The organism is Asticcacaulis excentricus (genome assembly GCF_003966695.1).
Taxonomy (GTDB): Bacteria; Pseudomonadota; Alphaproteobacteria; order Caulobacterales; family Caulobacteraceae; genus Asticcacaulis; species Asticcacaulis excentricus_A.
The window spans coordinates 215,172-326,613 of record NZ_AP018828.1 but is presented as its reverse complement, the minus strand read 5'-3'; the positions used below and the strand labels follow the sequence as shown (position 1 = coordinate 326,613).

General features: G+C 59.9%; 120 protein-coding genes and 1 tRNA gene (2 of these 121 only partly in view). 57 read left to right on the top strand and 64 right to left on the bottom strand.

The genetic code is table 11. From position 1 onward, the window contains the following. The 4 genes from EM6_RS12580 to EM6_RS12565 all read right to left on the bottom strand — a co-directional run. Positions 1-315, bottom strand: the start of a protein-coding gene (locus EM6_RS12580) for a glucose 1-dehydrogenase (RefSeq protein ID WP_126423519.1). 462 nt of this gene lie to the left of the window's left edge; only the first 315 of its 777 coding nucleotides appear in the window; its start codon is at positions 313-315; the stop codon falls past the left edge of the window. 117 nt (positions 316-432) lie between these two features. After that, entirely contained in the window at positions 433-3,099 is a 2,667-nt protein-coding gene (gene alaS / locus EM6_RS12575) for an alanine--tRNA ligase (protein WP_126423518.1), read from the bottom strand. 206 nt (positions 3,100-3,305) lie between these two features. Continuing rightward, positions 3,306-4,379: a recombinase RecA gene (gene recA / locus EM6_RS12570; protein ID WP_126423517.1), complete on the bottom strand. Its 1,074-nt coding sequence runs from the start codon at positions 4,377-4,379 to the stop codon at positions 3,306-3,308. Between the two features lie 126 nt (positions 4,380-4,505). Continuing rightward, complete coding sequence (locus tag EM6_RS12565) at positions 4,506-4,823, bottom strand: winged helix-turn-helix domain-containing protein (protein ID WP_126423516.1); 318 nt, start codon at positions 4,821-4,823, stop codon at positions 4,506-4,508. A 168-nt stretch (positions 4,824-4,991) separates the two neighbouring features. On the opposite strand from EM6_RS12565, the gene EM6_RS17395 reads away from it, so the two are divergent. From EM6_RS17395 to EM6_RS12555, 4 genes are read left to right on the top strand one after another with little or no spacing between them, the layout of a single operon-like run. Continuing rightward, on the top strand, positions 4,992-5,144 hold the full coding sequence (locus EM6_RS17395; protein WP_172961256.1) for a hypothetical protein: 153 nt from the start codon (positions 4,992-4,994) through the stop codon (positions 5,142-5,144). Positions 5,145-5,153: 9 nt separating this feature from the next. Next, on the top strand, positions 5,154-5,507 hold the full coding sequence (locus EM6_RS12560) for an RNA polymerase sigma factor (RefSeq protein ID WP_126423515.1): 354 nt from the start codon (positions 5,154-5,156) through the stop codon (positions 5,505-5,507). Then, positions 5,507-5,647: a hypothetical protein gene (locus EM6_RS17390; protein WP_172961255.1), complete on the top strand. Its 141-nt coding sequence runs from the start codon at positions 5,507-5,509 to the stop codon at positions 5,645-5,647. Before EM6_RS12560 ends, EM6_RS17390 begins: the two co-directional genes overlap by 1 nt. Next, positions 5,637-6,239, top strand: coding sequence for a hypothetical protein (locus EM6_RS12555; protein WP_126423514.1), 603 nt, complete (start codon positions 5,637-5,639; stop codon positions 6,237-6,239). The genes EM6_RS17390 and EM6_RS12555 overlap by 11 nt, the downstream gene beginning before the upstream one ends. Before the next feature lie 141 nt (positions 6,240-6,380). On the opposite strand, the gene EM6_RS12550 is transcribed toward EM6_RS12555, so the two are convergent. The 3 genes from EM6_RS12550 to EM6_RS12540 form a co-directional block, all read right to left on the bottom strand. Further along, positions 6,381-7,916 (bottom strand): glycoside hydrolase family 5 protein, encoded by a 1,536-nt coding sequence (locus EM6_RS12550; protein WP_197723658.1) that lies wholly within the window; start codon positions 7,914-7,916, stop codon positions 6,381-6,383. 77 nt (positions 7,917-7,993) lie between these two features. After that, positions 7,994-9,814: a DUF885 domain-containing protein gene (locus tag EM6_RS12545; protein WP_126423513.1), complete on the bottom strand. Its 1,821-nt coding sequence runs from the start codon at positions 9,812-9,814 to the stop codon at positions 7,994-7,996. A gap of 17 nt (positions 9,815-9,831) precedes the next feature. Then, positions 9,832-11,634: a DUF885 domain-containing protein gene (locus EM6_RS12540; RefSeq protein ID WP_126423512.1), complete on the bottom strand. Its 1,803-nt coding sequence runs from the start codon at positions 11,632-11,634 to the stop codon at positions 9,832-9,834. A gap of 591 nt (positions 11,635-12,225) precedes the next feature. Here EM6_RS12540 and EM6_RS12535 point away from each other — a divergent pair. Then, positions 12,226-13,068 (top strand): NAD(P)H-hydrate dehydratase, encoded by an 843-nt coding sequence (locus tag EM6_RS12535; RefSeq protein ID WP_126423511.1) that lies wholly within the window; start codon positions 12,226-12,228, stop codon positions 13,066-13,068. 89 nt (positions 13,069-13,157) lie between these two features. Here the strand turns inward: EM6_RS12535 and msrA are convergent, their stop codons facing one another. Further along, positions 13,158-13,796 carry a peptide-methionine (S)-S-oxide reductase MsrA gene (gene msrA, locus EM6_RS12530; protein ID WP_126423510.1) on the bottom strand — a complete coding sequence of 213 codons (639 nt, stop codon included), beginning with the start codon at positions 13,794-13,796 and terminating at the stop codon, positions 13,158-13,160. 172 nt (positions 13,797-13,968) lie between these two features. On the opposite strand from msrA, the gene EM6_RS12525 reads away from it, so the two are divergent. Next, positions 13,969-14,058: transfer RNA gene (locus EM6_RS12525), tRNA-Ser, on the top strand. 236 nt (positions 14,059-14,294) lie between these two features. Here the strand turns inward: EM6_RS12525 and EM6_RS12520 are convergent. From EM6_RS12520 to EM6_RS17765, 5 genes are all read right to left on the bottom strand, one after another. Next, complete coding sequence (locus EM6_RS12520) at positions 14,295-14,603, bottom strand: excisionase family DNA-binding protein (RefSeq protein WP_126423509.1); 309 nt, start codon at positions 14,601-14,603, stop codon at positions 14,295-14,297. 1 nt (position 14,604) lies between these two features. After that, complete coding sequence (locus EM6_RS12515) at positions 14,605-15,045, bottom strand: CopG family transcriptional regulator (protein WP_126423508.1); 441 nt, start codon at positions 15,043-15,045, stop codon at positions 14,605-14,607. Between the two features lie 261 nt (positions 15,046-15,306). Further along, positions 15,307-15,855, bottom strand: a complete 549-nt coding sequence (locus tag EM6_RS12510) for a hypothetical protein (protein ID WP_126423507.1) — start codon at positions 15,853-15,855, stop codon at positions 15,307-15,309. Between the two features lie 126 nt (positions 15,856-15,981). Beyond that, the gene (locus EM6_RS12505; RefSeq protein ID WP_172961254.1) at positions 15,982-18,042 is read right to left on the bottom strand and encodes a DUF3363 domain-containing protein; all 2,061 of its coding nucleotides are present in this window, start codon (positions 18,040-18,042) and stop codon (positions 15,982-15,984) included. A 280-nt stretch (positions 18,043-18,322) separates the two neighbouring features. Beyond that, positions 18,323-18,526, bottom strand: a complete 204-nt coding sequence (locus EM6_RS17765) for an excalibur calcium-binding domain-containing protein (protein WP_420000743.1) — start codon at positions 18,524-18,526, stop codon at positions 18,323-18,325. Between the two features lie 325 nt (positions 18,527-18,851). On the opposite strand from EM6_RS17765, the gene EM6_RS12495 reads away from it, so the two are divergent. Then, on the top strand, positions 18,852-19,733 hold the full coding sequence (locus EM6_RS12495; protein WP_126423504.1) for a HEPN domain-containing protein: 882 nt from the start codon (positions 18,852-18,854) through the stop codon (positions 19,731-19,733). 29 nt (positions 19,734-19,762) lie between these two features. Here EM6_RS12495 and EM6_RS12490 read toward each other — a convergent pair whose 3' ends face one another. Beyond that, the gene (locus EM6_RS12490) at positions 19,763-20,410 is read right to left on the bottom strand and encodes an RloB family protein (protein WP_172961253.1); all 648 of its coding nucleotides are present in this window, start codon (positions 20,408-20,410) and stop codon (positions 19,763-19,765) included. Beyond that, on the bottom strand, positions 20,391-21,689 hold the full coding sequence (locus tag EM6_RS12485; RefSeq protein WP_172961252.1) for an AAA family ATPase: 1,299 nt from the start codon (positions 21,687-21,689) through the stop codon (positions 20,391-20,393). The genes EM6_RS12490 and EM6_RS12485 overlap by 20 nt, the downstream gene beginning before the upstream one ends. A gap of 130 nt (positions 21,690-21,819) precedes the next feature. Between EM6_RS12485 and EM6_RS12480 the strand changes: the two genes are divergently transcribed. Further along, positions 21,820-22,095, top strand: coding sequence for a hypothetical protein (locus tag EM6_RS12480; RefSeq protein WP_126423499.1), 276 nt, complete (start codon positions 21,820-21,822; stop codon positions 22,093-22,095). Positions 22,096-22,123: 28 nt separating this feature from the next. Continuing rightward, entirely contained in the window at positions 22,124-22,375 is a 252-nt protein-coding gene (locus tag EM6_RS12475; RefSeq protein WP_126423497.1) for a hypothetical protein, read from the top strand. Here EM6_RS12475 and EM6_RS12470 read toward each other — a convergent pair. The 7 genes from EM6_RS12470 to EM6_RS12440 all read right to left on the bottom strand — a co-directional run bounded on the left by EM6_RS12470 (position 22,370) and on the right by EM6_RS12440 (position 29,053). Beyond that, positions 22,370-23,887 (bottom strand): KAP family P-loop NTPase fold protein, encoded by a 1,518-nt coding sequence (locus EM6_RS12470; RefSeq protein ID WP_126423496.1) that lies wholly within the window; start codon positions 23,885-23,887, stop codon positions 22,370-22,372. The genes EM6_RS12475 and EM6_RS12470 overlap by 6 nt on opposite strands. 45 nt (positions 23,888-23,932) lie before the next feature. Continuing rightward, positions 23,933-24,883, bottom strand: a complete 951-nt coding sequence (locus tag EM6_RS12465) for a hypothetical protein (RefSeq protein ID WP_126423494.1) — start codon at positions 24,881-24,883, stop codon at positions 23,933-23,935. A gap of 243 nt (positions 24,884-25,126) precedes the next feature. Next, positions 25,127-25,327: a S24 family peptidase gene (locus EM6_RS12460; protein WP_126423492.1), complete on the bottom strand. Its 201-nt coding sequence runs from the start codon at positions 25,325-25,327 to the stop codon at positions 25,127-25,129. Positions 25,328-25,372: 45 nt separating this feature from the next. After that, on the bottom strand, positions 25,373-26,338 hold the full coding sequence (locus EM6_RS12455; protein ID WP_126423490.1) for a hypothetical protein: 966 nt from the start codon (positions 26,336-26,338) through the stop codon (positions 25,373-25,375). A gap of 5 nt (positions 26,339-26,343) precedes the next feature. Continuing rightward, complete coding sequence (locus tag EM6_RS17650) at positions 26,344-26,712, bottom strand: S24 family peptidase (protein ID WP_269471953.1); 369 nt, start codon at positions 26,710-26,712, stop codon at positions 26,344-26,346. 349 nt (positions 26,713-27,061) lie between these two features. Beyond that, positions 27,062-28,267: a tyrosine-type recombinase/integrase gene (locus EM6_RS12445; RefSeq protein WP_126423487.1), complete on the bottom strand. Its 1,206-nt coding sequence runs from the start codon at positions 28,265-28,267 to the stop codon at positions 27,062-27,064. Positions 28,268-28,298: 31 nt separating this feature from the next. Further along, a protein-coding gene (locus tag EM6_RS12440; RefSeq protein WP_420000730.1) for an IS5 family transposase occupies positions 28,299-29,053 on the bottom strand; the annotation gives its coding sequence in 2 pieces (ribosomal slippage) (positions 28,299-28,720 and positions 28,720-29,053; 756 coding nt in all). 465 nt (positions 29,054-29,518) lie between these two features. Between EM6_RS12440 and EM6_RS12435 the strand changes: the two genes are divergently transcribed. Then, positions 29,519-29,914: a DUF805 domain-containing protein gene (locus EM6_RS12435; RefSeq protein ID WP_126423485.1), complete on the top strand. Its 396-nt coding sequence runs from the start codon at positions 29,519-29,521 to the stop codon at positions 29,912-29,914. 38 nt (positions 29,915-29,952) lie between these two features. Here EM6_RS12435 and EM6_RS12430 read toward each other — a convergent pair whose 3' ends face one another. After that, positions 29,953-30,675: a CVNH domain-containing protein gene (locus tag EM6_RS12430; protein ID WP_172961250.1), complete on the bottom strand. Its 723-nt coding sequence runs from the start codon at positions 30,673-30,675 to the stop codon at positions 29,953-29,955. Between the two features lie 88 nt (positions 30,676-30,763). Next, positions 30,764-31,525 (bottom strand): EF-hand domain-containing protein, encoded by a 762-nt coding sequence (locus EM6_RS12425; protein WP_126424140.1) that lies wholly within the window; start codon positions 31,523-31,525, stop codon positions 30,764-30,766. A 312-nt stretch (positions 31,526-31,837) separates the two neighbouring features. Here EM6_RS12425 and EM6_RS12420 point away from each other — a divergent pair, with 312 nt between their 5' ends. After that, complete coding sequence (locus EM6_RS12420; protein ID WP_126423481.1) at positions 31,838-32,563, top strand: hypothetical protein; 726 nt, start codon at positions 31,838-31,840, stop codon at positions 32,561-32,563. 80 nt (positions 32,564-32,643) lie between these two features. On the opposite strand, the gene gatA is transcribed toward EM6_RS12420, so the two are convergent. From gatA to EM6_RS12400, 4 genes are all read right to left on the bottom strand, one after another. After that, positions 32,644-34,128, bottom strand: coding sequence for an Asp-tRNA(Asn)/Glu-tRNA(Gln) amidotransferase subunit GatA (gene gatA, locus EM6_RS12415; RefSeq protein ID WP_126423479.1), 1,485 nt, complete (start codon positions 34,126-34,128; stop codon positions 32,644-32,646). 14 nt (positions 34,129-34,142) lie between these two features. Continuing rightward, complete coding sequence (gatC, locus tag EM6_RS12410; RefSeq protein WP_126423477.1) at positions 34,143-34,430, bottom strand: Asp-tRNA(Asn)/Glu-tRNA(Gln) amidotransferase subunit GatC; 288 nt, start codon at positions 34,428-34,430, stop codon at positions 34,143-34,145. Positions 34,431-34,710: 280 nt separating this feature from the next. Continuing rightward, positions 34,711-35,091 carry a UrcA family protein gene (locus EM6_RS12405; RefSeq protein ID WP_126423476.1) on the bottom strand — a complete coding sequence of 127 codons (381 nt, stop codon included), beginning with the start codon at positions 35,089-35,091 and terminating at the stop codon, positions 34,711-34,713. Between the two features lie 242 nt (positions 35,092-35,333). Further along, complete coding sequence (locus EM6_RS12400; protein ID WP_126423474.1) at positions 35,334-35,690, bottom strand: UrcA family protein; 357 nt, start codon at positions 35,688-35,690, stop codon at positions 35,334-35,336. 202 nt (positions 35,691-35,892) lie between these two features. On the opposite strand from EM6_RS12400, the gene ruvX reads away from it, so the two are divergent. The 9 genes from ruvX to EM6_RS12355 all read left to right on the top strand — a co-directional run bounded on the left by ruvX (position 35,893) and on the right by EM6_RS12355 (position 44,170). Further along, a complete protein-coding gene (gene ruvX, locus EM6_RS12395; protein WP_126424139.1) occupies positions 35,893-36,396 on the top strand; it encodes a Holliday junction resolvase RuvX in 504 nt (167 codons plus the stop codon). Positions 36,397-36,454: 58 nt separating this feature from the next. Next, positions 36,455-37,399: an AEC family transporter gene (locus tag EM6_RS12390; protein WP_126423472.1), complete on the top strand. Its 945-nt coding sequence runs from the start codon at positions 36,455-36,457 to the stop codon at positions 37,397-37,399. A 136-nt stretch (positions 37,400-37,535) separates the two neighbouring features. Continuing rightward, entirely contained in the window at positions 37,536-38,582 is a 1,047-nt protein-coding gene (locus EM6_RS12385) for an NAD(P)-dependent alcohol dehydrogenase (RefSeq protein WP_126423470.1), read from the top strand. Between the two features lie 91 nt (positions 38,583-38,673). Beyond that, the gene (locus EM6_RS12380) at positions 38,674-39,669 is read left to right on the top strand and encodes an aspartate carbamoyltransferase catalytic subunit (RefSeq protein ID WP_126423468.1); all 996 of its coding nucleotides are present in this window, start codon (positions 38,674-38,676) and stop codon (positions 39,667-39,669) included. Next, positions 39,666-40,961, top strand: coding sequence for a dihydroorotase (gene pyrC / locus EM6_RS12375; RefSeq protein ID WP_126423466.1), 1,296 nt, complete (start codon positions 39,666-39,668; stop codon positions 40,959-40,961). The genes EM6_RS12380 and pyrC overlap by 4 nt, the downstream gene beginning before the upstream one ends. A 14-nt stretch (positions 40,962-40,975) precedes the next feature. Then, a complete protein-coding gene (plsY, locus tag EM6_RS12370; RefSeq protein WP_126423464.1) occupies positions 40,976-41,623 on the top strand; it encodes a glycerol-3-phosphate 1-O-acyltransferase PlsY in 648 nt (215 codons plus the stop codon). 3 nt (positions 41,624-41,626) lie between these two features. Further along, positions 41,627-42,772, top strand: coding sequence for a DNA-processing protein DprA (gene dprA, locus EM6_RS12365; protein ID WP_126423463.1), 1,146 nt, complete (start codon positions 41,627-41,629; stop codon positions 42,770-42,772). Between the two features lie 68 nt (positions 42,773-42,840). Further along, a complete protein-coding gene (locus EM6_RS12360) occupies positions 42,841-43,347 on the top strand; it encodes a hypothetical protein (protein ID WP_126423461.1) in 507 nt (168 codons plus the stop codon). Between the two features lie 10 nt (positions 43,348-43,357). Continuing rightward, entirely contained in the window at positions 43,358-44,170 is an 813-nt protein-coding gene (locus EM6_RS12355; RefSeq protein WP_126423459.1) for a hypothetical protein, read from the top strand. A gap of 36 nt (positions 44,171-44,206) precedes the next feature. On the opposite strand, the gene EM6_RS12350 is transcribed toward EM6_RS12355, so the two are convergent. Continuing rightward, positions 44,207-44,392 (bottom strand): hypothetical protein, encoded by a 186-nt coding sequence (locus tag EM6_RS12350; RefSeq protein WP_126423457.1) that lies wholly within the window; start codon positions 44,390-44,392, stop codon positions 44,207-44,209. A 200-nt stretch (positions 44,393-44,592) separates the two neighbouring features. On the opposite strand from EM6_RS12350, the gene topA reads away from it, so the two are divergent. Then, entirely contained in the window at positions 44,593-47,196 is a 2,604-nt protein-coding gene (gene topA / locus EM6_RS12345; RefSeq protein WP_126423455.1) for a type I DNA topoisomerase, read from the top strand. A 98-nt stretch (positions 47,197-47,294) separates the two neighbouring features. Then, positions 47,295-47,519, top strand: a complete 225-nt coding sequence (locus EM6_RS12340; RefSeq protein ID WP_126423453.1) for a hypothetical protein — start codon at positions 47,295-47,297, stop codon at positions 47,517-47,519. Positions 47,520-47,552: 33 nt separating this feature from the next. Here the strand turns inward: EM6_RS12340 and EM6_RS12335 are convergent, their stop codons facing one another. Then, positions 47,553-48,473, bottom strand: coding sequence for a PAS domain-containing protein (locus tag EM6_RS12335; protein WP_126423451.1), 921 nt, complete (start codon positions 48,471-48,473; stop codon positions 47,553-47,555). 124 nt (positions 48,474-48,597) lie between these two features. On the opposite strand from EM6_RS12335, the gene xseA reads away from it, so the two are divergent. The 8 genes from xseA to EM6_RS12290 all read left to right on the top strand — a co-directional run bounded on the left by xseA (position 48,598) and on the right by EM6_RS12290 (position 55,701). After that, complete coding sequence (gene xseA / locus EM6_RS12330; RefSeq protein ID WP_126423449.1) at positions 48,598-50,241, top strand: exodeoxyribonuclease VII large subunit; 1,644 nt, start codon at positions 48,598-48,600, stop codon at positions 50,239-50,241. Between the two features lie 37 nt (positions 50,242-50,278). Next, the gene (locus tag EM6_RS12325; protein WP_126423447.1) at positions 50,279-50,497 is read left to right on the top strand and encodes a DUF2093 domain-containing protein; all 219 of its coding nucleotides are present in this window, start codon (positions 50,279-50,281) and stop codon (positions 50,495-50,497) included. Beyond that, entirely contained in the window at positions 50,473-51,369 is an 897-nt protein-coding gene (locus EM6_RS12320; protein ID WP_126423445.1) for a M23 family metallopeptidase, read from the top strand. The genes EM6_RS12325 and EM6_RS12320 overlap by 25 nt, the downstream gene beginning before the upstream one ends. Positions 51,370-51,603: 234 nt before the next feature. After that, complete coding sequence (locus tag EM6_RS12315) at positions 51,604-52,101, top strand: response regulator (protein WP_126423443.1); 498 nt, start codon at positions 51,604-51,606, stop codon at positions 52,099-52,101. 120 nt (positions 52,102-52,221) lie between these two features. After that, the gene (locus EM6_RS12310) at positions 52,222-53,499 is read left to right on the top strand and encodes an EAL domain-containing protein (RefSeq protein ID WP_126423441.1); all 1,278 of its coding nucleotides are present in this window, start codon (positions 52,222-52,224) and stop codon (positions 53,497-53,499) included. Positions 53,500-53,514: 15 nt separating this feature from the next. Beyond that, complete coding sequence (locus EM6_RS12305) at positions 53,515-54,108, top strand: hypothetical protein (protein WP_126423439.1); 594 nt, start codon at positions 53,515-53,517, stop codon at positions 54,106-54,108. Between the two features lie 206 nt (positions 54,109-54,314). After that, positions 54,315-55,187 carry a TIGR01459 family HAD-type hydrolase gene (locus EM6_RS12295; RefSeq protein ID WP_126423438.1) on the top strand — a complete coding sequence of 291 codons (873 nt, stop codon included), beginning with the start codon at positions 54,315-54,317 and terminating at the stop codon, positions 55,185-55,187. Between the two features lie 91 nt (positions 55,188-55,278). Further along, positions 55,279-55,701 carry a response regulator gene (locus EM6_RS12290; protein WP_126423436.1) on the top strand — a complete coding sequence of 141 codons (423 nt, stop codon included), beginning with the start codon at positions 55,279-55,281 and terminating at the stop codon, positions 55,699-55,701. A gap of 6 nt (positions 55,702-55,707) precedes the next feature. Here EM6_RS12290 and EM6_RS12285 read toward each other — a convergent pair whose 3' ends face one another. From EM6_RS12285 to EM6_RS12275, 3 genes are all read right to left on the bottom strand, one after another. Then, positions 55,708-56,523, bottom strand: coding sequence for a hypothetical protein (locus EM6_RS12285; RefSeq protein WP_126423434.1), 816 nt, complete (start codon positions 56,521-56,523; stop codon positions 55,708-55,710). A gap of 262 nt (positions 56,524-56,785) precedes the next feature. Further along, the gene (locus EM6_RS12280) at positions 56,786-57,757 is read right to left on the bottom strand and encodes a protein phosphatase CheZ (protein WP_126423432.1); all 972 of its coding nucleotides are present in this window, start codon (positions 57,755-57,757) and stop codon (positions 56,786-56,788) included. Between the two features lie 129 nt (positions 57,758-57,886). After that, positions 57,887-58,273 (bottom strand): response regulator, encoded by a 387-nt coding sequence (locus EM6_RS12275; protein WP_013480940.1) that lies wholly within the window; start codon positions 58,271-58,273, stop codon positions 57,887-57,889. Between the two features lie 406 nt (positions 58,274-58,679). On the opposite strand from EM6_RS12275, the gene EM6_RS12270 reads away from it, so the two are divergent. Together EM6_RS12270 and ribF are read left to right on the top strand one after the other, a co-directional pair. Next, positions 58,680-59,111, top strand: a complete 432-nt coding sequence (locus EM6_RS12270; RefSeq protein ID WP_126423430.1) for a MaoC family dehydratase — start codon at positions 58,680-58,682, stop codon at positions 59,109-59,111. An 11-nt stretch (positions 59,112-59,122) separates the two neighbouring features. Continuing rightward, positions 59,123-60,112, top strand: a complete 990-nt coding sequence (gene ribF, locus EM6_RS12265) for a riboflavin biosynthesis protein RibF (RefSeq protein WP_126424138.1) — start codon at positions 59,123-59,125, stop codon at positions 60,110-60,112. Here the strand turns inward: ribF and EM6_RS12260 are convergent. After that, positions 60,100-60,720: a hypothetical protein gene (locus EM6_RS12260; protein WP_126423428.1), complete on the bottom strand. Its 621-nt coding sequence runs from the start codon at positions 60,718-60,720 to the stop codon at positions 60,100-60,102. The two genes, ribF and EM6_RS12260, sit on opposite strands and share 13 nt — an antisense overlap. Positions 60,721-60,848: 128 nt before the next feature. Between EM6_RS12260 and rnr the strand changes: the two genes are divergently transcribed. Next, entirely contained in the window at positions 60,849-63,206 is a 2,358-nt protein-coding gene (rnr, locus tag EM6_RS12255; protein WP_126423426.1) for a ribonuclease R, read from the top strand. A gap of 242 nt (positions 63,207-63,448) precedes the next feature. Next, positions 63,449-63,616 carry a 50S ribosomal protein L33 gene (gene rpmG, locus EM6_RS12250; RefSeq protein ID WP_013480935.1) on the top strand — a complete coding sequence of 56 codons (168 nt, stop codon included), beginning with the start codon at positions 63,449-63,451 and terminating at the stop codon, positions 63,614-63,616. Positions 63,617-63,814: 198 nt separating this feature from the next. On the opposite strand, the gene EM6_RS12245 is transcribed toward rpmG, so the two are convergent. From EM6_RS12245 to EM6_RS12235, 4 genes are all read right to left on the bottom strand, one after another. Beyond that, the gene (locus EM6_RS12245) at positions 63,815-66,757 is read right to left on the bottom strand and encodes a TonB-dependent receptor plug domain-containing protein (RefSeq protein ID WP_126423424.1); all 2,943 of its coding nucleotides are present in this window, start codon (positions 66,755-66,757) and stop codon (positions 63,815-63,817) included. A 542-nt stretch (positions 66,758-67,299) separates the two neighbouring features. After that, a complete protein-coding gene (locus EM6_RS17380) occupies positions 67,300-67,449 on the bottom strand; it encodes a hypothetical protein (protein WP_172961249.1) in 150 nt (49 codons plus the stop codon). Between the two features lie 181 nt (positions 67,450-67,630). After that, entirely contained in the window at positions 67,631-68,422 is a 792-nt protein-coding gene (locus tag EM6_RS12240; RefSeq protein WP_126423422.1) for a DUF1499 domain-containing protein, read from the bottom strand. A 163-nt stretch (positions 68,423-68,585) separates the two neighbouring features. Beyond that, positions 68,586-70,034: an AAA family ATPase gene (locus EM6_RS12235; RefSeq protein ID WP_126423420.1), complete on the bottom strand. Its 1,449-nt coding sequence runs from the start codon at positions 70,032-70,034 to the stop codon at positions 68,586-68,588. Positions 70,035-70,128: 94 nt separating this feature from the next. On the opposite strand from EM6_RS12235, the gene EM6_RS12230 reads away from it, so the two are divergent. Further along, positions 70,129-70,743, top strand: coding sequence for an HAD family hydrolase (locus EM6_RS12230; RefSeq protein WP_232037166.1), 615 nt, complete (start codon positions 70,129-70,131; stop codon positions 70,741-70,743). Between the two features lie 228 nt (positions 70,744-70,971). On the opposite strand, the gene pdxH is transcribed toward EM6_RS12230, so the two are convergent. Further along, positions 70,972-71,622: a pyridoxamine 5'-phosphate oxidase gene (gene pdxH, locus EM6_RS12225; protein WP_126423418.1), complete on the bottom strand. Its 651-nt coding sequence runs from the start codon at positions 71,620-71,622 to the stop codon at positions 70,972-70,974. Positions 71,623-71,838: 216 nt separating this feature from the next. On the opposite strand from pdxH, the gene EM6_RS12220 reads away from it, so the two are divergent. From EM6_RS12220 to EM6_RS12205, 4 genes are all read left to right on the top strand, one after another. Further along, on the top strand, positions 71,839-72,570 hold the full coding sequence (locus tag EM6_RS12220; protein WP_126423416.1) for a DnaJ C-terminal domain-containing protein: 732 nt from the start codon (positions 71,839-71,841) through the stop codon (positions 72,568-72,570). 173 nt (positions 72,571-72,743) lie between these two features. Continuing rightward, positions 72,744-73,859, top strand: a complete 1,116-nt coding sequence (aroC, locus tag EM6_RS12215; RefSeq protein WP_126423414.1) for a chorismate synthase — start codon at positions 72,744-72,746, stop codon at positions 73,857-73,859. A 29-nt stretch (positions 73,860-73,888) separates the two neighbouring features. Beyond that, positions 73,889-74,563, top strand: a complete 675-nt coding sequence (locus EM6_RS12210; protein WP_126423412.1) for a hypothetical protein — start codon at positions 73,889-73,891, stop codon at positions 74,561-74,563. A 22-nt stretch (positions 74,564-74,585) separates the two neighbouring features. Then, entirely contained in the window at positions 74,586-75,134 is a 549-nt protein-coding gene (locus EM6_RS12205; RefSeq protein ID WP_126423410.1) for a mismatch-specific DNA-glycosylase, read from the top strand. On the opposite strand, the gene EM6_RS12200 is transcribed toward EM6_RS12205, so the two are convergent. Further along, on the bottom strand, positions 75,109-75,996 hold the full coding sequence (locus tag EM6_RS12200; RefSeq protein ID WP_126423408.1) for a hypothetical protein: 888 nt from the start codon (positions 75,994-75,996) through the stop codon (positions 75,109-75,111). The genes EM6_RS12205 and EM6_RS12200 overlap by 26 nt on opposite strands. Beyond that, positions 75,993-77,003, bottom strand: coding sequence for a glycosyltransferase (locus EM6_RS12195; protein WP_126423406.1), 1,011 nt, complete (start codon positions 77,001-77,003; stop codon positions 75,993-75,995). Before EM6_RS12195 ends, EM6_RS12200 begins: the two co-directional genes overlap by 4 nt. Before the next feature lie 294 nt (positions 77,004-77,297). On the opposite strand from EM6_RS12195, the gene EM6_RS12190 reads away from it, so the two are divergent. From EM6_RS12190 to EM6_RS12180, 3 genes are all read left to right on the top strand, one after another. Next, positions 77,298-77,822 (top strand): RNA polymerase sigma factor, encoded by a 525-nt coding sequence (locus EM6_RS12190; RefSeq protein WP_126423404.1) that lies wholly within the window; start codon positions 77,298-77,300, stop codon positions 77,820-77,822. Positions 77,823-77,896: 74 nt separating this feature from the next. Further along, positions 77,897-78,856, top strand: a complete 960-nt coding sequence (locus tag EM6_RS12185) for a FecR family protein (RefSeq protein WP_126423402.1) — start codon at positions 77,897-77,899, stop codon at positions 78,854-78,856. After that, a complete protein-coding gene (locus tag EM6_RS12180) occupies positions 78,801-81,206 on the top strand; it encodes a TonB-dependent receptor (RefSeq protein ID WP_126423400.1) in 2,406 nt (801 codons plus the stop codon). Before EM6_RS12185 ends, EM6_RS12180 begins: the two co-directional genes overlap by 56 nt. A gap of 286 nt (positions 81,207-81,492) precedes the next feature. Here EM6_RS12180 and EM6_RS12175 read toward each other — a convergent pair whose 3' ends face one another. Continuing rightward, positions 81,493-81,996 carry a hypothetical protein gene (locus EM6_RS12175; RefSeq protein ID WP_126423398.1) on the bottom strand — a complete coding sequence of 168 codons (504 nt, stop codon included), beginning with the start codon at positions 81,994-81,996 and terminating at the stop codon, positions 81,493-81,495. 625 nt (positions 81,997-82,621) lie between these two features. On the opposite strand from EM6_RS12175, the gene EM6_RS12170 reads away from it, so the two are divergent. After that, the gene (locus tag EM6_RS12170) at positions 82,622-83,191 is read left to right on the top strand and encodes a DNA-3-methyladenine glycosylase I (protein ID WP_126423396.1); all 570 of its coding nucleotides are present in this window, start codon (positions 82,622-82,624) and stop codon (positions 83,189-83,191) included. 628 nt (positions 83,192-83,819) lie between these two features. On the opposite strand, the gene EM6_RS12165 is transcribed toward EM6_RS12170, so the two are convergent. After that, positions 83,820-84,587 carry a pseudouridine synthase gene (locus EM6_RS12165; protein ID WP_126423394.1) on the bottom strand — a complete coding sequence of 256 codons (768 nt, stop codon included), beginning with the start codon at positions 84,585-84,587 and terminating at the stop codon, positions 83,820-83,822. Here EM6_RS12165 and EM6_RS12160 point away from each other — a divergent pair. Next, complete coding sequence (locus tag EM6_RS12160) at positions 84,586-85,230, top strand: SOS response-associated peptidase (RefSeq protein ID WP_197723654.1); 645 nt, start codon at positions 84,586-84,588, stop codon at positions 85,228-85,230. The two genes, EM6_RS12165 and EM6_RS12160, sit on opposite strands and share 2 nt — an antisense overlap. After that, positions 85,227-85,790 (top strand): uracil-DNA glycosylase family protein, encoded by a 564-nt coding sequence (locus EM6_RS12155; protein ID WP_126423392.1) that lies wholly within the window; start codon positions 85,227-85,229, stop codon positions 85,788-85,790. Before EM6_RS12160 ends, EM6_RS12155 begins: the two co-directional genes overlap by 4 nt. Position 85,791: 1 nt before the next feature. Here the strand turns inward: EM6_RS12155 and EM6_RS12150 are convergent, their stop codons facing one another. Next, on the bottom strand, positions 85,792-86,454 hold the full coding sequence (locus tag EM6_RS12150) for a cation transporter (RefSeq protein WP_126423390.1): 663 nt from the start codon (positions 86,452-86,454) through the stop codon (positions 85,792-85,794). Between the two features lie 137 nt (positions 86,455-86,591). Between EM6_RS12150 and EM6_RS12145 the strand changes: the two genes are divergently transcribed. Then, positions 86,592-87,146, top strand: coding sequence for an NADPH-dependent FMN reductase (locus EM6_RS12145; RefSeq protein ID WP_126423388.1), 555 nt, complete (start codon positions 86,592-86,594; stop codon positions 87,144-87,146). A 40-nt stretch (positions 87,147-87,186) separates the two neighbouring features. Here EM6_RS12145 and EM6_RS12140 read toward each other — a convergent pair whose 3' ends face one another. From EM6_RS12140 to EM6_RS12125, 4 genes are all read right to left on the bottom strand, one after another. Beyond that, entirely contained in the window at positions 87,187-87,771 is a 585-nt protein-coding gene (locus EM6_RS12140) for a hypothetical protein (protein ID WP_126423386.1), read from the bottom strand. Further along, complete coding sequence (locus EM6_RS12135; protein ID WP_232037165.1) at positions 87,737-88,252, bottom strand: DUF1287 domain-containing protein; 516 nt, start codon at positions 88,250-88,252, stop codon at positions 87,737-87,739. The genes EM6_RS12140 and EM6_RS12135 overlap by 35 nt, the downstream gene beginning before the upstream one ends. Positions 88,253-88,353: 101 nt before the next feature. Beyond that, complete coding sequence (locus tag EM6_RS12130) at positions 88,354-88,479, bottom strand: entericidin A/B family lipoprotein (RefSeq protein ID WP_126423382.1); 126 nt, start codon at positions 88,477-88,479, stop codon at positions 88,354-88,356. A gap of 111 nt (positions 88,480-88,590) precedes the next feature. Then, complete coding sequence (locus EM6_RS12125; protein ID WP_126423380.1) at positions 88,591-88,797, bottom strand: DUF2061 domain-containing protein; 207 nt, start codon at positions 88,795-88,797, stop codon at positions 88,591-88,593. 236 nt (positions 88,798-89,033) lie between these two features. Between EM6_RS12125 and EM6_RS12120 the strand changes: the two genes are divergently transcribed. After that, positions 89,034-90,215: a TIGR03862 family flavoprotein gene (locus EM6_RS12120; RefSeq protein ID WP_126423378.1), complete on the top strand. Its 1,182-nt coding sequence runs from the start codon at positions 89,034-89,036 to the stop codon at positions 90,213-90,215. Between the two features lie 6 nt (positions 90,216-90,221). Beyond that, entirely contained in the window at positions 90,222-90,545 is a 324-nt protein-coding gene (locus EM6_RS12115) for a low molecular weight protein tyrosine phosphatase family protein (protein WP_126423376.1), read from the top strand. On the opposite strand, the gene EM6_RS12110 is transcribed toward EM6_RS12115, so the two are convergent. Then, complete coding sequence (locus tag EM6_RS12110) at positions 90,514-91,374, bottom strand: NAD(P)H-binding protein (protein ID WP_126423374.1); 861 nt, start codon at positions 91,372-91,374, stop codon at positions 90,514-90,516. The genes EM6_RS12115 and EM6_RS12110 overlap by 32 nt on opposite strands. Positions 91,375-91,492: 118 nt before the next feature. Here EM6_RS12110 and EM6_RS12105 point away from each other — a divergent pair, with 118 nt between their 5' ends. Further along, positions 91,493-93,532, top strand: coding sequence for a protein-disulfide reductase DsbD family protein (locus tag EM6_RS12105; RefSeq protein ID WP_232037164.1), 2,040 nt, complete (start codon positions 91,493-91,495; stop codon positions 93,530-93,532). Between the two features lie 159 nt (positions 93,533-93,691). On the opposite strand, the gene EM6_RS12100 is transcribed toward EM6_RS12105, so the two are convergent. The 5 genes from EM6_RS12100 to EM6_RS12080 all read right to left on the bottom strand — a co-directional run bounded on the left by EM6_RS12100 (position 93,692) and on the right by EM6_RS12080 (position 96,917). Continuing rightward, positions 93,692-94,162 carry a hypothetical protein gene (locus tag EM6_RS12100; protein ID WP_126423370.1) on the bottom strand — a complete coding sequence of 157 codons (471 nt, stop codon included), beginning with the start codon at positions 94,160-94,162 and terminating at the stop codon, positions 93,692-93,694. Positions 94,163-94,248: 86 nt separating this feature from the next. Beyond that, on the bottom strand, positions 94,249-94,683 hold the full coding sequence (locus tag EM6_RS12095; RefSeq protein ID WP_126423368.1) for a DUF1178 family protein: 435 nt from the start codon (positions 94,681-94,683) through the stop codon (positions 94,249-94,251). Further along, positions 94,680-95,522 (bottom strand): carbon-nitrogen hydrolase family protein, encoded by an 843-nt coding sequence (locus EM6_RS12090; protein WP_126423366.1) that lies wholly within the window; start codon positions 95,520-95,522, stop codon positions 94,680-94,682. The genes EM6_RS12095 and EM6_RS12090 overlap by 4 nt, the downstream gene beginning before the upstream one ends. Further along, positions 95,523-95,777 carry a glutaredoxin 3 gene (grxC, locus tag EM6_RS12085; RefSeq protein WP_126423364.1) on the bottom strand — a complete coding sequence of 85 codons (255 nt, stop codon included), beginning with the start codon at positions 95,775-95,777 and terminating at the stop codon, positions 95,523-95,525. Positions 95,778-96,074: 297 nt separating this feature from the next. Next, positions 96,075-96,917, bottom strand: coding sequence for a ComF family protein (locus tag EM6_RS12080; protein WP_232037163.1), 843 nt, complete (start codon positions 96,915-96,917; stop codon positions 96,075-96,077). Here EM6_RS12080 and EM6_RS12075 point away from each other — a divergent pair. Further along, complete coding sequence (locus EM6_RS12075) at positions 96,904-97,821, top strand: class I SAM-dependent methyltransferase (protein ID WP_420000742.1); 918 nt, start codon at positions 96,904-96,906, stop codon at positions 97,819-97,821. The genes EM6_RS12080 and EM6_RS12075 overlap by 14 nt on opposite strands. Before the next feature lie 49 nt (positions 97,822-97,870). On the opposite strand, the gene EM6_RS12070 is transcribed toward EM6_RS12075, so the two are convergent. From EM6_RS12070 to EM6_RS12055, 4 genes are read right to left on the bottom strand one after another with little or no spacing between them, the layout of a single operon-like run. Continuing rightward, the gene (locus tag EM6_RS12070) at positions 97,871-98,233 is read right to left on the bottom strand and encodes a hypothetical protein (protein WP_126423360.1); all 363 of its coding nucleotides are present in this window, start codon (positions 98,231-98,233) and stop codon (positions 97,871-97,873) included. 48 nt (positions 98,234-98,281) lie between these two features. Next, positions 98,282-98,680: an 8-oxo-dGTP diphosphatase MutT gene (gene mutT, locus EM6_RS12065; protein WP_126423358.1), complete on the bottom strand. Its 399-nt coding sequence runs from the start codon at positions 98,678-98,680 to the stop codon at positions 98,282-98,284. Beyond that, positions 98,677-99,060, bottom strand: a complete 384-nt coding sequence (locus EM6_RS12060) for a type II toxin-antitoxin system VapC family toxin (protein ID WP_126423356.1) — start codon at positions 99,058-99,060, stop codon at positions 98,677-98,679. The genes mutT and EM6_RS12060 overlap by 4 nt, the downstream gene beginning before the upstream one ends. Further along, positions 99,057-99,314, bottom strand: coding sequence for a type II toxin-antitoxin system Phd/YefM family antitoxin (locus tag EM6_RS12055; protein ID WP_126423354.1), 258 nt, complete (start codon positions 99,312-99,314; stop codon positions 99,057-99,059). Before EM6_RS12055 ends, EM6_RS12060 begins: the two co-directional genes overlap by 4 nt. A 152-nt stretch (positions 99,315-99,466) precedes the next feature. Here EM6_RS12055 and EM6_RS12050 point away from each other — a divergent pair, with 152 nt between their 5' ends. Beyond that, entirely contained in the window at positions 99,467-99,895 is a 429-nt protein-coding gene (locus EM6_RS12050; protein ID WP_126423352.1) for a hypothetical protein, read from the top strand. Between the two features lie 46 nt (positions 99,896-99,941). Here EM6_RS12050 and argJ read toward each other — a convergent pair whose 3' ends face one another. Together argJ and EM6_RS12040 are read right to left on the bottom strand one after the other, a co-directional pair. Continuing rightward, the gene (argJ, locus tag EM6_RS12045) at positions 99,942-101,384 is read right to left on the bottom strand and encodes a bifunctional glutamate N-acetyltransferase/amino-acid acetyltransferase ArgJ (protein ID WP_126424135.1); all 1,443 of its coding nucleotides are present in this window, start codon (positions 101,382-101,384) and stop codon (positions 99,942-99,944) included. Between the two features lie 94 nt (positions 101,385-101,478). Next, positions 101,479-102,477, bottom strand: coding sequence for a peptidylprolyl isomerase (locus EM6_RS12040; RefSeq protein WP_126423350.1), 999 nt, complete (start codon positions 102,475-102,477; stop codon positions 101,479-101,481). 207 nt (positions 102,478-102,684) lie between these two features. Between EM6_RS12040 and secA the strand changes: the two genes are divergently transcribed. The 5 genes from secA (at position 102,685) to EM6_RS12020 (ending at position 107,698) form a co-directional block, all read left to right on the top strand. Continuing rightward, positions 102,685-105,525: a preprotein translocase subunit SecA gene (gene secA, locus EM6_RS12035; protein WP_126423348.1), complete on the top strand. Its 2,841-nt coding sequence runs from the start codon at positions 102,685-102,687 to the stop codon at positions 105,523-105,525. A gap of 218 nt (positions 105,526-105,743) precedes the next feature. After that, complete coding sequence (locus tag EM6_RS12030) at positions 105,744-106,424, top strand: hypothetical protein (RefSeq protein ID WP_126423346.1); 681 nt, start codon at positions 105,744-105,746, stop codon at positions 106,422-106,424. 30 nt (positions 106,425-106,454) lie between these two features. Then, positions 106,455-107,210 carry a hypothetical protein gene (locus EM6_RS12025; protein ID WP_126423344.1) on the top strand — a complete coding sequence of 252 codons (756 nt, stop codon included), beginning with the start codon at positions 106,455-106,457 and terminating at the stop codon, positions 107,208-107,210. Continuing rightward, positions 107,207-107,344: a hypothetical protein gene (locus EM6_RS17375; RefSeq protein ID WP_172961248.1), complete on the top strand. Its 138-nt coding sequence runs from the start codon at positions 107,207-107,209 to the stop codon at positions 107,342-107,344. The genes EM6_RS12025 and EM6_RS17375 overlap by 4 nt, the downstream gene beginning before the upstream one ends. A 165-nt stretch (positions 107,345-107,509) precedes the next feature. Continuing rightward, the gene (locus tag EM6_RS12020; protein WP_126423342.1) at positions 107,510-107,698 is read left to right on the top strand and encodes a hypothetical protein; all 189 of its coding nucleotides are present in this window, start codon (positions 107,510-107,512) and stop codon (positions 107,696-107,698) included. Positions 107,699-107,883: 185 nt separating this feature from the next. On the opposite strand, the gene EM6_RS12015 is transcribed toward EM6_RS12020, so the two are convergent. The 4 genes from EM6_RS12015 to EM6_RS12000 are packed head-to-tail and all read right to left on the bottom strand — an operon-like array spanning position 107,884 to position 110,889. After that, entirely contained in the window at positions 107,884-108,612 is a 729-nt protein-coding gene (locus EM6_RS12015; RefSeq protein WP_126423340.1) for a lysophospholipid acyltransferase family protein, read from the bottom strand. Further along, on the bottom strand, positions 108,609-109,253 hold the full coding sequence (locus tag EM6_RS12010) for a YdcF family protein (protein ID WP_126423338.1): 645 nt from the start codon (positions 109,251-109,253) through the stop codon (positions 108,609-108,611). The genes EM6_RS12015 and EM6_RS12010 overlap by 4 nt, the downstream gene beginning before the upstream one ends. Then, positions 109,253-110,131, bottom strand: a complete 879-nt coding sequence (locus EM6_RS12005) for a cell division protein FtsX (protein WP_126423336.1) — start codon at positions 110,129-110,131, stop codon at positions 109,253-109,255. The genes EM6_RS12010 and EM6_RS12005 overlap by 1 nt, the downstream gene beginning before the upstream one ends. Beyond that, the gene (locus EM6_RS12000; RefSeq protein WP_126423334.1) at positions 110,128-110,889 is read right to left on the bottom strand and encodes a cell division ATP-binding protein FtsE; all 762 of its coding nucleotides are present in this window, start codon (positions 110,887-110,889) and stop codon (positions 110,128-110,130) included. The genes EM6_RS12005 and EM6_RS12000 overlap by 4 nt, the downstream gene beginning before the upstream one ends. A gap of 98 nt (positions 110,890-110,987) precedes the next feature. Here EM6_RS12000 and EM6_RS11995 point away from each other — a divergent pair, with 98 nt between their 5' ends. Continuing rightward, positions 110,988-111,442 carry the start of an MJ0042-type zinc finger domain-containing protein gene (locus EM6_RS11995; protein WP_126423332.1) on the top strand. Its footprint extends 505 nt past the window's final position, so 455 of the gene's 960 nt are visible here — the first part of the coding sequence; its start codon is at positions 110,988-110,990; its stop codon lies off the right edge, out of view.

The window sequence follows — 111,442 nt, the reverse complement described above, 5'->3', positions numbered from 1 at the left end:
TTCAAGCGTGGTGTGTTCGGGATCATTTTTGGCATCGGCGCGCCCGGTAATGCCCGCATTATTGACCAGAACGTCCAGCCGGCCGAAATCGGCCACCACCGAATCGAGGACGGCGATCCATTGCGCTTCATCAGCGACATCGAGTCGGCGGAACGCCGCACCGGGCAGCTCCGCCGCCAGTGCCTCGCCTTCACGGGGGTCGATATCGGCGATGATGACCCGCGCCCCTTCAGCGGCAAAGCTGCACACAATAGCCTTGCCGATACCCTGCGCGCCTCCGGTCACCAGCGCCACCTTATCCTTCAAGCGATCCATGCGGCTCTCCTTTGGAAGGATTGCAGCATAGGGGAGGCCCGCAAAGCAATCGGCAAATGTAAAAAAGGCCGCCCGCGATCGGACGGCCTTGAGACATTACCAGATAGGTGAATTAGATCACGCGCCCTCACTGGCGGTTTTATTTTGAATAAATTTTCTGATTGCATCTACGCTTTCACCCGCTCTAGAAGCATCCGGAGCTCCCCCTTGAGCAAAATCACGCTTTCCACCTGCACCTTGCCCTCCCATGACCAAGACTCCATGTCTTGCCAATTCTACTGCGTCGAAGGTCGAAACTAAGTCGGGCGTGACCACTGCGGTATTTGCTGCTTTTCCATCAAGCTGACCAACCAAATAGACAATACCGGAACCAATCTGCTTTTTGAAGTCTTCGGCCAGCGGACGCAGATCCTTGCCACCCACGCCATCGAGAACGCGGGCGATCACCTTGACGCCATTGATCTCTTCCGGACCAGACGCCGCTCCGCCGCCACCAACGGCCAGGGCGCGCTTGGCTTCGGCCAGCTCTTTTTCGAGGCGCTTGCGGTCGTTGACCAGCGCTTCGACGCGCGCCGACACCTGCGCCACCGGCACCTTGAACTGATCGGCCAGCGAACGCGCGACGCCCGCCTGCTCCAGCAGATACTGACGCGCCGCTTCGCCGGTAAAGGCTTCGATACGGCGCACCCCGGCGGCGATGCCGCTTTCGGAAATAATCTTGAACAGGGCGATATCGCCCGTGCGCGACACGTGGGTGCCGCCACACAGTTCGACCGAATAGCCCTTGTCCTCGCCATCAAGCGCGTGACCGAGGCTGAGGACACGGACCTCATCGCCGTATTTTTCACCGAACAGCGCCACCGCCCCGGCTTCGATCGCCTCAGCGGGGGCCATCATCTTCGTCGTCGCCGCCTCGTTTTGCAGGATAACGGCATTGACCTCGGCTTCAATGCGCTCGATCTCTTCGGGCGAGACGGGCGCGCCGTGGCTGAAGTCGAAGCGCATCCGCTCGGCATCGACCAGTTGCCCCTTTTGCGCGACGTGCGGCCCCAGGACATTTTTCAGCGCCGCGTGCAGCAGGTGGGCGGCGGAATGGTTGGACTTTGTCGTCTGACGCTTGGACCCATCGACGTGCAGATGGACCATGTCGCCGACCGCCAGAACGCCTTCGGTGATTTCAACATCATGCACGATCAGGTCACCGGCCTGCTTTTGCGTATCGAGCACGCGGCCTTCGCCCCCGGCCCAATGCAGCGTACCGGTATCGCCCGCCTGCCCGCCGCCTTCCGGATAAAAGGCCGTGCGGTCGAAGACGACCTGCAAGCGCTCACCGACCAGACCTTCGCTAACCGACTCGCCATCTCGGACGATGACGCGGGCGTGCGACTGGGTCGAAAGGTGCTCATAACCGACAAATTCCGACGCCCCGGCCTGATCGCGGATCGAGAACCATTCGGCCTGAACGGAGGTTTCGCCGGAGCCCTTCCAGTTGGCACGGCCGCGCTGCTTCTGTTCTTCCATCGCCGCTTCGAAACCGGCAACATTGACGCTTAAGCCCTTGGCGCGGATGGCGTCCTGCGTCAGGTCGAGCGGGAAGCCGTAGGTGTCGTAGAGCTTGAAGGCCACTTCGCCTTCCAGCATGTCACCGTTTTTCAGATTGGCAGTCGCTTCGTCCAGCAGGGTCATGCCGCGGCCCAGCGTGCGGCGGAAACGCTCTTCCTCCTGACGCAGGGTTTCGACGATGGTCGCCTCGGCGCGCTTCAGTTCGCCGTAATGGTCGCCCATCTCGCGCACCAGAACCGGCGCCAGACGCGGCATCAGCGGCTCATTGGCCCCCAGCAGATAGGCGTGGCGCATGGCGCGGCGCATGATGCGGCGCAGGACATAGCCCCGGCCTTCGTTCGATGGCGTGACACCATCGGCGATCAGGAAGGAGGTCGAGCGCAGGTGATCGGCGATAACGCGGTGCGACGGCAGGGCTTCACCCTCCGCCTTGACGCCGGTTTCCTCGACGCTGGCGCTGATCAGGGCCTTGAACAGGTCCACATCGTAATTGTTGTGCACGCCTTGCAGCACCGCCGCGACGCGCTCAAGCCCCATGCCGGTGTCGATCGAGGGCTTGGGCAGGTTGAGCCGCGTGCCGTCCGGCTGCTGGTCGAACTGCATGAAGACGAGGTTCCAGATTTCGACGAAGCGGTCGCCGTCCTCTTCCGGAGAGCCCGGAGGGCCGCCCCAGATGTGCTCGCCGTGATCGTAGAAGATTTCCGTGCACGGACCGCAGGGGCCCGTATCGCCCATAGACCAGAAATTGTCAGACCCGGCGATGCGGATGATGCGGTCGTCCGAGAAACCCGCGATCTTCTTCCACAGATTGAAGGCCTCATCGTCGTCGATATAGACAGTGGCCAGCAGGCGGTCCTTGGGCAGACCGTATTCCCTGGTGATCAGGTTCCATGCGTGGCTGATCGCCTGTTCCTTGAAATAATCGCCGAAGGAGAAGTTCCCCAGCATTTCAAAGAAGGTGTGGTGACGCGCCGTATAGCCGACATTGTCCAGATCATTGTGCTTGCCGCCAGCGCGCACGACCTTTTGTGAGGTGGTGGCGCGCTTGTACGGACGGGTTTCGGCCCCCGTAAAGACGTTCTTGAACTGCACCATGCCCGCATTGGTGAACATCAGCGTCGGGTCGTTATGCGGCACCAGCGACGAAGACGACACGATCTCATGGTCGTTCTTGGCGAAGTAATCCAGGAAGGTCTGACGGATCTGATTTAAGGAAGGCATGGGACTCCGACGGTTAAACACCGCACCACAGGACGATTTTCAGCCGTATATAGAGGGCTTGGGTATTTGCGCAAAGACCTTTGCGCCAACGCAGGTATTTTTCTGACGTGTCAGGACAAAAAGAAACACCCCGATCACAAGACCGGGGTGTTCACGTAGGGAAGGCAGGCGGTCTGAAAACCCGCACCCCACGCGGGTTTCAGGTTTTATTCGCCGTCTTCGTCCGGTTCGGGCGTACCCAGCAGTTCTTCGGAAATGGCGTCTGACTTCTTGCGCACCAGCGCTTCGATTTCCGCCGCGATTTCCGGATTGGATTTCAGGAAGTCGCGGGCATTTTCGCGGCCCTGACCAATGCGGATCGAGTTGAACGAGAACCACGAGCCGGACTTTTCGACCACGCCACCCTTGACGCCCAGATCAAGGATTTCACCCAGCTTGGAGATACCTTCGCCGTAGAGGATGTCGAATTCGACCTCGCGGAACGGCGGCGCGACCTTGTTCTTCACCACCTTGACGCGGACATTGTTGCCGACGATTTCGTCGCGCACCTTGATCTTGCCGATACTGCGGATGTCGAGGCGCACCGAAGCATAGAATTTCAGCGCATTGCCGCCGGTCGTCGTTTCGGGCGAGCCGTACATGACGCCAATCTTCATACGAATCTGGTTGATGAAGATGACGATGCACTTCGATTTGGAGATCGAGGCCGTCAGCTTGCGCAGGGCCTGCGACATCAGGCGGGCCTGAAGACCGGGCAGGCTGTCGCCCATATCGCCTTCGATTTCCGCCTTGGGCGTCAGGGCCGCGACCGAATCGACCACGACGATATCGACGGCACCCGACCGCACCAGCGTATCGGTGATTTCCAGCGCCTGTTCACCGTTATCGGGCTGCGACACCAGAAGATCGTCCAGATTGACGCCCAGCTTGTGGGCATAGACGGGATCGAGCGCGTGTTCGGCATCGACAAAGGCCGCCGTGCCACCCGCCTTTTGAATCTCGGCCACCGTGTGCAGGGCCAGCGTCGTCTTACCCGACGATTCCGGGCCGTAGATTTCGATGACACGCCCCTTGGGCAGGCCGCCGATACCGAGCGCCATGTCGAGGCCAAGCGAGCCGGTGGAAATCGACTCCACCTCCACCACCTTGCCGGCATTGCCCAGCTTCATCACCGAGCCCTTACCGAAGGCACGGTCGATCTGAGCCAGCGCCGATTCCAGCGCGCGTTGTTTTTCAGCTTCGTCTTTTCCCACGAGTTTCAATACCGCTTGCGACATGATTCCAGACCTTCCCTATGCCACGATTCCCAAGGCGAAGGTCCATCCCCCGTCCGCGAAAATGTGTTGAGAGGACCGTACCCCATTTGTTCTAAGTTCGCAATATGTTCTCATTAAAAAAATGGAACATCAGAGTTCAGGCTTTTCCGGAACGGCGTCGAGCATCCGCTTGAGCTGATCGAGATAGTTATAAAAAGCGTTGCGCCCTTCATCGGTCAGGCCGATGCGCGTATTCGAGCGGTTGGAGACGATCTTTTTGCGAATCGCCACATAGCCCGCTTCATTCAGCTTTTTGAGGTGCAGCGACAAATTGCCGTCGGTGATGCCCACCTGATCGCGCAGATCGGTGAAGTCCGCCTGCCCGGCCGTGGACAGATAGGCGAGTATGGCCAGACGCGCCCGCGCATGGACCAGATCTTCGAGCGCATCGGCATTAAAGGGTTTCATCGGCTCACCTTGCGAAGTCGCCGCGTATTTAGACTCACAGACTTAGCGCTGGCAAGTGACCTTCCCGTTATCGGCTGTACCTATTTATTTTGTGGATGTGTAAGTTTTACGCGGTCACGGGCGTCTAACCTCTCGTAAGCCCAAACACAGGAGATCAGGATGCTTGGATTGTTTTTACCTGCCCGTTACCGTCTGCCGGCCCTTGCGGCCCTGCTGGTTCTGCTCATCGCCGGTGTGGTCTACGGCCTCAACACCGGGGCGTTCGAGCAGAACAATCGCGAGGCCCTTCGACAGGCGCGCGAAGCCACGGCCACGCGATAAGGTGTCCAAATGCCGCACGATCCGGCTTTTAGCGAGTGGATAAGCCCGCACCTGCCGGCGCTGCGGCGGCTTAGCCGCGCCTTTGCGGCGTCGGCGGATCAGGCGGATCTGCTTCAGGAACTGCTGATCGCCGTGTGGAAGGCGTGGCCGGCCTTTCGCGGAGAGTCGCTCCCGGCGACCTTTATCTACCGCGTGGCGCATAACCGCGCCCTGACGTGGAAACGGCGCGAGAGCCTGCGTTTGTTGCGCCTGTTTGAAACACAGCGCGAGGGCCTGCAACCGCTCACCCCTGAACCGTCCGATGCCCGGCTGGATCAGGTATTCGACGCCTTGCGCGCCCTTCCCCGCTCGACCGGTCGCTGATGCTGTTGTGGCTGGAACAGACGCCCTATGCCGATATGGCCGCCCTGCACGGCCTCAGTGAAAGCCATATCGGCGTGCGTCTGAACCGGGCGCGGGCGCGACTGGCTACGCTTGTTCAGGAGCTATCCGATGAAGATTGAAACCCTGGAGCGCCTGTGGCGCACCCATGACCACGACATGGATCGTACCGCGCGGGCCTTTTTACTGGAGAGTCTGATGAGCGGGATCGAACGTCGCCGTAAGGGACAAACCGTTTTTTTTCTGTGTGTCGGGGCCGCACTGGGCACGATCACGCTTGTCTTTGGGTATGACACCCTTAGGCATGACAGTTTTGACGTCACGCGCGAATGGGGGAGCCTGCTGATGCTGGTCGCGCCGTGGGTGGCGCTGATCCTGATGATGCGCGCGCACGACCGGCACAGGCGACGCTTTGCGGACCCGACGGCGTCTATTGCGCAGAGCCTACAGCTCAGGCTGGACGAAAACCGCGCGGCCCGGCACAGCGCCGTCGTGATGTTCTGGCTGATGGGGCTCTTCCCCCTCGTCACAGGCGTGACCCTGTGGCAACTGGTCGGTACGGACAAGATGACCGTCACTCAGGCCGTGCAGGGGGCGTTACTGTTCGGAGGCGTACTGGGGGCTTCGACGCTCGTGCAGGCGATCCGCTACTTGTGGTTTCTGAGACCAGAAGGCGCGCGACTTGAACGCCTTCTGGCCGAATATGCGGGATGATACCAAGGGTCATTGAAAATGACTCTTGGTATTCCATTCGAGACTGTCTCATGTCGCTGATACATATGAGACAGTCTCGTGTCTTCAACGGCCGGATGCAGTCAGCATCTTCGGCCGTTGGTATATGGGCCGCCCACACCTCTACTGCGCGGTCGGTGCGTAGTTGCGCAGGACCACCGGCGCACCCAGTTCGATGGGATAGGCCGCCTTGCCCAGTTGCAGACTCAGCATGAGGGTGCCCGCCTCATAGTCCTTGTCGGCCACGGCCTGCACCACATACATATCCCATTCGGACGAAATCTGAACCGGGGTGTTGACCAGTGCTGTCCATGGGGCCTTGTTGAGCGAGATCTGGATGTTCAGAGGCACGCGCGTCGCCGCATCCGGGGTGGCCGCGCGGGCCCACACCCACGCCTGAAGTTTGTCACCCTTTTTTACAGGTTGGGAGATCGGGGCCACGGCGCCGACATCCCAGGCATTGGGCTGCGCCGCCGACAAAGGGATGCGCAGGGCCGAACGGATGGGCGCGCCTTCGGCCGTCTGCACTGGAGTCGCGTTTTGCGGGGCACCATAGGCGTTCCACGACGAGAGTTTGGGTGTATTGATGACGTGGGCCATGACGTCATTGGGATCGACCTGAGGCGTTTGCGCCGCCTCGACCTTCGCCGCCTGTTCGGGGATCAGCGCGCCGTGGATCGGCTTGACCCAGCGATCCGCCGGTATGTCATAGACGATAAAGTCGGAATCGAACTGCCAATAGGCCCACGCCCAGTTGCGCGCCTCCGCCGCCCGCGCCACGGCTTCGGTATAGGCCACGCGGCTCTCGAGCGGCCCCTTGTCATAGGCCCCGAATTCGCCCAGCAGGATCGGGCGACCGGTGCGGGCGCTCCACGCCTTCACCTTGTCAAAATCGGCGTCAAGGCGCGCCTGCCCTTCGGCTTTGGTCCACGCCACGCCCTTCACATCCTTGAAGTCCGGCGTCCACGCCGCCCCCTGGTGGGTAAAAACGAAGGGCTCATAATAGTGGAAGGTGACGATCAGGTGCTGGTCGTCGGCGGGCAGGCGCAGCCCTTCCAGATCATTGAGATTGTTCCACGAGGTCGGGCCGACAATGACGTTGCGCCGCGGATTGGTCTTGCGGATAATTTTGAGATTTTCGGCGATCATGTCGTTCCACACGGCATTCACCGGGCCGTGCGGCTCGTTCAAAATCTCGAACATCACTGTGTCGGGCGCATCCTTGTAATGCTCGGCCATCTGCGTCCAAAAGGCCATGATCTTAGGTCGGCAGGCCTTCACGTCCTCGGCGCACTCATTGAAGTTGTGCAGGTCCAGAATGACGTGCAGACCGGCCTTGTTCGCCGCATCCACCATGGTGTCGAGGGTGGAAAAATAGAAGGGTGACAGGCGGTTATCCTTGTCCATGTGCTGAAACGCATGGAGGTTGACACGCACCGTGTTGAAGCCGCCTTCACGGATCACCGACATCAGCCGCGGCTGAAAGCGCGCCTTGGCCGGGTCCTTCCACAGGGGGTCGTAGCCCAGCACATTGACGCCGCGCTTCATGGCGGCGACCTGCGCCTGAGGTGACATCTCGGCCTTAGCCATGTCCGGCCCGCAGGCCATCAGCGTCAGGACCAAAGCCCCAAAGGCACCGACGAAGGTGTTGCGTTTCATAGCGTCCTCCCGAATAGTTATATTTGGTTTTTTTAATCGGGTAACACACTCAGCGACGGGCGTCCACCGGGCGGCGATCAAAGACCGCGCGCCCACTCCGTATAGACGGTTTCCAGTACCGCCAGCGGCACCGGCCCCGCCGTCAGGCCCCGATCATGGAAGGCCTTGATATCGAACTTCGGCCCCAGTTGCGCCTTCATACGGTCGCGCAGCCGCACCCACTGGATCTTGCCCGTCATGTAGCTCAGCGCCTGACCCGGCCACACGCAGTAGCGTTCGATTTCGGTGGTGGCGGACGATTCCTGATCGCCATTGGTAGCGACGAAGTAGCGGATGGCCTCTTCGCGCGACCAGCGCTTGGCGTGCATCCCCGTATCGACCACCAGACGGATGGCGCGGAACAGGGCCGATTGCAGATAGCCGATATAGCCCAGCGGATCGGCCGCATACATGCCCATTTCGGCCGCCAGCAGCTCCGAATAGAGCGCCCAGCCCTCGGAGAAGGCCGAGAAGCCGCCGACCTTGCGCAGGCGCGGCAGACCTTGCGTCTCCATCTGGATGGCGATTTGCAGGTGGTGGCCCGGAATCGCCTCGTGATAGGTCAGGGTCGGCAGCGACCACGACGGCCATTCGGCGGTATCACGCAGATTGATATAGTAAGCCCCCGGCCGCGAACCATCGAGCGTCGGGCGCTGATAATAGCCGCCCGGCGCACCGGCTTCGATTTCCTTGGGCACGCGACGCACCACCACCGGCGTCTTGGGCAGGACGCCGAACCAGTCGGGCAATTTGGCTTCAATGGCGCGAATCTGCACGTTCAGATCGGCCAGCAGCTTTTCCTTGGCAGCGTCCGTATTGTCATAGACGTATTTGGGGTCTTTGGCGATGGCGGCCATGCGCTCGCCCACCGTGCCCTGCGTCAGGCCCAGCGCCTTAAACTTCGCATCGGCTTCGGCCGACAGTTCCCTGACCATATCCAGACCAATCTTGTGGATTTCGTCGGGCGTCATCTTCGTGGTGGTGCCCGACGACGACCCCGCCGCGAAGGCGTAATAGGCATCCCCGTCCTTCAGCTTCCACACACCGGCGTCGTGCGTGGCCTTTGGGCGCACGGCCTTGAGCGCGTCGATCTGGGCGTTAAGCGCCGCAGCGACCGGCCCGTCGATGCGTCGGGCGGCCTCAGCGGCCCAATCCCCGGCAAGGCCCTTGTCCGCGGTCTTGGTGGTCAACGCTTTGGTCATCGAACTGTCGGCGCCCTTGATGGCCGCCAGCCCCTGCAACTGCGTCAGAGCCTTGTCGATGACGAAATCCGGCGGCACGACGCCCTTGGCGACATCGCCTTTGAAGCGCTCGGTTTCTTGCCCAATCAGGACGGCGAAGGCCTCCAGACGCGCCAGATAGGCCTCGGCATCGGCCTTGGTTTCGATCGTATGCTGATTGGCGAGGAAGTCCGGCGTGGACTGATAGGACCCATTCAGTTGCGACAGGATGTAGGGGTTAGCCCCGCCCCAGTTGCCGAATTTAAAGCGGTCATAGCCCGACTTGCGGCTCTCATAGCCCCACAGCACCGTATCGTAATTGATGCGATCCATGCCGCTCAGCTTGTCGCGCGGAATGGCTTTCAGCGCCGCCAGGTTCTTTTCGGCGCGCGCAATGCCCCGGAGGGCCTCGGCTTCGGAGGCGTCGTTGAGTTTGGACTTGAGGCCCGCGCGCGCGTCCTTGTCGAGGCCCAGCGAGGTGGCCAGATTCGGCGACTGATCGACATTCTCGTCAAAGATGGCGTCGAACAGGGCGTTCAGCGTTTTGGCGGTCGCCGGGTCGCTGGCGGCATGGGTCCCCGTGGCGGCAAAGGTCGCCGCCGCGGCACCGGTCACAAGCAGAGCGCGTCGATTGAGCATGGAGCTTTTCCTCTTGATTACAGCTTCGCGGCCCATTCGGCATAGACGGTTTCCAGCACCGCCAGCGGCACCGCGCCCGCCGTCAGGCCGGTATCGTGGAAAGCCTTGATATCGAACTTCGCGCCCAGCTTTGTCTGATACTTGGCCCGCAGCTCCAGCCACTTGATCTTGCCGATCATGTACCCCAGCGCCTGCCCCGGCCACACGCAGTAGCGTTCGATCTCGGTCTCGTTCGGATCGCCCAGATTGGCATCCATGAAGGCCATGGCCTGCTCGCGGCTCCAGCGCTTGTGGTGCATCCCCGTATCGACGACCAGACGGCAGGCGCGGAACAGGGCGTCGTGCAGATAGCCGATATAGCCATAGGGGTCTTCGGCATACATGCCCATATCCTTGGCCGCCACCTCTTCCGAATAGAGGGCCCAGCCTTCGATATAGGCGTTGAAACCGGAAATTTGCCGCAGCATCGGCAGGTTCTTGTTTTCCTGCTGGATCGAAATCTGCATGTGGTGGCCCGGAATGGCCTCGTGATAGGTCAGGGTCGGCAGGGTCCAGCTCGGCACCTCGGCCGTGTCGCGCAGATTGATGTAATAGGCCCCCGGCCGCGAGCCATCGAGCGACGCCGGCTGATAATAGCCGCCCGGCGCGCCCAGTTCGGTCGCCGGCGGGATGCGCTTGATCGTCACTTTCGTCTTGGGCAGCACGCCGAAATAGGCCGGCAGCTTGGCCTGCACCACCTCGACCTGTTTATTGAGATCGGCCAGCAGCTTGTCCTTGCCCGCATCGGTGTTGGGATAGACAAACTTCGGATCCTTCGCCATGGCTTTGAGGCGTTCGCCCGTCGTGCCCGTGGTCATGCCGAGTTTCGTCATCACCTTTTCCAGCTCGGCATTGAGGTCCTTGACCTTATCGAGGCCGATCTGGTGGATGGCGTCCGGCGTCAGGTCGGTCGAGGTGCCGCCGCGCGCGCCATAGATGTAATAGGCCTCGCCCTGCGGAATATGCCACACGCCCGCATCGTGCGTCGCCTTGGGCAGGACGGCTTCGACGGCGGCGATCTGACGGCTGAGGGCCGGGACAACGGCGGTTTCATAAATTTGGGTCGCCTGCGCGCCCCAGTCACCGGCAATGGTCTTTTCCTTCGTGCGGCGGACGATGGATTGCACCAGCACGCTGTCGGCGGCCTTGGTGTCGCGCTGCGTCTTGAGCTGGGTGATGGCCTTTTGCAGGGCGAAGTCCGGCGCAATGACGCCCTTGGCCACGTCGGCCTGCATCTTGGCGGTTTCCTCATCGAGCAGCACCGCATAGGCCTTGAGGCGCGACAGATAGGCGTCGGCATCGGCCTTGGTCTCGATCGTGTGCTGGCTGTCGAGGAAGTCCGGGATCGAGATATAGGAGCCCGTCAACTGCGTGATGACGTAGGGCGATGAGCCCGGCGAGCCGAAGGCGAAGGCCTTGTACCCGTTCAGGCTTTGGGTCAGGTCCCACAGGACGGTGTCGTAATTGATGCGGTCCATGCCGGACAACTGATCGCGCGGAATGGCCTTCAGGGCGGAGACCGACTTTTCGAGGAAGGCGGTGTAGCGGGCGCGCTCCTGCGGCGTGGCGGGATCGAGTTTGGCTTTCAGGGCGGCGCGCGCCCCCGTATCGAGGCCCAGAGAGGTGGCCCCCGTGGGCGAATGATCGACCATCTCATTGAAGATGGCGTCAAACGTCGCGTTCAGCTTCGCCGATGCCGTCTGCGCCAGGGCGCTACCGGCCGACAGACCCACAGCGGCAAGGGCCGAGGCCCCGGACAAAAGCGAACGACGATCAAGCATGGGGGCATCTCCGGAAAAGGCACGCGGCGCACAAGGTTGCGCAGGCAACGACCCTAAACCCGCTCAGCACAGGCCGCAACGGGGTCAAGATGAACTCTCTGTAATGTTATGAAAGGGCCGGAACGGACGTCTGGACGTGGGGGGCCGATCCTGGGACAAGGAAGCGGCAGCACCAAAGGGGGACAACTCTGGCGATGCGCCATGCGTCCGTTCCGGCATTTGCGACGTTTCGCTTCCCCCCGGCAACCCCCAGCTCCCGGAGCCAAACATCGACACTACAGCGAAATGACTTTAGGTGGAAACGCCATTTCGCTCTAAATTTTTGTTTTGTCGCGATGTTTTTGCGGAAAACCGCTCACACTTTTCCGCACATCGCTTTGAACAGCAACTTGTCACACCCTACCCCCTCATTTTAGGGGGCGGTATCACATGTTTTGGGGATATGATGATCGAAAATGCGCATCTGTGCGTGTTTGACACACCTTTCAGGCGGTAGAGTTCCGGATGCCGCAGGCCTTTGATCCGGCTCCCGAAAAGGATGCGCGCATGGTATAGGGGTGCGGTCTGTGAACATAGCGCGCCGAGCCTGTCATGAGCACCCTGCCCACCCCCGCCGATAACCGTCCGGAACACTGGTTCGCCCACTTCCCCTCGCCCGATGTGGCAGGCAACAAGTACGACCGCGGTCACGCCGTTGTGTTGGGTGGCCCGCTTCATTCGACCGGGGCGGCGCGACTGGCGGCGCGGGCGGCCTTGCGCGCCGGGGCCGGGCTGGTATCCGTGGCCTGCGACCCGTCGGCCCTGATCGTCTATGCGACGGCGTTTGAGGCCGTTATGACCAAGCCCGTGCGCGATGTCGCCGAATTTGGCGGGCTCATCGGCGATCCGCGGGTTACCGCCGTATTGCTGGGGCCCGCCGCCGGGCTGAATGAGCGCACGCGCGATTGCGTTATGACGGCGCTCAGGGCGCAAAAGCCCTGCGTGCTCGATGCCGACGCCCTGACCGTGTTCAAAGACGACCCGAAGACCCTGTTTGCCGCCATCAGCGGCCCCTGCGTCCTCACCCCGCACGAAGGCGAGTTTGCGCGCGTCTTTGGCCGCGCCGAAGAACGGGCGCGCGCCGCCGCCGATGCGGCCGCCGCCTCCGGGGCTGTGGTCTTGTTGAAAGGCGCAGACACCGTGATCGCCCACCCTGACGGCAGGCTGGTGGTCAATCGCCACGCGCCACCGTGGCTGGCCACCGCAGGCTCAGGTGACGTTCTGGGCGGGCTGGTTTGCGGTCTGATGGCCCAGAAGATGAGAGCCTTTGAGGCCGCCTGCGCCGGGGTCTGGCTGCATTCGGAGGCGGCGCGCCGCTTCGGGCCGGGCCTGATCGCCGAAGACCTGAGCGAACAGATCCCCGCGATCCTGCGTGATATAAAGCCCACACAGTAGAGCGGAATGATTGCTGAGGGAATCATTCCGCTCAAGCCGCCATTGCGGCGGCGGCCAAGGTGGCGGAGCCACCGCCCGGCGAGGGGCTCTTAAATGGCGCAGGTGACGCCCGTGCCCTTAAGACCGCAATAACCTTCCGGGTTCTTTTCCAAATAGCCCTGATGGTAGTCTTCGGCATAATAGAAGGGCTGCTCGTTGTCCGGGCCGAAAATCTCGCTGGTGATCGGCCCAAGGCCCTTGGCCGACAACGCCGCCTCAAACGCATCGCGCGACTTCAGCGCCGCCTCGTACTGCGCCTCGGTGGTGGTGAAGATGGCCGAACGGTATTGCGTGCCGACATCATTGCCCTGACGCATCCCCTGCGTCGGGTCATGACGCTCCCAGAACAGCTTTAAAAGCGCCTCAAAGCTGAGTTTAGCCGGATCATAAACGACCAGAACGCCTTCGGTGTGACCCGTCTGACCGGTGCACACCTCACGATAGGTCGGGTTGGGCGTATAGCCACCGATATAGCCGGCCGCCGTCGTATAGACGCCCGCCTGCTGCCAGAACAGGCGCTCGACGCCCCAGAAACAGCCCATGGCGAACACCACCGTTTCGGTGCCTTCAGGGAATGGGCCTTTCAGCGGCGTACCCAGTACGGCGTGAGTCGAGTCGGTGGGCAGGGCCTCGGCACGGCCCGGCAGGGCGTCTTCACGGGAAATCAGGCGGGTTTTGCTACCGAACATGCGCGGCTCCTGAGTATGCAGGGGGATTTATCCCCAATATAGACCTATGCCGGACATATAGGGTGTAAAAAAGATAGCGCCAGAGGCCAGTTAGGGGCTTGCGATTTATCGGTGGACGGTTATAACCGCCGCCTTCCCAAGACCTGCGGCATAGCCCGGTCTTGCCAGTGATGGACAGGTGGCCGAGTGGTTGAAGGCGCACGCCTGGAACGCGTGTATAGGGGCAACTCTATCGAGGGTTCGAATCCCTCTCTGTCCGCCACCCTCCCCCGCAAATCATTGAATTTACTGGCATTGGCGCAGTTTCCGCCAACCCAACCCCAGCATTCACCCCAGCGGTTTGCGTGGATTTCCGTGGATGTCTTTGGACGCTTTTGAATGTCGATGTGCTGTCTCTGCAACACAGATACGGTTGGGCACTCGCGGCTATAGCCTCCAGCGTAGTGGGACGTTCGCGATTCTCGCATTTCGGTGTGCAGTGTTAGCTCTACTTATAGCCTACCGCCGCCACGGGAGTTCAAGCTGGCCAAACGGGAGGACGCCCGACCGGCTCGGTGATTTGGGCTTTGGCACAAACTTTGGCTTTACATAGCGGGCCTCGACCTCACCTCTGACCGTGTTGTCTCCGCTTAGAAACCGCAAAAGATCATCGCGCATAATCAACCTGCGCCCGCCGATCTTCACGGACTTGAGCGAACCATCGGCCATGCGCTCGTACAGGAATGACCGCCCCAGTCCGGTGGCCTTGACGGCTTCGTCAATGCGGTAGGCGAGTTTCTGCGGTTCATTTTGCGCGGGGCTGGTCATCTCAGCGGTCCTCTCCGTCTGACGTGGCATTATCGCTCTGGTGGGCCTCCACGATCTCTTCCACCTGCAATCCGAACGACGTGCCTACGGCCAGAACCTTGCCGACATGTTTGGTATAATATTCGAAACGATTTTTGCCGCGTTTGACAGAGGCCTCGTCAGGGTTCGGCACGCTGCCGGTGAAGGCAAAATAGAAGTTCGCAAACTGCGCAATGGCTTCCAGTACGACCTCGATGTCGCGCGCTTGGCGGTCCTGCTTCTGCGCTATCCGATCAAGCCGCTGGCTCAGGGCCTTCGCCTCTGCGTTACCGGCGCGATGACGGAAATAGGAACGCAGCGCATCGGCCACGATGGACGACTTCGACGCGCCGGGCTTGCTGGCCAGAGCCTCAAGTTCGTTTGTCAGCTCGTCGTCTAGGTAGAGGTGGTGCCGGGGTTTCATGGGCCTGTCCGTCCGCTGGTGTTCAGGGGGATCGGCGTGGACAACCGGCGGGCTTGCGGTGCCGGGCATCAGGGCGCGTCTCCTCCACAGAGTAAGCGCCATGATGCCATCGCTGAGGTGTTGGTCTCATAGCTCCATTGCCGTCCGCAGATGCCGTTTTGCCGCATTCTGCACACAGTCGGACGGTTGGTAGTGCTCTCCAGCGTGATCCGGGGCTGGACTTGGGGGCTACCATCCATAACATGCAATCAATCGAAGACTCTAATCGAAGTCCGCTTGGTGGGCCGCACGTATGTTTTTGAATGCGTTTACAAATGCGTCTTGTAAATGCTTTGGAGGCACCTGAAGAAAGGCACATGCCACCGGCGTAAACGCTTCAATCGCATCAATTGGCGTATCGAATTGATGCCCCTCTCTCGCGATCGACAAGATGTCCAAGATCGCTTGTATTTCCGGAAACTCTATCTGGTAATTGAGTTGGTGGCCGAATTTGTTTCTTATTTTATTTAACTGAAGAATACCAGGCCGCACAAAGGCTGCGCTCGACCCTACCGTCGGTAACATTCGAGCTTTTTGCGCAAACGAGAGGCGAAGTTCATGAAACTCTCCAAACCCGAAGAACGATGGCAGAAACTCATTTAGATGATGTTCAACCAAAAGATGTGCCTTGAGCACTTTGCCCACGGGCTCATGATCGCCAGCTGCCAACTCTAAAAAACGAGCATTAGCCGTATCAAAGTCTTGCTCGATTTCCGCCCAGTGCGGCTTCAAGGCTTCCAAAACCTGCTCGATTCCCTCAATATCTCTCATTAGCTCCCTCCAATCTTCAAGGGAGTTATAAAGCTGCCCCAGAAAACGTGCCTCTAAAATCGATAGTGGGATGATTTGCAATTGGTGGGCATGGAAGCGCGTCCTGCCGTTATCCCTACTGGCGGGCTAGAACCCGATGCCGATCCCCCTGTCCCTGCCGAACGACCATTCGATGCTGCGGTTCTCGTGCATCATGCCAGTGATCTCTTTCCCGCGTTGCCGCTCCAGCACGTCACGCCACGGGACAAGGGCGAAGTCCTTCGCGCGTTCTACAACCGCGTACTGGCCGCCGTTCAGCGTGACCTTGTCTTTCAGGGTGCCGCTGTATTCCACCCACGGGCGCATCTGCACATAGGTCTTGCCCAGTGCCTGCGATAGTCGCTGGCCCTCGGCCTTCAGCTCGCGCGCCGCCATCTGCTGTTCGAGATTGCGCGGATAATAGGCCTTGCCCTCTTCGTACCTGATCAGCCCCTGTTCGCTCATCCACAGTACCCGGTGGTAGATTGCGCCCTTGACCTGTTTCCCGAACCCGGTGTCCGCAAGCGGCGTCGGTTCCGGTGCGGTGAGTTCCTTATCCAGCCATGTCCATGCGTCCCGCCGCTCAAGGCTGCGCAGGGGTTCAGGGGACAGGACCTCTATATTGACCGGGTTCTGGCTGACCTTCTGCTGCTCATAGGCCAGTGCCGTGTCCCGGTAGGTCTGACCGACCCTGAAACTGTAGTCGTCTTCCCATGTAATGCCGCCCATAGCGCGCCGCACGGCTTCGATACGGCGCACATGGGTTTCGGCAAAGCGTTGGGTGGAGTTGCGGTCGTGCCTGAGATGACGCTCTACGGAATAGTAGCCGACATTGGCGGCGGCAACCTCGGCTATGGTATGATCCACGCTGCGCAACTGGGCGACCTTGGGTGTCAGGCGCACAATGGCGTCGGTCGGCACCTGCGGGGCCGTCTCGCCCTTGCCGATCTCGACCACATGGGTGTGACCGTCCACACCGTCGATAACCAGCAGGTGGCGGTCTTCCAGTTCATCGTACAGACCACGGTGTGCCACGCGCCCGATGATCGGCGGCATAGGCTCGGTATGGGAAAGAGACGCCGCACGATGGGCCTCGGCATCCTGCCCCATGCCGTAGCCGGCGTCGTGGATGCGCAGCGTCTCGACCATACGACCGTCCGCACCGAGGGCCAGGTTGTGACGCAGGCTGTTGATGATGTCGCCGCGCCGCCCGAGCTGGCGCAAGGCGGCTTCAAAATCCTCGCTGACCTGCCACAGGCCGCCCTTTTCGGGTGTGGCCAGTTCCAGCGTCTCCAGATGCCTCAGACGACCCGTAATCAGGGACTGGCGTTCAGGGCTTGGGTCGATGGCGCGCACTCGGCCCTCGGCGTCCCGGCTGTCCTCAATCCAGCGGTCAATCGTGGTGTAGCGGTTGGCGGTCATCTCGTGCTGGAGGGACAGCGACACCTCCAGCGCGGTTCTGGGGCCAAGGTCAAAACCCACAATCTCGGCGGCGCGTTCCCTGACGCCTTCGGTGATGTAGTTCCGCGCGATGATCAGGTCCTTGCCGTGATCGTCCTTCCCCCGGATCAGGATGTGGGTGTGCGGGTGGCCGGTGTTGAAGTGATCCACGGCGACCCAGTCCAGTTGCGTCCCCAGATCGGTTTCCATCTGGGTCATCAGACGGCGGGTGACGTTGCGCAGGTCGTCATACTGCTGTCCGTCTTCCGGCGAGACGATAAACCGGAACTGATGCCGGTCGCCCTCTGAGCGCTCCAGAAAGGCCTTGCCATCGGCCACATCAGACCGGCCATCATAAAGCTCGCCGCGCTCCCCCGAACGGGTCACGCCATCGCGCTGGACATAGCGCATATGGGCTATAGCCGCACCGCGTCCCTTACCGGCCAGCTTGACGATCCGCGCTTTGACCATGACGCGGCGGCGGCCAAAGCCGCCATCCTTCGCACCCACAGCCGCACCGGCACGCGAGGCCAGAACCGCACCGGCACCGCTACCGCGTCCGATGCGCTCGCCGGTGAAGCCGGACGGCTTCCCGGACACCGCACGACCACCCCGCGCGAGGTTGGCGGCCTTGATCACCCGATTGCGAAAGTCCCGGCCCAGAGACACGGCCTTGCCGTCGCGGCCTATACGGCCCGGTCTCAGTTCAAACCCGTCTTCGCGGTCCATGATCCGCCTCCGGTGAAGCCCCATTCCCTCTCAAAGGATTGGATTTGTCCCGGCGGATTCAAGAGCGCCACAATGGCGCTACGAAATCTCAAATGGCGCTAAAACAGCCTCACGAAAAACGACGTGCAGACAGAGACTTATGCCGCCCATGAGGCGCATAAGGCTCTACTTCTTTAATCTTGCTCTCAACCCCAAACCCTCAAAAAAGCGCACGAAAACAGACGATTTCTGAGGAAAAAGACGACGGCGCAGAAATGACGGCAAGTTCGGCTGATCCGGGCTAACGCCAAGGCTCACAGGCCGCCCCATCATCGTCACCATCCATCTCCGGACGGTATCCGGGTTCCCATCTGTAGATTGGCGTAGGCGCGCCAGCCGCGCGTGCATGGGAACAGTCCGCGTAATAGACCGGCTTGTTCTCAACGAGACGGACCAGCCGTGGATAGTTCAGGTAGGCGAGGAAACCCAAGAACACCAGCGCCATCAAAAGACGGGCAGGCTCATCAGAATCCCAAAACCGTCGCGCCCGACGACGAGGGCGGTAACTTTGGTCGCCACGATATTTGGGATAGTCTCGATAACCTGACATGCGGCGAAAATACAACCATACGTCTAACAAACGCTTTTTAGGCACGGTTAACGAGGGGGCAGAAACACCAGAAAGCGCCTTATTCGTCAGAGGCGGACGATTGTGGATAGAACGTCAACGCAGCCAAATGCTGAAAACTATCCGTAATTGATCCGTGGACATGGCATTGCAGGGCGAGTCAGCGACACTTATAGATAGAAAGACGCTACCGGAACCCGACATGCTGCCTGACGCCCTTGATCATCTGCCAGACACCAAACGCCGCGAGCTTGAGCACGTGGTGAAGGTGCTGTTCGACAGCTTCGAGGCGGCGACACAGACGAAACTGTCCGAAAAGCGCAAGGGCGGACGCATCCTCAAAATCATCCTGTTCGGCTCATATGCGCGAGGGGACTGGGTGGAAGACCGTCTGTCCGGCTATCGCTCGGACTACGATCTTCTGGTGGTGGTCAACAGCCAGGAATTTACCGACCTGCAGGAATACTGGAGCGCGGCAGACGACCGGTTTGTACGGGAATACACCCTGACCCATGACCTCAAGACGCCGGTGAGCTTCATCGTTCACAGCCTTGCCGACGTGAACGATCAGCTCGCCCGTGGACGCCCCTTCTTCTCGGACATCGTCAAGGATGGGGTCATGCTGTACGAGGCTGAGGGCCATCCACTCGCCAAGCCAAAGGCGCTGACGCCGGAAGAGATCAAGGCTGAGGCAAGTGCGTACTACGAGCAGTGGATGGATCGGGCAATTAAATTTCAGGCCGGTGCCCAGTTTTACCTAGATATGCCAGACGCCAAGTTGGCCGCGTTCAACCTACATCAAGCAACTGAAGCACTATACCACTGCGTGCTGCTTACACTTTCTTTATATAGCCCGAAATCACATCGTCTAACATTTCTTAGGTCGCAGGCTGAGGGGCTAGACGATAACATAAGAGTGGTTTGGCCAGATGACAAAGTTTCGCGCAGATCTTTCGCAAAATTGCAACGCGCCTATGTAGAAGCACGTTACTCTAATGAATACGACATTAGCTTTCATGAGCTAAATTTTTTATTCGAAAAAGTAAATCTTTTAAAATTAATTATTCAAAAAATCAAACCATGATATTAATTTAATTATGAATGAATGGAAATTTATTTGAATTTATCTATTGCATCCATCAAATCAGGCATTCCAGTAAATGGATTTAACTGAAAGGGATAAGAGCGACCCGGTTCAGCTGCACCAATTACAATTTTATTTTGGGCAACTGCTCGCTCTTTTGCATCGCCGACCCTGTCTTTAAGTAATCTGTATATGGAGTGCCCCGCTTTATCGTATTTCTTTCCAAAATTTTTCTCAAATGACTTTGCCAAGCAGCTTTTTTGAATTAAGTCATCATAACATGTGTATGAACGACCACTGCTCTCGAAGTGGAGTATTAGCCAGTATTCAAAGCAAACACTTGAAAGAGCCACTTTTACATCATTTTGGGTGGCAAGGTTAAATGCCTTAGCGTGCTCTGATTCGGAAATCTTTGCCGTACTCTCACGATCATAAACCACCCAGTATTCATCATTTACCTGATTTCTTTTTTTGTGGGCGACAACTTCTTTTACCAGCGAAAGGGGCGTGTTTTTTCTAGTCTTCATAATTGAAAAGACACGCCTCATTCCCGGAGGGTCGATGTGATCAATATACCCTTGTATATACTGCGGCTCCGTTTTTTCCCCCTCGCAGTAAATTCTCAAAATCCTAGAAAGCGGCTTTTCTTCTTTTCGCCTAGGCTTCGGCATGTTCATCCACCGCTTCGTAAATAGCGCTCGCCAGTTGGTCCGCAACGGCCCCATAATTGATTTTCGGAACGGCACCAAATCTGCCCTCGTCGTACCACTCGTCGATCGGAGATTGAGGAGTGACGATTTTTTTGTCAAATTCATCAAGACAATAAAACGTGGAAGATCCAGCGTCCTTTCTCACGAACCAAATCTGATCTCGCCTCATAACCTGAGAATCGAGCAATCCGGTGTTGTGCGTTGTGAATATTAACTGTGCATTTGTTGCATTTACGTCCGGGTCATTAAATATCTTCACAAACAAAGCTGCTATGTGAGGATGCAAACTGGCTTCCAACTCATCGACTATGAGAACACCGCCCCTAGCGATGGTAAAAATTACTATCGGTATGAAATGGAACAGTTTCTTTGTCCCCGAACTTTCATACTTAAAATCCATAGGGAATGGATCGCCCTGATCCGATTTGTGCCAGAACGTGAACTTTAGCTTAGCCTCCTCAAGCAGCCTATCCCGTATTTTTTTTGGCAAACTGTCAAAAATACTAGCGTTTTGAACCTCTTGCTCTTCGCAAGTTATGCCAGTCACGCCAGTGTCTATGGCGGATAATATACGAGATACCGTGTGTATGTTTTCTTCTTCTTGGAGGAAGACAGGCGTAAACGTACCAGAGACTTCGGTCCCTATATACATAAGATCATCGAAATATTTAAAAACAGCCCGTAAAGATTCTGGAGCACCTGCGGTTCGACCCGCTTTTGCAACATAGCTATTATTTTTAAAAAAGGGAATACGACGCACCTTGCCCCTTAAGTTGCTCCCAAGGTACATAGTTTCCCAAGTATCGCCTTTTTTTCTCGTAAAAAGATTCGAACGAGAACGACCTAAGAATGAGTCCAGTGACTCTGAAATAATCTCAAATGCATTATATGAAATCGAATATCTGTATCGCACCTTATCACTTGCGACGAATTCAATTTCGAACTCTATAGGCGAAGACTTACGATCAGCGTCCAACGCATATGGCTCATATGGAGGAATCACTTCTCCCTCCTTAAGCTCGGCGCTCTGATCGACCAACCAACACAACCCAACCATTGCAAGAAGCAGATTCGACTTGCCACTTGCATTCGGACCGTAGATCGCACCGACCTTCAAAACAGCCGTCTTATCATCTGGATAAGCAACATTATCCAGATGGTATTTCCCCACCTTTTCCGCATGTAGCGAGAAAACCTGCTCTTCTGCGATCGATCTGAAATTCCGGACCGTAAAATCTATAATCAAGATTGACATCCTTAATTGAGCCAATTTTTCCGAATTTTTCGGGATTTTTGGCCCTTACACGCTATATGTAAATAGCCTTAGGCGCAAGCTTAAGGTTGGCCGAGCCTGCTCACTAGGAGTCTCGTAGCTGGTGAACATCGCAGAAGAATACAAGGCCCAATCCCTCACCAGCCCCCTGCGCTTCTCGAATAGGTTGCCTCGCCTAGCCGTGCCCGACCTTACCAAGGTTCAGACCAGTTGGGAAAACCTGTGGAGCGGGTTCTCGTTTTCCCTGGGCAACACGGTTCACCCTTTAAGCGTGCTTTCCTCAGAAAATATCCCAGACAAATCGGTGGCCCAGCGCCTTCTGACTAAATACGGCGAAGGCTATGGGTTCCTCACTCGTATTCTGGCGTCTCTTCAGTAGATCCTTTCGATCGTTCTGATTTTCCTGTTTGGCCTGGCGGTCCGTCGCCGCTTCCAGATTAGCTAAGACGAACGAAGGGCGTGAGCATACAACCCGCGCCGCGACCAATCTGACCCTGTCCCTCACCTATGGCCGCCCGGACATCACCCCGGAAACCAAGATCACGGTCACGGGGTTTAAGGCGGAAATCAATGCGCAAAAATGGATCGTGGTCAGCGCCCGCCACGAGATGCACGGTACCGGCGGCTCTCAGACCAGTTTGCAGTTGGAGAGTTTATAAACCTTCGCCAGTCGCCGGAGCCGTTATCAAACCATGTGTGGAAAAACGACCTATCAAGGTGACTAGCTTATCGTAATTTGAGGGCAGGCTTATTGAGTTGGAAGCAAAAGATTTTTCCTTGTGCAAAAATTCATATATCTGATTGGCTAAAAATCTCTTTTCTCCTCTATTCAATATTTGTTGGTAGAGATCATTTTTGCTCATTTTAGCAAATTCTATAACATTAGATGCATACATTGATGGGTTCAGACCTTTTTGCAATCCATCAAATGTCACTCTGAATTGGTAATTTATGTTGCTTGATAAATTTATATGATTTGCCGTATAATTTTGCCCATTTACTATTTTGACCATTATTTGTGGCAACAAAACGCCCAGCCACAGTGGGGCTCCGTAGATCAGCCCGGAGCACGTTTGTATCATATCGACAACCTGAAATGCGTCTCTCGGTTTCAGTTCAAAGGCCTGCATGTAGAGGGAAATAAACTCTGGTATCGTTACTTTGCCCTTAGGCAGGTCAGGCCATATGAACATGTCGTTATTGAACCCTACACGTTCACAAAGATGTTCGAGAAGGGGCGTAAGATCAACCTCCTCGAGGCTGTAGCGTCGGCTGATGAACCGGCTGAGATATGCCGGACCGTCAAAGCCGGGGCCATAGGCTCCCGACAATGAATGCCCGAGCTGATCTCCGTTCATTCCCAGAATGAAAACAAGACCATGGACATCAAAAGCGTGTTTGATTTCCTCAAGGAGCTTTACAGCATAGGTCGGGCGACACCGATCCAGTTCATCAACAATAATGATCACAGGGGGTGATTTCACAGGTAGCGATTTGCCCTCTCCTACACTTTCGACGAGCGACGAAAGGCTGTCTTTAAGATCGCTCAGAGCCTGCTTTCCGTCTCTAAAGGAAGCGATACGATCCCTCATGTACCGTCGCGCGGCAATGGCTTTAACGCTATTTTCTCCTGTCTCAACGGCTAGTTTGCCCGTCTCCTTCGCTTCCTCGGCAAGAAAGTCCTTAGTATCGTCGTTGAGATTGACATCACTATCAATAGCATCAACCACAGTCTCAACAGTAGAAGCACCAATAACGGTGGCAGTCGCCTTTTTCAGGAGGCCTATCGCGACAATCTTGCCGACCGTACCCGCGTTATTGATGACCTTATCCAACATATCTCTAATTTTTTTGCCCTTCTTTAATCCCTCAAAAGCGTCCTCCAGTGTCGCCGCCAGTGCCGTTAGGGGATCGTCCAGAAGGTCATCAGACCAGGCGTCGATGTAAGCGACGGGGAAGTTCAAAGATAACTGCTTGGCAAGCCTTTTCAGAAAGAAGGTCTTCCCCACGCCATAAGACGCATCAACCGCAATAGTGAAAGCCTTTGCATCATCGCGATCAAAGCGACGCTCCCACAGACTTTCGACGTAGGCCTGAAGAAGTTGCGCCTCTTTCTGTCTATTGAACCTGTCATCTGCCCATATTGCTGCGACAGCGTCATCATTCGGCATAACTCGTCTCCAGGGTTCGTCCAAAGAGTCAACCGGCGAGAATCGCTAACCATTGACCTCTCTGAAGACCATTAAGGGCGTCACTCCATAGGCGCCAGCTGGTCGCCCCATGACTTGCCGTATTACAGGGACGAAACCACCGATAACGGCACCAAATCCGCCGAATGTTGCTGCCGAAGTTAACAAACTGAGGTCCCCGAATTCCGGATGAGGTTCATCGTCAGGGTAAGCGTCGAACACACCTATGACGTGCCACGTGCCAGGGATTGAAACACCATGCTTCAAAAGCAACTCGGTCGAAGACACCGTCATGCTGTCACGCGAGAGATTAAACCAAACATTATGCCCATTGTGTTGTAATGATGAGACGACACTGTGGGGCAACATCTTTATGAAATGAATTATGCCTTCTTTTAGTCCATCTTCGGGTGATTTTTGTCTTCCCCCATTTGATCTGAGGGCGGCTCGTCTCTCCCGACGATTACCGTGCGCGTCAGGTGCGTCCGAAGATCCTGTCATAGCTTGTGAGATTACATTAGAGACTAACGGATTATCCCAAGCAACCTCGAGGATTCCCATATCAAAGACGGCCAGATCGCCAGATACTAGGACAAAGCGACCTATTTGCGCATCATCCAGAGAACGCTCAAGAAGATCGTTGCTTTGTAGGTAATCCAAGAAAGTTAGGGCGTTTCGCCACAACGGATCATAGGTCCGCTCGGCGGCGCTCTCGCTAAGGCTACCAGCCGTCCACTTAGTACCGCCCTTGCCTGAGCCAATGTAGGGAATCTTGGCGGTGCCCTCTATGAGAGCGTCAGTGGACTCTTGCTCCGTGGCACGTTCTACAGCTTTGACTGTTTGAGGAAGGCCGTAAGTCTCAAACTGCGACAAAAACGCGCCAATGCGTTTTGCGTCATGATAGAGAAAGTCATAAACGGAACCTGCGCTTTGGTCCTGCAAGGGCTCCTGAAAGTCGTGCTCGTTTGTTCGCGACATCGCTCTGAATCTCTCCCGCTCGCTTAACCGTTTGCTCTACATGGTTGGCGAGAAAGGAGCCGAATTCGTGGTCCAGGGCAGCCTTTTTAGGCGAACGCCGAACTTCAGACGCTTCACTGCTTCCACCGACCTTTGGTTGTTTTTTCACGAGTCGCATCCAGTGGCAACAGTTTGACGAGCGTAGCGTCCCGTAAGCATAGTATCGCAGTATACCTAAACTAGCAAATCGACTAAGCCATTGAGTCAAAGCGGTTGATTAACGATATCGACCACCTGAGCCCCCGCTCGCTCGACGCCTCGCAGGCCTTTGTCGCGATAAACAGATACCCCCATCGTGAGTGCGTTCTGGCGGCGGTCAATCAGCAGCACGTCGCCATTCCCGATTGTAGGATACATCGAGTCGCCCGCCCCGCGCGCAAAATAGAGCTCGCTGGTGCCGGCCAAGGGAAATGTTTGATCCCAGCGCGGGAGAACGACATCACTACCTCTTCAACCACCGAAGAAGTTGATACCGAATTCAGCTGCCAAATACCCGGTGATGGCTGACGCAGCCATGTTGTCTCTTACGCCAGCAGCGATCTTACCCAGTTCGGTCAAAATGCCTTTGAGAATGTCTGGCCGCCGCTGGCCATTCATCTCATCTTGAATCTTGCTCAACTCAGCATTTGCCCGAACCTGCTCTTCTTCTGGGAGTTCATTTATCATTGCCGGACATTGCTGGAGAAGTCTCTCGATACGATCCATTTTAAGATCGCCGACCACGCCTATTACCACTGAATTCGTGGCGGTCTCGACGTATGAACCGACGTTTCCATGAACGTTTAAGGTTGTGTGTTTAGACCCAGTTATGTTGCCGCCCTCCGAAAAAGACAGTGTTTCACCGCGTTGAAGCCGATCATAAGCGTCATGGCCTTTCAACGTAAGGGAAAGCCCCCAAGCGGTGACACCACCCAAAAAATTGTTCTCTTCGACCTGAGATCGTTGGGGTTCGTATATCAGTCCGCGATCATAAAGTTCCGTCATGATGCGCTCTAAGGCCTTGTCACTTATAGCGCCGCACATGGCGATGAGTTCGGGCTCTTTAACCGGGTGTCCGTCGCCATATGCCGCACTATAATCACCCACTGCCGACACTAGGTTTTGGGCTTGTGTGGCCGCCGGAGGCAGAACGACCGTATCAATAAGGTTATGAAGATTCGCCCGGTTGATGACAAAGACCTTTCCCGCCTTAGCATTCGTCCGTATGAGGTGAGACAATGCGGCGCGCTTCGATCGCGTCAATTGCTGCGAATATGCTGAAAACGACAGAATCCCTAAACGATCAACTTCATAATAACCGCAAGCTGAACAGTAAAAGGCGAGATTATCTTGCCCAATACGGGAACCGCTCGTGTAGCATCCAGCGAGGTTAGCGCCTTCGCATACCATGCAAGTTTCGTGTTCGCCCCCCAGCATCAGTATTACACCCTTCCAACTACCGCGATGACGCAGCCGATTATGTGCATTGATCCGTCCGCCGCGGTGTCGGGCGGGACGTTCGGATTATCCTTGTAGCCTTCGGCGGCGGGCCTCAGGCGTTTGATCATCCCCAAGCCGTATTGCGTAATCGCCCAGATTTGATCGCCCATCGTCGGGGTGTTCTGGCTGCGGTCAATCAGCAGCACATCGCCATCCCCGATTGTAGGATACATCGAGTCGCCCGCCCCGCGCCGAAAAAACAGCTCATTTGCGCTGGCAGGGACTAACTGACGAATCAAGAGTTGGAAAAACAGCACGGTGTCGGTATTTATCGGTTGACTACAACAACCTAATTCCGACCTTACCCCCATCATAGGCAACATGAAATTTCAATGAAGTATCCAGAAGGTCCGCTGCGTATTTCCTCTTTCCTCCTTATAGGTGACGAGGACCTCTTGGAAATGACACCATTACAGGGTTTCGGCCGAAGCTGGCGACATTTCCAGCTGAGCCATGCCGGGACTTGGTAGGATGCCCGGCGCTATAACAGAGCGAGCAATCAGCCGGGAACATATCCCGTTGAGAGCATCACCAGGTTGCGTCCGTTGACGTAGCAAGCGTTGAATGTTTCCGCCTTGCATGGTGCTTTTCAGGGTGCGGCCAAATATCGCGGAGCGAGTTCAACCTTAGCGGTTAGCGGCAGGCAATTATGTATCCTGATCAACTCCTTCGGCAGTTCAAATAGCCCTCCCATGCGCCCATTAACCTCCGCCGCTTTTCAAGCGCATCCCCGCGTCGGTAGGCGCGCTCGGTCATGTCGCCGACGGTGTGAGCTAAAGCCGCCTCGGCGATCTCCCGAGCGAAGTCCGTTTCTTCACCGCACCAGTCACGGAACGCTGATCGGAAGCCGTGAGGCGTATAGTGGCCCTTTTCCATTCGGCGCAGTTGCATCGTCAGGGACATTACCGACAATTGCCCGCCTTGCGCTCCCCTAAAGACAAAGCCAGTGGCTTTCGGCTGCCCACCATCGGATGAAACAAGCGATAGAAGCCGAAGGGAGTTGAGTATTGCAACGGCCCTATCAGTCAGGGGCACCCTGTGTTCGCGTCCGGCCTTCATCCGTGTGGCTGGGACGGTCCAGACCTTGGCGTCAAGGTCCACCTCTTCCCACGTCAGCCCCAAGACCTCGCCAGATCGCGCCGCGCACAGGATGAGAAACTCCAGGGCAAGGGCCGACATGTTGTCCCTCTCGCGCAGGTCCTTAACAAACGCGGGCACCTCCGAGTAGGGCATCGCCGCATGGTGGCCGCGCGTAAGCCTGTGCCGCTTCGGGAGTAGGTGATCAAGGTGGCCTTTCCACCGGGCCGGATTGGCCCCGGACCGGAGCCCCTTCGCCGCAGCAGCGTCAAGCACCCGTTCGACACGACCTCTCAAACGCGATGCCGTCTCTGGTATGGTTTGCCAGATCGGCTTAAGGACCTTGAGAACATCTTGCGTGTCGATGTCACTGACCGGCATTTGCCAAAGGGGCTTGCAGTATTCACGTAGCGTGTACCGCCATTGTGCCCGATGTTTATCATTTCGCCATTGCAGTTCGATGTCTGACAGCATTTGCTCCGCAAAGACGCCGAACGCTGGCTTTTCACGTTTGGCTTCCTCTTCCGCACGTCGCACAGCTAACGGGTCCTGCGGATTCGTCCGGTCCTTCAGGAGCCTCAGAGCTTCCCTTGCGGCCTCTCTCGCATTGGCCAGCCCTATGGCTGGGAACGGCCCCAACCCCATTTCTTTCTGTGAGCCATTCCAGCGGTAGATGAATAGCCACGATTTACCCCCTGTCTTCGTGACCTGAAGGTACAAATTGTTTCCGTCCGAGTAACGGCCCGGCGCGTTCAGGGCTTCAATCCGCTTCGTCGTAAAGGCAGCCATTCGTCGTTCCCCTAGGCTCAAGACTCATTGATCAGAGCCAGAAGATGACGGTAGCGGCGATAAGTATGGCAGAGAAGAAGGTGTGGGCACAGCGGTCGTATCGAGTGTGTACGCGCCGCCAGTCTTTGAGTTTGGCGAACATGTTTTCGACCTTATGGCGTTGCTTATAGAGTATTTTGTCATGCTCGATCTGGACTTTTCGATTACGCTTTGAAGGGATGCAGGGGTTTATTCCTTTATCTTTCAGAGCATCACGGAACCAGTTGGCGTCATATCCCCGATCACCCAGCAAAGTTTTTGCTTTGGGCAGTGTATCCAGCAGCAAGGCTGCGCCCTTGAAGTCGCTGACGTGTCCAGCGGTCAGCAACAGGCAGATAGGCCTGCCGTGCGGGTCGCTAACCGCATGAAGTTTGGAGTTCAGGCCACCTTTGGTGCGTCCGAGAAGGCGGGGAAATCCCCTTTTTTTAGCAGGCTGGCTGCGGTGCGGTGGGCTTTGAGATGCGTGGCGTCGATAATCAGTTGCTCCGGATCACCGGCCTGCGAGGCCAGAGCGCTGAAAATCCGATTGAAAACGCCCATCCGGCTCCAGCGCATGAAGCGGTTATAAAGCGTCTTGTGCGGACCATAGCCCTTGGGGGCATCCTTCCACTGAAGACCATGTTTTATAACGTAAATAATCCCGCTGACCACGCGCAGATCATCCACGCGAGGAACGCCATGCGACAACGGAAAATACCGGCGTATCCGGTTGAATTGCACATCAGACAGCAAAAACACATCAGCCATGATCCACCTCCTTCCAAAAGTGAATCACATCAACCCCCCCTTGGGAATCCCTCGCGTTAATTAATAGGGCCTGAGCCTAATCTAACCCCAGCACTGACCCCAGCAGGGGCCCAAATTAGCAGGGAACCAAGATGGATGGTTTCGGACGAATTGAAACACTTTCTACAAATAAATCAACGCACTCTCATACGACCGTGGCCGACGCTGGACGCAGATGAAACGGCCTCTCTGTCCGCCATTTTCTTCGGCGTAAATAACTGAAAATTAGGCGATTTTTATGCACCCGGCGAAGGGCGAGCCTAAAAGCGTTCACGTACGTTCTGGTATAATTTCGTTTGTGGACGGACGATCAGGTTACAATTCAACGCTTAAGCATCCTGACACCTTTTCCGACTTTCACAGTCCGCCCTGTCAAACTATAGTCCCACATACGTCACAGGGACGTCTGTTTACAAGGGGCAACACATGGGCTTTGTCGAAGCGGTAAAAAGCGGTCTGAAAAACTATGTCACGTTTTCCGGGCGCGCTACGCGGTCTGAATTCTGGTGGTTTGCGTTGTTTCAGTTCATCGTCATTCTGGTTCCGGCCATGTTGAGCATTTCAGAACGTGCAGACGGCAGCTTTGGTATTTTTTCCACCTTGCAATTGCTGATCTCGCTGGGCCTGTTCCTGCCCAGCCTTGCCCTTAGCTTTCGCCGTCTGCATGACACCAATCGCAGCGCCTGGTGGCTGCTGATCAGCCTGGTGCCGCTGATCGGCGGCATTGTCCTGCTCGTCTTCTATTGCCTGAAAGGCACCGAGGGCCCCAACAAGTACGGCGGCGGGCCGACCGTCGCGCAAATCGCGGAAACCTTCCAGTAAAAGCGAGAGGCCGGGTCCGATGCCCGGCCTCTTTTCTTTTACCAGCCGCGGCAAACCAGATTGCCATTGCTGTTTTCGACCTGTCCGCCATTGCAATCGCTTAACGACATAGCCGTCAGGCGGTAATCGCCCCATTTATCGCGGCAGCGCGCCGTCAGACGGTCGCCCTGTAGCGAGATATCGCGGCAGGTATCGCGATAATTGCCGACCGGCAGACGCCCGCCGCTATAGCCGGCGCCTTCGCATTGCAGGGTGCCGTTGAGGTTTTCAACGCGCCCGCCGCGGCATTCACGCAGGCGTATATCTGTATAGCTATAGCCGCCTTCGCGCATCCGGCAGCGCGCCGTCAGACGGTCGCCTTCCACCCGGATGTCGCGGCAGGTTTGCAAATAATTGCCCTCAGGCAGACGGCTGTCGTTCCAGCCGCCCCCATTACCCCCCCAGTCACCGCCGTACCGGCCGCCTTCGCAGCGCAGATTGCCCCGGTCGTTTTCGACAGAACCGCCGCGGCAATCGCGCAAGGACAGGGTCGTGTAGTTGTAATAGCCGCTCTTGGCGCGGCAGCGCGCCGACAGCACGTCTCCCCGCAGTTCAATATCCCGGCAGCTTTCGCGGTAAGAGCCTGACGGCAGACCGCCCCAGCGACGGTCATCCTCACGATCCTGCCAGCGACCGCCACCATAACTGTCCTGAGCCGAGGCGGCCCCGGCGGACAGGCCACAGATCAGGGTAAGGGCGAAAAGGGAAATCAGGCGGCGCATGGGGTTTTCTCCGTGTTGTGAGCCCATCAAGCACCTCAGTTCCTGAACCGTAGCTGAACGGGCAGGCCTTCTACCTGCCCGCGTCCGATCAGGCCGCAACCGACACGGACGTCTGGGTCTTCGCCTGTTCCGCCAGCACGGCGGCCATGGATTGCATCCATTGAGCCGTCAGCGCGGCGAGCTTGGCCGCAGTGCCCTCATCGACGATCGTACCTGTCGCCGACGACGCGGTATCTTCGCTTTCAGAGGTCTGAGCGAACGCCTCCATAGGCGGAGGCGGCGGGCCTTCGGCGCGCATCTTCTCATCAAAGGTCGATTTCTCGCTCTCGGTGACCGAGCCGTCGCCATCGGCATCCATCTTTGAGAAGAGTTCGGTAAGGCGTGCGGTTTTATCGGTGTCTTCCGTATCTTCGCTCTCCTCACTCTCAGACGAGGCCAGCATTTCATCGAGACTGACCGAACCATCCTGATTGGTGTCGAGTTCGTCGAAGGTCGCCGGTTTCTGGCCACCGCCTCCGGCCGCGCCGCCTGGCGGCGGGCCCATGGGCCGATCCCACCCGCCTTCCTGAGCCTGCAACATGCCACTCATCGTTTGCGACGACATCTGGCTCTGGAAGAAACTGAGGCCTTCCTCTTCGCTTACGGAGCCATCGCTGTTGCTATCCATACTGGCAAAGCGTTCAGCGATTTTCGCACTGTCTTCTGTGCCGCCCTTGCCTTTCGTCTTTTCGCTGGCGGAGGCGGTCATTTCCTCCAGCGTTATTCCGCCGTCGCTGTTTGCGTCGATCTTCGAAAACATCTTCGCGTGCATTTGCGACATGGCGGAAGCCGACATTGATCCAATCTGCATCTGTCATCTCCGTTCAAGTACTCACCTCGATTGGCAAGCGCAAAAACGGAAGCAATTCTCAATTAACAAGGCATTTATTTAATAACAATTTCAATATATTGCACAATATGACGCAATTTTGCCTTATTCAATGCTTTTGACTGCCCCTTAAATACAGCCCCTACATAAATCCGGACAAATTTTCCGCCCGGCAAAAACGCCGGATCGCAGAAGTGCGAAATTTTCCCCTTGCATGTCAGTCACGCCATAATCACACCATCTAAAAATCACATAGAGACCCGACAACAGACCCAAATCGGCGGAACCAGAGTCATGACCCTGAAAAAAACTTTACTTTGCGGCTTTCTGATCACGTGTGTCGCCGGTTCGGCCATGGCGCAGCCCCCGCGCTCGGCTCCGCCGCCCACGGGCGAAGCGCCGCCTGAGACGCCCAATGGTCGCACCGTCGGACAGGCCGTCTTCTTCAGCCCGTCGGGCGAAGTGTTCAAGGCCCCCTTAAAGGACCCCTACCCGGTCGCCCTGTGGTTCGCTGCGGCTGACACCAATAAGGACGGCGCCCTGAGCCCGGATGAGTTTCTGGCCGACGCGATGCGCTTTTTTGCCATCGTGGACCGTGACGGCAAGGGCGTTATCACGTCGCAGGATAACAGCTTCTACGAAACCGAACTGGCCCCCGAAATCACCGGTTTCAGCCCTTTGGTGACGCAGCCCAGAAATCCGCGCCCCACCGATGAGGATGGCGACAAGACTGCTGCCGCCAACCGTTACGTCAAGAGCGTGCAGGGCGCCGCGCAGTTCAGCCTGATCAACGAACCTCAGCCCATCCGTGCCGCCGATGCCAATTTCGATTACCGCATCACGACCGAAGAATGGACGCGCGCCACGTCGCAGCGCTTCCGGCTGCTCGACGCTAATAAGGACGGCAAGCTGACCCTGGATGAGTTGCCCAAAACGCCGCTGCAAAAGGGGTTGGAGCAACGCGCCATAGAGCGCGAAAAGGAACAGAAGAAAAAAGGCGGCCTGTTCGGCGGCTGGTAAGACGAAACGAAATCAAACATTTCACACAAAAAACCTCCGGGATTGCGCCCGGAGGTTTTTTTGTGTTCAGGGAAAACCCGTTACCACCACTGGGAGGGCTTGTGCGTAAAGCCCGCGGCCTTTTCCAGCACCGCACCGACGGCCAGAGTCGTGCCTTCGTCCAGCGCCTTACCGATCACCTGAAGGCCCAGCGGCAGGCCCTTGGAGTCGAGCCCCGCCGGGACCGCCATGCCGGGCAGGCCGGCAAGGTTAGTGGTCACGGTAAACACGTCGTTGAGATACATCTGCACCGGATCAGCGGCCTTTTCCGTGTCGCCCAACTGGAAGGCGGCGGACGGCGTGGCCGGGGTCAGGATGACGTCACAGCTATTCCAGGCGTTGACGAAGTCTTCGGCGATGCGGCGGCGCACCTTCAAAGCCTTGACGTAATAGGCGTCGTAGAAGCCTGCTGACAGCACATAGGTGCCGATCATAATGCGGCGCTTCACCTCGGCCCCGAAGCCTTCCGAGCGCGACAGCTCATAGGTGTCGGTCAGGCTGCTGGCCGCCTCGGTGCGGTGGCCAAAGCGCATCCCGTCATAACGGGCGAGGTTGGAGGAGGCTTCCGCCGGGGCCACAATATAGTAGCACGGCAGGGCGTATTTGGTGTTGGGCAGAGAGATGCGCACAATCTCGGCGCCGGCATCTTTCAGCCACTGAATCCCGTGCTCCCACAGGGCGTCGATCTCGCCCGGAATACCGTCGAGGCGGTATTCATCAGGGATGCCGATGCGCAGGCCCTTGATCGACTTACCGACAAAACTCGAAAAATCCGGCAGGGCGTTGGGCAGGCTGGTGGAGTCTTTGGCGTCGTGCGAGCACATGGATTGCAACATGATCGCCGCGTCTTCGACCGTCTTGGTGATCGGACCGGCCTGATCGAGCGACGAAGCAAAGGCCACCATGCCGTAGCGCGAGGCGCGGCCATAGGTCGGCTTGATCCCGACCGTGCCCGTAAACGCGGCCGGCTGACGGATCGAACCGCCGGTGTCCGATGCCGTGGCAGCCAGACACAGGTCCGCGGCCACCGCCGAAGCTGAACCGCCCGAAGAGCCGCCGGGGGTCAGGGGCGCGTTGGAAGCGTTCGACTTCCACGGATTGGTCACCGGTCCCCAGTGCGAGGTTTCGTTGGACGAGCCCATGGCGAATTCGTCCATGTTCAGCTTACCCAGCATGACCGCGCCATTGTCCCACAGGTTCTGGGTGACGGTCGATTCATAGGGCGGCACAAAGGTATCGAGGATGCCCGAACAGGCCGTGGTGCGCACCCCCTTGGTGCAGAACAGGTCCTTGATGCCCAGCGGCGCGCCTTCGAGTGCGCGGGCCTCACCGGTCTTCAGGCGACGGTCGGACTCACCGGCCATCTCACGCGCCTTGTCAAAGGTGGTCAGCACATAGGCGTTCAGCGCCGGATTGGCCTTTTCGATGGCCCCGATGAAGGCTTCGGTCAGTTCGGTCGAGGAAAATTGCTTGGCTTTGAGGCCATCAAGCGCGCCTTTTAGCGTCAGTTTGGTCAGTTCGCTCATGACTCAACAACCCCCTATTCTACGACTTTTGGCACGATAAAGAAGCCGTCGAGGCTTTTGGGGGCGTTCGACACGACATCGGCCACCTTGCCGCCATCGGTCACCACGTCGTCACGCAGGGGCTGGGTCATTTCCACGCAGGAGGTCATGGGCTGCACGTCGCTGACATCGACCTCATTGAGCTGCTCGATCCAGCCCAGAATGCCGTTCAACTGGCCGGCCAGGCTTTCCAGACGTTCATCGCTTTCGCGCAGGCGCGACAGGCTCGCCACCTTGCGCACAGTTGCCACATCAATGGCCATGCGGAGACTCCTATATTTATAGAGTTCCGGTTAGCGAGGGCGCGCCCAAATGGCAAGGCCGGATACGAAAACGATCCGGAAAAAGGCTACGAAAAAACGGTGCGCCGCTGAATGCGTCCGCACCATCTTGTCAACATGACTATAAATACCAACGGCCGAAGATGCTGACCGCATCCGGCCGTTGAAAACTCGAGACTGCCTCATACGTGTCAGAGACAGTCTCGAAAGGCATACCAAGAGTCATTTTCAATGACCCTTGGTATAAGTATAGTTTCAGAGATTACTTGCTGGCGACGATGCGCTCCTCACCGCGGTCGGCATAGACCGAAGCCGCATGACCGGTCTTTTCAGCGTGCAGTTGCGACAGGGCGGGCTGGTTCAGGTCGGCAACCGCCGTATCGAGCGCGGCACGGGCGCAGGCCTGATCGCTCTGGCGGGCCTTGAGATCACGGTCCATACCGGAGTCGCAGGTGGTGCGCGCCGCGTACTTCAGGCGAGCATAGGTGTTTTCCAGACCGCCAGTTGAGCGCAGGTCAGACCCATAGACACGCACCGAACGCGTGGTGGTTTCACGATCCGACAGGTCCTGAGCCTGAACAGCACCGGCGGCACCGAACAGCATGACAGTGGCAAGGGCGGAGAGGATGAACTTGGTGGTCATAGCGATGTTTCCTTGAAGAATTTGAGTGAGAAGGACGCGATTAACTGATGACACTCAAATACACTTTGCTGATTTTAGAATCCATGATTTTATTATTAAATCTTTGCCATCTATTAATTTCAGTTCATGAACTTTTGTTAGTTTATTTTGTGACAGTTTATTGAATAGTATATTTTGAAATGAAAACGCGCCGGCCCACAAAGGCCGACGCGCACGTCAATTATTACATTTTGTACAGAAAACTACTTTTCAGCCCATTGACCAAGGATAGGCGACAAACCGTCCCTGCGGACGTCCCCCGCCTCGGCGGCGACGCGGCTCAGACCCGGATGCCCGACCTTAAGCACCGCCTCCCGCACGGCCGTACGTTCGCACTGCGCATCCGTGATGACCCAGCCGTTGGGCGAGACAAGCCCCTCGGCGCAGACCTCTTTGGCGGCGGTACGGATCTGTTTCAGCACCTGTTTCGCCTGCGCCGGATCATTGAGGTCGGCGTCAGCGAAACGGATCGTCTTTTGCGGCAGTTCCTCTGCGGCCACGGCACTCCCGCCTGTCAGCAGCATGACACCCGCGACACACATCAGTATGATTTTCGGCATTTTGTTATCTCCCGTTACTTTGGATAGACAATCAAATCCCGCAAACCGAAGTAAAAATCCAGAATTTTATTATTAAATAAGCGCAATAGATTACATTCAATTCATTAATTACATAAGCGTAATTCACAATCGCGCCACATTCGCCGCAACGCCGCTGCATTTGCGGTTGACTCGCTTACGCCCGCGCGCCACACCGCATCGCATGGCCATACTCGACATCACCGAACTGAAAGCCGCCCTGCCGCCGCGCCGCGCCCTGATCGGGCTCGATCTGGGGGAAAAGACCATCGGCGTCGCCGTCAGTGACATCTCCTTAAGCATCGGCTCGCCGCTGGAGCTGATCAAAAAGAGCAAGTTCACGCAGGAGGCCGAACGGCTGCTGCTGCTGATGAAGCAACGCGAAGCCTCCGGCCTCGTCATCGGCCTGCCGGTCAATATGGACGGCACCGAAGGGCCGCGCTGTCAGTCGGTGCGCGCCTTTGCCCGTAACCTGCTGCGCCTGCCCGCTGAGAAATTCGCCGCCGCAGGTCTGGACCCCGACCTGCCCATCGCCTTCTGGGACGAGCGCTGGTCGTCGTCGGTGATGAACCGCTTTCTGATAGAAGAGGCCGATCTGACGCGCGCCAAACGCGCCGAAGTCATCGACCGTTCCGCCGCCGCCTACATCCTTCAGGGCGCGCTCGACCGCATAAGAAGCGCCACATGAACCCATTCCATCTGCCAAAGGGCGCATGCGCGCAGCGGCATGGGCGCGGGGGATAAACATGACGCCCGACATCTTCATCAACGGCATCCTGCCGGTGTTTCTGCTGATCGCGCTGGGCTTCGGGCTGAAGGTATCGGGCTTTCTGCCGCCGTCAGTTTGGGGGCCGATCGAACGCATCGCCGTTTATGTCTTCTATCCGGGCTTTCTGATCCCGGCCATCTGGCACGCCGACCTGTCGGGCCTCAGCGCCGGTCCGATCAGTCTGGCGGTCAGTACATCGCTGGCCCTGTCCATCCTGATCGCTTTTGCCCTAAAACCGGTATTGCGCCTGTCCGGCCCGACCTATACCAGCGTCTTTCAGGGCCTGATCCGCTTCAACTCCTTCGTCTTTTTGCCCATCGCCACCTCGATCTTCGGGGCGCAGGCCGTGGGCCTGGCCGCCGTGGCCATGAGCGCGCTCATCCCCTTGAGCAATATGGCCTCGATACTGGTGCTGGCCCGCTGGGGGCAGCCCGAAGGCGAGGACACGGTTGACCGCAGCTTTCGCGGCGTCATGGCGCGCCTGTTTACCAACCCGATCTTCCTGTCGTGCCTGATCGGGCTGGCGCTCAATATGGTGCGTGCGCCGTCCGTGCCGTTTATCGAAAAAGACCTGAAGATGCTGGGCGACGCGGCCATTCCCACCGGCCTGATTCTGGCCGGCGCCGGGCTGAACTTCGCCTATATCCGCAGCCAGCCCGTTCTGGTCGTCGCCACCTCAGCCTTTAAGGTCCTGATCGTGCCGCTGATCAGTTGGGGCCTGTGCCGGCTGTTCGGCGGCGATGCTTTGGCGCAGGGCGTGGCCCTGTGCTGCGGGGCCGCGCCGTGTGCCGCCGTCGCCTATGTGCAGGCCCGTCATATGGGCGGAGACGCGCCGCTGATGGCCGGGATCGTGGCGCTGACCACCTCGCTCAGCCTGATCAGCCTGCCCCTGCTCCTGTGGCTCTACCATCTGCTAACGTAAGAGATTTACGCACAGCTTCGGGCTGGCAAGGCCCCGGCACGCTTCCTATATCCGATCCGTTCGCCCGCCTCAGCCGTAACGGCTCACGTCACACCTTTTCTGCGGCCGAACGCCCCCGATTTTGCAAGGATTTCCCATGACGCTCGCCAAAGCCTATGCCGCGCCCTCGCCCAAGGCTCCGCTCGAACCCTTCACCTTTGAACGCCGCGCCCCCAACGCAGACGATGTGGTCATCGACATCCTCTATTCGGGCGTCTGCCATTCCGACATCCATCAGGTGCGCGACGAATGGTTCCCCGGCATCTATCCGCAGGTGCCCGGCCACGAAATCGTCGGCCGCGTGCGTCAGGTCGGCGCAAAGGTGACCAAATTCAAGGAAGGCGACACGGTCGGCGTCGGCTGCTTCGTTGATTCCTGCGTCAACTGTCAGACCCGCGACGAAGACCTTGAACACTACATGCCGGGCCTGATTCAGACCTATAACAACCTGGATGCCAATGGTCAGCCGACCTATGGCGGCTATTCCGACCATATCGTGGTCAAGGAAGGCTATGTGCTGCGCGTGCCGGACCATCTGCCGAAGGACGCCGCCGCGCCGCTTCTGTGCGCCGGGATCACCCTGTGGTCGCCGCTGAAGCACTGGAACGCCGGGCCGGGCAAGAAGGTCGCCATTATCGGTCTGGGCGGGCTTGGCCATATGGGCGTCAAGCTGGCCCACGCGCTGGGGGCCGAGGTCACGGTGCTCAGCCAGTCACTGGCCAAGAAGGACGACGCCCTGCGTCTGGGGGCCGATCACTACTACCCCACCAATGACGCGGAAACCTTCAAGACTCTGGCGGGCACCTTTGATCTGATTATCAATACGGTGTCGGCGCCCATCGACTGGAACGCCTATCTGGGCCTGCTTAAGGTCGATGGCACTATGGTGCTGGTCGGCGTGCCGGACAACCCTATCCCCGTGCACGCCTTCTCGCTGATCCCCGGCCGCAAGACCCTGGCCGGGTCGATGATCGGCTCGATCAAGGAAACGCAGGAAATGCTCGACTTCTGCGGTGAGCACAATATCGTCTCGGATATAGAGCTGATCGACATTCAGGACATCAACGAAGCCTATGAGCGCGTCATCAAGTCCGACGTGCGCTACCGCTTTGTCATCGACATCGCGTCGCTGAACAAGGCGTAAGGCTCTTTGCGCGTCGCCGCTGCCTGACTACGGTCGGGCGGCGGCGATTGCCCCTTCCCTCCCCTTGAGTCGTGGGGTATAGCCGCCCTTTATGACGCGCATTGCCCCCCAAGATCCGCAGGTGTTGCTGGAGATGATCCAGTCGCGCCTCTTTCCCTTCCCCAAACGGCATTTCAACGCCGCGCAGGACCTTGATCCGCCCGACATTCTGGCCCTGCTCGATCTGGCCGATGTCTTCGTTGAACTGAACCGGCGGACCAACAAAAAGCTCGATCTGCTGAAAGGCCGCACGCAGGTTAATCTGTTTTTTGAGAACTCAACGCGCACCATGTCGTCCTTTGAACTGGCGGGTAAGCGTCTGGGAGCCGACACGGTCAATATGAACCCGCGGACCTCCAGTGTGGCCAAGGGCGAGACCCTGATCGACACGGCGGTGACGCTCAATGCCATGAAGCCCGACCTGCTGGTCGTGCGCCATTCGGCATCAGGGGCGGCGCAGCTTCTGGGGCAAAAGGTCGGGTGCAGCGTTGTCAATGCCGGCGACGGTCAGCATCAGCACCCCACTCAGGCGCTGCTCGACATGCTGTCGATCCGTCGCGCCTTTGGCCATGTCGATAGCCTGACGGTCGCCATTTGCGGCGATGTCGCCCATAGCCGCGTGGCGCGCTCCAACGTCATCCTGCTCAACGCTATGGGGGCCAATGTGCGCCTTGTCGGGCCGCCGACGCTCATTCCCGGTGACGCCGACGAATGGGGCGTGGAGGTCTATCACGATATGAAGGCCGGGATTACCGGGGCCAATGTGGTGATGATGCTGCGCCTTCAGCTTGAGCGCATGGACGGGGCCTTTATCCCCTCGACCCGCGAATATTTCCGCTATTTCGGTCTCGACCGCGAAAAGCTGGCCGTCGCCGCGCCCGATGTGCGCGTCATGCACCCCGGCCCGATGAATCGCGGCGTCGAAATCGACTCCGAAGTGGCCGATGACCTGTCGATCTCGCTCATTCAGGATCAAGTGGAGATGGGCGTCGCCGCACGCATGGCCGTTCTGGCCTCGCTGGCCGCGCGTCTGGAGAACGGGCAATGAAGCAGTCTCAACCCATCGCGCTCGTCAATGCCCGCCTGATCGACCCGGCCAGCGACTATGACGGCCCCGGCAGCCTGATCCTCACCGAAGGCGTCATTGCCGAGGTGCTGCACACGGCGCATCTGCCGTCGGGCTCCTCCGACATGAAGGTCATCGACTGCGACGGCAAGGTGATCTGTCCCGGCCTGATCGACCTGCGCGTCAAGACCGGCGAGCCGGGGGCCGAGCCCAAGGAGACTCTGAAATCCGCCAGCCGCGCCGCCGCCGCCGGGGGAGTGACGTCGATGGTGGTGCAGCCCGACACCGACCCGGTGATCGACGAGCCGGCCATGGTCGATTTCATCCTGCGCCGCGCCCGCGATATCGAGCTGGTGCACGTCTATCCGGCCGGGGCCGCCACCAAGGGCCATAATGGCAAGCAGATGGCCGAAATCGGCCTGATGAGCGAATCCGGGGCCGTCTATTTCACCGATGTCGAACGTCCGATCATCAATTCCAAGGTACTGGCCCGCGTCCTCTCTTACGCCAACGGGTTCAATGCCCTGATCGCCCACCGCCCCAAGGAGCCATGGCTGTCGGAAGGTGCGGTCGCCACCTCCGGCGAAATGGCCGCGCGCATGGGGCTGTCGGGTGTGTCCGCGCTGGCGGAGCGCATCGCGCTGGAGCGCGATCTGGCTCTGGTCGAACTGACCGGGGCGCGCCTGCTGGTCGATCAGATCACCACCGCCGGGGCCATCAAGGCTGTTGCACAGGCCAAGGCGAAGGGGCTGGATGTCTATGCCTCGGCCTCGATCAACCATCTGGTGTTCAACGAAATCGACATCGGCGATTACCGCACCTTCTATCGCCTCGACCCGCCGCTGCGTTCCGAAGACGATCGTATCGCTCTGGTGGACGCGCTGGCCGACGGCCTGATTGATGTGGTGGTGTCAAACCACACGCCCCTGCCCGCCGAAGACAAGCGCCGCCCCTTCTCCGAGGCCGAACCGGGGGCGATTGGCCTGCAAACCCTGCTGGCGGCCCTGATCGGCCTGCACCACGATCGGGAGATTCCGCTGATTGACCTGCTGCGCACCGTGACGATCAATCCGGCGCAACTGATCGGTCTGGAGGCCGGGCGGCTGTCGCCCGGTGCGCCCGCCGATCTGATTGTGGTCGATATCGACGCCCCCTTTGCCTTGCGCGAAAGCGACATCCTGTCGAAATCGAAGAACTCCCCCTTTGAAAACCGCACATTACAGGGCAAGGTAGAGCTGACGCTGGTGGACGGTCGAATCGTCTATCAGGCCTGAGTGAAAGCGCTGTAATGCCTCTGCCCGACTGGACCATCTTTGCCCTTGCCGTGATCGGCGGCTACCTGCTGGGGTCGATCCCCTTCGGCGTCGTCACGACGAAGCTGGCCGGTATCGACATCCGCAGCATCGGTTCGGGCAATATCGGCGCGACCAATGTCTTAAGAACCGGGCGTAAGGATCTGGCCCTGATCACCTTTCTGGGCGATACAGGCAAGGGCGCGATGGCGGTCGGTCTGGCCTTCGCCCTGCTGCTCAGCGTCGATCAGGCGACCCGTCAGACGGGCATGGCGCTGGCCGGCGGGGCGGCGTTTTTAGGCCACCTCTTCCCCGTCTGGCTGAAGTTCAAGGGCGGCAAGGGCGTGGCGACCTTCCTCGGCACCCTGTTTGCCGCCGCCTGGCCGATGGGGCTGCTGGCCGCCGGGACGTGGCTTCTGACCGCTTTTATCTTCCGCATTTCGTCCTTGAGCGCGCTGGTGGCCGCCGCCCTGATCGCGCCGCTGGGCCTCCTGACCGATCAGCCGCACGCCTTCGTCGTCATGGCCCTGTTCATGTCGGTGCTGATCTATGTGCGCCACCGCGACAATATCCGCCGCCTGCTCAAGGGCGAGGAACCGAAGATCGGCAAGAAAAAAGACGCCGAACCCGCCGCGGACGCCTGATCCATGAGCGACGGGGGGGAGGACTTTTTCGGACGCTTTCCCGCCTGCACCAGCGACTCGGAACGCTTTGCGCGGTTACGGCTGGCGCGCACGCACCGTATCGGCCCGGTGCATTTCCATCAGCTTATCCTGCGCTTCGGCAGCGCCGTGAAGGCCGTCGAAAACCTGCCCCTGATCGCCAGACGCGCCGGGGGCGGCATCGTCCCCGCCTCGCTTGACGCCGTGGAAGCGGAAATGGCGCGTGGTCGCGCCGCCGGGGCGCGTCTGGTGGTGCTGGGGGACGCCGCCTATCCCAAACTGCTGGCCGACATCCCGGCCGCGCCGCCCGTCCTGTGGATGCTGGGCGAACAGACCGCCCTGCCCGACCGCGCCATCGCTATAGTGGGCGCGCGCAACGCCTCGGCGGCGGGTCAGCGCATCGCGCACGCCCTGGCCAGAGAGCTGGGCGAAGCAGGCTTTTTCGTCGTCTCCGGACTGGCGCGCGGCATAGACACACAGGCCCATACGGGCAGCCTCAAGACCGGGACGGCGGCGGTGCTGGGCGGCGGCGTCGATGACATCTATCCGCCCGATAATGCAGACCTTTATCAGGCTATCCGCACCTATGGCGTGCTGATCTCCGAAAGCCCGGTGGGGTATCGCGCCCGCGCCGGAGACTTTCCGCGCCGCAACCGGGTCATCAGCGGCCTGACGCGCGGCACGATTGTGGTGGAGGCCGAGCTGAAATCCGGCTCGCTGATCACGGCGCGACTGGCCAACGAACAGGGGCGTGAGGTGTTTGCCGTGCCGGGCTCGCCGCTCGACCCACGCTGCCGCGGCACCAACGACCTGATCCGGCAAGGGGCCACCCTGTGCGAAGGCGTGGACGACATCCTGCGCACGCTCGACGCCCAGATGACGCTGTTTGAGCGCCCCGCCCCCGTCGTACCGCTGCACGCCGTCAGTGCGTTTGACGATACGGACCTCGATGAGGCCATCGAGTCCCTGCGTGACCGCCTGCTGAGCCTGATCAGCCCTGTCCCCACCCCGCGCGAAGACCTGCTGCGCCTCAGCGGCGCACCTGCCCATGTCGGTCTGGCAGCCCTGGGGGAACTGGAAATCGCCGGGCTGATCGTCACGACCTCTGACGGGCAGTATATCCGCGCCTGATACAACTTATGGTTGCCAAATAAATAACGCCGTGCTTTCATCGCTCTCATTCCGACGGGGGCATGACAATGAGCACGACGCAAAGATGGTCCATGTACACGGGTTTCGCCCTGTTGGGACTGTTGATTCTATCCCTTCTCTTCCCCCTGTTCTTTCTGCCGTTCAACGCCTTCACAGGCGACAGTCCGTGGGGATGGCTGTTCCTTGAGTTCATTTCGCGACCGGACGGTCCGGTGCCGTTAATACAGGGTCTGATCCCGCCCATAATCAGCGGCGGCCTTGTCACCGTCATGTGGTCGGATCGTGATGGCCAATGGGCCAAGGCCGCCATCATTGTAACCGGCATAGGCGTTCTGGGGTGCTTTGTCCTGTGGTACTGGCTGGGTCAAAGCGCGGTGGCCGCCAATCTCTGGCAGACTCAAGTTGCACCACCCGGGGTTGATCTACTCATCAAGGACGCCGCCAGCTTTGAGACCAGAATGCAGGCCTATTACAGCGGAGCCTGGAAAATGCTGGTGGCCCTCATCGGGGCGCTGATCGGCGCCCAATTTACGCCTAAAACCTCTTCAACCTGAAAGATCCGGTATGCCCATCGTGACTCCGTACCTGTCTGCGGTAGCCTTAGTGACGGCTGTCGCCACCGCCCCTGTCAACGCCCAAAGCTCAGACTACCTGATACAAATAACCGTAACGGGTAACGACCTGAAAGAGGTCAAACTCGACTCCGCACAGGGCAACGCCCCCTTATTGGCCACGCTGGTTGACGGGAAACGGCAGATCACCATCCCGGCCGATCAGGTGCGTGGCTATCAGGACGCTACCCTGAGCTTTGATTTCGGAAACTCAGTCCCCCATCATCTCTATCTGCATCTTCCGCATAACCGGACGAGCCTTCCCCTCACCTACATCAATTATGGCATCAAAAGCTGTCTGCGTAACGATTATCAGGATATCACCCAGCCCTCGCACGTTTTTGATCGGAATCTTAAGGCGTACATGAAGGTCCGGCAAATCTATACGTCGAGGCTGTGCCTTGCCCCTGGCAATCGCAAATATTTCTCTGATCTCTGGTTCCGGCTGGCTTATGCGGTCGCCATCAGTGGCAATGGCTACGCCATGGACATGGATGCCTATGATGCGCTGCTTCGGGAAGTTCCGGGGCGTAAAACCCACGCAGACGCTATGCTCAGAAACATAGGTCAGCACCGCTACGATTTGACCTACAGCGAGATGACGGACGCTCTGAAAGCGGGACAATTGCAAGAGGCGGCCGAACTCAACGGCCGTCTTCCGGCCTTACTGGAAAAAGGCAATCTGACCGGAGCCGCTCTGACCAAAGAAAGGGCAAAGCTGGCCAGCAATCAGGCCTATATTGAAACGCTGCAAAAGGCCCGGTAACACCGCGGCTTCTGGCAGCGTTCTCAGCGGCTTGTCTCAAAACCCGCCCGCCTTCTGATAAGCCTTGCGCAGGCAGTCGCTGAGCGGCGGGCATTGCGCCCGTTCGGCTAGCACCGACAGCTCTTTCGTCATATCGCGGATATAGCGGATCACCTCGGCCCTGTGTTCGGAGTCGGTGATATAGGCCGGGGTGTCCGGCGGGGAAGCAGGGGTGTCACTCATGCGATTATCTGGGTCTGTTTTTATACGACTTAAGTGAGAACCATATCCCAATTTAACCTATAGTTGCAACCATCAAAATCAACCGCCGTCCGGTTGAATTTCGCCTCTGCGTTGACACGCTGGCCGCACAAGCCCATGTTGGCGGGAATTTTCAGCGACCGCTTATTGCTATTGTCGGTTTTCCTCCTATTAAAGACCTCATGAACCTCGTCATCGTCGAAAGCCCGGCCAAGGCCAAAACCATCAACAAATACCTGGGTAAGGACTATACCGTGCTGGCCTCCTACGGCCACGTGCGCGACCTGCCCTCGAAAGACGGTTCGGTCAAACCGGACGAAGACTTCGCCATGAGCTGGGAGGTGGACGCAAAGGCCAATAAGCGCCTGAGCGATATCGCCGATGCCGCAAAGAAGTCCGACCGCGTCATTCTGGCCACCGACCCGGACCGCGAAGGCGAGGCCATTTCGTGGCACGTGCTGGAAGTGCTCAATAAAAAGAAGGTGTTGAAGGAAAAGATCGTCGAGCGCGTCACCTTTAACGCCATCACCAAGGCTTCGGTTCAGGAGGCCATGGCCGCCCCGCGTCAGATCGATATGGAGCTGGTCGAGGCCTATCTGGCGCGTCGCGCGCTTGATTACCTCGTGGGCTTTACCCTGTCGCCCGTTCTGTGGCGCAAGCTGCCGGGCGCGCGTTCGGCCGGCCGCGTGCAGTCGGTGGCGCTCAAGATCATCGTTGATCGCGAGCTTGAGATCGAAAAGTTCAAGTCCGAAGAATACTGGACCGTCGATGCCGAGGTGTCAGCCAATTCGCCGCCCTTCACGGCGCGTCTGAACGTCCTGAACGGCAAGAAGCTCGCCAAGTTCGACCTCAACGACGCCGAAAAGGCCGAAGCGGCGCGCAAAGCCATCTCGCTATCGAAATTCGCCGTCGAATCGGTCGAACAGAAACCGGGCAAGCGCACCCCGCCGCCGCCCTTCACCACCTCGACCCTGCAACAGGAGGCGGCGCGTAAATTGGGTTTCTCGGCGCAGCGCACCATGCAGACGGCCCAGAAACTTTACGAAGGCGTCGATATTGGCGGCGAAACGACCGGCCTGATCACCTATATGCGGACCGATGGTGTGTTTATCGACCCGGCGGCCATAGGCGAGATTCGCAAGGCCGTGGGCGAGCGCTTCGGCAGCGCCTATGTGCCGTCCGAACCGCGCCTCTACAAGGTCAAGGCCAAGAACGCACAGGAGGCCCACGAAGCCATCCGCCCGACCTCCATCTTCCGCCGTCCGGAGACCCTGCGCCTCGAAGGCGATCAGGCGCGCCTGTACGAACTGATCTGGAAGCGCACCATGGCGGCCCAGATGGAGGCCGCCCGCGTCGAAAAGACCACGATTGACCTCCTCAATCAGGACAGGTCGATCGGTCTGCGCGCCACGGGTCAGGTCATCACCTTCGACGGCTATTTGGCGCTCTATGAAGAGGGCAAGGACGACGAGACGGACGAGGACGGTGGCCGCCTGCCGCAACTGCGCACCGGTACGCTGGTCGATGTGCACGACATCAAGCCGGCCCAGCACTTCACCGAGCCGCCGCCGCGCTATTCCGAAGCCTCGCTGGTCAAGCGCATGGAAGAGCTGGGCATTGGTCGCCCCTCGACCTACGCCTCGATCCTCAGCGTTCTGCGCGACCGCGACTACGTGCGCATGGACAAGAACCGCTTTATCCCGGAAGACAAGGGCCGTCTGGTCACCGCCTTCCTCGATCAGTTTTTCTCGCGCTACGTGCAGTATGATTTTACCGCCGATCTCGAAGAAAAGCTCGACCTGGTTTCGGCGGGCGATCTGAACTGGAAGGCGCTGCTGCGTGAATTCTGGCAGGATTTTCACGCCAAGGCCGGGGAAATCAGCGAATTCCGCGTCTCCGAAGTGCTGGACCGTCTCAATGACGCGCTGGGCCCGCACATCTTCCCGGACAAGGGCGATGGCTCCAACCCACGCGCCTGCCCGACCTGCGGCACGGGCCAACTGAGCCTGAAGACCTCGCGCTTCGGGGCCTTTGTCGGCTGCTCCAACTACCCGGAATGCAAATATACCCGCCCCGTCGGCAATCCGGAAAACGCCTCGGAAGACACCGCCGCCTCCGGTGACCGCGAACTGGGCAATGATCCGGACACCGGCAAGGTGGTGTCGCTGAAAATCGGGCGTTTCGGCCCCTATGTGCAACTTGGCGAGGCGGAGTCCAAGGACGACAAGCCCAAGCGCTCGTCCCTGCCCAAGGCCTGGCCACCGGCGTCGATTGATCTCGACCGCGCGCTGAAACTGTTGTCCCTGCCGCGAAAAGTCGGCGACCACCCCGAAGACGGTAAGCCGATCACGGCGGCGCTGGGCCGTTTCGGGCCGTTTATCGAGCACGAAAAGACCTATGCCAACCTGCCGAGCTTCGACGACATTTTCGAAGTGGGCCTCAACCGCGCCGTCGTGCTGCTGGCCGAAAAGCGCGCCAATGCCAAGGGTAAGGCCTCATCGGTGGCGCCGCTGAAAGAGCTGGGGGCGCACCCGGAATCGGGCGACGCCATTCAGGTCATGGCCGGTCGTTATGGCCCTTACGTTAAGTGCGGCAAGGTCAATGCCACCATCCCCAAGGACACCCAGCCCGAAGACGTGACGCTGGAACAGGCGCTGGCGCTGATCGAGGCCAAGGGCGGCGTGAAAAAGACCGCGGCCAAAAAAGCCCCGGCCAAGAAGGCGGCTGCGAAAAAACCAGCGGCGAAGAAGGCCTCCACCGCCAAAAAGGCCGAGGCGGAGGCTTAAGCCCTCCCTCCTCTCCTCCCTGCGGCTATGCCAAGGGGAGGAGAAAGATCGCAAACGTTAAATCATCAGCACAGCCTGAAACTTAACCGGGGGCGGTATTGAATATATGGTTCAAAACATTGAAAGGCATGGGCACAATCACCGTCATTCTCGGTGCTTACCTTGTCTTCATTGTGGGTCTGAACGTCTGGCAATTCGGATTAAAAAGACTTTTTGAATCCGAATTTCTATATAATTTTCAAATTGATCTGATTCAGGTCTGCGCAACATGGGTGTGCCTGTATATTATCGTTGTTATCGCCAAGCGCTTTGGGGCCAAGTGAAAATCAACACATATACTCACCTTCTGCCCCACCTCACGCCGCTATAGATTTGCGTCCCGTCACGTCCTGAAGCACGCCGAACAGCGACAGAGGCTGCCCCGCCTCGTCGCATTCGACCGAGCCCTGACTGAAAACCGTGCGGATGTCGCCATCGGCGCGCACCAGCCGCGCTTCGAAGCTGTAGCCCTCACCGCGATAGGCGGCGGCCTTCACGCAATCGCTCACGCGCTGACGGTCGTCGGGGTGATAACATTCCAGCGCATTGGTCAGGTTGGGGTGGAAGATTTGCGGCGTCAGGCCATGGATGCGGTACACGCCCTGCGACCATTCCACCGTCTGATTTTCCAGATCGACGTGCCAGTAGCCGACGCCGGCCACCGCCTCCATCATCTCCAGCTTCTTCTGATTTTCGTTGCAGCGGCGCACAATCGCCTTCTGCATCTGGGCGTCCTTGCGCAGGGTCATCAGCGACGACACCGTGGCCGCCAGCGTGGTCAGACGCGCCCGATCACGGTCGTTGAATTCGGCGCGCGCTTCGGTGTCGATAACGCACAGGGAGCCGACCAGCACCTCCCCGAAGCGAATCGGCGCCCCGGCATAGAAACGGATATGGGTATCGCCCAGAACCAAAGGATTATTGGCAAAGCGCGGGTCCTTGGTGGCGTCCAGCACCACCATCACCTCATCGCGGCAGATCGTATAGTCACAAAAGGCCTGTTCGCGCGGCGTTTCACAGACCGACAGGCCGACACTCGATTTAAACCACTGGCGAATCGCGTCGATCAGCGAGATGGCGGCGATCGGACAGTCAAACACATCCGCCGCCAGACGGGTGACCTGATCAAATTCGGGCTCGGCCTCGCTGTCGAGAATCTCCAGAGTGCGCAAGGCGCTCAGGCGCTGAGCCTCCCGCCGCTGGACCTCGGAAACCGGTGCGTTTGTTTCGGTGATCATCAGGTGCCTTCCTCTTTTTATCGCTCTAGTTTAGCACAAAATGAAGAAAACAACGTTATTTACATGCGCGCAACCGGTCATTTCGTCGCGTGACAGTTTTACGCGTCAGAGGTAAACGGATGACATGTCCGAAGACCTGCTCAGCCCCGTTGATTCGCAGTCCAACAGCCCGCCGTGGTCGGTATCCGAACTGGCCGGCGCGCTCAAACGCACGATTGAAAGCGCCTATGACCATGTGCGGCTGCGTGGCGAAATCTCCAAGGTCACGCGGCATACCTCCGGCCACGTCTATCTGACGCTGAAGGACGACCGCGCCGCCATCGACGGCGTTATCTGGAAGGGCAATGTCAGCCGCCTGAAAGCGCAACCGCAGGCCGGGCTTGAGGTTATCGTCACGGGCAAGCTGACCACCTTCCCCGCCTCGTCCAAGTATCAGATCGTGATCGAGAGCCTCGAAGCCGCCGGGATCGGTGCGCTTCTGGCGCAGCTTGAGCGCACCAAGGCGAAACTGCACGGCGAGGGGCTGTTTGCAGCGGAACGCAAAAAACGCCTGCCCTTCGCGCCGAAAACCATCGGCGTCATCACCTCGCCCACCGGGGCGGTCATCCGCGACATCCTGCACCGCATCCGCGACCGCTGGCCCTGCCGCGTCATCGTCTGGCCCGTCATTGTGCAGGGCGACGCCGCCCCGCCGCAGATCATTCAGGCGCTGAACGGGTTTCAATCGGGGGCTGTGCCGCGCCCGGACGTGCTGATCGTGGCGCGCGGCGGCGGTTCGGTCGAAGACTTGTGGGCCTTCAATGACGAAGGGCTGGCGCGCGCCGTCGCCGCCTGCACCCTTCCCGTGATTTCCGCCGTCGGGCACGAAACCGACACTACCCTGATCGACTTTGTGTCGGATCGCCGCGCCCCCACCCCCACCGGGGCGGCGGAAATGGCGACGCCTGTCCTGAGCGAACTGCGCGGCTTTGTGCTCGATCTGGAACGCCGCCGTCTGGGCAGTTTTGATCAGGCCCTGCGCAACCGGCGTGAGCGCGTGGCCCTGCTGGGGCGCGCCCTGCCCAGGCCGCAGGACCTGATCGACGCCGCGCAACAGAGGCTCGACTACGCGGCACACCGGCTGGGCGGCGGGCTGTTGCGCAATCTCAATGCCCACGACACGGCCTTTGCCCGCACGGCGGCGCGCTTTTCGCCCGCCCTGCTGGAGCGCCCGCGCCAGCTCAAGGCCGAGCGCGTGACGCAACTGTCCGAGCGTGCGACGGCGGCCCTGACACGCGGCGTGGAACGGCAAAGGGTTGAATTTACCCGCCTGTCGGCGCGCCTGACCCCGGCCCTGACCCTGCGTCCGCTCGATCTGAAGCGCGAAACCCTCAGCCGCTTGAGCCAGCGTTTCGACGCGGCCCTCAACCGTCGCCTCGATGATGCTGAACGCCGCGCCCGGTTGCCTGAGTTAGAGCAACGTCTGGCCACCGCTTTCGACCGCCTGCTTAGCCAGAAAGCCGAACGCCTGCACCGGCTCGATCAGTTGCGCCTCAGCCTTGACCCCGACCGGCCGCTGAACCTCGGTTTCGCCCGCGTCAGCCGCGCCGACGGCCACCTCGTCACCTCACCCGATGGTGTGAGCGCCGGCGAAGCCCTGACTCTGACCTTCAAGGGCGACCGCACGCTCGGCGTCGTGGCCAGCGACGGCACCTCAGCCCCGCCGTCCAAACCCACTCCGAAACCCCGCCCCGCGCCCCCCAAACCGGAACAGGGCAGCCTGTTTTAATCTTGCGCCCCACCGTGGTCGGGCCTATCTTGGGCGCATGAACATGCATGCCAAGCCACCCCTCCCCGATCAGGCCATCCTCCATTATGGAGACGGTGAATACGCCGTCATGCGTCCGGGCAAGTTCGTGATCTGCGCCGTGTCGGGCAAGCAGATACCGTTGGAGGCCCTGCGCTACTGGAACCCCCGCACGCAGGAGGCCTATGCCGGGCCGGAAGAGGCCACGGCCCGATGGAAAACTCTGAACGGGCGCTAAAGCGGAGAGACATTCTGAGGGGCGGGCTTGCGCTGGGCCTCGCCGGTAGCGTCACGCCCGGTCTTCTGAACGCCGATCCGCGTCCCTATGGTTCGGTTTGGGCGCGCACCCTGAAAAGCGGTCCCTACACTCTTACGGGCAAGTTTGTGCAGGGCGGCTTTGCCATAGGCCGCGCCGAACCGCGTCAGGAAATCAGTGTTGACGGCACGGCGCGCGGTCTGACCTCGGCGCAGGGCGATTTCGTCATCGGCTTTGACCGCGATGCGCCGCCCATGGCGCGACTGGCCATCGGGGCCGGCCCGATCATGGATTTTGAAATCCTGCGCACCCCCTACGACATTCAGCGCATCGACGGTCTGCCCCCCGATAAGGTCAGTCCTTCGGACCCGGCGCTTCTGGCGCGCATCGCCAGAGAGCGCGACTTGAAAAACACCGGCTTTGCCAACCGCGAAGACGCCGCGTGGTTCACCCAGCCGTTTCAGTGGCCCTTGCGCCGGTTTGTCAATTCCGGACGCTTCGGCAACCAGCGCGTCCTCAATGGCGAACCCAAGAGCCCGCACTACGGCTTCGACATGGCTGCCCCCGAAGGCACGCCCGTCTATGCCCCGCAAACGGCGCGCGTGGCGCTGGCCGAACCCGATCTGCACTTCGAAGGCGGCCTGATTCTGCTCGACCACGGACAGGGCCTGATCAGCATGTATCTGCACCTGTCCACCCTGACGGTAAAGGCGGGGGATCTGGTGACAAAGGGCCAGATTATCGGTCAGGTGGGGCAGAAGGGGCGCGCCACGGGGCCGCATCTGTGCTGGCGTCTGAAGTGGCGCGACCGCGCGCTCGACCCTTCGTTGTGGGTTGTGTCCGGCGCGACATAAAAGGGTATATATTACCATACGGCAGATTGTTTATCGTATAATAATATTATTGATTTTCAAATCGCTTGCGACATTTCGCCGCCTCGCGCCCTATGCTCTAAAACCGGATGCTTATTTAGGCTTGATCTCGCTGCGCCTTCATCGTAACAGCGCTACTCTTTGTCACAGGTTTGCAAAAACAACGCCGCCTTTACATAACATTATAGGCAGAGCGTTATCCGGACTTTGGGGGATATGGCAGATTACGGTGCCCTGAAAATTCTGCTGGTTGAAGACAATCAGCACATGCGTTCCATCGTTCTGGCCATCCTCAAGGGGTCGGGCATCCGTGACGTGCGCGAAGCGCGTGATGGTGCCGAGGCCTTCGACCTGCTGCGGCAGTTTCCCGCCGATATCGCCCTGGTCGATTTCAACATGTACCCCATAGACGGGGTCGAATTCACCCGGATGCTGCGTACGGCCAGCGACTCAGTCAATCCCTACCTGCCCGTGGTGATGATCACCGGCCATTCCGAACGCTCGCGCGTCGTCGAAGCGCGCGATGCCGGCGTCAATGAGTTCGTGGCCAAGCCGCTCACCGCCCGCGCGCTTTTGAGCCGTCTCGACGCCGTGGTGATGCGCCCGCGCCCCTATATCCGCTGCACCAGCTATTTTGGCCCAGACCGTCGTCGCAAGACCGATCAGCCCTATAACGGCCCTCTGCGCCGCGCCAGCGATGGGCTTCTGGCCTAGTCGCACCCGACTCGCTTAACCGGTTGTTCATAAATATTAACACGCGCTTGGCTTAGTTCCCAAATCGCCGCATAGTCGCCTCTGGCGCGATTCGGCGCGGCTGTTCGACAGGGACACCCGATGGGAAGACTGACCTCCATATTGCTGATGGGAACCTATCTGTTCCTGTCCATGGGCGCGGCTATGGCCCTCTACACGGGCGGGTCGGACACCGGCGCGTGCATCGCGGCGGCATTGGCGACGATGGCCGTGTGTTTCGCCATCCATAATTTCGTCAATCAGTACCTGTCCGAACGCCGCCTCTCCAAAGAGATTGATCTGGTGCGCGACGCCCATCGCCTGATGGTCGAAGCCATTGATGTCACTCAGAAAGACATGGTTGAGCTGGCCGATCAGATGCAGCATCAGCGCGTCGGCCGCACGGATGAACTGACCACCGAAGTCAAGATGCTGGAAAACCTGGTGCTCAAGCTTGGCGAAAGCATCGAGGAGCGCCTGTCCGACTGGAAGGCCGGGCCGGCGCAGGTCGCGGCCCCCGCCCCCCTGTCGCGTCAGGAGCAGCAGGCGATGGCGCTGATTGAAACCGTGCGTCAGGCCCTGATCGAAAACCGCGTGGACCTCTATCTGCAACCGGTCGTCTCCCTGCCGCAGCGCAAGACCATCTATTACGAAAGCTTCTCGCGCCTGCGCGACGCCACCGGGCGCGTGCTGATGCCGGCGGAATATCTGTCGGTGGCCGAACCCGAAGGTCTGGTGCCCTCCATCGACAACCTGCTCCTGTTCCGCTGCGTGCAGATCGTGCGCCGTCTGGCCAAGCAGGACCGCCGCATCGGCATCTTCTGCAACATCTCGCTGACCTCGCTGCGCGACGAGGTCTTCTTCCCGCAGTTCCTCGAATTCCTCAACGAAAACCGTGATCTGGCCGATTCGGTAATCTTTGAACTGGGGCAGGATGCCTACGCGGCGCGCGGCGCCATGGAAGCCCGCCACATGGCGCGACTGGCCGATATGGGCTTCAAGTTCTCGCTGGACAAGATCACCTCGATTGACCTTGACCTGACCGACCTGCAACGCTCGGACGTCCGCTATGTGAAGATCGGAGCCAATGTCCTGCTCGATCAGTTGATGAATATCGACGGTAAGCCAGCCTTGCGCTTCCTCAAAGACATCCACGCGGGCGACTACGCCAACCTGCTGGCGCGCTACGGCATCGACGTCATCGCCGAAAAGGTCGAGAACGAGCGTCAGGTGGTGGACATCCTCGAAATCGAGGTCGCCTACGCGCAGGGCCACCTGTTCGGCGAACCGCGCGCCATTAAGGAGCAGGTGCTGCTGGAAACCGCCCCCCCTGCGGGCTTCATCAAATCGACCCTGCCCCCGCAGCGCCGCCGGGCTTAAGATCGAAGTGCTGTTATGACGAGACTATACGAATGGAACCCCGTCCCGCATCGGCTCGCCATTCACTGCCCGATATGCCGAAGTCTGGCAGAGTTTGAGTTTGCGACCTATCGCAGGATAGAGCGCCGTGAACACATCGCCTACTTTAAAGCCAATAAAGCGTTTGACTATCGTCGGTATATAGACGGTTGCGGCCATAAATGGCACGCCGCCTTATATTATCCGGGGCTGCATGGTCCCCTGCAAAGTGGCATTCACGACCTGCCAGACGGATATGAACCTCAATTCTGGGCGCAAAGCCATTATTGGCGCAGCAGCCCTGGAAGCGGCATGGGTTCGGTTCGGTGCTCGGCCTGCCACTTCAGATCCAAACACCGCCTGAACTGGCCCGATGATCTGTATTTCCTGATCTCTTACCGAGGGCACAATCTGTGGGCCTATGATCGCGATAGCGCTATGGCCTTGCGTAACTTCATTGATTCAGAAACGCGATCCGTGCATCAGGATGGATATTCGCGTTTCCTGATGCACATACCTTCCATATTCAAACATCACAAAGCCCGCGAACCGCTTGTGAAAGCGCTCGATAAGAAGCTTTGTTCAAAGTGAGGGTCATACCTTCTCACAGCCTGATCTGATCATTGGTGCCACCGCTCTGTGCCACGGCCTGACCCTCGTCACCCGCGATACACAGGACTATGAAAAAGCCCGCGTACCAGTGTTTGATCCGTGGCTTTAAGTCGTATTATAGCGACTGAACGCTTGCCCCAGCGGCCACACGCGCTATGAAGGCCGTTCTCAACGAAAGGCCCGCCATGACCGCCCCGCATCTGCTGACCCATCTGTCCGACATCGCCGCTGAGTATGACGCGGTTTTCTGCGACATCTGGGGCGTCATCCATAATGGCAAGCGGCATTTTCCCGAAGCCTATGATGCCCTGCGCCGCTTTAAGGCCGAGCGCGGGCCGGTGGTGCTGATTTCCAACTCGCCGCGCCCGCAGGCCGGGCTGAAGGCGCAACTGGCCGATCTGGGCGTCCATGACGATGCCTTTTCGGCCATCGTCTCCTCCGGCGACGCGACGCGCACCTTCCTGAAAGACTATGCCACAAAAGGGTCAGCCTGGGTCATCGGGCCGGAGCGCGACGCGCCGCTGTATGAGGGCCTGGGCGTCGATCTGAGCGGCACGCCGGAAACAGCGGCCTTCATCTCCTGCACCGGCCTGTTCGACGATGAGAACGACACGCTGGAGCAGTATCACCCCGACCTGAAAGCCGCCGCCCGGCGCGGCATCCCCATGATCTGCGCCAACCCCGACCGCATCGTACAGCGCGGCGATCAGATCATCTACTGCGCCGGGACTTTGGCCGACATCTATATGGCCTTTGGCGGCGAAGTGATCATGGCGGGTAAACCCTACGCCCCCATCTACGACCTGTGCTATCAGGCCCTGAACGCCGTGGCCGGGCGTGAGGTAGATAGATCGCGCATTTTGGCCATCGGTGACGGCCTGCCCACCGACGTGCTGGGGGCCAATGGTCAGGGGCTCGACCTCATCTTTATCGCGGCCGGCATCCACGCACTTGAGGCCACCAATGCCGAGGGCCAACTGGACGCACAACTTCTGGTCAAGGTGCTGGAAAGCGAAAAGGCCAGCGCCCGTTACGTTTCCACCGCTCTGGCGTGGTAAATAACAACGTTAGATATTTGTTCCGTGGTAATGTTTTATCAATGGGTGGCAGTCAAAATGAGGGGGTCATAAACACTCCTGGGGTGGCGCCGTGTCGCGAACCGTCCTGATTATCGAAGACAGCGCCACTCAGGCGCGCATCATCGCTCGCATGTTCGCGCAGCAGGGTTGCGAAGTGTTCACAGCCAGTTCCATGAACGAGGCCTGGGCGCAACTTGATGTCACGCGCTTCTACCTCATTCTTGCTGATATTTTTCTGGGCGAAGACAATGTGCTGGACCACATGGCGGAGCTGCGTGAGCGCGCGCCCGGCACCCCCATCGGTATCATGTCTGCCGGTCAGCGCAATGACCCGGTGATGATCCGCACCATGCTCAACAAGGCGCGCCGCGAACAAGCCGACTATCTGCTGCCCAAACCGTTCAGCTATGTCGATGTGAAGCAAATCTGCACCTCGATCGACAGCCGCGACCAGACCGATCTGTCGCAGCAATTGGCGGCGCTAAGAGCCTGACAGACGTCAGCGCGCTTCAAACTCCGGTAGCCACTTTAGAGAAAACGCCGGCGGATACTCCATATCGCCCATATCATTGTAACCTCGCATGAACGGGCGCAGCCAACGTGTGGCCTGCATCCGCCATTTTCCCGCTGAATCACGCCTTACTACAGCATCAAAAGCCGCGCTCCTCTCGTCGGTGACACACGTTACCTCAAGATTATCTGCATCCGCCCAAACCAATCCACGGCAATAGGCGTCGAATTTTGCCATCACCTTTCGTGATGGCCACTCATATAGAGTAAACGCAAGGCTGGGATCGTTGTAGGCGTAGTTCTGACCCACAGCTAAAATCCGGCCGTCGCGCGAAGCCGACGCATCGGGTATCCACCAGCGTTTTCCGTCTCGCAGGACAATGAAGCGCTGCTCAAATTCACCGTGATGACAACTAATTTGCACGAGGGGCACCATGCGGGCAGATGCCTCGTCCCTTACCGCCAATACCTTGTGTATGGAGACAGTATCGCACTCATCATGCGTTTCCGAAGCCACCAGACGTGTAACGATCCGGTTGGCATAAAATAGCGTCAGATTATCTCCTTCCCGGACAGCCAGTCCGGGATTTGCCCTAAGGAGATCGGCCTCTCTCAAACGCGCCTCGCATTCCAGCGGAGACCCTTTATGAGCATTGGACGACGCTTCAATTCGGTCGCACTGAGGTGAAAAATGATAGTCCTCGATAGGCCTGTTGGGCAGGCCAAAGGCCAGATAGGCCATATAGCCGCAATAGGCCGATCCAGTGAGCAGGATCGAAGCCAGAATGCCGTGAATTAGCTTCATTCTCCTACAGGTAAGACCTGCCCCACTTCCCTCTACAGAGCAGTAAACCCGAAGCGGTATAGTTCAGGCAAGCAAAAACCCCTTCCGGATAGGGACGGAAGGGGTTTAAGCGCATTCCGAAAAGTGCGTAGCGGTTTTCGGAATAAAATGCGCGACAATAAAACAGTCAGGGCGGAATGACGGTCTGTCATTCCGCCCTGACGGGCCACCATCACGAAGGCCTGCGGGACAGGCCGTTAACCGGCCTTGTCCGTTATGGGGATCAGTCGAACAGGGCGTCGATATCGTCCTGCGAATTGGTCTTGTTCAGTTCTTCCGGCGACATGTCGAACAGGGCGTCGATGTCATCCTGAGACTGGGGCTCATTGCTGGCCGCCGGGGTATCGAACAGAGCGTCGATATCGTCCTGAGAATTGCCTGCCGCCGGGGCGGGCGCAGGCGCTGCCACAGGCGCGGGAGACGGGGCCGGAGTGGGCGCCGGGGCCGCCTTGGCCACCGGTTCCGGTTTGGGCTCAGGCTTCGGTTCCGGTTTAGGTTCGGCTTTGGGCGCTTCGACCTTGGGGGCCTGCACCTTCAGTTCCGGAGCCGCCGCAGGGGCTTCATCGAACATGGCGTCGATGGCTTCCTGACGGGTTTCCGGACCGCCAATGGCGGGGCCGTTGAGCAACAGGTCACGGGCGCGCTTTTCACGCTCGGACAGCTCGACATCCTTGTCTTCGACGCCCAGCGTAGCCGCCAGCTTGCCGACGCGCTCCTCGATCTGCTTGAGGACGTTGACGACCTTCGACACGCGCTGGCCGGTGATGTCCTGGAACGAGCAGGCTTCGAAAATCTTCATCACCTCGTCGTCCACCGCCGCCTTATAGGCCTTGGGGTCCGACACATCCATGCCCATGATCGCTTCAGCGGCGTTCATGATGTTGTGCGTGGCGTTTTCGGTATCGCGGGTTATCGCTTCCAGTTCCGCCCCTGCCGTCGGGATACGCTCCTGCGACAGATCATGCGGACGCAGTTCGCGAATCTCTTCCTTGGCCTTGGCGATGTAGCCGGCGATAATGGCGAATTCTTCGGCGCGACGTCTGTCGAGCTGCTGGAAGAACTCACGCATCAGGCTGACGAGGGCCTCGGACTGCTGCATCAAATTGATCAGCTTGGGCTCCATCGCCGCGGCCAGAGCCGCGTCAACGGGCTCCAGTGCGGGAGATTCAGCCTGTTTGGGTGCAACCTGGCCCATTTTAACCTGCTTGATAGTCGGTCAATTCTTGGATCCAAATGACTTTCAGGAGAGTCGTCACTTCGATCTACGCTTTTTGTTTTATCGCGCCCTTTTCCGAAAAGGGGTCTCCCCCTGTCGGATGGCGCTTTAGAACTCGCCGAGAACGGCGGTGATCTTCTGCTTCAGCGTCGCGCCATTAAACGGCTTGACGATGTAGTTGTTCACGCCGGCCTTCTTGGCGGCGATCACGTTCTCGGTCTTGGATTCGGCCGTGACCATGATGAAGGGCGTGCGTTTCAGCGAATCGTCCGAACGCACCTTCAAAAGGAGTTCATAGCCGGTCATGGGCTCCATGTTCCAGTCGGAAATGACCAGACCGTAGCTGGTCTTCTTCATCTTTTCGAGGGCTTCCGCGCCATCCGACGCTTCCTCGATGTTCTCGAATCCCAGCTGCTTCAGCAGATTGGAAATGATCCGCAGCATGGTCTTGTAATCATCAACCACCAGGATCTGCATGGACATATCGACGGCCATGTGAGTGTGCCCACCTTTAATAACTCGGGCCCGCCTTATGCAGGCCCTTCACATCTGACTAAGGCATCATGGCAGCAAGCGGATAAAATAGAGTTAAAGGCCCAGATCAAATTTTTTCATCTAATTCAACGATATAACTATAATTAACCATGAAAAACCTGCGTTTTATGAACCGCGTTTGAAAAAACAATGCCAAATCGGGACAGTTTTACGCAGGCTTCCGGGGCAGGATTATGCGCCGGGCGTCTTGGCAAACGCCGCTGAGCGCCCTAAAGCGCAATCCGACAAAGTGGAAACCACTTTTCGGAAAATTGCGCGACAAAATAGAAATCTATAGCGGGATGATGTTTTCATCTAAACGCATCCCGCTATGGATCAGGCGAAACCCCCATTGGAACCCTTGCTGATGACCGATGCTGTCACCGTTTATCTCGAAGACCTGAGCGTGGGTCAGTCGCTGGAGCGCGCCTTCACCGCCACCGACGCGGCCATCCGTGCCTTTGCCGATGTGTCGGAGGACCATAACCCCGTGCACGTCGATGAGGCCTATGCGGCGACCACGCCGTTCAAGGGCCGCATCGCCCACGGCGCTTTGCTCAATGCGTGGATTTCGGCGACCATCGCCGGGGGCCTGCCCGGACGCGGCAGCATCTATGTGTCGCAGTCGCTGAGCTTCAAGCGCGCGGTGAAAATCGACGACGTGGTGACCATCACCCTCACCGTCACCGACATTCAGCCCAAGACCGGCGTTGTGACCCTGACCACCGTCGCCAGCGTCGGCGGCAAGACCTACGCCAAGGGCGTGGCTGAGGTCATCGCCCCGCGCAAGCCGGTCTGATCGTGACACAGATGGCGACCAAGGCGTTTCTTCTGACGCTCGAACCCGGCGGGGCCCTGTGCGCGCAGGCGCTCAATACGCCTGCGCAGGGTGTGGCGTGGCCGACCGGTGCCTGCGCCGCCATCGGCAGCTTTGACGGCGTGCACCGCGGCCATCAGCGGGTGATTGAAAACGCCATCGCCGCCGCGCACCGTCTGGGGGCCCCCTCCGCCGTCGTCTGTTTCGACCCGCACCCGCAGGCCTTTTTTCTGACGCGCGCCGCAAAGCCCGTCACGCCGTTTCGCCTGATGACTCTCGATCAGCAGGTGCGCGCCTTCTCAGAGCTGGGCGTCGAATGCGTCTTTGTGCTGCGCTTTGACGAGACGCTGTCGGCCCTGACCGCCGAGGCGTTTACGCAGAACATCCTGCACGACCACCTGAAACTGAGCCACATCAGTTGCGGCTTCGACTTCCGTTATGGCGCGAAGGGCGGCGGTTCGGCGCAGACGCTGAGCGAAGCCGGCGCCGTGATGGCCTTCACCACCGCCGTTACGCCGTGCCAGACCGATGAGACGGGGCACAAGCTGTCGTCGTCGGCCGTGCGTGAGGCGCTGGAAGCCGGTGATGCGCAACTGGCCGGGCACGTGCTGGGCCGGCCGCAGGCCTTTACCGGTGTGGTGACGCGCGGCGATCAGATCGGCCGTCAGATCGGCTTTCCGACTGCCAATATCGAGCTTGGCGACTATCTGCGCCCGAAATACGGGGTCTATGTGACGCGCACACGGCTCAGCGACGGGCGGGTGCTGGGCAGCGTCACCAACTTCGGCAAGCGCCCGACGGTGGGCGGCCTCACCGAGCGGTTCGAGACGCATATCTTCGGGCTGGACCACGACATCTATGATCAGGTGATCGAGGTCGAACTGCTGCACTATCTGCGCCCGGAACAGAAATTTCCGTCGTTTGAGGCGCTTAAAGAACAAATCGCCAGGGATGCCGACGCGGCTAAGGTCTATTTCGGCTGATCACTCTTGACCCGACGCAGCGTCGTCGTGTCGAAAATCTGAATTTCCGAACCGTAGTCGATATAGACGACATAGGCCGGATCATCAGGCAGGACCTCAAAGACGCGCGATCCGGCTATACCGACGCCCATCGGGCCGCACGGCAAAGCCTCGCCCTCCCCGGTCTCGACCGTCTGTTCCCACGCTTTCAGCGCCTCACCGGTGGGGGTCAGTTCAAACAGCGCCCGCGTCGTCTTTTCCGCCGTCGGGTCCTGCGCCGGGGTCAGCACACACGCTGCGGCCTGTGGCGTCAGTTTGCGGATTTGCGGCAGGACAGACTCAATGGCGGCCTGCGGCGGCTTGGCAAAAGCGCGGAGGACGGGCCGGTAATAGCTGACGTCGTCCGGCCCGCTTTCCACCACGCCAAAACCGGGCAGGGTCTCATCGGCCACCATGTGGGTGTTAGGGCACGCAAAGGCGTACATAGACAGTTGCCGCCCTCGCACCGCCTGCCATTCGCAGCCGGTGAAGGTCTGCTTCGCCGCCTCGGACGGCTGCGGCTCAGGGGGCTTTTGCCCGCAGGCCGTCAGGCCGAGCGCCATCAGTCCGACCATTGCCACCTTGCGCATGGGTCTCTCCCCTGTGTGATCCGTTTTGATACCCCGCGGTCACCGCAGAGACAAGGGCGGCCAGAAGAGACCGGGCATAGCACAAGAAAACATCGCCTCGCGCCGCCAAACCCTTTACAGTGCGACTCATGAAAACACCCTCTACGCCCCGCGCCACCTCTGGTTTGCCGGATGACGACACCCTCCTCGACGTCCTTAAGTCCGCCCGTGAGTTGGATGTCGGCGCCCTGGCTAAACAGTTCGGCCTCAAGGGCGAAGATCGCCGCGCCCTGCGCCAAAGGCTCAAGCAATTGGCCGACTCGGGCAAGCTGAACAAGAGCGGGCGCAAGTCGTTCGGGGCCGTCGGCGCCCTGCCCGAAACCGGCGTCGCCGAGGTGGTCGAGCGCGATATAGACGGCGATCTGTGGGTCAAGTGGGGCAAGTCGGACGATCCGAATCTGAAGCACAAGCCGCCTCTGGCCCGCCTTGCCCCGCTGAAAAAAGCCATCGCCCAGACGCCGCCTGCCGTCGGTGACCGCATCTATGTGCGCTTTGAGCAGACCTCTGAGGAGTGGATCGCCCACCTCGTCAAGGTGCTGGATCAGGGCGCGCCCAAGCTGGTCGGCGTGGTGCGCATCGGTAAGGCGCGCAAGGGCCCGCGCGACATCCGCCTCGAAAGCGTCGATCGAAAGTCGAAGGACAGCTACACCCTCGTCGCCGGGGCCATCGACGCCCTCGAAGACGGCGATGTGGTGATCGCCGCGCCGCAAGGCGGCAACCACCGCTATGGCCCCAAGCCCGCCAAGCTCATTGAGGTGATCGGCAAGGAGGACTCCCCGCGCATCGCCTCGATCATGGCCATCCACGCCCACGGGCTGAAAGTCGGCTTTGACTCATCGACCGAAGCCGAGGCCGAGGCCGCGCAGGCGCCTGACCTCAAAGGGCGCGAGGACCTGCGCCACCTGCCGCTGATCACCATTGACCCGCAAGACGCCCGCGACCACGATGACGCCGTCTATGCCCATGCCGATGATGACGCCAACAATCCCGGCGGCTACGTCGTGTGGGTGGCCATTGCCGATGTGGCCCACTACGTCAAATCGGGCTCGTCGCTGGACCGGGACGCCCGCGAAAAGGGCAATTCGACCTACTTCCCCGACCGCGTGGAGCCCATGCTGCCGCACGTGCTGTCGTCGGGCCTGTGCTCGCTTCAGGAAGGCGAGAACCGCGCCACCCTGGCCGTGCGCATGGTCTTCAATGCCGAGGGCAAGAAGATCGGCCATCAGTTTGCGCGCGGCCTGATGCGCTCTGCCGCCAAGCTCTCCTATGAGCAGGCGCAGGCGGCCATCGACGGCACGCCCGACGACAAGACGCAGCCGATCCTCGACACGCTCTTGAGGCCCCTGTGGGCTGCGCACGCCTGCCTGAGCCGCGGCCGGCGCGAGCGTCAGCCTCTGGCCATCAACTCGCCTGAGCGCAAGGTACAGCTCGATTCTGAGGGCAATGTGGTGGCCATCACCGCCCGCGTCAGCCTTGAGGCGCATCAGCTCATCGAAGAGATGATGATTCAGGCCAATGTCTGCGCCGCCGAGACGCTGGAAAAGCACAGGACGCCGCTGATCTACCGCGTGCACGAACAGCCCAGCCTCGAGAAGGTCGGCAATCTGGCCGATTTTCTGGCCACGATCGGCCTGCCGTGGAACAAGGGCGAGCCGCCGCGCACCGAGCGCTTCAATCAGTTGCTCAACAGCCAGAAGGACGGGCCGCACGCCGAAATCATCAACGAGGTGGTTTTGCGCACCCAGATGCAGGCCCATTACAGCGCTGAGAATTTCGGTCACTTTGGCCTCAATCTCGACCGCTACGCCCACTTCACCTCGCCGATCCGCCGCTATGCCGACCTGATCGTGCACCGCGCCCTGATCCGTGCGCTGAACCTAGGGGATGACGGTCTGACCGACTATGAGGTCAAGACCATGGCCGATACGGCCGAGCACATCACCGCCACCGAGCGACGCTCGATGCAGGCCGAACGCGAGGCCATAGAGCGCTATGTGGCGGCCTTCCTCGAAGACAAGGTGGGCGCAACGTTCGAAGGCCGCATCGTCGGCGTCACGCGCTTTGGCCTGTTCGTCAAGCTGACCGAGACGGGGGCCGACGGCATCATCCCCGCCTCCTCCTTCGTGGATGACTATTATATTCATGACGACACGGCCCACGCGCTGGTGGGGGAGCGCCATCACCGTCGCTGGACGCTGGGGCGCAAGATCGAGGTGCAGTTGTTGGAGGCCATGCCGATGACCGGCGGGCTGGTCTTCAAGGCCCTGTCCGAGCCCGAAGCCCCCGACCCCAGCGCCCCGCGCCCGCGTCTGGGCGTGCGCTCGCGCGTCGATACGGCGCTGCGCCGCAAAGGACCGGGCGGGCCGAAGGGCGGGTCCAAATCGGGCAAAGCGCGCCAGAAGGGCATTACCGAAAAATCGAAGACCAAGAAGGGTAAGCGGCGGTGATCGCGCCTGTTAGAGCGGATTTCGTTCAGCTTGAATCGAAATCTCGCTCTAACATTTTGTGTTGTCGCGCATTTGATTCCGAAAACCGTTGCACACTTTTCGGAATGCGCTCTAAAAGTAAATGAAGACCAAGGCCATATTGGCCATTGACTTCCGCGCGTGGATGCGTATTTTCCGCGCTCCTGAATATTTGTGCGGCCTGGAGATTCCGTTGGTCGCGATCCGTTTGTTAAGGTTCCGCCATGGCTAAGCCCGCCTCCATCAAGATCCGCCTGAACTCGACGGCGGACACCGGCTTCTTCTACGTCACAAAGAAGAACGCCCGCACCAAGACCGAAAAGCTCGTGCTGAAGAAGTACGACCCGGTCGTGCGCAAGCACGTCGAATTCCGTGAAGGCAAGATCAAGTAAGATAGTTTCCGCATCGGAAACTAAAAAACCGCGTCCGGTCCTCCGGGCGCGGTTTTTGTTTGATTGTAATGTCTGTTTGTCCTGGGCCTCTTCCCTGCCCCAAAAGAAAAAAGCATGTCCCGATCCGCAAGGGCCGAAACATGCTTTTCAAATCGCTGCGCCGGAGAGGACAAGCCTCTCCGGACATTCAGGCGTTTATCAGAACTTCGCCGTCAGGGTCAGGTAGGCATAACGTCCGAGAACGTCATAGACCTGAGCGAAGGTGTTGCCGTTGTACGGGCCTGCCGGACCACCGTTACCGTCGCCGATGATCGGGGGATCCTTATCCAGCACGTTGTTGATACCGAGGCGGACCGTGTACTTTTCCTTGAAGGTCATGGCGGCCGTCAGATCGAGGTAGTTATAGGCATCGATCTTCAGGTCGGTCGCACGACGCAGGCCGACATTCTTCATCTGCGGATCTTCGGACGTCGCGTCGAGGTCAACCGAACCGAAGTAACGCCATTGAGCGCTGACGGCGAGGTCGTTCCACGGCGTGTTCCAGGTCACGCGCATCTTGTGACGCCATTCGGGGTTAGGCGTGCCACAGACCGAACCGAAGTAACCGGCGCAGTCATAGGACGGATCGCCCGGCAGCGGCTGGATCTTGTACTGATCGAGCAGGGTGCCGGTCAGAGCCACCTTCACCGAGCCGAGGTCTTCGAGACCGAAGCGCGACAGAGGTGCCGAATAGTCAACGTTGAAATCAGCACCGACCGTGCGCAGCGAACCCACGTTCAGGGTGGTGTTGATGATGTAGCCGTTGTTCGACAGGAACAGAGAGCCCTGAGAGTCGCGCTTGATCAGGCCACAGAAGTACGGATTGCCCGTATCGACGCAGCGGTTGATCGCCAGATCAGCCCCGACGCCACCGATGAAGTCACGCACGCGGATGTCGAAGGCATCGACGGTGACCGTCAGGCCTTGGATGAAGGAGGGCTGAGCCACAAAACCCAGTGCGATCGTGTCGCTGGTTTCCGGCTTGACGTTCGGGTTACCGCCGCCGAGGCCGTTATACTGAGCCGCCGGGTTGGATTCGATCTTGCCGTACAGAGCAGCCGTCACGCCCGAACGCGCACACTTTTCAGGCGTCATACCCGCAGCCGCGAGTTCAGCCGCCGTACCGGCGCAGGGATCGGTCGAACCATCGAGGCCCACCACCTGCGGGGTAAACAGTTCGTTGATGTTCGGGCCGCGGGAGGCGCGCTGGAAGCTGGTGCGCAGGCGCAGTTCGCTGACCGGGGCGTATTCGATACCGACCTTGTAGTTTTCAAGGCCACCCGAAATTTCGTAGTCCGAATAGCGGTAACCCAGTTCAAACGACAGGTCCTTGGCAAAGGCCATGTCTTCGATGACCGGAACACGGGCTTCGCCGTAGATTTCCTTGACCGAAGTCTTGCCGCTTACGTCAGGGTCTGCACCACCGGCACCCGACAACAGTCCCGACTTAGACAGGTAGTCCGCGCGGGAATCAGCCGAATCCTTACGCGACTCGTAGCCGACGCCCTTGGACGCCCAAGGCGACTTCACGCCGTACTGACCCAAGTCCCCCGAAACGGAGAAGGCCAAGGTCTTCTGGTTATTAACTCTTTTGTTCCCGCCAGGGGCCTGCAGGTAGGCCAGAGCTTCGGCGGTAACGCCTCCGGCGCTGAACAGGTTATAGGGCACACAGGCCGGGTCCGAACCGTCGATCACCGACTGACAGACGATCTTGCCCGACGCATCCTTACGCGCGATCAAGGCCTTGGCGATGTTCGGCGTCATGAAGTAGTTGAGCGTGTCCTGGGTCGCCGTATTAGAGAAGTACGACAGATAGGCATCGTAATCCCAACCCGGCGCCAATTCGCCGCGTGCACCAAACACCATGCGATAAGAGGTCAGCGAGAAGGCGCTTTGACGCCCGCCACCTTCCACGTTACGACGCGCTACCACGCCGGTGAAGTTCGCCGTGCTGCTGCCCGCATTGGCACCACACATGACCGACAATTGCTGAGCGGTAGCAAAGGCGTTGTCGCAGTTGATGGTCTGCGTGCCGGCGAAGATACCGCCCGGCGCGATCTGGGCAACCGAAGTGCCGTACATGGCCATCAGTTCGCCATAGACTTCGACCTTGTCATTCACCTTATAGGTGGCGAAAGCCCCCGCCGTGTACCGTTCGGCCGGACGCATGTAATAGTTGGTCGGCCCGAAGTTATACACATAAGCCGGCGAACGCGCGACGAGGGTCGCCGAAGCGCCCGAACCCGCGACCTGGAAGTTTCCGATGCGCGCCGGGTTGGCGGTACCCGAACCACCGCAGGTGAAGGTAGCGCCACCCGTCAGGCTACAGGACGAGAAGTCGCGGTTGGCCTGAAGCACAGCCTCATTGGTCATGTAGGTGGCGTAGGCCGTCACATGGCTACGGCCGTCGTCGGAACCGGACCCGTAGGTGATCGAAAATTCCTTGGTCTTGCCATCAACAACATTTTCTTCCGGCAGCGCGAAACCGCGTGCCTTGACAACCGACTGAATGGCGTTGTCGTTCTTGTGCATGTACTGCGCCGTAGTGGCTTGCAGTTCAAGGCCTTCGAACTTGTCGTCCATGAGGAAGTTGACGACACCCGCGATAGCGTCCGAACCATAAACGGCCGAACCGCCGCCGGTCACGATGTCGATGCGCTTCACCAGCGAAGCCGGGATGAAGTTCAGGTCGGCCGCTGAAGCACCAGCAACACCTGGCCCCAGACGACGGCCGTTAATCAGCGTCAGGGTGCGCGACGCACCGAGACCACGCAGGTTAACCGTGGCCGTACCGTTCGAACCGTTAGAATAGAAGCTGCCCTGACCGGCGAAGACCTGCGGCATGCTGTTCAGCATGTCTTCAACGCGGGTGATGCCTTGCGCCTGAATGTCAGCGGCGTTGACCGTCGAGATGGGGCTGATGGCGGTGATGTTCGGCATACGGATGCGCGAACCCGTGACGACGACCTCAACGGGCTCGTCAGCTTTGGCTTCCTTGGCGTCCTGGGCGTGGGCCAGCGGTGCCATGGCAAGCACCGACAAGGCCGCCGAACAGAAAGCGGTCGAGGCCAGGAGGCCTGATCTCTTGATGTCTTTTTTCACTCTGAGTTCTCCGGTTTAGGTCGATATGTCCCGACCTTTATTTCCAGCCTGAGCTGTTGGGAGTGAGTAGGACATCGCAGTCACAATTCCGTCAATCTCGTGACAAGAAAGATTAAATTACGACTGCAACCTGTTCCAATTAAGTCACAGTCGAAACGTAATGGCTCAAAATCGATCAAATGCGGCCAAAAAATGATCTTTCGTGCGCGGCACAAAAAGATTTCATCAATTTTTTGAATGCGTTAGACACCCACACTCATTGATACGCCGATACACACGCGCATCATAAGATCGATAACTTCTCTGAAACAATTGGATAAAATTTAGGATTTCACACCTGAACAAGCGTGTTTATCCCCACAAAAGAGCAATTCCGCACGGCAGGCTCGCAACAGGAATGCAATGCCATTACGTTTCAATTGAAACTTATTTTTAGGAAACGCGGTTATTTATGTTGCAATGCAGCATGAATAAGGCGTGCAGAGTCACACAAGGCGAACCTTGGACAAACTCATGTTTTATCTTGGTGTTACAGGCAGGACTCAGCGTTCAGCACTGATGCGCACCGCGTAACCAGTGACAGGTTCAGGGGTGCAACTGGCCACGCTTAATTGCGCCGCAAACAGGATCAGCCAGCCCGTCACCACATAAAGGGCGCGTTTTGAAACAAAAAGACCAAAACGGGACAGCATGACAGGCTCCTCTCGACAGATGGAGAGGGTAAAGCAAGTCTTAAGCCGCCCTGTTAGAGCGGATTTCGTACAGGCCGAATCGAAACTCCGCTCTAACGCTTTGTTTTATCGCGCATTTGATTCCGAAAACCGTTGCACACTTTTCGGAATGCGCTCTAAGCCGCCCTGTGTGACAAAAAATCTAGGATTTGAGCCGCGCGATCAGCGCCATGACGCGCTGGCAATTGCCGCCCAGATCGACGGCCTCCTCGCGGCTGACCGAGCGGATATCGGTCTTGTCCGGATCGAGTCGCACCACGATGTCCGATTTGTTACCCCACCACGGGTCTTCCCAGGTGGCTTCGACGCGCCAGTCGGATTTGCCGAAGACCACATAGCCCTGCTCTCTGAGGATGCGGGCCACCGCTTCGGCGTCTTTAGTATGGCCCGTGATAGAGGACGCCAGCGGGCAGGTCTGGGCATTGATGGCCGCCAGCGACTGTCCTGCCCATTCATAGGCGACGTTGCGCCCGACATAGGGGGCGTCTTCCACCACGTGCGCCGCGGGGCCACGTGCCTCAATCAGCTTGGTCGAGAAGGTGACCGGGCGTTCCCAGTCGGTCGCCACCTCATGAATCGGCGGACTCGACTTCAACCTCAGTTCATAGGCGTAATAGCCGGCCAGTACCGATCCCGACACCAGCACTGCGCCCAGAGCCCACGGTCCGTAGGTTTTCGGCGCCTTGAACAGCGAGATCAGCAGCGACAGGGCCGACAGGATCATAGCCAAGGTGGCCATCTTTGGCACATAGTTCAAGGCGATGGTGTTGAAGCCCAGATCGTAGCTGATATAGCCCGTGCGCGTGGCCATCATGGCCGTGAGGTAGGTCAAGGGCGCAAACAGGCTAATGACAAAGGCGATCGGCGCAAACCCAAAGCCCTTCTTGCGCACCCGCCCGGTGTCCACTGCGGTTTCGCCGTCAAAATGCGTCATCTCGTCAGACACTTTGTCCCAGCCCTATACTCTTTTCTGTGCCCCGGCCCGACCCTCTGACAATCACAAGGCCGCGTCACCGGTGTACCTGTTGTTGCGCGAACAATACGCAGGAAACGTGTCAAAAATGCACCTTCTCACGCGATATTTACCCTGAGCCGGCTCACGGGTTTGGCGTCAGGGTCCAGATTGTGCTGTCCAGTTGAGGATCGGTCTGCGCCCCGGCAATGTCCGGCGTGGCGTCAGACACATCGTTGCGCCTTTGCAGGACACGCCTCAGACGCTCATCCGCCGGGACGTCCATCCACAAAGCCCGGAAGGCAACGCCCTGCGTTTCCGCCAAAGCCTGCGCTTCGCGTGCGCGGTCCTGATTGCGGAAGGTGGCGTCGAGAATGACCGACTGACCGCTTTGCACCGCTGTGCGGGCCAGATCGAACATGTGCGTGTACACCCGCGCATTCTCTTCCGGCGTGTAGGCTTCCTTCGGCAGGGTCTCGAACTCCGGACAGGCCCACAGGCGCTTGCGCATCTCGTCTGAGCGCAGCACCAGCGCACCGGGGGCGCGCCCCGTCTGCGGCGCGATGTGGCGCGAATGGGTGCTCTTGCCCGACCCGGACAGCCCGCCCACGGCCAGAAGTTCGGCCGGCTTCATCTCCAGGAAGGCTTGGGCCGCCTGAAGATACATCTTCGCCTTTTCCATGGCGTAGTTGGGTGTGCCGCCATAGTTGGCATTGACGTGGCAGCGCACCCCGGCGCGCACCGACATATAGAGCGGCAGCAGTTTCAGCCCGGCATAGACGCTGTGGATGTCGTCCTCCAGCCGCGCGGCCTTTTCGACATAGATGTTGAGCACCGTGTTGGCGGCGGCGTCATGCCCCCTCACCCACAGGTCCATCAGCAGGAAGGCGAGATCATAGAGCACGTCGATCTGGCTCAGACGCTCATTGAACTCGATACAGTCGAAGAGCACCGGCCTGTCGTTCTCGATCAATATATTGCCGAGGTGCAGATCGCCGTGGCAGTGGCGCACATAGCCTTCGGAAAAGCGGCGTTTCACATCCCCGACCAGCTCGGCATAGGCGGCCTGAATGGCGCGATCATAGGCATCGACCGCCTCGGCCCCAAGCTCGTCGCGGAAGATCTCGATATTCTTCTTGTTGGAGTCGATGACGTATTTGATGTTGAATTCGTGTTCGGCGTCGCGGCAGATTTCAGACCCGGCATGGAACTGCGCCACGATCTGCCCCAGATCGTGCATCAGGTCGAGATCAGGTGCCCAGTCCGCGCGCGACTGGCTCTGTTCGGCCAGCACTCCGGCCGTATCGAAGCGGCGCATGACCAGCACGCTTTCGCCTCTGATCTCCTCAACCCCCAGATAGATGTCGGCGGCCATGCGCTGATTGTAGCGCAGTTCGCGCAGCAGGGCCTTGCGGCGCTTTTCGACCGAGGTGAAGTCGAGAAAGCCGTAATCGACGCTCTTTTTCACCTTATAGGCGCGCTTGCCCTTCAGGATCACCACGGCGCAGGAGGTGGTGATGATGTCATCCGCCCCTTCGGACAGGTGCGCAATCAGGGCGTCAGGCAACACATCAGGCGAAAGGGGGGCGGTCATGCAGGATACTCAGGATACGGGGAAACCCCGTCTGTCTGGACTCAGCGCGCCTTTTCGTCAAGCCATGACGGGGCGGTTGGTATAGACAGTTCGGATGATGTTTCCTGACTCGCTGCGCCCACCCGCACACGCCAAAGCCCTGATCTTCGATTGCGACGGGACGCTGGCCGACACCTTCGCCGCCCATTACCGGGCCTTTCGGGTGGCGTTAGCGCCTTTTGGCATCGACTTTCGCGCTGACTTTTACGCCGCGCGGCTGGGCTGGTCGCGTAAAGCCCTGCTGGAGGCCGTGGCGCAGGAGACCGGCGTGGCCTTCGATGCCGAAGCCGTCGCCGCGCGCAATGCCCCCCTGTTTCTTGACCATATCGACGCCGTGCGGGCGATTCCCGCCACCGAAGCGCTGGTCAGGGCCTGTTATGGGAAGCTGAAACTGGGGGTCTGTTCCGGTGGGCAAAGGGGGATTGTTGAGGCGACTCTGAAAGCCATCGGCCTCTATGAGCGTTTTGATGCCGTAGTGGCGTTTGAAGATACGGGCGTCGGTAAACCGGCCCCAGACCTTTATCTTGAGGCTTGCCGCCGTCTGGGCGTCGCGCCGTCTGAGGCCCACGCCTATGAGGACAGCGACGAAGGGATAGAGGCGGCCCGTGCGGCGGGCCTCAGCGTGTGGGACGTGCGGCCCTACTATTCCCCTCATCCATCAGGGTGGTGAGAGGAATAAGGTTTGGCCACGGATTGACACGGATGCTGCCCCGCACTGCGGCAGGCCTCAGACTGACGCTCTGACATTATTGATAACCACAGATTTCACAGATTTCACAGATTGGCGCTGCGCGCCTTTAGACTCCCCCGTAGGGTAATCTGAGACTCAAAATCTGTGTAATCTGTGCAATCTGTGGTTTTAAGAAAGCGCCCGAACGGCCTCCAGGTTTCGTATTTTTTACGGATAGAGCTTCGCCTTCACCCACCCGTCGCCGGCGCGTTCGAACTTGAGGCGGTCGTGCAGGCGGAACGGCTTGTCGCGCCAGAATTCCATCTCCGTCGGTACGATGCGGAAACCCGTCCAGTGCGGCGGACGCGGCACGGCCCCGATGCTGAATTTCAGACCATATTCGGCGACGCGCTTTTCCAGCGCAAAGCGGCTTTCCAGCGGCCGTGACTGCTCCGACGCCCAGGCCCCGATCTGCGAATTGCGGGCGCGTGAGGCGAAATATTCGTCCGCCTCGGCGTCGCTGACGATTTCGACCGTGCCACGGATACGCACCTGACGGCGCAGCGATTTCCAGTGGAACAGCAGCGCCGCCTTGCGCGCCCCCAGTATCTGACGGCCCTTGGCGCTTTGGGTATTGGTATAAAAAACAAAGCCCTGCCGGTCGAAATCCTTGAGCAGAACCATGCGCGCATCCGGCATCCCATCGGCGTCCACCGTGGCCACCGTCATGGCGTTGGGGTCGTTCGGCTCCTTGCCCCGCGCATCCATCAACCATTGACCAAACAGGTCGAACGGCTCGGCGCCGTCGATATCGGCCTCATTGGCCGCGTGGGCGTCGGCATAGTCGGGGCTGGGCGGGATCAGATCAGAACGGGACATAACATTTCTCCAGACCTATACCTTTGATGCGGACGGGACCGCGCCGCAAAGCTGCGGTGGTAGGGCATCCTGCATACGCTTCAACATAAGAAGGGGATGACATTCAGCAAGACATCCCGACCCTCGGCACGCCGAGGAGCTATAGGGGTTTGTTAACCCGCTGTTGACCATAGGCGGGCACAGTGCGTCAACACCTCCCTTGTCTGTCCCTTCAGAATGAACCGAACCTCAGCCCTCAGCGTCCTTGGTCTTAGCGAACCGGTCAGCGGCCACGACGTGCAGGCGGCCTTTCGCCGACTGGCCAAACGCGCGCATCCGGACCTGAACGGCTCAGAGGCCCCACTGCGACGGTTGATTCTGGCGCGCGACCTCCTGATGCGTCAGATCAGGAATGGCCCGGACCTGTCGGAAATCATAGAGGAACTGTCGGACACGGCTGAGCCCCTGCGCCTTAGTCCTGAGGTGGCCGTCAAGGGCGGCCCCGTCGTCACCGATGTGCCCTTGCCGCTGGAGCTGATCCACGACGCCGGACCCGGCCGCAGCCTGATGCATCGTAAATCGCTGCGCATGACGCTGCCCCCCGGTCTGCGTGATGGCGAGCGGCTGCGGCTGAAAGCCACACGCCCCGGCGGCACCGAATACGTCTTCCGCATCGAGATCGAACGCCGCGATGAGTTGCACGTTGAGGGCCACGACCTCTGCCTGAGCGTGCCGGTTGATGCCCGACGTCTGCGGCTGGGCGGACAGGTACGCGTCGAGACACCGCACGGCCCGCAGACGGTCGATCTGAGCGAGGCCGTCGATAACCGCCTGACGCTCAAAGGCTTGGGCCTGCCCGCCACGCCGCGTTATCCGGCGGGCGATCTGCATCTACGTTTTGAGGCCTTTGAGACGCCTCTGCGCCCGGCGTCAGACCTGCTGGCCGAATTTCATCGCAAGTGGGCCTGAGACTTCAACACGATTGAGTTGCGCGACCCGCAGAAGTGCCGTATGGCCACGGCATAAAAATCAAGGCTCGAGCGTATTTCGTTCAAGTTCAAGCGAAATTACGCTCTGATTTTAGGCTGAACGCGCTTTTGTATCCGAAAAGTGCGTCCCACTTTTCGGAAAGCGCTGGGTCCATGTCGCACAACAGCTTCGGTCATCTTTTCCGCGTTACCACCTGGGGCGAAAGCCACGGCCCGGCGCTCGGCTGCGTGATCGACGGCTGCCCGCCGGGGATCGCGTTGTCCGAGGCCGATCTGCAAGGGGCGCTCGACCGCCGCAAGCCGGGCGGTTCGCGCTTTGTCACCCAACGCCGCGAAGCCGACGAAGCGAAAATTTTGTCGGGGGTGTTTGAGGGCAAGACGACCGGCACGCCGATCTCGGTGCTGATTGAAAACACCGATCAACGCTCGAAGGACTACGGTGAAATCGCGCGTCAGTTCCGGCCGGGCCACGCCGACTACACCTATTTTGCCAAGTACGGTATCCGCGACTATCGCGGCGGAGGTCGCTCCAGCGCGCGTGAAACCGCGGCGCGCGTCGCCGCCGGGGCCGTGGCGCTGAAGGTTCTGAAAACCCTGATCGGGCCGCAGATCGCGGTGCGCGCCGCCCTTGTGCAACTGGGGGTCCACCACATCGACCGCGCGCATTGGGACTGGGCGCAGGTCGATCAGAACCCGCTGTTTTCTCCGGACGCCAGCACGCTGGCGCAATTCGAAGACTATCTAGACGGCATCCGCAAGGCGGGCTCCTCCATCGGCGCGGTGGTCGAGGTGCAGGCCGAAGGCGTACCCGCTGGCTGGGGGGCGCCCATCTATGGCAAGCTGGATTCGGACCTTGCGGCCAATCTGATGTCGATTAACGCCGTCAAGGGTGTTGAAATCGGCGAAGGCTTCAATGCCGCCACCCTCTCCGGCGAACAGAATGCCGATGAAATGCGCATGGGACCGGACGGTATCGCATTCCTGTCGAACCACGCGGGCGGCATATTGGGCGGCATTTCGACGGGGCAGACGATTGTGGCGCGTCTGGCGCTCAAGCCAACCTCGTCCATCCTGACCGAGCGTCAGTCGATCGACATTGACGGCAAGGACGTCGATATCCGCACCAAGGGCCGCCACGACCCCTGCGTTGGTATCCGCGCTGTGCCGGTGGCCGAAGCCATGATGAGTTGTACCCTGCTCGACGCCTATCTGCGCCATCGCGGCCAGACAGGCGGCGCGGCCTTTGTGCCGGGGCAGCTTTTAGGCTAAGCTCAATCATCGAATGGGGGGGATCGAAAATGTGGAACCGGATAGCGCTGTTCGCGGCATATATATGCTCGTCCGCAGGAACAGCCCTTGCGCAAACACCCAATGCAAAAGAACAAAGTCTTGAGGCCATCTGCGCGGCCACCCAGTGCCGCGCGGGTGGGCTTGAGATCGTGCTGCGCCTCAACAAGGACAGCTACACACCCATTCCCGTCGGCAAATCGCCGTTTATCATGGAAGACGGCGCACTGCTGATCTATCCGGGCGAAACCTTTGCCATTCAATATGATGTGGTGGACGGCAAGCCCACAGCCCCCCGCTGGCTACGGAGTTATGCGCCTCAATATCCGATGAAGATTTTGCGTTCGGATAAGGTCGTGGACAATGCGGCGGATCAGGCTTTACCACCCATAGTAAAAGATAATAACAAGGCGCTCATTCCGCCCAATTCGGTTCTGCTCTCCTATGGCCAATTGGCCGGTCAGACGGATATGATGCTGCGCGTTGAAAGTACGCTACCCGATATAGTCAAATTCGATGCCGTCATGGCGCTGGTGGCAAAGGGCGGCGGTTATACCTTCAAACCCACCTCGACCTGCCCGGTTGCCAATCGTTTATTGTTCGAACACTGGCCTTATCCGATTGGCCCGATTATTCTGAAAAACATACGCTTTCTGCCAAAAGATGCTGATCTGACGTGTAAATAGTCCTTGAGCACGAGCTTTCGTCATGACGCCTCTGGACCGTGCTGGTCTATTACCCGACGCGCACAGGGTGCCGGACCTGTTGCGGCCGGGGCTGAAACTGGTGTTTTGCGGTACGGCGCTGGGGCGGGTGTCAGCCCAGAAGCGGGCCTATTATGCCCATCCGGGGAATTTTTTCTGGCGCACCCTGCATAAGGTGGGTCTGACCCCCGAACGGCTGTCGCCCACCGACTATCCGCGCCTGCTCGACTATGGGATCGGGCTGACGGACCTGTGCAAGGCGCACTATGGAAATGATGTGGACCTGCCCGCAGAGGCGTGGGACGCCGAGGCCTTAAAGGCCAAGATCGCGGCATATGCGCCGCGACATCTGGCCTTTACCTCGAAGACGGCGGCCAGCGTCTTTCTGGGGCGACCGACGGGGCAGATCGCGCTGGGGCGGCAGGTGGAAACGGCGGGAGAGACGACGCTGTGGGTGCTGCCGTCGCCATCGGGTCAGGCGCGGCGCTTCTGGGATGAGGGCGCGTGGCGCGACCTAGCGCGGGCCTTTACCGCTTCCCCAGAGCCTTCCTGAGCTTGAATTGCAGCTTGATCAGCGGTTCCGCCGCTGAGCGATGCAGGCGTTTGACGTCGATAAAGGTCACACCGCCGTGCCCGGACAGGGTGTGGAAGCCGTCGCCATAGCCTTCCAGCAAGCCCTCGCCCGTCAGACGCGCCACCGGCCCGGCGCAGAAGCGTTCCGGCGTCAGGGTGTCGATGCGCAGCAGGTTGATCGCCGCGCCATAGGTCGCCACGCAATCCTGCATGGGCAGGTGCAGCCTGCCGTCGCGGACAAAGGGCGTGCCGCCGGGGCGCGAGGTGTCCAGACCCGCCCGCACCGGATTGGCGGCGTGCGGCTGCCACGGCCCCAGCAGATCATCGGCATAGGCGACGTGCAGTTCGCGCATGGCCCGCCGCTCGGCCCCCGGCAAGGCGTAGAACATCCACCACCGCCCGTCGTGCTTGACCACGGTGGCGTCGATGGCAGGCACCTCCAGCAGGGCCTTGACCGGCACCCAGCGGTCGGGGAAGCGCTCGCAGCGATAGAGGGTCAAAACGCCGCTCTTGTGCGCTTCGGGCAGCATATAGAGGTCTCCCGCTTCCTCGATCAGGAAGGGATAGGACAGGTGAAAGGGCGTGATTAGGGCTGGGCCCGAACCGATCAGTCTGTGCTCATTATCATATTGAAAATAATGAATTTCGCCGCGTTTAACGCGATAATCCCAGGTTTCGGCAAAGACGGTCAGGCCCTCGTCGCGCCTCAGACCAAACGGGTCGGCAACGAAGCGGAATGATCCCTGCGGTGGCAGCCAGATGACCTCATCCGCGCGCGGCGGCGTTTGCGCCACATCGTCGATCGGGCGCGGCACAAACCCCGCCTGCCACAGTTCGATCACGCCAAAGCCTCAACCGTGCGGCGCAGACGGCGGCGACCGGCATCAAAACCAAAGGACTCAATGGCATAGGCCTGCGCTTCGCGGGCGCGACGCAGCCACTGCGTGCCATTATCCAGCACACCGCCCAGGGCCTGCGCCAGAGCGGCGGTGTTTTCTTTGGGGAACAGGGCCCCGAACTGACCGCCGCGCAGCACTTCGCGCGGGCCTTCGGTGTCCGACGCCACCACCGGCACCCCGGCCGCCAGCGCTTCGATAATCACGAGGCCAAAGGATTCCTGACGCGAGGGCAGGACAAACAGATCGACGTCGCGGAAAAAGGCCGCCGGGTCATTGGCCCAGCCGCAGAAACGCACATGGTCCTCAAGGCGCAACTGGCGCGTCAGGGTCTCCAGCGCGGCACGCTCAGGGCCGTCACCGGCGATGCGCAACTCAAAACGCTGACCAGCAGCACGCAGTTCGACGCAGGCTTCGAGCAGGAGGTCAAAGCCCTTGATCGAATGCAGACGCCCCATGGCCCCGATCACCGGCACGGCATTGGGTTTTGATTTTACCGGCAGGGCGCGCAGGTGCGAAAAATTGGCCACATCGAACAGGCGCAGATCGGGAAAGCGCGTCTCAGCGCCTTCGCGCACGCGGCCGCTGACGCACAGGGCGGCGGAAACGTCTTTCAGATGCGGCTTGTAAGAGGGGGTGTGCAGCACCTGCACCGTGCGCTGGCGCGTGCCGATGAAGGGCAGCATACAGGCGCGGCCGGCGCGGTTGCCGTGCGCAATGACCAGATCGGGGCGGAAGCTGTGGGCATAGCCCGCCAGACGCAAGGCACAAATGGGGTCCGAAATGAAACGGTTATTGAGCGGGCGAAAACCCGGCAGGTCGGACAACATGCCGTCGGGATGGCCGATGCTCAACACATCGTACCCTTCCGCCGTCAGAGCATCGTGGTAGTGACGCGCCATCAAGCCGTCTCCCCCCTTTGCCTTGGTCAGCATGATGTTCAGCAAACGCATGTCACTGGTCCCGCCCAGAGGAAAACCGTAAGAAAATCCGGACGTCGCAGACTCACGACGCCCGGTTCAGGTTTAAGATGGAGACCCCGGTATCCACTGTCCCCCGCAGGACGAATGGTCACCTTCCGGAGGAGCCTCCTGTAGCGATGACACCGACGGATAAGATTACCCTCATGCCATTTCGAAAAATTTTTATGATTTTTTTACCTTGACCTCCCGTGATCGGGCATAAAGGCTTGTCCGGGAAGGGAAATCGCCCTTATATTCATATCCCGATTACGCCTCAGAGAGCCGATGACCCCCACCGCGCGCCTGTCGGAAACCTATTTCGCCAAACGCGACGTGCTTCTGCGCTACCTGACGCGGCTGTGCGGCGACGAGGCGAGCGCCGAGGACGTGCTTCAGGACCTCTATCTGCGCCTGATGCGCGGCGGCATAGACGCGGAGATCGAGGAGCCTCTGGCCTTTCTCTTCCGCATGGCCAACAATCTGTGGCTCAATCGTCGCCGCACCCTGACGCGGCGCGACGCCCGCGAAGAGGCGTGGCAGACGCTCAACCCGCAAATGACCGGCGAAGCCGACGCCGCCCCGGATGCCGAGGCCGTGGTCGGCGGACGTCAGGCCCTGCGCGCCGTTTTGCACGATATCGACGCCCTGCCGCCCAAGACGCGCGACATTTTCCGGCTGCATAAGCTGGAGGGCCTCAGCCAGACCGAGGTGGCGCGGCGGCTCGATATTTCGATCAGTTCGGTTGAAAAGCACCTCAGCAGCGCCCTGAAACACCTTCTGGCGCTCAACCGAAGTCGGCGGCTGAATTAATTTTCCGCGCTGCGAAGGAAATTTTACGGGTAACAGCGTATCAGGGTGTCATCTGGTCAGAGAGGCCACAAACCATGTCGGACATCGACGCGAAAATCGAAGCTGAGGCGGCCGACTGGGTAATCCGGGCGCAATCGGGCGTGATCAGCGAGCGCGACATCATCGCCCTGACCGACTGGCTCGATGCGTCGCCGCGCCATGCCCACGCCTATGCCGAAGCCCTGACCCTGTGGGGCGATCTGGAGGCGGCGGAGCCCGCTCATACGCCAACACCGGCTGTACGGCCCCTGACACCGCGCCATCCGACGCGCCGCTTCGGCCTGATGGCTATGGGCGTCAGCGGTCTGGCCGCCGTCGCCGCAGGCGTCTTCCTGCTGGCTTCGGGCGCGCTGTCGCCGGTTCAGACCTACGCCACGCATAAGGGTGAGCGCCAGACCGTCACCCTGGCCGACGGGACGCAACTGAGGCTCAATACCGACACCCACCTGTCGGTGAAGATGACGCCCAAGGCGCGCACCGTCACGCTGGACAAGGGCGAAGTGGCCGTCATAGTGGCGCACAAGGCCGATCAGCCGTTTCGTCTGCTGACCGGCAAACTGACCCTTACTGACATCGGCACCGAATTCAACGTCGCCCGCCTCAATGGCGAGGTGCGCGTCGCTGTGCGCGAAGGCGAGGTCGAAATGGCCGACCACAACGCCGCCTCGCGCCTGCTGCCCGGTGATCTGGGCACCTACCGCGAAGCGTCGGGCACGCGCCAACTGGCCAAGGTCGATCCGGCGGAGGCCTTTGCGTGGCAATCATCCCGTGCTATCTATCGCAATCAGCCGCTGTCCGCCGTGGCCGCCGACCTGAACCGGTACTTCGAAAAACCGATCATCGTCGAAGGCGACGCCGCGCAGTTGAGGCTGAACGCCATCCTGACCCTCGATTCGCAGACCGCGGTTGCCGGGCGTATAGCTGAGTTCCTACCGGTCGATGCCCGCACGACGCCAGACGCCATCTATCTTCGCCGCCGGGCTTCTGACCGTTAGTTTCTGCACGTCTCTGCTTTGCGCGCCCGTTGCACGGGCGGCTGATCGTGCCTACGATTTCAACCTCCCCGCCGCACCCCTGCCGCAAGCCCTGATCACACTGGCGGCTCGCAGCGGTATTTCCGTCGGTGGGGTCGATCCGGCGCAATGCGACGCGTCCGCGCGCCCCCTGAAAGGCCGCTTTTCCGCACATACGGCCCTGCGAAAGCTGGTCCTGGGCAGCCGCTGCCGCGTCGAGCGCGTCGATGCGGTAACCTTCAGGCTGGTGCGTGAGACGCGCCCCACACAGCCCCGCCCGGCGGTTCGCCCCACGCCGCTGCCGTCCACCGACGATATTCCGCTGATCGTGGTCCGCCACCCCAGCCGTATGTTTGACACCCCCGCCGGGATCAGTTTGGTGGCCCCGCCGCTTTTGTCCGGCAATGATACCGACCTGTCGAGCCTGGCCGCGCACGTGTCCGGCATGACGGTGACCAATCTGGGCCCTGGTCGTGACAAGATCTTCCTGCGTGGCGTGTCCGACAGCGTGCTGACCGGGCGCACCCAGTCGATGGTCGGCCTCTATCTCGACGACACCCCCATCACCTACAATGCGCCGGACCCTGACCTGCTGCTGGTCGATATGGCGCGCCTCGAAGTCCTTAAGGGGCCGCAGGGCAATCTGTATGGTCAGGGCGCGCTGTCCGGCGTTGTGCGACTGGTCACTAACAAGCCACAACTCGGTCATTTCGAAGCCGAAGCCGGAGTCGCGCTCGGCACCGCCTCTGAGGGCAAGCCGTCTTGGCGCACCACCGGCATGATCAACCTACCCCTGCCGGGCGACGCCGCCCTGCGCGCCGTCGTGTGGGACGAAAAATCGGCCGGATTTATCAAGGATGAGGCGCTGACTAAAAACGCCAGCAACGATACCGAACGTTCCGGCGGACGCTTTTCGTTCAAATGGCAGGCGACCCCTACCCTGACGCTCGATTCGACCCTGACCGTGCAGGATCTGCGATCGTCCAACAGCCAGTACGTGGTGGGGCGCATGGGCCCGTACCGCCGCGCCCTGTCTCTGGCCGAACCGCACGACAATATCTTTCAGAACCTGGCGATCGGCGTGACGCGCGAAACGCCTTCAGGGACGTGGCGGCTGGCGCTCAACCGCCTGCGTCACAAGATTCACTCCGGCTATGACGCGCAACCGATCGGGCGCTACGTCACCATCCCCAATTCGGGCGTCCTCTTTTTCGAGGAAGACCAGACCATTCGCCTGTCCAGTGTCGAAGCCAGTTACGTGTCGCCGCCCGACCGTCCGCTGCGCTGGCTGGCCGGGGTGTTTGCGGCCCGAAGCGAAGAAAGCTTCACCCCCCTGCTGATCGACGTCTTTACGCGGCGCACCCTCTATGATGAGGACCGCTCCGACCGCATCGACGACCTGGCCGCCTTTGCCAAGGTCACCTGGGATTTTGCGCCCAAATGGTCACTCTCGGCGGGCTTGCGGGCGCAAAGATCGCGTCACCGCACGCTGAGCGACATTGCCCGAGTGCGCCTTGTGGACTATGCCCCGTCGGGCCGCATTACCGGCGTCATCAACGCGACCCCGGTGACGCACGAACTGATGCTGAGCTATCAGCCCTCGAGCACTTTGATGCTGTACGCCCTGTCGTCGGACGGGTTCCGCACCGGGGGTTTCAATACCACCACGGCACAGAAGACCATTATCCCCGCCACCTATCAGGGCGACCGCCTGCACAGTATCGAGGCGGGCATGAAATACCGTGCCCCGGGTGGCCGACTGCGGGTCGATGCCGCCCTCTATCATATCGAATGGCGCGATATTCAGTCGGATCAGTTACGCGCTACCGGCCTGCCCGTGACGCTCAATATTGGCGATGCGCGGAACACCGGCCTTGAAATCGAAGGCGGCTGGCGGCCGCGCGACACCCTGGCGGTGCAGTTACGCGCGCAGTTCAGCGATCCCAACCTGTATAAGACCAATCCCCTCTATCCCAAGGTGCTGGAAGAAGGGATGCCCTATATTTCGCCGCACATGGTCAGTCTCACCACCCAGTGGCGACGGCGACTGTGGCGACTGCCGCTCGAAAATACGGCGGTGCTATCGTATCGCGACGGCTCTCCGCTCAACTACGGTATCACGCGGGTGATCCGCATGAAGGGCTACACCAATCTCGACCTCAGCAGCAGCGCCGATCTGGGGCCCTATACGGTCGCCCTTCGCGTCACCAATGCGACGGGCAACAAGAGCAACAGCTTTGCCTATGGTAATCCCTTCGCGCTGGACACCGCATCACAGAATACGCCGCTAAGGCCGCGTACGTTTTGGCTTTCGGTCAACCGGCATTTTTAGGGCGGAATGATTTCTACAGGAATCAGTCGGCCCTAACACCATTCGTGTGGTCAACCGCACCGCCTCTCGACACATCAAAAAGCCCCGCCCGGTGCGTAACCGGACGGGGCTTTCGTTTCTGCCCTCAGTGCCCGTGGGGGTGGCGGGGCTGACCGATGCCCACACGGGGCACCGGTTAAGCTAGAGCCTCATGCCGAAAAGTGGACACCACTTTTCGGCATGAGGCGTTAGAAATAATTAGAGCCATTCGGCGGCTCAACTTAGCCGACGAATGGCTCTAAGTGGTTTACTGAACCGGCTTGCTGGCCGGTTCAGTGGCCGGAGCCGGTTCGGTGGACGGCGAGGCCGACATATCCGAAGCCGACGAGTCCACCGGGGCCGAGGTCGCCGAAGCGCCCGACTTGGCCAGTGTAGAGGCCTTCAGGGCCGTCTGATCGGCGCTCAGCGTACCCGTCACCGTCACTTCATCACCGATGGCGAAGGGCTGACCGTCAGAGGTCGCGGCCGAAGCGTCAACGGCGATTTCCTTGGCCGAAGGGGCTTCGCCAACCTGAAGCGTGAAGGTGCCGGCCTTCTGACCCGCGGCGGCGATCTTGCCGGTCAGGGTGGTGGAGGCGGCCGGCGCTTCGGCGGTCGCGGTCGCGTCGGTCGAAGGCATTGAAGTCGAAGGTTGGGAAGTCGAAGGTTGGGAAGTCGAAGGCGCGGTCTGCGCCAGGGCCGGGGTGATGGAGAGGGCAGCACCGGCAATGGCGAAGGCGGCGATCTTGGTCGTCAGGTTAAAGCGGGTCATGGTGGGGTTCCTTTCGGTTCCGGTTGAATGTGTGTCCGTGGCGCTTTCCATCCGCGCATCCGGTGCGAACAGAAAGACCAGCCGGTGACTTTGCAGTAACAAAGCCTGCGTGCTGGGCGTTCAAGCTGTGTGGCTCAACAGCGCCCCGGCTGAGTTTCAGGCTACGGGTCGGGGGGTAAGTAAACCATCGGGAAGCACGCCCTGCGCGTGTCACCTTCGGGTAAAACACGCTTTGGCCGTAATCGCCCGCGCACCGCCGCACTTGCGCCGCGCGATGGCCGCAGCGCGTCGCGCATGTCGCTTAAGACCTTGTCCTGTGAAGACAATTTTCCGCGTGCCGGGCCGCATTTGCGCGAACAGCGACCGGTGACGCATCGCCGCGCATAAGTCCGGCATGTGTTGGGCCTCGGCATTTGTCAGGGCTGCATAAGGACCGGAAATGAGGGCCATGACTCAAAGTCCACATTGCCTGCAAAAGTTTTGCGGATTTACGGGCGAGGTCGCGCTTATGCTGACACTAATACGCGCCAAATGGGCTAAACCTGCGCTGATCTTGTGTTTGATCGCGCATGTGAGTCCAAAAACCGTTTCACACGTTTTGGCATGCGCTCAGGAGGAGACCATAATGAGCGACGGACGGACACGCTGCGGCTGGGTCAACGAAAGCAAGCCCCACTATGTGCATTACCACGACCACGAATGGGGCGTGCCGGTCCACGACGACCGTCTGCTGTTTGAAATGCTGATCCTTGAAGGCGCACAGGCCGGGCTCAACTGGGAAACCATCCTCAAACGCCGCGACGCCTACCGTGCCGCCTTCAAACACTTCGACGTCGCCGCCTGCGCCGCGCTGAGCGACGAAGAGTTAGAGGCGCGGATGCACGACGACGGCATTATCCGCAACCGCCTCAAAATCGCATCGGTGCGTAAAAACGCCCGCGCCTTTATGGCCATTCAAAAAGAGTTCGGGTCATTCGACGCCTATCTGTGGGGCTTTGTCGGGGGGCAGCCGCAGCGCAACCGCCCGCAAACCCTGCGCGATGTGCCCGCCTCAACGCCCGTGTCCGACGCCCTGTCGAAAGACCTCAAAAAGCGCGGCATGAGCTTTGTCGGCTCCACCATCCTCTACGCCTATATGCAGGCCGTCGGTCTGGTCGATGACCACGTGGCAAGCTGCTTCCGGGCAGCGAAGTAACCGAAAGCGCCTCCGGCGGGCGGTTCGCCGATCCCTAATGGCTCGATAATATTTCGCTTATTTTGTTAGAAATAACAATCGGCTTATCCCTGAGAATAGAAGCCGGAATATATTTCACCTTTCCAGACTCAAGCTCAATTTTTATAGAGTTTTGCTTATAAAAGCCATAATTAAATACTTTAACGGAAACCGATTTAATATCTGATATAGAAAAACTTTTGAATAATTGACTCAAATAGCAAATTTTTCCATTTTTCAAAAATAGAAATGCACCCCCATATATTGAGGCCCTTATCAAAATCAAAGTGAAAACCCAGATTGGGTACAAACTGATTATTGAGAGAATTATAAGGGAAAATTCCTTTGATTGATTGATAAATTTCACTCCCAGTACAAATTGATAAAAAGACAAAACAGGCCATGTAAACGCCAACAGACTAAAAAAGGGCAGAGCTACAATTAATTTTATGTATGAACATTTTGAAATAATCATATCGAACAGCACCCCCATGTCCTTGCGGTTGGTATTGTGACTCGATGGGCGTATCGACACAAGCCGAAGTGCTGAATCTGTAATGCTCAAGTGATCAAAAAACAGCGGCGATATTTTTGGAGCCTGTAGAGAACGTCACCCACGCAGCAAGGCCGCCCGCTCCTGCGGCGTCAGCAGCCGCCACTGGCCTTCGGGCAGGTCGCCGATCTCCACCGGCCCGATGCGCGAGCGGTAGAGGTCGAGAACCCGCAGTTCGCACATGTCGCACATGCGGCGGATCTGACGGTTGCGGCCTTCCTTCAGGATAAAGCGCAGGGTCTGCTCCCCCACCTGCTCGACCACGGCGGGTTTCAGTTTGCGCCCGTCCAGCTCCAGCCCGTGCCTCAGCCATTTCAACTTGGCCTCAAAAATGGGCCCGCGCACGCGCACCGTATAGTCCTTCTCCAGCTCGCTGTCCGGCCCGATAATCGCCTTGGCCAGGACGCCGTCCTCCGACAGGATCAAAAGCCCGCGCGAGTCCTTATCCAGCCGCCCGACCGGCGCCAGCTTGGAGTCCTGATTAGGCCATTGGGTAAGCTGCCCCCAGTGGTTCGGGCGGCGGATCATACGCACCGCCGGAGTCTCACCCGCTTCGGGCTGCCCCGACACAATGCCCACCGGCTTATGATAGACCACCGTCAGCTTGGCATCGAGCGAGGCCTGCGCCTGCGGATTGAAGCTGACGCTCTGCCCCGCCTCGACCTTGCGCCCCGCATCGCGCACCACCTCGCCCTCGACGCTGACCAGCCCGTCGGCGATAAAGGCGTCGGCTTCGCGTCGCGAACAGACGCCCGATTGCGCCAGCCATTTGTTGAGGCGGATCGGCTCAGCGCCGTCATAGATGCGGGTAAAGGGTGCAGACATGCCGCCCTCCCTAACGAAAAACGATGCGCGGCGCGAGTCTTGTTTCGGGCGTGCGGCCCTCTATACTGATCCCATGTGCGGACAATTCCTGGCCCTGAAAGCGTGGCGCGACTTTCTGATCAGCCTCGGCATGACCGATGAGGCTGTGGCTGAGGTACTCAACGATGTGGTGAAGCCCACCGACGCCTACCCCATCGTCACCGCCGGACCGCGCCTGATGCACGCGCGCTGGGGGCTGATCCCCGGCTGGGCGAAGGCGACGCCGAAAGCCGCGACCTTCAATGCGCGTATCGAAACCGCAGCCGAAAAGCCGACCTTCCGCGACGCCTTTGCCCGGCGTCACGCGCTCGTGCCGGTGGCCGGTTTTTATGAATGGCATCAGGGTCGCCGCCACCGCATCACGCGCCGCGATGGCGAGCCGCTGGTGCTGGCCGGGCTGTGGGAAGGCGACACCTTCACCATACTGACCCGCCCGGCGCGTGCCCAGATGGCTGCCTTGCATGACCGCGAACCGGTGATGGTCGGGCGTCGGCAATGGCAGGGCTGGCTCGACAATAGCCTCTTCGATCCGGCCGTGCCGCCCGATGACCTGTTCGATATTGTCGATGATGACGCCGCCCCGGTGCAGGACACGCTGTTTTGAGCCTGCTCGACGACATTGCCGCCTGCCGGGTGTGCGAAGCGCACCTGCCTTTGGGGCCACGGCCGGTGCTGCGTGCCGCCGACCCCGCCGCGCGCGTGCTGATCGTCGGTCAGGCACCGGGCACGAAGGTCCACGCCTCGGGCATTCCGTGGGACGATGCGTCGGGTCAGCGCCTGCGCGACTGGATGCAGGTGACACCGGAGGCCTTCTATGACCAGAGCCGCTTCGCCATCCTGCCGATGGGCCTGTGCTATCCCGGACGGGGAAAGAGCGGCGACAATCCCCCGCGCCCGGAATGCGCCCCCCTGTGGCACGCACGGGTGCGGCAGACCTTACCGCATATCGAACTGACCCTGCTGATCGGGGCCTATGCGCAGGGCTATTATTTGGCGGATCGTCTCAGCCTGACCGAGCGGGTGCGGCAGGCGGATCAGTACGGCGCGTTTTTTCCGCTGGTGCACCCCTCGCCGCGTAACCGCCTGTGGCTGAGCCGTCACCCGTGGTTCGAAGGTGAAATCGTGCCGCAACTGCGCGCGCGTTTGCGGGGTCTGGGCCTCTGATCTACCCCTTCAATTCCGCCCAGGCCCGTTCCGTGATACGCACCGCCGCCTGAAGGCCCATGGCCACCATAATCAGGGCCACAATGGCGTCGGGCAGCGTATTCTGCGTGAAATACACACCGACCGCCGCCCCCAGCACCATCAGATTGCCAATGGCGTCGTTGCGCGTACACAGCCACACCGACATCACGTTGGAATCGCCTTCGCGGTACTTCCACAGCAGCAGCGCCGAGCCGACATTGGCCGCGACCGCCAGAAGACTGATCAGGCCCATCACCTCGGCGCGCGGCACATCCCCCGTATAGACCTGCCACAGGGTCGTGCCCATGATCCACAAGGCGAACCCGAACATGCTGGCCGCCTTGAGCAGCGACGCCTTGGCCCGCACCCTGACCGCCGCCGTCAGCACAAACAGACTCAGGGCGATATTGGCCGCGTCCCCGGCAAAGTCGAGCGAATCGGCCAGCAGCGCTTTCGACTGGCTTTGCAGGCCGGCCCCGATTTCGACGAAGAACATCACGGCATTGATGGCCATCACCCACCACAGGGCCCGGCGATAGGCGGGATCGGTCGCCGGGCCTATGTCGTGGCTGTGGCCGTGATGATCGTGCCCATGATCGTGAGGGCCATGATCATGATCGTGATGATGGGAATGCGCGGACATAGGACCTCGTTCAGCAGGCAGACAGCTTGCGCCTTTTCATCAGCCGGGTGCAAGCTATTATCCCGATCAGGGTTGCAGCCCCGTCAGGCCCGGCCTATGTGTAGCTAACTACATTACAGATCACGCGAGGTACTGCCATGTCCAGCCCGAAGCTTATCGCCATTTCCGGTTCGCTGCGCAAAGCGTCCTACACGACGGCCCTGCTGCGCACCCTGGCGGCCAATGCCCCGGCCGGTGTCGAAATCGAAGTCGCCGAAGTCGCCGATATTCCCGTCTATAATCAGGACCTTGACGTCGAGCCCTATCCGGAAGGCGTGGCGCGTCTGCGGGCGCAGGTTCAGGCGGCGGACGGCGTTCTGATCGGCAGCCCGGAATATAACTACGCCATGCCGGGGTCCATCAAGAACCTCATTGACTGGCTGTCGCGTCCCTATGGCAAGGCGGCGCTGGCGGGAAAGCCGGCGCTGATTATAACCACCTCACCGGCCTCAACCGGCGGGGTGCGGGCGCAATCGCAGATTCGCGGCACTTTGGCGGCCATTGGCGCGTATCCGCTGGGCGGCGCCGAGGTGGTCGTGCCCTTTATCGACAAAAAGACTACCGACGGCGTGTTTACCGACGAAGGCACGCTGAGCTTTATCGAAGCTCAGGTCAAGCGTCTGGTCGATGAGATCGACGTGCGTAAAAAATAAGGGATTTCGGCCAGGAAACACGCTTTCGTGGATAATAGTTTCAAACCAGCCGCACCGACTTTGCGCCGGATTCATTCAGCAACAGGAAGAGGTCAATCACGGCCTTAGGTGGGGCCGAACCGAAGTCGATGCGGAACTGCCCGTCTTCGAAGCGGACGCTGTGCAGCACATTGGCCAGCGCTTCACGGTGTTCATCCTCGCCTTCGCGCGGCGTGGTCCAGTCTTCGAACCACACCTGAAGATCGGCCTTTGACGGCAGGGCCACGTCGCTCAAAACCACCACATCGTCCCAGCGCAGGCGCTCGATGACAATGTCCATGCCAGTAATCGTCACGGTAATCGGCTTGAAGCTCAGCATCCTCGACGGCTCAAAGCGCACGACGCGCGGGTCGGCGTCGGTGATCAGATAATCGGCTACCAGAAGGCCGTCAAACAGGGCAGCGTCTTCCGCCTCCAGCAACACCTCAGGCTCACCGGCATTGCCCGCCATGCGGTGATTTTCGATAAATGAGCGGTATTGCTCAAGGTAATGCGTGCGCGCCTGCTGGAGAAAATTCACCAGAGGTCGCAGCCCGTGCTGGGTATAGCGTTCAGATCCGGAACCGGTAGTGGCCTGTGAGGTCATGGATAAACAACTGGTCTTCCTGCTTCGGTCCGCGACCGATATTGTGAATGATCTGATAGCGGTTCCGGCTCAGAAAGGCCAGTTGATCCGACACAATCATGATGTGCGGACGGCGTATGCCGATGACGCGACAGGTCACAAGGTCACCCGGCCGATAGTCTTCGGGCTTACGGCTCAGCGGCAGAAGCGTGCCAAAACGCTGGAAAAAGACCTGAAGATTGGGCACCCGGCGATGATCTATGTTGCGATCGGGCTGTTTAAGCCCCCACAGGTTGGGATAGAGGCGAAAATGCGCCTGCATATCCTCATGCACAAGCTTTTGAAGGTCGATGCCAATAGCCCGGTAGGCGCGGATGACCACATCTGTGCATACGCCTTTGTCCGGGGGGACATCCCCCATCGGGTAAGGGATTCGGGTATAGGCAGGATCATAGGTTACACGCTGATGCGTCTGGGCGTGTGCCGCTTCAAGGAAGCGCACGGATGGCGATTTTACCTGCGCCCTTGCCATTCCCGGCAGAAACAGAGCCGCGGCACCCGCCAAACCTTTCCGACGACTGATTACCGCCAACAGCCGGGCCCTTAGCGCGTTGATTTATCAAGCGCTTCACCGACCGATTCAATGTCGCGGCCGACGCCCTTGATGGTGTTGCAAGCCGACAGGACCGGCAGAAGAGCGATCAGCGACACAATGACAAGACGCTTCATGACAGGCGAATCCTTCTCAAAAACAGGACAGATGAGAGACGGTTAATCCGAACCTCTGTGGCTGGCAATGAAGGAGTCATGCCGGAAGATAAGGGCGAAATAAAGAAGCCCTCAATGACTGTGGAATAGGCTCAGCTTTTCCGGGGCCTTGCGCTCCCACAGATACTCATGCAGCGGGAAGACCAGGGTCTGCACCACCGGCTCCAGCAGACCGATACCGAGCGCAATGGCCCAGTTTCCGGTCAACACAAAGGCGACGGTCGAAGCGACCAGAACGTGAATGGTCCCGTAGGACAGGGTTTTGGCAATCAGACGCATGACGGGCCTCCTGCGGAGCGATCTCCGGTGTGGCGCCATCATAGGCGCGCGCTCCATAAGAGGGAAATTGATCCTCTTTGAGTTTTAAGTAAGATAAATCTATACTTCCCCGCTGGCGAGGAGGGGGACCGTAAGCGCAGCGAACGGGGGTGGGGTGGACTTTCCTTCCGCTCACATCAAACGCAAGACTCAAACGGCGACTTGCCTTAAGGCGAAGCATAGGCCTAAACAGCCGTATGACCACCTCCCCTTCCATCGCCGTGATCGGTGCCGGCCCCTCCGGGCTGATGCTGGCCGAACGCCTCAGCGCCGCGGGCCTGCGGGTCGATATCTATGACCGTATGCCGTCGGTGGCGCGTAAGTTCCTGATGGCCGGGCGCGGCGGGCTGAACCTCACCCATTCCGAACCTCTGGCGGCCTTTATCGGGCGCTATGGCGCGCAGGCGGCGGCGCTGAAACCCGCCATCGAAGCCTTTCCGCCCAAGGCCTTGCGCGACTGGGCCGACGGGCTTTCGGCCGACACCTTTGTCGGGACCAGTGGGCGGGTCTTCCCCAAGGCGTTGAAGGCCTCGCCCCTGCTGCGCCAGTGGCTGGCGCGATTGGAGACGCAGGATGTCGGCTTTCATCTGCGCCATACGTGGACCGGCTGGGACGGATCAGCCCTGACCTTCGAGCATCAGGGCCAAACCGTGCGCGTCGCAGCCGATGTGACCGTGCTGGCGCTGGGCGGGGCCAGTTGGCCCCGGCTGGGCTCGGACGGCGGCTGGACGCGGTTGCTGAGCGACAAGGGCGTGCCCGTCGCGCCCCTGCGCCCGGCCAATATGGGCTTTCGCGTCGACTGGAGCGCCCTGATCCGCGACAAATTCGCCGGTGAGCCGCTGAAGAACGTCGCCCTGACCTTTGATGGCCGCACACGCAAGGGCGAGCTGATGCTGACCCGCGACGGGGTCGAAGGCGGGCTGATCTACGCCTTTGCGGCCGCCCTGCGCGACGCCATCGAACGCAAGGGCGCGGCGGTGGCATCGCTTGACCTCAAGCCCGAATGGTCGGAGGCGCAGATCCACAACCGCCTGTCGCGGGGGGCCAAAAACGACAGCCTGAGCAATCGCTTACGCAAGACTCTGAACCTGACCCCGGCACAGATCGCCGTCCTGCGCGAAGGCGATCAGCCGGTCACCCCGGCCCTGATTAAGGCCGTGCCCCTGACTCTGACCGGGGCGCAGGGGCTGGCGCGCGCCATATCGAGCGCGGGCGGCATCCGCTTTGACGCCCTGACGGCGGATTACGAACTGAAGGCCCTGCCCGGTGTGTACGCCATCGGCGAAATGCTCGATTGGGAGGCCCCGACCGGCGGCTACCTGCTTCAGGCCTGCTTCAGTCAGGCCGTCTGGACGGCTGAGGCGATCTTGCGTAAGTGAAACGCCATGCAACGCATCCTGTTCCTTTGTACAGCCAATAAACTGCGCAGCCCTACGGCTGAGCAGGTGTTTTCACAGTACCCCAATCTCGAAGTGTCATCGGCGGGACTTGGCAATGACGCCGCCGAGCCATTGACGCCTGAGCATCTCGAGGGTGTGGACACCATCTTCGTCATGGAAAAAGCGCATCGTAACAAGTTGAGCCAAAGATTCAAAAAGCACATTGGCAAGGCCAGGGTCATTTGCCTCAACATTCCGGATGAGTACGCCTATATGGACCCGGAGCTGATCACCTTGCTCAAGACCCGCGTGGGCCCTCACCTGCGGTGAATAGCGGCTTGAATATCCCCGGCCCATAGCCGAAATCGCGCGTGGCGGCAGAGTGATCGAAGACCAGATCGGTATTCATGCGCAAGGCCATATGGACATTGCCTTTCAGCGCGGAACCGGGCCGCAGAACGCCCAGCACCCCGAACCCCAGCCGCCACGCCCACTCCGGCAGGCTGAGGATTCGCGCCGGGCGGCCTTTGGCGGCGAAAATCCGCGCCACCATCTCGCAATAGCTGAGCGTCTCGCCCCCCGACAGGTCATAGGCGCGGTTGGCCGTGGCGTCGGTCGAAACCACGCCCACAGCCGCCTTGGCCAGATCGCGGGCATGGACCGGCTGCCGCAGGCCTGACGCCCGCCCGCAGACCGGAAAGACGCCCAGCCGGTCGATGGTCGCCGCGATACGGCTGATGTTCTGATCGCGGCCTTCATCATAGATCAGGGTCGGCCGCAGGATCGTCCAGTCCACATCTTGCGTGGCGCAAAAGGCTTCGATACGCGCCTCGGCCTCGCTCAAAAGTTCGACGACGCGGCGTTCCTCGGGCTGCGGCGAATAGGTCTTTGTGAAGCGCGAGGTCGAGGAAAAAGCGACGATCCGTTTCATCCCCTGCGCCCATAACACCTCCAGCACGGCCTCGCTGATCAGCCAGAGGGGCGAGGTGACGATCACATGCGCAAAACCCTCGCCCTCAAAGGCCTGCGGGTGCATCAGGTCGAGGAACAGGTCGTTCGGTTGTTTCGGCTTGCGCGTGGTGAATGTGGCCTGCGGCACGATGTCGCGCAGCCTCTGCCCCACAAGGCTTGTCGCACCGATCACTAATATCTTGCTCATACGGCTTCCTATCATACCTCTTCGCCGTTGGCAGAAAGGAAATTATCTATACATTTTCCCAAGCCAGCCACGGTGTTCAGTCGTATATAGGCAGAGTTCAATTCTCCCAGGTGCCCGCGTGTTCCGATTTCTTGCCTTCGTTTTTGCCTTCGTCGCGCTGGGTTCCGCCGTTCAGGCCGCGCCGGTCAAGACGGCGCACCTGACCACCGAACTGATCGCTGAAACGACGGTGACGCCGGGCGGGCAGGTGTGGCTGGCCATCCGGCACACGCCGCTCAAGGGCTGGCATACCTACTGGCAAAACCCCGGTGATACAGGTCTGGCACCAAAGGTCACATGGACCCTGCCCACCGGCGTCACCGTATCGGAACTGGTCTTCCCGACCCCGGAAGTGCAGCCCTATATGGGGCTGACCAATTTCGGCTATAGCGGCGAAACCGCGCTGCTGGCCAAGCTCACCAACGGTTCGGTGCTGAAAGATGGCGTGCTGCCCATCCGCGCGCAGGTCGATTTTCTGGTCTGCGAAAAGGTCTGCGTGCCGGAGACGGTTGGTCTGACGCTCGATCTCAAGGTGACGCCAAAACCTGAGCCGGTCACCGATTTCAGCGCCGCCCGCGCCGCCTTGCCGCAAAAGGTACAGGCACAGGCGACCTATGCGGTGTCCGGCGATACGCTGACGCTCGGCCTGTTGTCACCGAGCGATGCCAGCACCGCTAACGATTTTGCCCATCCTGGCGGGGCCTATCTGTTTCCGCTGAGCGGTGGCGTGATCGACCCGTCGGCCAAACAGGCAATCGAACTGGGGCCGCAGGGCTTTACGGTCTCTCTGAAAACCAAGGCCACGCCCGAAGCGCCGTTTGAGGCAGTGATCCGCTTCACGTCCGGCCGGTCCTATCAGATCAGCGCCACGGAAGGCACGCCGCCCGCCGCTGCCAGGGGCTTAGGTGCACCGCCGCAGGCCCGCCCCGCGATCAACCTGATGGGGGTGGTCGCAGCAATGAGTCTGGCCTTCGTGGGCGGCCTGATCCTCAACCTGATGCCGTGTGTCTTCCCGGTAATGTCGATGAAACTGCTGGCTCTGGCCAGAGCCGGGCACGAAGGTGCCGCCGGTCGTCGTGAGTCGCTGTTCTACGGCCTTGGCGTTTTGCTCACCTTTGCGGCTCTCGGCGGGTTGCTGAGCTGGCTCGGTTCGGCGCTCGGCTGGGGCTTCCAGTTGCAATCACCGTGGGTGACCTCGGGTCTCTCGCTGCTGCTGCTGGCCGTGGCGCTCAACATGTCGGGCCTGTTCGAGGTTGGTTCGGGTCTTCAATCGCTGGCCGGAGGGCGTTTGTCGGTCGCTAATCCCGATGTGACGGCGCTGCTGACCGGCGTGCTGGCGGTTGTGGTCGCCGCCCCGTGCACGGCTCCCTTTATGGCGACCGCCATCGGCGTGGCCCTGGCGCAGGGGGGGCTGGTTAGCTTTGCTATCTTCCTCGCGCTGGGGCTGGGCTTTGCCCTGCCGGTCGTCGCCCTCACCTTCCTGATCACCTACGTCCCGGCGGTGGCCAACCGTATGCCGCGGCCCGGCCCATGGATGGACCGCTTGCGGCATATTCTGGCCATTCCCATGTACGCCGCCGCCCTGTGGATGGGCTGGGTCTTTGCGCAGCAGGTGTCGGGCCTTGGCCTGTTCGCGCTGGGGCTGGCCTGCGCGCTCCTGACGGTCGGCCTGTGGTGGCCGAAGGGCCCACGTATTTTACGGCCTGTGTTCATCGTCATGGCGCTGGCCGTCGCGGCCACCGCCGCCGTGCAGAAGCCCGATACGCCGGTGCGGGTGGCCGTCGATCACGAAGCCTTTTCGACCGCCCGCATCGCCGAACTGCGCGCGCAGAATATGCCGGTTCTGGTCAATCTGACCGCTGCGTGGTGTGTGACGTGCAAGGTGAATGAACGGCTGGTGTTTGAGACGCAGACCTTCCGTGAGGCCGTGAAATCGAGTGGCACGGTGTACATGGTCGGCGACTGGACCAATCAGGACGCAGCCATTTCGCAGTACCTCAGCCAGAACGGGCGTTCCGGCGTGCCGCTCTATGTCTATTACGGACGCAACAGTGCCGATCCGGTGGTGCTGGGGCAGTTGTTGAACACCAAAGATGTGGTTGCGGTATTGAAGAAGTAATGGGCCACGAAAAACACGAAAAGCTGGAAAAAATTACAGACTGAGCCTGCGGCGCGCAGCGCCAAACATCCGAGCGTGCTTAAGATAAACAACCGCCCTTCGGGCACAAAGTGAGCGTAGCCTTTTTAAACTTTTCGTGTTTTTCGTGGCAAAAAAGCCTTACGAATTGCCGAATTCGATCACGCAATCGAGCCCCGAATCCGCCGTTGCCGGGGTGACGATCACTTCGATATTGTCTTCCAGCAGATAGGCCATGTCGTTCAGCGCGCCTTTGAGCGCATCCGGTGTCTTTGCTGCCTCGATGGCCGCCATCTTACGCGGCAGATCGAGCGACACCCCTTTCAGCACGCATTTCAGGTCATTGTCCGTGCCGCGTGCCTTGAGGTCGAGATGCCCTTTCAGATTGCGCTCGGACAGGCTGCTGATCTCCCGCGCATAGGTTTTGAAACCGGCTGAGGTCAGAAGCGTCAGGGACGGGTTTTGGGCCATACGCACGGTCCGCGCCTTCAGCGTGACCGCATCCCGGACGATAGCCGCATAAAAGGGCTCTTTCGACAGCGGATTGACGGCCGGTGTCGCCGCCATAACAGGCGTCGTCAGCAGAATGGCGATCAGCGCAAGGTGTTTCATGGCGGCTCCTTCGCCTCCCCTTATGCAAGAGCCCGGCCAAAAAAGCGTTAACCCCGCCTAACTGTTGTGCCTCCACGAGGCGGAGATTAGTTCAGCGTCTTAGGCTTGGGGGCTTCGCCGGCGGGTATAGGCAGAGGCGCGACCGGAATGCCGTCGTCGATCAGTTCACGCACCTCGTCGCGGCTGGCCTCGCCATAGATAGGGCGTTCGGGCGCCAGGCCTTCGTGCATGTCACGGGCTTCGCGGGCAAAGCTGTCGCCCACATAGTCGAAATTCTGCTCCACATGGGTGCGCACGCGGTGCATGGCCTCAGCCACGGCCTTGCGCATATCCGACTGACGGCTTTCGACGGCCTCAGAGGTGCGCACCATCGGGGCCATGATCGCCTTTTCGACTTGGACGCTGCCGCAGTGCGGACACTCGATCAGCGCCCGCGCCTTCTGCTCATCGAAGGCGGTTGAATTGGAAAACCACGCCTCGAACTCATGGTGGTGTTCGCATTTCAGGGCATAGCGGATCATACGCGCACAAAGGTCCTGTCGTGTTGCAACTGAGGGATGGCCGTGCGGGCGCGCGCGACCTCCGACAGGTCGATCTCGGCCATCAGCACCGCCGGGTGATCGTGGTCGAGCCGGGCCATGACCTCGCCCCACGGATTGATGATCATCGAATGGCCCCAGGTCTTGCGGCCATCCTCGTGTTGACCACCCTGCGCCGGGGCAAAAACGAAACAGCCGGTTTCAATGGCACGGGCGCGCAGCAGCACCTCCCAGTGCGCCTGCCCGGTCGGCACGGTAAAGGCCGCAGGCACGGCGATCATCGATGCCCCGCCTTGGGCCAACGCACGGTGCAGATAGCCGAAGCGCACGTCGTAGCAGATGGTCAGGCCCAGTCCGCCCCACGGCGTCGGCGCAATCACCGCCCGTTCGCCCCCGCAGACGCCCGCCGATTCGCGATAGACCTCGCCATTAGGCGTGGTGGCGTCAAACAGGTGGATCTTGTCATAGAAGGCCGCCTCTTCGCCCGTCTCATCGAAGCAAAAGGTCCGGTTGACCGCGCGGTCTTCGCCCGCGACCGGCGAACGGACAATGGCCGAACCGAGCAGGGTTGGCACCCGGTAACGCGCCGCCAGCGCCTTCACACCTGCCACACAGGCGTCGGCGTCGAGCGTGGTGACGACCTGCGCCTTCTTCTCCTTGCGCTGCTCCATCAGGTTGGAACATTCGGGCGTCAGGATAAGCTGCGCGCCTGAGGCTACCGCCGTTTCGTACAGCGGTTTCAGGTGTTCAAACGCCCGCACCGGGTCGGCGGGGGTGTTCAGTTGCAGCAGAGCGACTTTGAGCGGAGCGGCCTTTGCCATTTACGACGCCAGCAGAGGGTCCAGACCGCCGCGCGAATCGAGCGACACCAGATCGTCACAGCCGCCGACATGCAGGCCATCAATGAAGATTTGCGGATAGGTGGCACGGCCCGACCGCTCGTTCATTTCCTTGCGCAACTCCGGATCGTTGGACGCGACGATTTCCTTGTACTCGGCGCCCTTGGAGTCCAGCAGCGCCTTGGCGCGCTCGCAATAGGGGCAGTAGGGCTTGGTGTAGATTTCAATATTCGGCATGGGGGTCCACAGTCAAAACGCAACCTTGTCACAAACCATTATATAGGCAAGGGTTTGCAAGTTTTAAAGACGGACGTGTGGCCGGCGCGCGACAGGGAATAACAGGTCGCTATTCCTCTTCATACCTCCCCAGCTTGCTGGGGAGGGGGACCGCACGAGCCTGCTGAAAGCAGGTGAGATGCGGTGGTGGGGATTTTGCTTCTTACGCAAAAAGACTCGCTGAACGAAACAAGACACCCCACCACCACGCCCTTCGGGCGCGGTCCCCCTCCCCGACAAGTCGGGGAGGTATAAGGATTACACCTCCACCGCCGGTACGGCGCGGGCCAGCACCAGCACATCGACGTCGCGCGCCCCGGCCTCACGCAGGGCCTTGGCGCAGGCCGTGAGCGTCGCCCCGGAGGTGAACACATCATCGACCAGCAGCACCCGCCGTCCGCGCAAACGCCGCGCGCCGGAGGCCGTTACGGCAAAAGCCCCCTTCACATTCTCAAAACGATCTTCGCGGCGGCCTTTGGCCGTGCGGGCGCGGCTGAACTGCACCGAGGTCGCGCGCTGTCGGATCAGAGCGTCGGGCACAAAGTCCTTCTGATACTGCCGCGCCAGAGGCCGGGCCAGCTCCGCCGCCTGATTGTAGCGACGCTGAAACAGTCTGCGCCAGTGCAGGGGCACCGGCACGATCACATCGACCTCCTCCATCAGCTCGGCCCCGGCGCGCGACAGCCAACCTGACAATATGGGCCGCAAATCGAGCCGGTCCGCGTGTTTAAACGCCAGAATCAGGCCCTTTGAGGCATCGGTATAAAGACAGGCAGCGCGGCCACGGCGAAAGGGAAACGGCTTTTGCGTGCAAGCCTCACAAAGCGCCCCAGCCCCCAGAAACACCCCGCCTTCAAACGGTCGCGCGCACATGTCGCAACCCTGCCCCGTCAGGAAGCGAATGGCACTCCAGTCGTCCGCCGTCAGGCCGCCGGCCTGTACTGCGTCTTTTACCCCCGCTGAATTACGCAGGTCGGGGTCGTGAGTAAGCGCCTGACGCGGATAAAGCGCATCCAGCAACCGCGTCCCGCCTTCGCGCAGACGCGGGACGAGCGCCTGCTCTGTCACCCACGTTTTCAGCCCGTCTATGGACAGCCGCATCCCCACCCCCTATTTGAACGACATGACAACACCGCGCCTCTTCGATCGTCAACTGCTGCGTCACCGCCTCGACCGCACGGCGGGCGATTTCGCCACGGCCAACTTCCTGAAACGCCGCAGCGCCGAGGACATGATCGACACCTTGGCGGCCATCAATCGCCGCTTCGACGTGGCGCTGGAGATCGGCCGCCGCGATGGCCGTTTCGCTGAGCTATTGGCCGAGACGCCGGAGGTGGCCGCCAAGATCGGCTATCTGATCGAAAGCGACCTGTCGGCCCGCCACCACCCCGCCGTGGTGCTGGACGAAGAGGCCCTGCCCTTTGGCGACGACACGCTCGATCTGGTGGTGTCGTCTCTGGCCTTTCACACCACCAACGACCTGCCCGGTGTGCTGGTGCAGTTGCGCCGCGCCCTGAGGCCCGACGGCCTTTTGATCGCCTCGCAATTCGGCGGTGAGACCCTGCACGAATTGCGCCGCGTGCTGATGGAGGCCGAACTGGAAATCCGCGGCGGCACGGGGGCGCGCGTCGCCCCCTTTGCCGAAGGGCCGGACTGCGTGGATTTGCTGCGCCGCGCCGGGTTTAACATGCCCGTTGTCGATACAGACAAGGTGGTGGTCAGCTATGCCCACCCGCTCAACCTGCTGCGCGATCTGCGGGCCATGGGGGAAACCAACATCCTGTTCGACCGCCCGCGCAAGGGGCTGAGCCGCGCCATCCTCAGCCGGGCGTTTGAACTTTACGCCGAACGCTATCCTCATCCAGAAGGCGGCGTGCGCGCCACGTTCGAGATCATCACCCTATCCGGCTGGACCCCGCACGAAAGCCAGCAAAAGCCACTGCGTCCGGGCTCCGCCAAGGTGCGTCTGGCCGACGCCTTGGGGGTGAAAGAGGGGAAGCTGTAAAGAAAACGCCTCAGCAGAATTGGCTTCGTCGCACTTCGTTTCAGGGAGGCTAATTGTGTGGTTCGCCCCAGAACGACATATCTTCGACCCGGTAATCCCATTCTCCATCGAGCATATAAGTGAAGGCCTCGCTCAAGCGTTCGATGCCCTTCGAATTTAAGGCCGTGTCCAGCATCACCCCATTTCGCTCTGATTGCCAGAAGCCTTGAATGGTCTCGTCTCGCCTCAGTCGCCATTTGTCAAAGGGCTCGAATTTAACGCCTTCCGAAGCCAGTATGAGAGGCATTTCCTGTGGAACGGGTTGCAAGGAAAAACTGACCTTGGTGAAGTCCCAAACGGTGATCCGATCAATCAATAGAGCGCACGACGCCCTCTCCGCCTTCAGATGATAACCTGAATAACGCGGACGCATACTACGGTACGACCACAACCATAATTTCAAAGGCGTTTGCATCACGCCTCAAATAAAATCATTGAGATACGCCACCAGCGGCAGGTCCGCCGGGGGCATGGGATAGTCGCGCATGTCTTTGGGCCGTACCCATTTCAGCGCTGTGTGTTCCTTCGGCTGCGGCGTGCCCTCCCAGCGGCGGATCAGATACAGCGGCATCAAGAGATGAAATGTCTCATAGGTATGCGAGGCAAAGACGAAGGGGGCCAGACAGGCGGCCTTCGTCGTAATACCCAGTTCTTCCTCAAGCTCACGGATCAGCGCCGCTTCGGGAGTTTCGCCGGGCTCAACCTTGCCGCCGGGAAACTCCCACTGCCCGGCCAGCGACTTGCCTTCCGGGCGCTGGGCGATCAGCACCCGCCCGTCACTGTCGATCAGGGCCGCCGCAACGACAAGTACGGTTTTCATAGGGCACTCACAATATCGGTTTGGGAAAAGTCATTGCCGACGAACAGCAGGGGGCAATCGAGGGATTTGGCGGTCACGTAGGAAAAGCAATCCATCAGGTTAAGTCCGGCCTTATGCCGCCCCTTGCCCCAGACCATGTAGGCTGCGGTCACCAGCTCTGCTGTATGTTCATCAACAGGAATGACCTCAATGTCCATTTGATTCATCAAGACCTGTAACTGCGGCAAAAATCCGCGATGCCCGGCCACGACTGACACCTCTGCCAGCACGGCCGCAGACAAAAATAACCGATCGGCTGCGGCAATGGCCGCTGTACAGGCCTCCGCGGTAACTTCTTTCTGCACGAGCGCGATCAGGGCCGAACTATCTATGACCATCATCCAGGCAAGCCATCGTCACCATACAGAAAGTCGGCGGAATGAGCCGCATCCGGACCGGGCAGAACCTTGCCTTCGATAGATTTTTGAAAGTCCTCAATAATTTTACGACGTTGGTCAGGTGTCAGCTTGGGCTTGACCGGCACAAGACGCACGGCCGCATGACCATGACGGGTCAGGATCACCTCGTCGCCCGCTTCCGCGCGGCGGACCAGATCAGTCAGTTGAGCCTTGGCATCGGTAACGGAAATGAACATGGCGGGCCTCCGTTAGAAATATGGACCAAAAGATGGTCCATATCAAGCACGCCCATCGTTAAACGGCGGGTATTTTACCACCAAACCCGCCTCACTTGTGCAGCTAACGGCATTTGGCTATCGTTCGGGACGAACTTTAAGAGGGAAATTAAATGAAAACCTTGTTCAGCCTTATCGTCAGCTTGTTTCTGCTGCTGCCGGTGACGGCCTATGCTCAGGTCAGCGATGCCGACTCAAAACAGATGGATCAGGTCTTTGATAGCTTCATGTCGAAGGTCAATGCGAAACAATACGATGACGCCTTCAATGAGCTGATGATGCCCCAGATCAAGGATCAAGCACAGTTACTACGCAATCTCGTTGGTCTCACCAAGCAGGTAAGCGAATATTTCGTTTCGCCGCTGAAGTATGAAAAGGTGACGGAAAGCACCCTTGGGACTCAACTGGTTTATCGCCAATATGTAATTTACAACAATAACGGACCCTATTTTGTATCCGTCGTGATGTTCCGTACCGACAAGGGTTGGAAGGCGCAGCACATCACCCTGCGCGACCTGTCCCCGGACGACGTGGCCCCGTAAAGACACTAAAAAAGCCCTTCCAAATTTCGGAAGGGCTTTTTTAGTGCTATGATCGATAATCGCCATTTATGCTGATATACCCATGCGTCAGGTCGCAGGTATAGACGTGCGCAGACCCTCGGCCGACGCCGACATCGACGCTGATTTCCAGTTCCTGTTTCTTCATATAGGCGCTCATCGCCGCCTCATCATAGGTCAGCGACACGGCGCCGTGTTCGGCAGCCACAAGCTCCCCGAAACGGATGGCGAGGTGGTCGCGGTCCACCTCTTCCTCGGTCTTGCCTACCGCCATGACGATGCGGCCCCAGTTGGCGTCTTCGCCGGCCCAGGCGGTCTTGCACAGCGGGCTTTCGGCGATCGACTTGGCGATCTTGCGCGCCGACGCCGGTGAGGACGCCCCCGTCACCGTGACCTTGACGAACTTGGTCGCACCTTCGCCGTCGCGGATAAGCTGGGTGGCGAGGCTGTGCATCACCTTTTCCAGCTTGTCGCGGAAGTCGGCCAGACGCTTGTCGCCCGCGCGGCTGATCTTCGGGGCCCCCGCCGCCCCCGTGGCAAACAAAAGCGCCGTATCGTTGGTCGAGGTATCACCATCGACCGTCACGCTGTTGAAGGTGGTGCGCGTATAGAGCCCCAGCAGCGATTGCAGCACGCCGGCCGAGAGGGTCGCGTCCGTGACGATAAAGGCCAGCATGGTCGCCATGTCCGGCGCGATCATGCCCGACCCCTTGGCGATACCGGCGATCTTCACCTCTACGCCGTCGATCAGGGCGGTTTCATAAGCGCCCTTTGGGAAGGTGTCGGTGGTCATGATGGCCTGAGCCGCCGCGTGCCAGGCATCGGCCTTGAACGACTCTTCGATCAGCGGCAGTTGCGCGGCGATCTTGGCGTCATCCAGCACCACGCCGATCACACCGGTCGAGGCCAGCATGATGTCGCGCTGACGGCAATCGAGTCGCCGGGCCACAGCCGCCGCCGTACGGCGCGCCGCATCGGCCCCCAGCTTGCCCGTAAAGGCGTTGGCACAGCCGGCATTGCAGACCAGCGCGCGGATTTCATTGCCTTCATTGGCCGCCAGTTGCTTCTTGCACCAATCGACCGGGGCCGAACCAATACTATGCCGCGTGAAGACGCCCGCCGCCGTGGTGCCTTCGGCGAACTTCATCACCAGCAGATCAGGACGAACGTGCTTGTAATAGCCCGCGCGGGCAATGGCGATATCGACCCCGCCCACCGGCGGCATAGGTGGTAGATCAACCGCCAGCGGCGATACGGCCAGACCCGGCTTACCGGTCGCCGGTTTGGCGGGCTCAGCGGGTGCGGACGTATGCACACCGACCAATTCAGCCCCGGTTTGCACGGCCTTTTTCAGCACATTGGCCAGTGGATCGAGCGCGGCCCCCAGCGGATTCACCTGACCTCGTTCCTGACCAGAAGCCGCGGCAGAGGTATCGGGCGTTTTGCCGGTCGGCGACGGCGGCTTGGTCATGGCGCGCAGCTCCAGTGCGTAGGACATCAAAAAGCGCGGCTTAGCCCCAAATCATGACGCTGTGAAGGCTTTTGTGCAGGGCGATGCCGATTGCTTACTTCTTCGTCGCCGTGCGCGAGGATGTGGCCGAAGCGGCGGCCTTTTCCGGACTTTCACCCACATCGTCAGCGGCCTCGCTGCCGCTGGCGCTGGAGGCCGAGGCTCCCGCCGGGGCCGAGGCCGGTTCGCGGTCTTCGCTGCTGCTCAGGCCCTTGACCAGAAATTCAACGCGCGCCCCGTCGCGCAAGCCGCCCAGCAGGCCCCGCACCTGCTCCAGCTTGAGCGCCGAGACAATGCCCGGACGCGCCTCTTCGATCGTCATCGGTTGTTCCGGACGGCGCTCCTCGACCTTGAACACAGCCCAGCCGCCATCGATCTGCACCGGTCCGGCGATCTGACCCGGCTTGGCCGTCATCAGGGCTGCGCGATAGCTTTCCGGGATAACGTCGGTGGTGAAATAGCCCATATCGCCGCCGTTGAAGCGCGTCGCCTGATCAATCGAGCGCTCCATGGCCATGGCTTCAAACAGGCTGCCGCCCTGAAGCTGACGCATCACATTGTCGGCTTCGGGCCGTGTTTTGACGAGGATCAGGCGCGCGCGGATTTCCTCGGACTTCTGCGCCAGCTTGACCTGTTCGTCGTAGAGGTCCTTGACCTTCTTGTCGTCAATAGAGGCATCGACGCTCTGTTCCAGCAGCATATGCCCCAGAATATCCTCACGCGCCGCCGCGATACGGCGCTGCGCCAGCTCGGTGCGATCAATGCCTTTTTTCAGCGCCGCCTGCGCCAGAAGCTTCTGGTCGATCACCTCTTCCAGCGTGCGGCGAAACAGCGGTGAGGCCAGATCGAAGGGCTCACCGTCGCCGATCAGTCCCTGTTGAACGGCCTCATAGCGCACGTCAGAGGCCCAGATGGTGTGGCCGTCGATGCGGGCCACGGCGACATCGCCGGGCTCCGGCGGGCGCTCGTCCAGAGTCGGTTTGTCGCACCCGGCGATCGTCAGGGTCACAAGGGCCAGAACCGCCACCTGCCTGAGCTTTGTCCAACGCTGCATACTGAAAGCTTCCCCGCTGTCGTGCGCATCCAACTTACATTGACAGAACGCAAGCGCAAGCCTAAGTCAGTCCCCGCGCTTGAAAAGCGCTGGCTCACGCCTATTTGCCTATTACGTCATACACGTGACACCTTGATATTATCCAAACAGGTGTGTCCGAATAAGGCGGACAGGTCAAAATACTGAAATCTAATTGTCGGGTATCTCATGCTGGCTTTCGCCAAATCTCTGTTCGGCTCCGCTAATGAGCGCAAGGTCAAGTCGATGGGCGGGCGTATTGCCCGCATCAATGCGCTGGAACACCGGATGAAGGCGATGAGCAATGAGGAGCTGGCGCATCAGACCGTCCTGTTCCGCGAACGCATTGCCAATGGCGCTTCGCTCGATTCGCTGCTCGAAGAGGCCTTCGCCACGGTGCGCGAAGCCGCCTGGCGCTCGATTGGTCAGCGTCACTACGATGTTCAGTTGACCGGCGGCCTGATCCTGCATCAGGGCGGTATCGCCGAAATGCGGACCGGCGAAGGCAAGACGCTGGTCGGCACGGCGCCGGTTTACCTCAATGCGCTGACGGGCAAGGGCGTTCACCTGATCACCGTCAACGACTACCTGGCCAAACGCGACGCCGACTTCATGGGCCGCGTCTATCGTTTTCTGGGTCTGTCCACCGGCGTCATCGTGTCGGGCATGTCGCCGGGCGCGCGCAAGGCCGCCTATGGCTCGGATGTGACCTACGGCACCAATAACGAATTCGGCTTCGACTATCTGCGCGACAACCTCGTCTATAACCGAGAGGAAATGGTGCAGCGCGGCCACCACTTCGCCATCGTCGATGAAGTGGACTCCATCCTTATCGACGAAGCGCGTACGCCTCTGATCATCTCCGGCCCGACCGAAGACCGCTCGGAACTGTATAAGGTGCTGGACGCGCTGATCAAGGAACTGATTCAGGACCCGGAAACCTTTGAGCTGGATGAAAAGCAGCGTCAGGTCCTGCTGTCGGAAGCCGGGTCTGAGCGCCTCGAAGAAATGCTGACGGCGGGCGGGCATCTGGCCGAAGACACGGCCGGTCTTTATGACGCCGCCAACGTCTCGCTGGTGCACCACGCCAATCAGGCCCTGCGCGCCAACACCCTCTACACGGTCAACAAGGACTATATCGTCAAGGACGGCGAAATCGTCCTGATCGACGAATTTACTGGCCGCATGATGCAGGGCCGCCGCCTGTCCGAAGGCCTGCACCAGGCCATCGAAGCCAAGGAAGCCGTCGCCATCCAGCCGGAAAACCAGACGCTCGCCTCGGTGACCATCCAGAACTATTTCCGTATGTATAGCAAGCTGTCGGGCATGACCGGCACGGCGGCGACCGAAGCAGCGGAATTTGGCGATATCTACAAGATGGACGTGCTCGAAGTGCCGACGCACCGCCCCATCAAGCGGATCGACTATGACGATGAGGTCTATCGCACCGAGCGCGAAAAGTTCAAGGCCATCGCCGATCAGGTCGCCGACTGCTATGTGCGCGGTCAGCCGATTCTCGTCGGTACAGCCTCGATCGAAAAGTCCGACGCCCTGTCGGAATTCCTCAAGACCTATGCCTACAACGTCGAAACCAAGGCTGTAAAACCGGAATACGCCAAGCTCGATAAGAAGGAACTGGCCAAGCTGGGCGATGCGGCCTTCGATATCGTGCGCGGTTCGGGCAAGGGTATTCCGCACAATGTGCTGAACGCCCGCCACCACGAAAACGAAGCCTATATCATCGCCGATGCCGGCGTACCGGGTGCGGTGACCATCGCCACCAACATGGCCGGTCGCGGTACCGACATTCAGCTCGGCGGCAATGTCGATCTGCGGGTTCAAAAGTGGCTCGAAGAACAGGCTGAGGCCGGTGTGGAGGTGTCCAACGAGGCACTTCTGGCCAAGAAGGCTGAGGTCGAAACCCAGATCGCCGACCTCAAGCTGAAATCGCTGGCCGCGGGTGGCCTGTTCGTGCTGGGCACCGAACGCCACGAAAGCCGCCGTATTGACAACCAGTTGCGCGGTCGTACCGGCCGTCAGGGCGACCCCGGCACCTCCAAATTCTACCTGTCGTGCGAAGATGACCTGATGCGCATCTTCGCCGGTGACCGTCTCAACGCCATGATGAAGACTCTGGGCGTCGAAGAGGGCGAAGCCATTACGCACAAGCTGCTCAATTCGGCCATCGCCACCGCCCAGAAGCGCGTCGAGCAGCGCAACTACGAAATCCGCAAGAACCTCCTGAAATACGACGACGTGGTCAATGACCAGCGCAAGGCCGTCTTCGAGCAGCGCCAGGAGTTCATGGACACCGAGGACCTGTCGGAAATCGTCTCCGAAATGCGCGAAGAGACGATCCGCGACCTCGTGGATCGTCACCTGCCGCCCAAGGCCTATGCCGAGCAGTGGGACATTGCCGGGCTGAAGGAACAGTGCGAGCGCCTGCTGGGTCTCGACCTGCCGCTGGAAGACTGGGCTGCCGAAGAAGGTATCGCTAACGAGGAAATCGAAGAACGCATCCAGACCATCGCCGCGCAAAAGATGGAGGAACGCCTCCAGCTTCTGGGGCCGGATCAGATGAAGGCGCTGGAAAAGAACTTCCTGCTTCAGATGATCGACATGCAGTGGCGTGAGCACCTGATGCACCTCGACCACCTGCGCGCCGTCATTGGTCTGCGCGGTTATGGTCAGCGCGACCCGCTGAATGAGTACAAGACCGAGGCCTTCGCCCTGTTCGAGACGCTGCTGGTCAATCTGCGTCACAATGTGACGCGCTGGCTGATGACGGTTGAAATCCGCTTCCAGGGTCAACCTGAGCCGGAGCCGGTACGCTTTGAGGAAATCCACCTCAACCCGCTGACCGGTGAAAACGAACGCGCGCCGCAACTGAGCGACGACCTGACGCCGGAACAGCGCGCCGCCCTGCCCGTCTCGGCCCTGCCCGCCGGCTGGGAAAACACCTCGCGCAACGGCCTGTGCCCCTGCGGTTCAGGCAAGAAGTTCAAGCACTGCCACGGCGCGCTGATCTGAAATCCTCTTTGACTAAGGCCTGTTATCCCCCGGATGTCCCATCCGGGGGATTAACTTTGGCTTGTCGCAATATGGTTACCCAAAACCGCTTACACTTTTGGGCATATCGCTCCGGATTTCTCCCCTCAAGATTCCCCCGTTGCCACCTCGTCAGGAATTGGTTAACGTCGCTTAAGGCCTGAGTGGTTTCGGGCACTTGGGGGTATAAAATGTCGTGCATGCGGGTTCTGACGTCTGGGCTGCTGATTGCGGGCACGGTTTTGTGCCTTGAGGCCCTTGGCCCTTCGGCGCAGGCACAAACAATGGGCATCGCCAAAACACCGGCCCAACCGGTCGTTCCCCCGTCCCTGCAAGGCTCATTCATTTCGCCCGAAGCGCCGCTGGCGCCGAAGATCGAGCTTGATCCGGCGCTGATCGGCATGGCCCCGCGCCTTGAGGGGACGGCCGCCGCCACCGTGTCGCCCGAAGACAAGGCCGCCGCCGCACGCAAATCCCGCCGCATCGCGCTGTACAAGCAATTGATGGAAACCAACGGCACGACCAAGAATGTGCGCCTGATCATGGCCAATACCAAGGCGGCGGTGCGTCTGGTCATTCTGGAGCGCAAGGGGGCGCAGTCGCTCAGTGGTGCCGATGAGCTGAAGTTCAATCAGATCGCCGACCGCGTACTGAAAGAGGCCGAAGCCAGCATCATTGACCAGATCGCCACGGCTCAGTCCGCCAATTTCAGCGAAGAAGAAATCCTGACCCTGATCAGCGCCAATTCTGGCCCGGTTGCGGCCAAGTATAATGCCAGCAAATTCGCGAATCCCGACGCCAACGCCCAGCAGATCCAGAGCTACATGGTTGAAGCGGTGATAAAAATTATCAAGACATTCAAGGAAGCCATTTCGGGCTGACCGGTAGCGCATTGTGAGATGGGGGTTTGAGTGGTGTATTTGAAGCACGTGATGACGGGTGTGTGTCTGCTGGGGCTGATGGGGGCCATGGGGGCACAGGCGCGCGAACCGGAACGTGAGCCCGGCGCGCGCATTGCCGTCATGCCGAAGCCGGAGCAAAAGCGGATGAATCCGCCGGTCACCGCGACGGCACCGCAAGGCGTGTCACCGGCTCAGGCACCCATCCCGGCCCAGACTGTGGCCAAAATCAATCCGGCCCCTGTGGCGCAGCCCGCTGGTGAAATCGCGCCTTCGGTCGATATGATCGAAAGCCCGCCCCCCGTGGTGACGGCGGCGGCGCAGGACGTTGGCCCGGTCGGTCCCGCCAAACCCACCGGTGATTTTGCCGAACGTGTCGAGCTGGCGCAACAGTTGCTGGAAGTGGATGGCACCGAGGCCATTATCCGCCACTTCGTCAGCGAAGTGCACATGCGCCTGATCATTGGCGAAGTGGGAAAATACGTAGATTTCAACAATCTGAATGAAAACGACCGCTATCGTCTGGCGACGATTGTGGCGACCGTTTCGACCGAGCTGGGCGACAAGATTCTCACCCTGACGGCGCGCGGTCACGCGCAGAACCTCAGTAAGGAAGAGCTTGTGTACCTTGCCCGTGTCAATGACAGCGACGCTCAGCGCAAGCTGACGCAAATGCGTATCGACGACACGGGTGAACTGGACAAAAACGCCACGCTGGTCATGCAGATCTCCGCGCTGAAGATCGTTCAGGAGTTTGAAAAACCATGAGGTCGCCGGTCCTCAAGGCGCTGTTTCTGACTCTGGGCCTGCTGGTGCTGGCGGCGGCCCCCGCCTGCCTCCTGCTACCGCAAAACAAGCACACCGCGCATACGGCCAGCCCCACCCTTCTGGCGGTCTATTGATCGGTACGTCGATACCGATGTTATTCTCCCTCTTGGCGAATCCTGAATTTGGGATACAGTATTAACCAATGGCCGAACCCCATAGTCGGTCAGGGCTAAAAAGTGCCGCCTGATACCGGGTTAAGGCACGTGAAAATTGGGAAAAACCGCCAAGGGAGGCGTCCAATGAAACACCTGGGTAAGATCGCGGTCGCCGCGATCACACTGTCGGCCTTTCTGGCCGGTACGGGCTATGCGCAAAGCGCCGATTGCCGCAAAAAGTGCAATGACACCTATCAGGCCTGCCAGAAGGCCGGAACGTCCGAAGAAAAGTGCCGCGCCGCTTGGCTGGACTGCAAGAAGAAGTGCAAATAAGTAACCCATAGCTCCGGGGCCGGAGCACGTTCAGTTAAGCGGAATGATTTCTAGTGGAATCATTCCGCTCAAGCCGCCATCGAGGCGGCGGCCAAGGTGGCGGAGCCACCGCCCGGCGAGAGGCTAAACAAAGCTAGATCATTATGTTTCTACCAGAAATCATAATGATCTAGCACGCTCCGGCTCTATTCAACTGAGGTCTTGCGGTTTTCCGCAATAAGCGCATTCGACGCACCTTCGATGCGCGTCTTGATTTCGCTCATGAATTCACCGCGCTTCAGCCCGGGCGGAACGGGCGGCAAGAATTCGAACACCACCGTGCCGGGTTTGCGGATGATACCGTGCGCCGGCCAGCACTGACCGGAATTGGTGGCCAGCAGATGGCAGGGAAATGCGAGGTCGCGATACAGCGCGGCGACGCCCGGTTTATACTCCGGGTCCTGCCCCACCTCTGAGCGCGTGCCCTCGGCAAAAATCAGGATCTGCCGCGCGTTCTCCAACCGGTCGCGCGCATCGATAACCATGGCGCGTAAGGCCTTGGAGGCATCCTTGCGGCGTATGGGGATCATGCGGGTGCGCCAGATATACCAGCCGAAAAACGGCAGGTAGGTCAGTTCCTTCTTCAGCACAAAGCAAGGGTCATCCAGCACGACAAACGGCGCGATGGTATCGAGCATACTGAGGTGCTTACCCGCGATCAGAGCGGCCCCCTTCGGCCGGTGTTCCAGCCCGCGGAACTCAACCTTGACGCCACATATATAGCGCAGGCCGAACAGCACCAGATGCGCCCACAGCCTGACCGTCTGCATCCCCCAGCGCCGCGACAGCAGCATGAAGGGCGTGCCTAACAGGCCGATGATCACGACCAGACCATAGAGCCAGACGACGAAAACAACCGAACGCAGGAAATTCAAGAGGCCGAACCTTCCGCCGCAGCCTCACCGGTTGCGGTCTCATCCTTTTTGCCCGAACCGGTCAGGCTGGAAAAAATATCACGCGCCAATATGGCCAAATACTTGCTGTATTCCACAATCAGCACGCGCGAACTGCGCCACGATTTCCACCACTCGCGCGCATCGAGCGTCGGCGTGGCCACCGGATAGGCGTGTAAATTGACCCCCGGCAAGGCCGCCTTGATCTCCAGCAGGCTGCGCGGCATGTGATAGTCCGAGGTCACGACGATCAGGTCATCGAACCCCTTGGCTTTGGCCCATTCAGCCACCTCGTAGGCATTGCCGAGCGTGGTCTGCGCCTCGTACCCCAGATCGACGCAGCACTCATAGAGCTTTTTGGAGCCTTCGGTAACGGGCAGCAATTCTTCGCGCTTCACTTCGCGGTTGACGCCGGAAATCAGCATGCGCGCGCCCTTGCGTCGCTCCAGCAAGCGCATACCCTCCTTGATGCGCATGTCCGACGCACCGGTCAGCACGACGATGGCGTCGGCGGCTTCTTCTGGCTCGGCGGCCGGAGTCGAATGGATCACGCGATCGGCGAAGGCGTAAAGCCCGGCCAACCACAGTCCAACCACCAAAACCACGGCCACAAGGCGGCGCATCAGCTTTTCCCCAGCATCTTGAGGGTTACGATACGCGCGGTTCCCGCAGCAATCAAGGCGGCGAGCAGTGGACAGGGCAACAAAACCAACAGGTCCAGCCACGAAAAGGGCAGAGCCAGCAACAAGCTTTGCGACGAACCGGTCAGCTTGATCACCACCATGACCAGCCCCGCCGCTACCCCACCCAAGAGGCCGGAAATCGCGGCCATGCGCGCAAAGCGGAACTGAAACCGCCCGGCGATAAATGTGTCCGTCGCGCCGCACAGGCTCAGGACCTCAACAATATTGGCGCGCGCCATCAACCCGGCGCGCGTGGCAAAACCCACCACCGCCGCCGCTGCAGAGGCAATCAGCAAAAATATACCCAGAGAAATCAGTCGTATAATCAGCGCAGACGTCTCAATATCCTGAAGCCAGGTCGAATGATCGTCTATGGTGGCGTCGATTTCCTTCTCTGACAGCGCCTCCGACAGGGCGGTGGCCTTCGCCGGTTTGGCCTCATCCAGCCGCACCTCCACCAGATTGGGCAAGGGCAGGTCCTCCAGCACCGCATCACCCAGCCACGGCTTGATCAGCGCCTTGGCGCGCTCCGGTTCGATGGCGGCAGCCTCCTTGACGCCCGGCACTCCGGCCAGCACCTCGGCGGCACGCGCCGCAGCGACAGAGCCGCTTTCAAGCCCCGTCGGGCGCACCTGTACCGTCACTTCAGCGCGAATCTCACGCGACCAGCCCGACGCTGCGCGATTCGAGGCCAGCGCAATCAGGGCCGACAACGCCGCCAGAAAAAACAGGACGGCGATCACATAGTGCAGCGACACCTCGCGTGTGTCCTGCTCAGGCAACAGATCGCGGCGGCGCAGGCGTTTCCCGGCGGTCATAGCGCCCCCCTCACCGTCTGGGTCAGATCGCGCTGAAACAACCGCCCCTCACGCAGCTCCAGCACGGGCATACCAGAGGCACGGATCAGCGCCTCATCGTGGGTGGCGATCAACACCGTGGCCCCCAGCCGGTTCAGTTCGATAAACAACCGCATGATCCGCAAGCCCATGGCGTGGTCGATATTGCCGGTGGGCTCATCGGCCAGAATCAGGGTCGGGCGGTTGATGACGGCCCGCGCAATGGCCAGCCGTTGCTTTTCGCCGCCTGACAGCACATCCGGCATGACGTGCAGGCGATTTTTCAGCCCTACCCAGCTCAGCAGCTCAATGACATCGGCCTCGAATCGCTTCGGGTCTTCGCCGCGCACAAACAGCGGCAAGGCGGCATTGTCGAACACATCGAGGTGCTCCAGCAGACGAAAATCCTGAAAGACGATGCCGATACGCCGGCGCATATCGGCGGTCTGTTTGCGGTCGGCCGGATTAAGACGTTCGCCAAACAGGCTGATTTCGCCCACAGACGGCTTTTGCGCCTGATAGATCAGACGCAAAAGCGAGGTCTTTCCCGCGCCTGAGGGGCCGGTCAGAAAATGAAACGACCCGGCAGGCAGTGAAAAATTCAAATCTTTCAGTATGTAGTGCTCAGGGTCATGGCCGGTATGCCCGGCCCCTTCATAGCCCAGCCCGACGTCGCGGAACACAACCACCTGGCTGTGATCCGGCTCAAAAAGATCGTCGTGTTCGTAGGCTGTTACCACAGGTTTCAGACTCGCGTTTTGAGGTCTTGTTAATGCTTTTCGGCCAAAAAGGTTAAGCACCCGTTTGGTTAACGGGCCTTATGTAGTGATTCGTCCGGATGCTTCTGACCTGTCCCAAATGCGCGCTCAGTTACGCGATCGATGAGGCCCAGTTGGGGCCTCAGGGTCGCACCGTGCGCTGCGCTTCGTGCAAGACCACCTGGCACGCGGAAAAGCCCGAAGAGCCGATCGAACTGCCGCTCGAAAAGGCCGTGGAAAAGCCTGCCACCGGGTTGAAGGAAGTCAAGGCGAAGAAGATTCCGTCGCTGTACCGCGACATGATCGAAAGCCAGAAGCGACACAAGGCCCTGATGGCGCAGGGCATCATCTGGGGCGCGCTGGCGGCTACCTTCGTTGCCATGCTGGGCACGGCCTTTCTGCTGCGCGTCGATCTGGTGCGCGCCTTTCCGCGTCTGGGCGGGGCCTATGCGGCCGTGGGCGTTTCGGTAAATGCCGCCGGTCTGGAGTGGCTGGACGACAAACTCGAAAACAATCTGCGGGGCGGTCGCTTTGT

Excerpts from the sequence above, each read along its gene's own strand:
- EM6_RS12540 (WP_126423512.1), bottom strand. The coding sequence starts at position 11,634 with ATGCTTGATCGTCGTTCGCTTTTGTCCGGGGCCTCGGCCCTTGCCGCT.
- EM6_RS12050 (WP_126423352.1), top strand. The coding sequence starts at position 99,467 with ATGAAAACCTTGTTCAGCCTTATCGTCAGCTTGTTTCTGCTGCTGCCG.
- EM6_RS17375 (WP_172961248.1), top strand. The coding sequence starts at position 107,207 with ATGAGGTCGCCGGTCCTCAAGGCGCTGTTTCTGACTCTGGGCCTGCTG.
- EM6_RS12550 (WP_197723658.1), bottom strand. The coding sequence starts at position 7,916 with ATGAAACGCAACACCTTCGTCGGTGCCTTTGGGGCTTTGGTCCTGACG.
- gatC (WP_126423477.1), bottom strand. The coding sequence starts at position 34,430 with ATGGCCATTGATGTGGCAACTGTGCGCAAGGTGGCGAGCCTGTCGCGC.
- EM6_RS12120 (WP_126423378.1), top strand. The coding sequence starts at position 89,034 with ATGACCACCTCCCCTTCCATCGCCGTGATCGGTGCCGGCCCCTCCGGG.
- EM6_RS12400 (WP_126423474.1), bottom strand. The coding sequence starts at position 35,690 with ATGCCGAAAATCATACTGATGTGTGTCGCGGGTGTCATGCTGCTGACA.
- EM6_RS12180 (WP_126423400.1), top strand. The coding sequence starts at position 78,801 with ATGCCCGCACGACGCCAGACGCCATCTATCTTCGCCGCCGGGCTTCTG.
- mutT (WP_126423358.1), bottom strand. The coding sequence starts at position 98,680 with ATGAAAACCGTACTTGTCGTTGCGGCGGCCCTGATCGACAGTGACGGG.
- EM6_RS12005 (WP_126423336.1), bottom strand. The coding sequence starts at position 110,131 with ATGACCGCCGGGAAACGCCTGCGCCGCCGCGATCTGTTGCCTGAGCAG.
- msrA (WP_126423510.1), bottom strand. The coding sequence starts at position 13,796 with ATGTTCGGTAGCAAAACCCGCCTGATTTCCCGTGAAGACGCCCTGCCG.
- EM6_RS12350 (WP_126423457.1), bottom strand. The coding sequence starts at position 44,392 with ATGAGTGACACCCCTGCTTCCCCGCCGGACACCCCGGCCTATATCACC.
- gatA (WP_126423479.1), bottom strand. The coding sequence starts at position 34,128 with ATGAGCGAACTGACCAAACTGACGCTAAAAGGCGCGCTTGATGGCCTC.
- EM6_RS12390 (WP_126423472.1), top strand. The coding sequence starts at position 36,455 with ATGACGCCCGACATCTTCATCAACGGCATCCTGCCGGTGTTTCTGCTG.
- EM6_RS12470 (WP_126423496.1), bottom strand. The coding sequence starts at position 23,887 with ATGCCGAATGATGACGCTGTCGCAGCAATATGGGCAGATGACAGGTTC.
- topA (WP_126423455.1), top strand. The coding sequence starts at position 44,593 with ATGAACCTCGTCATCGTCGAAAGCCCGGCCAAGGCCAAAACCATCAAC.
- EM6_RS12020 (WP_126423342.1), top strand. The coding sequence starts at position 107,510 with ATGAAACACCTGGGTAAGATCGCGGTCGCCGCGATCACACTGTCGGCC.
- EM6_RS12235 (WP_126423420.1), bottom strand. The coding sequence starts at position 70,034 with ATGACCGCCCCCCTTTCGCCTGATGTGTTGCCTGACGCCCTGATTGCG.
- argJ (WP_126424135.1), bottom strand. The coding sequence starts at position 101,384 with ATGACCAAGCCGCCGTCGCCGACCGGCAAAACGCCCGATACCTCTGCC.
- EM6_RS12010 (WP_126423338.1), bottom strand. The coding sequence starts at position 109,253 with ATGCGCCGCCTTGTGGCCGTGGTTTTGGTGGTTGGACTGTGGTTGGCC.
- EM6_RS12090 (WP_126423366.1), bottom strand. The coding sequence starts at position 95,522 with ATGGCAAAGGCCGCTCCGCTCAAAGTCGCTCTGCTGCAACTGAACACC.
- EM6_RS17390 (WP_172961255.1), top strand. The coding sequence starts at position 5,507 with ATGCTGTTGTGGCTGGAACAGACGCCCTATGCCGATATGGCCGCCCTG.
- EM6_RS12175 (WP_126423398.1), bottom strand. The coding sequence starts at position 81,996 with ATGACCCGCTTTAACCTGACGACCAAGATCGCCGCCTTCGCCATTGCC.
- EM6_RS12145 (WP_126423388.1), top strand. The coding sequence starts at position 86,592 with ATGTCCAGCCCGAAGCTTATCGCCATTTCCGGTTCGCTGCGCAAAGCG.
- dprA (WP_126423463.1), top strand. The coding sequence starts at position 41,627 with ATGAGCGACGGGGGGGAGGACTTTTTCGGACGCTTTCCCGCCTGCACC.
- plsY (WP_126423464.1), top strand. The coding sequence starts at position 40,976 with ATGCCTCTGCCCGACTGGACCATCTTTGCCCTTGCCGTGATCGGCGGC.
- EM6_RS12465 (WP_126423494.1), bottom strand. The coding sequence starts at position 24,883 with ATGTCGCGAACAAACGAGCACGACTTTCAGGAGCCCTTGCAGGACCAA.
- pdxH (WP_126423418.1), bottom strand. The coding sequence starts at position 71,622 with ATGTCCCGTTCTGATCTGATCCCGCCCAGCCCCGACTATGCCGACGCC.
- EM6_RS17765 (WP_420000743.1), bottom strand. The coding sequence starts at position 18,526 with ATGGCGCTGGTGTTCTTGGGTTTCCTCGCCTACCTGAACTATCCACGG.
- grxC (WP_126423364.1), bottom strand. The coding sequence starts at position 95,777 with ATGCCGAATATTGAAATCTACACCAAGCCCTACTGCCCCTATTGCGAG.
- EM6_RS12075 (WP_420000742.1), top strand. The coding sequence starts at position 96,904 with ATGGACAGCCGCATCCCCACCCCCTATTTGAACGACATGACAACACCG.
- EM6_RS12380 (WP_126423468.1), top strand. The coding sequence starts at position 38,674 with ATGACGCGCATTGCCCCCCAAGATCCGCAGGTGTTGCTGGAGATGATC.
- EM6_RS12220 (WP_126423416.1), top strand. The coding sequence starts at position 71,839 with ATGAACCGAACCTCAGCCCTCAGCGTCCTTGGTCTTAGCGAACCGGTC.
- EM6_RS12285 (WP_126423434.1), bottom strand. The coding sequence starts at position 56,523 with ATGAAGCTAATTCACGGCATTCTGGCTTCGATCCTGCTCACTGGATCG.
- EM6_RS12185 (WP_126423402.1), top strand. The coding sequence starts at position 77,897 with ATGTCGGACATCGACGCGAAAATCGAAGCTGAGGCGGCCGACTGGGTA.
- EM6_RS12405 (WP_126423476.1), bottom strand. The coding sequence starts at position 35,091 with ATGACCACCAAGTTCATCCTCTCCGCCCTTGCCACTGTCATGCTGTTC.
- EM6_RS12055 (WP_126423354.1), bottom strand. The coding sequence starts at position 99,314 with ATGTTCATTTCCGTTACCGATGCCAAGGCTCAACTGACTGATCTGGTC.
- pyrC (WP_126423466.1), top strand. The coding sequence starts at position 39,666 with ATGAAGCAGTCTCAACCCATCGCGCTCGTCAATGCCCGCCTGATCGAC.
- EM6_RS12130 (WP_126423382.1), bottom strand. The coding sequence starts at position 88,479 with ATGAAGCGTCTTGTCATTGTGTCGCTGATCGCTCTTCTGCCGGTCCTG.
- EM6_RS12320 (WP_126423445.1), top strand. The coding sequence starts at position 50,473 with ATGGAAAACTCTGAACGGGCGCTAAAGCGGAGAGACATTCTGAGGGGC.
- EM6_RS12195 (WP_126423406.1), bottom strand. The coding sequence starts at position 77,003 with ATGCGTTTGCTGAACATCATGCTGACCAAGGCAAAGGGGGGAGACGGC.
- EM6_RS12505 (WP_172961254.1), bottom strand. The coding sequence starts at position 18,042 with ATGGACCGCGAAGACGGGTTTGAACTGAGACCGGGCCGTATAGGCCGC.
- EM6_RS12555 (WP_126423514.1), top strand. The coding sequence starts at position 5,637 with ATGAAGATTGAAACCCTGGAGCGCCTGTGGCGCACCCATGACCACGAC.
- EM6_RS12510 (WP_126423507.1), bottom strand. The coding sequence starts at position 15,855 with ATGAGAGATATTGAGGGAATCGAGCAGGTTTTGGAAGCCTTGAAGCCG.
- EM6_RS12170 (WP_126423396.1), top strand. The coding sequence starts at position 82,622 with ATGAGCGACGGACGGACACGCTGCGGCTGGGTCAACGAAAGCAAGCCC.
- EM6_RS12270 (WP_126423430.1), top strand. The coding sequence starts at position 58,680 with ATGACCGATGCTGTCACCGTTTATCTCGAAGACCTGAGCGTGGGTCAG.
- ruvX (WP_126424139.1), top strand. The coding sequence starts at position 35,893 with ATGGCCATACTCGACATCACCGAACTGAAAGCCGCCCTGCCGCCGCGC.
- EM6_RS12430 (WP_172961250.1), bottom strand. The coding sequence starts at position 30,675 with ATGCGCCGCCTGATTTCCCTTTTCGCCCTTACCCTGATCTGTGGCCTG.
- EM6_RS17650 (WP_269471953.1), bottom strand. The coding sequence starts at position 26,712 with ATGGGGGTAAGGTCGGAATTAGGTTGTTGTAGTCAACCGATAAATACC.
- EM6_RS12355 (WP_126423459.1), top strand. The coding sequence starts at position 43,358 with ATGCCCATCGTGACTCCGTACCTGTCTGCGGTAGCCTTAGTGACGGCT.
- EM6_RS12325 (WP_126423447.1), top strand. The coding sequence starts at position 50,279 with ATGAACATGCATGCCAAGCCACCCCTCCCCGATCAGGCCATCCTCCAT.
- EM6_RS12535 (WP_126423511.1), top strand. The coding sequence starts at position 12,226 with ATGAGCACCCTGCCCACCCCCGCCGATAACCGTCCGGAACACTGGTTC.
- EM6_RS12030 (WP_126423346.1), top strand. The coding sequence starts at position 105,744 with ATGCGGGTTCTGACGTCTGGGCTGCTGATTGCGGGCACGGTTTTGTGC.
- EM6_RS12205 (WP_126423410.1), top strand. The coding sequence starts at position 74,586 with ATGACGCCTCTGGACCGTGCTGGTCTATTACCCGACGCGCACAGGGTG.
- EM6_RS12230 (WP_232037166.1), top strand. The coding sequence starts at position 70,129 with ATGATGTTTCCTGACTCGCTGCGCCCACCCGCACACGCCAAAGCCCTG.
- EM6_RS12560 (WP_126423515.1), top strand. The coding sequence starts at position 5,154 with ATGCCGCACGATCCGGCTTTTAGCGAGTGGATAAGCCCGCACCTGCCG.
- EM6_RS12315 (WP_126423443.1), top strand. The coding sequence starts at position 51,604 with ATGGCAGATTACGGTGCCCTGAAAATTCTGCTGGTTGAAGACAATCAG.
- EM6_RS12095 (WP_126423368.1), bottom strand. The coding sequence starts at position 94,683 with ATGATCCGCTATGCCCTGAAATGCGAACACCACCATGAGTTCGAGGCG.
- EM6_RS17380 (WP_172961249.1), bottom strand. The coding sequence starts at position 67,449 with ATGCTGTCCCGTTTTGGTCTTTTTGTTTCAAAACGCGCCCTTTATGTG.
- EM6_RS12040 (WP_126423350.1), bottom strand. The coding sequence starts at position 102,477 with ATGCAGCGTTGGACAAAGCTCAGGCAGGTGGCGGTTCTGGCCCTTGTG.
- EM6_RS12455 (WP_126423490.1), bottom strand. The coding sequence starts at position 26,338 with ATGCTGGGGGGCGAACACGAAACTTGCATGGTATGCGAAGGCGCTAAC.
- rpmG (WP_013480935.1), top strand. The coding sequence starts at position 63,449 with ATGGCTAAGCCCGCCTCCATCAAGATCCGCCTGAACTCGACGGCGGAC.
- rnr (WP_126423426.1), top strand. The coding sequence starts at position 60,849 with ATGAAAACACCCTCTACGCCCCGCGCCACCTCTGGTTTGCCGGATGAC.
- EM6_RS12305 (WP_126423439.1), top strand. The coding sequence starts at position 53,515 with ATGACGAGACTATACGAATGGAACCCCGTCCCGCATCGGCTCGCCATT.
- xseA (WP_126423449.1), top strand. The coding sequence starts at position 48,598 with ATGTCCGAAGACCTGCTCAGCCCCGTTGATTCGCAGTCCAACAGCCCG.
- EM6_RS12280 (WP_126423432.1), bottom strand. The coding sequence starts at position 57,757 with ATGGGCCAGGTTGCACCCAAACAGGCTGAATCTCCCGCACTGGAGCCC.
- EM6_RS12425 (WP_126424140.1), bottom strand. The coding sequence starts at position 31,525 with ATGCAGATTGGATCAATGTCGGCTTCCGCCATGTCGCAAATGCACGCG.
- EM6_RS12150 (WP_126423390.1), bottom strand. The coding sequence starts at position 86,454 with ATGTCCGCGCATTCCCATCATCACGATCATGATCATGGCCCTCACGAT.
- EM6_RS12140 (WP_126423386.1), bottom strand. The coding sequence starts at position 87,771 with ATGACCTCACAGGCCACTACCGGTTCCGGATCTGAACGCTATACCCAG.
- EM6_RS12070 (WP_126423360.1), bottom strand. The coding sequence starts at position 98,233 with ATGCGTCCGCGTTATTCAGGTTATCATCTGAAGGCGGAGAGGGCGTCG.
- EM6_RS12310 (WP_126423441.1), top strand. The coding sequence starts at position 52,222 with ATGGGAAGACTGACCTCCATATTGCTGATGGGAACCTATCTGTTCCTG.
- EM6_RS12190 (WP_126423404.1), top strand. The coding sequence starts at position 77,298 with ATGACCCCCACCGCGCGCCTGTCGGAAACCTATTTCGCCAAACGCGAC.
- EM6_RS12445 (WP_126423487.1), bottom strand. The coding sequence starts at position 28,267 with ATGGCTGCCTTTACGACGAAGCGGATTGAAGCCCTGAACGCGCCGGGC.
- EM6_RS12435 (WP_126423485.1), top strand. The coding sequence starts at position 29,519 with ATGGGCTTTGTCGAAGCGGTAAAAAGCGGTCTGAAAAACTATGTCACG.
- EM6_RS12275 (WP_013480940.1), bottom strand. The coding sequence starts at position 58,273 with ATGGCCGTCGATATGTCCATGCAGATCCTGGTGGTTGATGATTACAAG.
- EM6_RS12385 (WP_126423470.1), top strand. The coding sequence starts at position 37,536 with ATGACGCTCGCCAAAGCCTATGCCGCGCCCTCGCCCAAGGCTCCGCTC.
- EM6_RS12165 (WP_126423394.1), bottom strand. The coding sequence starts at position 84,587 with ATGTCTGCACCCTTTACCCGCATCTATGACGGCGCTGAGCCGATCCGC.
- EM6_RS12240 (WP_126423422.1), bottom strand. The coding sequence starts at position 68,422 with ATGACGCATTTTGACGGCGAAACCGCAGTGGACACCGGGCGGGTGCGC.
- EM6_RS12545 (WP_126423513.1), bottom strand. The coding sequence starts at position 9,814 with ATGCTCAATCGACGCGCTCTGCTTGTGACCGGTGCCGCGGCGGCGACC.
- EM6_RS12115 (WP_126423376.1), top strand. The coding sequence starts at position 90,222 with ATGCAACGCATCCTGTTCCTTTGTACAGCCAATAAACTGCGCAGCCCT.
- EM6_RS12125 (WP_126423380.1), bottom strand. The coding sequence starts at position 88,797 with ATGCGTCTGATTGCCAAAACCCTGTCCTACGGGACCATTCACGTTCTG.
- EM6_RS12515 (WP_126423508.1), bottom strand. The coding sequence starts at position 15,045 with ATGAAACCCCGGCACCACCTCTACCTAGACGACGAGCTGACAAACGAA.
- secA (WP_126423348.1), top strand. The coding sequence starts at position 102,685 with ATGCTGGCTTTCGCCAAATCTCTGTTCGGCTCCGCTAATGAGCGCAAG.
- ribF (WP_126424138.1), top strand. The coding sequence starts at position 59,123 with ATGGCGACCAAGGCGTTTCTTCTGACGCTCGAACCCGGCGGGGCCCTG.
- EM6_RS12100 (WP_126423370.1), bottom strand. The coding sequence starts at position 94,162 with ATGAAACACCTTGCGCTGATCGCCATTCTGCTGACGACGCCTGTTATG.
- EM6_RS12565 (WP_126423516.1), bottom strand. The coding sequence starts at position 4,823 with ATGAAACCCTTTAATGCCGATGCGCTCGAAGATCTGGTCCATGCGCGG.
- EM6_RS12495 (WP_126423504.1), top strand. The coding sequence starts at position 18,852 with ATGCTGCCTGACGCCCTTGATCATCTGCCAGACACCAAACGCCGCGAG.
- EM6_RS12335 (WP_126423451.1), bottom strand. The coding sequence starts at position 48,473 with ATGATCACCGAAACAAACGCACCGGTTTCCGAGGTCCAGCGGCGGGAG.
- EM6_RS12420 (WP_126423481.1), top strand. The coding sequence starts at position 31,838 with ATGACCCTGAAAAAAACTTTACTTTGCGGCTTTCTGATCACGTGTGTC.
- EM6_RS12520 (WP_126423509.1), bottom strand. The coding sequence starts at position 14,603 with ATGACCAGCCCCGCGCAAAATGAACCGCAGAAACTCGCCTACCGCATT.
- EM6_RS12110 (WP_126423374.1), bottom strand. The coding sequence starts at position 91,374 with ATGAGCAAGATATTAGTGATCGGTGCGACAAGCCTTGTGGGGCAGAGG.
- EM6_RS12260 (WP_126423428.1), bottom strand. The coding sequence starts at position 60,720 with ATGCGCAAGGTGGCAATGGTCGGACTGATGGCGCTCGGCCTGACGGCC.
- EM6_RS12490 (WP_172961253.1), bottom strand. The coding sequence starts at position 20,410 with ATGAACATGCCGAAGCCTAGGCGAAAAGAAGAAAAGCCGCTTTCTAGG.
- EM6_RS12080 (WP_232037163.1), bottom strand. The coding sequence starts at position 96,917 with ATGCGGCTGTCCATAGACGGGCTGAAAACGTGGGTGACAGAGCAGGCG.
- EM6_RS12295 (WP_126423438.1), top strand. The coding sequence starts at position 54,315 with ATGACCGCCCCGCATCTGCTGACCCATCTGTCCGACATCGCCGCTGAG.
- EM6_RS12210 (WP_126423412.1), top strand. The coding sequence starts at position 73,889 with ATGTGGAACCGGATAGCGCTGTTCGCGGCATATATATGCTCGTCCGCA.
- EM6_RS12160 (WP_197723654.1), top strand. The coding sequence starts at position 84,586 with ATGCCGCCCTCCCTAACGAAAAACGATGCGCGGCGCGAGTCTTGTTTC.
- EM6_RS12060 (WP_126423356.1), bottom strand. The coding sequence starts at position 99,060 with ATGATGGTCATAGATAGTTCGGCCCTGATCGCGCTCGTGCAGAAAGAA.
- aroC (WP_126423414.1), top strand. The coding sequence starts at position 72,744 with ATGTCGCACAACAGCTTCGGTCATCTTTTCCGCGTTACCACCTGGGGC.
- alaS (WP_126423518.1), bottom strand. The coding sequence starts at position 3,099 with ATGCCTTCCTTAAATCAGATCCGTCAGACCTTCCTGGATTACTTCGCC.
- EM6_RS12360 (WP_126423461.1), top strand. The coding sequence starts at position 42,841 with ATGAGCACGACGCAAAGATGGTCCATGTACACGGGTTTCGCCCTGTTG.